Genomic DNA, 115,343 nt, shown 5'->3' with positions numbered 1-115,343 from the left:
TTGCCAATCTCTTGCAAATCGTTTACTCCCCATTTTTCTGTAGGAAATAACGTATAGAGATACGTTTGGTTCAGTTCCTTATCCAACCGATATATCCTTCCATTACTTCTTTCATACAGACAGCATAATGCTTCCTTATCAACCGAAGGCACCACCTCCGGTATAAGAAATTCATCCGGTCCGTTACCCTTTACCCCCACAGTCTTTATGTAGGTCATGGCCGGATAATGGAAAACAAAGTAAGGTGCCCTATAATTTTTCTGCACCAAAATACTGTCCGAGCAGAGTAACATCCTGTCTTCGGACGTCTTGAATATAAAAGTATCGGGCTCAACGATCTGCTGCCCCTTCAGTTCGACAACTTCCCCAAACGGATCCTGATCTTTCAGAAAGACCTCGCCCGTCTCCAGTGGAGCTAAAGAAACGATATCCTTCTCCATTGCTTGGGCAATGACACTGTCCTGCACCTGTACTCCGTCTCCGGCTGCACTTTTCTGTCTTCCGCCACACGATAGTAAGTTCACGCCCAATAGAACGAAACAAACTGAACTGACAACTCTGTTTTTCATAGCTGTTTCAATTTTAATGATGACACAAAGATAAAAAAAAACTGCTTCCGGACAGCCGAAAGCAGTTTCTTTATTATAATTCCCGAAGGATTATCCACCGAAGTTATCAAACATCAGGTTCTTAGCCGGAACACCAAGATCGTCGAGCATCTTCTCAACAGCCTTGCTCATCGGGCCAGGACCACACATGTAATATTCAATGTCTTCCGGAGCTTCATGGTTCTTCAGGTAAGTTTCGTAAATCACGTTGTGTACGAAACCTGCTGTATACTTCACGCCGGCTGCGTCTGCTGCAGGGTCCGGACGGTCGAGTGCCAAGTGGAACTTGAAGTTCGGGAAATCTTTTTCAATCTGCAGGAAGTCTTCCAGATAGAACACCTCGTTCAGTGCACGGGCACCGTAGAAGTAGTTCATCGTACGGTCAGTGATATGCAGTGTCTTCGTCAGGTGCATAATCTGAGCACGCAACGGAGCCATACCTGCACCACCACCAATCCACATCATTTCGTTCTTCGAGTCGAGGATCGGGTGGAAGTCACCGTAAGGGCCACTCATGGTCACCTTATCACCCGGCTTCAGTGTGAAGATGTAAGAAGAAGCGATACCCGGCATCACATCCATAAAGCCCGGTCCCTGGTCTTTCGGTTTGAAAGGAGGAGTAGCGATACGTACAGTCAGCATGATGCGGTCACCCTCAGCCGGATAGTTGGCCATAGAGTAAGCACGGATAGTCGGTTCGTCGTTGCGGCACTTCAAGCCCAGCAGACCGAATTTCTCCCATGCCGGAAGATATTCGTCACCGATCAGGCTCTTATCGATATCCTTATCATAATCCATCGAGAAGGTAGGAATCTTGATCTGAGCATACGAACCCGGCACGAAGTCCATGTGTTCTCCCGGAGGCAGAGCCACGATAAACTCTTTGATAAATGTAGCCACGTTCTTGTTCGAGATCACCTCACACTCCCACTCTTTCACACCCAGGATAGACTCGTCGATCTTGATAGACATATCCTGTTTCACCTTTACCTGGCAACCGAGGCGCCAGTGATCGGCCTGTTCTTTACGAGAGAAGAAACCGGTTTCGGTAGGCAAAATCTCGCCACCGCCTTCGAGCACCTGGCAACGGCACTGTCCGCACGAACCCTTACCACCACAAGCCGATGAAAGGAACACATTGTTGGCAGACAACGTACCCAGCAGTGTACCACCCTGAGATGTTTTCAGTTGTTGCTCTCCATTCATCGTAATCGTAACCTCGCCCGAAGGAGAAAGATAGCTCTTCGCAACGAGCAGTATAATGACAAGCAGGATGATCACCACAAGGAAGACTCCGATACTTGCTAATATTAAAGACGTCATTGTTTTATTCTTTTTACTTTAGTTATAACTTCAATCCAGAGAAACACATAAAGGCCATAGCCATCAGTCCTACTGTGATAAACGTAATGCCCAGACCTTTCAGCGGAGCGGGAACATCAGAGTAGGCCATCTTTTCGCGGATAGCAGCCAGACCAACAATAGCCAGTAACCAACCGATACCGGAACCGAGCGCGTATACCACAGCACTACCTACACCGGTGATGGCCTGCGGGTTCGACGGATCCATCGTGATTCTCTGCTGCATGAACAGTGAAGCACCCATGATGGCACAGTTAACGGCGATCAGCGGCAGGAAGATACCCAGTGAAGCGTAGAGCGAAGGGCTGAATCGTTCCACTACCATTTCTACCAACTGCACGATACCGGCAATAACGGCAATAAAGAGAATAAAACTCAGGAAGCTGAGGTCAACACCTTCAATGATAGCATTGGCAGCCAGCACCTTTGTCTGAAGCAAGTAGTTGACCGGCAACGTAACGATCAAAACAAAAGTTACGGCGATACCCAGTCCTACAGCAGTTTTCACATTCTTCGACACAGCCAGATATGAACACATACCCAGGAAGAAGGCGAATATCATGTTGTCCACAAAGATGGAGCGGACGAATAAACTTAATAATTGTTCCATAATTTTTCTTTTACTTTCTTAGGTTGTATTACTTTTCCTGGAGTTCTTTGCAACGGCTGCGCTGATACCAGATGATACAAGCACAGATGATCAGTGCCATCGGCGGCATCAACATCAAACCATTGTTGATATAGCCCATCTTGTAGAATGCCTCAGGGATAATACGGAAGTTGAGCAACGTGCCCGATCCGAGCAATTCGCGGAAGAAAGCCACGATAATCAGAATCTTGGCATATCCCAGACCATTACCCACACCGTCGAGGAATGACTCCCACGGGCCGTTTGCCATGGCAAATGCTTCCAGACGTCCCATCAGGATACAGTTTGTAATGATCAGACCTACGTATACCGAAAGCTGCACGCTTACGTCGTATGCAAATGCCTTCAGCACCTCACTTACTATAGTTACCAACGCGGCTACTACCACCAACTGTACGATGATACGGATACGGTTAGGAATCGTCTTACGCAGCAAAGAGATAACGACGTTTGCAAAGGCCGTAATCACAGTTACCGAAAGACCCATCACGATAGCCGGTTCCAGTTTGGCCGTTACAGCCAGCGCCGAACAGATACCGAGCACCTGCACGGTTACCGGGTTATTCAATCCCAGCGGAGTAGCGAATACTTCTTTATTCTTTTTAGAAAATAATTGGCTCATATTCTATCGTTCCTCCTTAATTATTAGTTAAAAATTTATCGTACTGGCTCAGACAAGCTTTGATCATGGCGTCCACACCTTTCGAAGTGATTGTACCACCCGAAATACCGTCCACCTGATAAGCAGGGTCTGTCACCTTTCCGTTTTTCTCTACAGCCAGTGCAACCTGTCCGTCTTTCAACACCTTCTTGCCCGAGAATTCACCCTGGAAAGCGGTTGTCGCAATTTCGGCACCCAAGCCCGGAGTTTCGCTGGCATGCGAGAAATAAACACCATAAACAGTGTCCTTATCAGCATTTAAAGCCACATATCCCCAGATAGCGCCCCAAAGGCCGGCGCCATAAACCGGTACCACATACTTGGTCTCTCCGTCTACCTCACATACGAAAACGTGCAAACGATTGTTCTCCTTTGCTTCTTTTTCGTAGCTGATAGAGAAACCATCCGTATTTTCTGTCAGAGTGCCATCTACGTTCATCAGCATGTCACCCTTTACATATTTATTATATTCAGCATCGGCGTCCTTCACATCTCTGATGTTCAAAGCAGCCAGAATTTGCTTCTTCGTATCCAGCTCCTGATTCTTGTTCTGAATCGCTTTCAGTGAAGAGCTGACGAATGCGAGCAGGAATGCCACGATAACAACCATTACCGAAGCATAAATGATAGTATAAGAATTACTATTTGTATTCATCTTTCTTGTTCGGTTTAATTGTTAGACTTAATAGCGCGTTTTTCACGCAGTTTGATGTTGCTCTGAACCACACAGTAGTCAATCAGCGGAGCGAAGATGTTCATCAGCAGGATAGCGAGCATCATACCTTCGGGATAACCGGGGTTCAGCACACGAATGATGATGGCCATCGCACCGATCAGGAATCCGAAGATATACTTACCGGTCTCCGTACGTGCAGAAGTCACAGGGTCGGTAGCCATAAATACGGCACCGAAGCAGAAACCACCCAGCACGAGGTGTTCGTACCAAGGCATGTGAGCCATGGCAGTGTCCGGACCTACAGCATTGAAAATCCAGCCCATAAAAGCACCACCTACGAATACGGAAAGCATCGTTTTCCAGCTTGCGATACCTGTCCACAACAGGATAGCAGCACCAATCAGAATAGCAATCACACTGGTTTCACCGATAGAACCCGGAATCAGGCCGGTCACCATGTCCCAGGAGAAAGCCGGGAACCCGTTCGGATCGGTAGCAGTAGATGCTACCCCCAACGAAGTGGCCGCTGTCAGTCCATCTACCGTATTACCCAGTCCGAAGATGCTGTCTTGTGCCACCCAAACGGCGTCACCCGACATCTTGGTAGGATAAGCGAAGAACAGGAATGCACGGGTCACAAGGGCAACGTTGAACACGTTCATACCTGTACCTCCGAACACTTCTTTCGCAAAAATAACAGCGAATGCAGTGGCTATGGCCAGAATCCACAACGGGCAGTCTACCGGTACAATCATCGGGATCAGGATACCCGAAACGAGGAATCCTTCCTGAATCTCTTCCTTCTTCCATTGTGCCACCACGAACTCAATGCCCAGACCCACTACATAAGATACGATAATCTTAGGCAGAATGGCCAGGAAACCGTAAATGAACATTTCGATGAAGCCACCCTGAGCTCCGGTGTGAGTGAAATGCTGGTAACCTACGTTGTACATACCGAACAGCAAAGCCGGTATCAACGAAATAACCACAATCGACATGATACGTTTGCTATCAATCGAGTCGTGGATGTGCGCTCCCGATTTCGAAGTGGTGTTGGGCACGAACAGGAAAGTTTCGAAGCCATCGAACACCGAACGAAACGCGTGGAGTTTGCCGCCCTCTTCAAAGTTCGGCTTTATCTTATCGAGATAATTTCTTAACGCTTTCATTAATTATGAATTATAAATTATGTGTTATGAATTACATCATTTCAGCACGAAGCATATCGAGTCCGGCACGAACGATGCGTTGCAATTCCAGTTTCGAAGAGTCGACAAATTCGCACAAAGCAAAGTCTTCGGGCGCCACTTCGTAGATACCCAGAGCTTCCATGCGGTCGATGTCCCCGGCAATGATTGCTTTGATCAGGAATTCAGGCAGAATGTCCATCGGGAATACTTTGTCGTATTCGCCGGACATAATCATGTGGCGTTCGCCTCCCTTGATACGGGCATCGAGCACATACTCCTTCTTATTCCCCATCAACCAGCTGAAATACGAGCGGTTGACGCTGAACTGATTGAAACGGGGCATGATCCATCCCAGCATTTCGTGGATGTCGTCGCCTTCGGGAATCACGGTCAACTGACTGTCGAAAGCACCGAGGAATCCGTTTGGTTTCACCTGCTTGCCTGTCAGCACATTACCGCTGATGTAACGCAACTCCTTATCTTTTGTCACGTTTCCGGCAAACACATTGGTCAACAATGCACCTACTTTCAGTTTGCAATAAGCCGGTTTCAGGACTTCAGAGCCTGTAACGGCTACAGTGCGTGTCAGATCCACCCGTCCGGAATTGAACAGACGTCCGATGAAAATTACAGCTTCTGCGCCGATGGTCCACACGGTTTCACCTTTCACCACAGGAGCTACATGATTGATTTGCACCCCTACATTTCCGGCAGGGTTCGGTCCGTCAAATACGGTTACCGTGACATTTTTAGCCTGTGTCAAGGCTGTCGTTTTTTGTTTGCTGCTAATACCGAGATACGTCTTGGCGATCTTAGCCAGGGCATCCAGTCCAGTCTGGAAATTAGCTTCTTCCCCTTTCAGAGCGAACTCAAAATCGGGTGCCAGCGGGTTGCTGTCGAAAGCAGAAATGAAAATAGCCCGCGGAGCGACTGTCGGATCGGCAATCACGTCATACGGACGCTGTCTCATAAATGCAAACATACCAGCTTCCAAGAGTGCAGCTTTCACAGCCTCACCGTCGAGTTTGGATACGTCCTTCTTGCCGAATTCTTCGTAATCCTGCTCAGCAGCGGCTTCAACCACGATGTTCAGCACCTTACGGCGTGCACCGCGCTCCACGCTTGTTACAACGCCGCTAACGGGCGAAACAAATTTAACTTCAGGATGGTTCTTGTCGATAAACAAGGGTCCCCCGGCCATCACATATTCCTGTTCTTTCACCACCACCTTCGGAGTCACTCCTGGGAAATCATCGGGTACGAGTGCGTAGAATCCCGGTTCTTTCACCGTTGAGAGCTCTTCAGCAGCTTTTCCTTTCAGGTTGATGTCAAGGCCTTTACGTAACTTTATTACATTTGCCATGTGATTATATAAAATAATGGTTTCATAATTTGCCCGCAAAAGTAATAAATAATAATGTGAATAAAGAGGAAATGTGAAAGGAATTAAGGAGATATTTCTTTAATTAGCATCGTTAACGATCACAAAGACACTAAAAAGGCTAAAATTATCACTGATGAACGGTCAACAAAGAACGAGGAACAGGCTATGCTGAATGAATTATTGACGACGAACAGGGGATGTCGGAAAGTATAAATTATGGGGGGACATAGCCATCCGGAAAGAAGGGTGTAGCCTTAGTTGTAAAAGGGTGTAGCCCTATGGATGAAAGGGCGTAGCCCCAACAGCAAAAGGGTGTAGCCATCCGCGGAGGACAGCTACACCCTTTTTTATTTAGCGTCGATCGTTTTGAACCCTTCAATCGATATATAAAGATATGTATTCAATCTCCTCTCCCCCCAAAGGACGCTCCCCTTATAAACCGGGGGAGAATGAAGGCAATACCTACCTTATGGCACAAACCTGTTGACCGTTTATCATTCAGAGTTCATCGGTCAGCGTTCCTTTCACTCTTCCGGAGCAAACATCGGGTCCCAAGCAGGCAAACGAACAGGTTTCTGCTTCAGAACTTCCAACACTTTGGGAGTTGCGAATTTCTTTTCTACCACCAGGCGGAACATATATTCGTTGAACCACTGATCCGTCATAATCAAGTGTCCCTGATAGCCATTGGCAGCTCCCCAACTGTTTTCCACCATCCATTTCACCGGTTTGCCATCCTTAATGTCTACCGCCATCAGAGTCATGGCATGGCTCGATCCACTGGCAAATGTCTGCACACGCTGTTTCTTATCCATACCGAAAGTGGTACCCATCAACGAAGCATAGTCATAGTTGTTCACATCCAGCAATCCGCGTTCCGAGTTCAAGAATTTACCTACATCACACGAAAAATACATCATCGTACTATCTTTCAGCGAAGCGATGGCCATCTCCTTGATTTCATCGGCCGGCAGGTTAACATACGTCCAGTTGCGTCCGTCATAACGGTGACGGTCAAAGTCGATTTCATAACACTTATAATATTCACGGCTCGGATCGTTCATCAGCATCACGTAATTGTCCAGCAGATTCTTGTCGCCGTATTTTTCGAGGAACGACATCGGTGTGTATTGTGCAGTCTCCACCGGATTTCCTTTTTCATCTTTACGCGTCCAGGTAAACTCCGTAGGCGGAACCCCCAGATTCAGCACCAGCATGCGGTATACGGTGCCCAGCATTTCCGTTTTGCTATTTTCAAGCGCAGGCAGTTTGTCTCCCTTTGCAGCCTGATCACGCAGTTGCAGACCAAATTCACGCAATTTTTCAGCAATCAGCCCAGCCATGCGTGATGTATTCTCGCTGCTGTTCGTCTCAGGCATCACCTCTTTGGGCACCAGACCATATTTAGAAACGATGTCGGCTACACCTGTAAACGTACCTCCGTCACTCAGCGGATTACGGAACAGCCACTCCACCATTTTGTCGTCCATCGGCTTCTCACGGGTGTCGATGACACCTTGCAGGAAAAGATTCGCTTTCTCCAGTTGATCCCAGAAGAAGTTGTAATTCTGAGAAAACTCAAACGATCCGAGTCCGTACCGGGCGATGGCTTTGGCGCGCATCACATTCAGGCCGGTGAACAGCCAGCAACGACCGGACGATTTCTGGTCTGTAATTCCTTTTGAGTCTACTTTAATAGAAAAATAGGTATCCATTCCCTTCAGGTTGTCCTGATTCAGAGCCAGCTTACGGATATCGTTGTTACCGATCGCGTTACGGATGGCCTTGTCGGTTGTCGTGCCCTGGTAGTTTTGTTTAATCCGGTTCAGCATTTCAGAGCTGATACCTCCCTTGTCCTGCTGTGCATACACACTTAAGAATGCGGCACTCAGAACAAAAACAGATAATATTCGTTTATTCATGTGGTAAAGTAATTTGGTTAATAAAGGAGCCTTCTCCTTTTTCTTTGCAAAAATAGCATCCTTTTCCGGATTTTTTGTCACAGTATTTAGATTTATTATCTATTCGAATGAAAACTAATCCAAATAAAATAGTTTCCTTTGCACCCATATTCGTACAAAGCAATGAAAAAATATATAATAGGTATATTGATGGCGATCATGCCCGCCACATTCACTGTGGCTCAAGAAGAAGGCACTACGCTCAGCACTGACACGACAAAGCAAGACAGCATTCCCGCCCTATCCAAGCGCGAACTACGACGTCAGCGGGTGGCCCGCCGTAACCTTCACTACAATATTCTCGGAGGGCCCAGCTACACTCCCGATTTCGGTCTGCTGATTGGCGGCAGCGGGTTGATGACCTTCCGGATGAATCCCAGCGACACCACCCAGCAGCGCTCTGTAGTGCCCGTAGCCATTGCCCTGATGTTCAATGGCGGACTCAACCTGTTCTCCAAGCCGCAACTTTTCTTTAAGGGCGACCGTTTCCGTATTTTCGGACAGTTCAGTTATAAAAACACACAGGAAAACTTTTACGGCATCGGTTACAGTACCAATAAGGATTATGTGCGCAGCGACACCACCAGCCAGTACCGCTACAGCGGATTGCAGATCAACCCCTGGTTCCTGTTCCGCCTGGGCGAAAGCAACTTCTTTGCCGGTCCGCAAGTCGACCTCAATTATGACCACATGTACGATCCGGCCAAATACCTTGTCGACCAACCCTCTTATAAAGCGGCCGGCGGCACAGAGAAAGGCTACAAGAACTTCAGTTCAGGTGTCGGTTTCCTGCTGACTTATGATACACGCGACGTACCTGCCAATGCCTATCGCGGCATGTATCTCGACTTCCGAGGCATGATGTACCAAAAATTCCTGGGAAGCGACAACAACTTCTACCGTTTGGAGATAGACTACCGCCAGTACAAAACGTTGCGCAAACGCGGTGTGCTTGCATGGACCGCCCAAAGTAAAAACGTATTTGGCGACGTTCCGCTCAATAAATACGCGCTAAGCGGCACTCCGTTCGACCTTCGGGGATATTATATGGGGCAATACCGCGATAAATCGTCACACGTCGTCATGGCCGAATATCGCCAGATGATCAATACGGACAAGGGCAACTGGGTGAAACGCATGCTCAGCCATGTAGGCTATGTGGCATGGGCAGGATGCGGATTTATGGGTCCCAATCCGGGAAAAATAGAGGGTGTTCTGCCCAACATGGGCGTGGGTCTCCGCATAGAAGTACAGCCCCGTATGAACGTCCGTCTCGACCTGGGACGCAACATGGTGAACAAACAAAACCTGTTCTATTTCAACATGACCGAAGCATTTTAAATAAATTATATTCAAATTCAATGCTATATTTATAAAAAAAAGGGGTATATTTAGGGCATTAGTTGCAGATTTGTCTTATCTTTGCACAGATTTCACAAGCATACAGACAATATATACAAATAAATATACCCGTTTATGAAAAGAATCCTATTCATATTCATTAGTATACCCCTACTCTTATTTGGTGCAGCTTCTCTTGTATATGCGCAGGAAACCAGCGATTACTCTAAACTGACTACGGAAGACTATACTAATATTTCCCTCCCCCCACTCGACCTTCTGTTCGAAAATGCCAAAGGAGGACCGATCTATGAACTGGCCGGTGTAAAAGAGCAGATAGAGCGCAAACTGCTGGCCAAGGAAAGACGCGCGTTCCTGAAGTTCTTCAGTGCCCGGGGTAGTTATCAGTGGGGAAAAGTCGGAGTAGATAATACGTTTACCGATGTTTCCACCCCCATTATGTACAACTACAATACATCCAAACAAACCATGTATACAATAGGCGGTGCAGTCAGTATCCCCTTTGACGAATTATTCGATCTGTCTCCTCGCGTTAAACGCCAAAAACTGAATGTAAAAGCTGCTGCCTTGGAACGGGAAGTAAAGTTTGAAGAGATGAAGCGGGAAATCATCGAAATGTACGCAACCGCAACCTCTCAACTCAATGTATTAAAACTGCGGGCGGAAGCCTTGGAATTGGCAACTATGCAGTATGATGTAGCCGAGAAGAATTTCGTAAACAACATCATTGACACAGGAGATTTATCTGTCGAAAAGCAAAGACAATCCACCGCATTAGAAGCTTTCGAAAAAAGTAAGTTTGAAGTAACCAAGAGCCTGATGATTCTGGAAGTCATCACCCGTACACCTATTTTAAGAAAATAAACAATCATACATTATGGACTATGTATTTTATCTGCTCCGCTCTCTCTATCGTGTGAAATGGTGGATCCTGTTGGGTACCACCCTTATTACGGCTTTTGTATATTTCCGTATAGGACGGATGCAGGGAGGCTACAATGTGGAATCCACCCTTTATACAGGGGTTGTATCGGGCTATGGCATCGAAGAAACGACTAAAGTAGACTGGGCGTTGGCTCAAAACTCAATGGACAACCTGATCAATATCCTGCAATCGGAAAGTACCCTGAAGCGTGTCTCCCTGCGTCTCTTCTCACGCGTCCTGGTAAAAGGAAGGCCGGATAAAGACAACGAAGGAATCACCGCCTCCAGCTATAATTATACTTACAATCACATGAAGAACAGTAAGGATGGTAAAGCACTGGTTGCCTTGATCGATCGGAACAGCGAAGACAAGACCATGGAGAACTTCATGAAATATGAACGTCCGGACAAAGAAAATTACATTTACGGATTGTTTTATTTTCAGCATGTATTTTACAGTTATCAAGCCCTGAAGAGGATCAAAGTAGAACGTAAGGGAAACAGTGATTTAATCAAGACCAGCTATCAGTCCGGCGATCCGGGCATTGCCTATAATACGATTGACATCCTGATGAAGGAATTTGTCAACGAATATCAGGCACTCCGTTACGGCGGCACCGATAAAGTGATTGAATACTTTGCGGGAGAATTGAAACGCATCGGCAAGGAACTTGCCGGACAGGAAGACAATCTGACCCAATATAACATAGACAACCGGATCATCAACTATTATGACGAGACCAAAGAGATAGCTGCCATCAATAAAGAATTTGAATTACGCGAACAAGATGTAGAGTTTGCTTACAACAGTTCGAAAGCGATGCTTATGGAGCTCGAGAGACAGATGGACGCAAACTCTAAACAACTGATCCATAACGTACAGTTAGTGGATAAACTAAAGCAGACGAGCAATTTAACCGGAAAAATCACTGAGATGGAAACGATTTCATCGCCAAGTGACAGCACCGGAACCAAGCTCCAAGCCTACAAAGACCGCTTAGCGCAAAATCGGAAAGAATTGTCAAGCATTGCCAGCCGATACGTGAACGGACAACATTCCAAAGAGGGAGTTGCCCGAAACACCATCGTGGAACAGTGGCTCGACCAACTGCTGCTTTTTGAAAAAGCGAAAGCCGAACTGAAAATCGTACAAAAAAGCCGTAACGACCTGAATGCGAAATACACTCACTTCGCTCCGGTAGGCACCACCATTAAGCGCAAAGAACGCGTCATCAACTTTACCGAACAGAGCTACCTGACCAACTTAAAAAGTTATAACGACGCTTTATTGCGCAAAAAGAACCTGGAGATGACCGCCGCCATCCTGAAGGTGCTCAATCCGCCTGCCTATCCGATCAATCAGGAATCTGTAGGAGGACGGAAAATTGTAGCGATGGCATGTGCCGGAGCCTTTATCTTTTTAGTGGCAGTATTCCTGTTGATAGAACTGATTGACCGCACTCTGCGTGACACGCCCCGTACGCGCAAGCTGACAGGCGGCATTGTACTGGGCTCCTATCCTGCTCCCATGAAGCCCGGCCCCGTCAACAAACAATGTGAGGATGCGGCCACCCGTTATATGGGCACCGCTATTCAACGTTTCTTCACCGGACGAGCAGAAGGGCTTCCTTTTATTCTCAATCTTCTCAGTACCGAAGAAGGCAGTGGCAAGTCCTATTTGGCAGAGCGCCTTAAGAACTATTGGGAATCGCTTGGCCTGAAAGTACGACTGCTGACCGACGGGATTGATTTCGACTCCGGCTCACCCGGTTTCATACTATCCCAAAGCCTGAAAGAAATCTATACGCCTCAGTCCGAAGAAATCGTGATTGTGGAATACCGCAATCTGAAGCAAATAAACATACCGACACCCTTGTTGCAAGAAGCTCAATTGAACTTATTGGTTGCTTCGGCTATCCTTGGTTGGAAAGCGACTGACAAGGTATTACTCCAAAAGCTCAGGTTACAGATAGGAAAGCCTCCATATTTCTACCTCAACCGCGCGCCGAAGTACGAAGTAGAGACTTACACCGGTATGCTTCCGCCATATACCTGGATGCGCAAACAGATGTATCGGATCTCTCAACTCGCATTGACAGAAAGGTCTCTATACCGCCTCCGCAGCAAGAAAACCTCCAACGACAATCTCCAGGATGACGATGATGACGAATGATGAAGAAATCTATAAAGAACGGGATCCGGATACATCCGAGCCCGTTTTTTATCTTTTGTTTGCCTCCCAGTTGATACTGATGTTGATGGGGATGTTCATATCCGTCAAGATGGGACTGGCCACTCTTCCGATTGTGACCGTATTGGGTGTGATTGCTTTAGGCAGATGCAGCAGCCGGAGTACAGACTGGAAACGGGGGAGAAACCTAATGGCAGGGCTTATCCTGATATGGGGGCTCTATTGCCTGTTCGAAATAGGCAACTCCAATCACGTGCAGGAAGCATGGAACATAGCCATCCCCCAATACTTTTTCTACCCGTTGCTTTGCGCATTCTTAGTGCCCCTGACCATCCGTAATTATAAGGGGATAGAAGCTCTGCTGCTGATCTGGTCCGTTTTCGTTTTAATAGCCACCCTGAAAGGTTACTGGCAAAAAAATCACGGCTTCAACGAACGGGAACTCTATTTTCTTTATGTACTGGGAGGGCACCGCACCCACTTCATCTGGTCCGGCATCCGCTATTTCTCCTGCTTTTCCGATGCGGCTAACTATGGAGTCCACGCAGCCATGGCCGCCACCACATTCGGCATGTCTGCCTTCTTCGTCCGTAAAAAGTGGATGAAGATATACTTCGGTGTCATCACCCTTTGCGCTCTTTATTGCATTGGCATCTCGGGTACCCGGGCAGCCGTAGGTGTACCGTTGGGAGGAATCCTGCTGTATGTTTTAATCTCTAAAAACTGGAAAGGATTTGTGTTTGGAGCCGTTTCACTGGTTGCTATTTTTTCATTCTTTTATTTCACCAACATCGGAGACAGCAACCAGTATGTCCGCAAGATGCGCTCTGCCTTCCGTCCCAGCAAAGACGCCTCCTATCAAGTGAGGGTTAAGAATAAGAACAACATGAAAGCATTGATGGCAGTAAAACCCATTGGTTACGGGCTTGGCCTGTCGAAAGGAGAACGCTTTCAGCCCCGGGAACTGATGCACTACCCGCCCGACTCGTGGTTGGTAGGCGTGTGGGTAGAAACGGGAATCATAGGACTGGTGCTCTATCTGCTTGTTCATGGAGTACTCTTTGCCTGGTGTTCCTGGCTATTGATGTTTAAGGTGATGAACAAGCGCTTGAGAGGCTTGTTGGCCGCCTGGCTTTGTATGGCTGCCGGTTTCTTCGTTGCCGCCTATGTAAATGATGTGATGCAATATCCCAACTCCATTATCGTTTATACCGGTTTCGCCCTTTGCATAGCGGGTCCTTATATCGATCCCGTGATGCAGAAAGAAGAAGAGGAACTGAAAAAGAAGAAAAATAAGACAGAGCAAGAAGAATTTTATTAATAATTGAAATAGAAATGAATACGATTTACCACAGATTACACAGATTAACACAGATATTTTAATTTAACTCTCAGTAAAATAAATTATTAATCTGTGAGAATCCGTGTAATCTGTGGTGAATAATACTCAAAACCGTTACATAAATGAAACAAACATCTCCTATCATCTCTTTTATCACCATCTGCTACAACGGCTTGAATGACACTTGTGAGTTGATAGAGTCGCTACGCGCTACCATACACTCCGTCAGTTACGAAATCATTGTGGTGGACAACGCGTCCCGGCAAGATGAAGCCCGGATGATACAGGAACGATACCCCTTTGTGCGTACCCTCCGCAGCGAGAAGAACCTCGGATTCTCGGGAGGCAACAATCTCGGGATACAGATAGCGCAAGGACAATACCTGTTCCTGATCAACAATGACACTTACCTGACCGAAGACGGGCTGCCCGCCCTGATAGAACGGTTGGAGAGCAGTCCCCGCATCGGAGCAGTTTCGCCCAAGATCCGCTTCGCCTTCCCACCGCAAAACATCCAGTTTGCCGGCTACACCAAGTTGAGCCCCTATACGATGCGCAACAAGGCTTTGGGTATGGGATGTCCGGACGATGCAACTTTCAGCACGCCCCGCCCCAGCGCCTACCTTCATGGAGCCGCGCTGATGCTGAAACGGGAGGTCATCTGGAAAGCCGGACTGATGCCGGAGATTTATTTCCTCTATTATGAAGAGCTGGACTGGTGTACCAGCATGACGCGCGCCGGCTATCAGCTTTGGTACGAACCGCGCTGCACCGTTTTCCATAAAGAGAGCCAAAGCACCGGCAGGCAGAGCCCCCTTCGCGCTTTTTACATGATGCGAAACCGAATGCTTTACGCCTGGCGCAACCTGTCGGGAATGGAGCGCTGCCTGTCCATCGTTTACCAGATGCTGGTAGTAGCTCCCAAAGACAGCCTGCGCTTCGCCCTGAAAGGACAGCCCAAGTTAGCAGGGGCCGTCTGGCGCGGAGTGAAGGATTTCTGGACGCTGTGCTGAATCGTCCGCATAAATGTTTAAACAATAACCCAATATCAGACTTATGATACTAACCTTGATCGACTGGATTTTATTCATCCTGCTGGCACTCTGCGTCAGCTACCTGCTGGTATATGCCATCGCGTCAAAATTTTATCGTTCCCCCAACTATCCGGAAGCGGGCCGACTGCACCGCATTGCCGTCTTCTTTCCCGCCTACCAGGAAGACAAAGTCATCGTCGACTCCGTACGTTCTTTCCTTGAACAGGACTACCCCAAAGAGATGTACGATGTATACGTCATCTCCGACCACATGCAGGATACTACAAACGATGCATTGAACCGGCTTTTAGCCAAAGTGCTAATAGCCGATTACACAAACAGCACAAAAGCGAAAGCTTTGAATATAGCCGTTAAAACGGCCTTACCCATATATGACATCGCCGTCATAATGGATGCCGATAACGTGACAACAGCCAATTTCCTATCTGAAGTGAATCTTGCCTATAGTGCAGGAGTAAAGGCCATGCAAGCTCACCGGACAGGCAAAAAACTGGATACAGCCATCGCCCGACTTGATGCTGTAAGCGAAGAGATCAACAACGGGATCTTCCGTAGCGGACATAATCATCTCGGACTATCAGCCAGTTTATCGGGTTCCGGCATGGCTTTCGAATATGACTGGTTCAAGAAAGCTGTGCCCAGTCTAAAGACTGTAGGAGAAGATAAAGAACTTGAATTATTGCTCATACAAAACAGGATCCACATCACTTATCTGCCACACATACCTGTCTATGACGAAAAAAATCAAAAAAAAGACAGCATAAAGAAGCAACGTAAACGCTGGATGATTACTCAATTCGACATTTTACGCTTAGCCATACAATATTTACAAAAAGAGGGGATAGCTCACGAACTGCGCAATCCCGATCTTATAGACAAGGTCATTCAGTGGTTGCTCCCTCCGCGTCTATTGCAATTGGCGGCAGTTTTCAGCATCACTTTTTTAGTGACAATCATCTGTATATCATCTGCTCCCAAATGGTGGATACTATCACTGGCACAGATGGCCGCCATGCTGGTTCCGATACCCAAACAGTATATGAACCGCTCTTTATTAAAGTCATTGTTATGCCTGCCACCACTCATAGTAAGTACCATCGGCAACTTATTCCGGCTCAAGGGAGCAAACAAGAAATTCATACATACTAAACACGGAGAGTAACCCACCCCTAAAATAAAGAACCATGAAAATAGCCATTGAAGCACAACGTATTTTCCGTACCAACAAGCATGGAATGGACTTTGTCGCCCTGGAAACAATTCGCGAACTGCAAAAAATAGATCATAAAAATGAATATTATATCCTCGTCAGTCCCGGTGAAGATCACTGTTTGCAAAGTTCTCCAAACGTACACATCATCGAGCTTCACTGTCCCACTTATCCTCTTTGGGAACAGGTGGCACTACCGCGTGCCATAGCCCGCATAAAGCCCGATTTGCTGCACTGCACCAGTAATACAGCCCCTCTCTATTGTCCGGTAGCTTTAGTGCTTACTTTGCACGACATTATTTTTCTGGAAAAGCGCCAATCATTCAGTAAATCCTGGTATCAAGAGATGGGATGGTACTATCGGCGCTTTGTGGTTCCCCGAATCCTACCCAACTGCAAAAAGATCATCACAGTTTCCCATTTTGAATGCAACCGTATCCGTGAAGCGCTCAAACTGCCTGTGGAACAAATTACCCCTGTATATAATGGCTATAGCCAACATTTCAGACAACAGCCTAAACAGCCTTCCCTGACCCGGCGCTATATTCAAACCGACGGTTATCTATTCTTCTTGGGCAATACCGATCCTAAGAAGAATACCCCCCGCTTACTGAAAGCCTATTCTCTATACCTAAAAAAATCTACCGTGAAGCGTCCGCTGTTGATAGCCGACCTAAAAGAAGAAATTATAGATGAAATTCTGGAAACAGAGAAGATACAAGAGATAAAACCTTATCTGAGTTATCCTGGTTATATCCGAAACCAAGATTTGTCAGCTGTGTACACAGGCGCATTTGCTTTTCTTTACCCTTCTTTACGTGAGAGTTTTGGTATTCCGCAACTGGAAGCTATGGCATGCGGTACACCGATTTTAACCGGCAACACATCCGCCATGCCCGAAGTGGCAGGTGAGGGTGCCATATTGATTGACCCTTTCAATCCGGCGGACATTTCCGAAAAGCTATTACGTTTGGAATTAGATCCCGTCTTCTATCAGCGGCAAGTTGAATATGGGCTTGAACGTGTGAAACTATTTTCATGGACCAAAAGCGCAGAAGCACTACTCGATATCTATCATGCCGTCGCAAATGAAAAACATGCATATTAATGGTTAGTTTAGGTAATTCACCACAGAGCAACACAGAGTTCCACAGAGGATTTATTTTCTCCGGGATACCCGTAAACGGGAAGCCAAAACTCCGTGTAAATCTGTGTTAATCCGTGTAATCTGTGGTGAACCGTCAACCAAATACCTCCCGCAACGAAACCTCGAAACACGGACAAGCCTTGATCCATTCCTCCGGCTCTATCTCTCCGTTGCCGTTCAGGTCCGTACTCAGATCGCGATGCCCGCACACCTCACAACCGGGATAATCCGTCAGAAGCGTACGCACCAGCACTCGCATCGAATGCTTCTGTTCGGGTGTACGGGTATCCTTGGGATGCCCTTCACGGTCCAGTCCGCCTTCATAGCAGATACCGATGGAACGGGCATTAAATCCGCGCGCATGCGCTCCGACACGTTCTATGGGACGGGTACTGACGATGCGTCCATCCTTACGGATGTAGAAATGATAGCCCGGACCGTTGAATCCCCGACGGCGATGGCATGTATCCAGATCGTACTCCGTGAAGCAGCGGTCTTCACGCGTAGCGGAGCAATGGATGACGATCAGATCGATTTTTCTCATATCGCTTCTCTCCTTTCACACTCTTTCAGACGACACCTGAGCGACAAGGCCTCCAGCAGTTCTTCGCGTAGCGAGATGACCTCGGCATGCATTTCTTTCACTTTCGAACTCAGTTCGAAGTAATCTTTCAGCATCTTCTCAAGCTGCCCCATCAGGAACTCGTACTGACCGGTGACCAACTGGCTGAACTCTTTCATTTTTGCCGCATCCTTCTTCCGCAGAAACGGCAGGAGGCCCATCAGGCACTCCAAAGCTTTTTCGATAATTGTTTTCATGATAGATGTTTTTAGGTTTACCACGGGTGAGTTATGACACACCGGCGAATTCCTTACGCCGTCGGATCGTCCACAATACCCCCGTCTCCGCCACTGCCTCCGGCCTGCGCGCTTACCAGCTCCAGCACCACATTATTTTCTCCTCCGCGCGTAGTGGCGACGCTGTCGTTCACCAGACGAAGCGTATTGTCCACCTTGAAGCGGAGATTTACCCGGGTCACGTTTTTCACGGTACACTCTTTTTCCACTTCTACTCCGGGACAACTCAAGGTGATGTAGAACGTTCCCAGCCCGTCCACCTTCACACGGTTACCATCGGTCAGTACCTTTTTCATGGCACGGACGAAGGACTTCATCACATGGGTGACATCTTCCACCGAAAGTGCTCCGACAGACTCTATTTCCGAAGCGATGCGATGAATGTCGTACACCTTGGAGTCGCCCGCCTTCTGCTTGATGTAATAAACGGTCGGTGAATTTTTGTCACTGATTTTTTTGTGGCGCGAACAGCGCACTACTGATACATTTGCCATAAGCTATTCATTTAAGTTACTGAAACAAAGATACGGCACGGCAGCAGTGCAGATACAGTCACCGTCCGGCAGCGTCGGTTGCGGTCCCGATAAATCTCCACCCGTCCGTCAAGGCTCGCCAAGTGCCTCCGTAATCAGCACCACCTGTGCCGGAGTGTAACGCTTGGCACGGACACGCAGTCCGGTAGCACGCAAACGCTCCGTCAATCCCGGAAAAGAAACGATCCATTCGTTAAACAATTTCATAGCGCTCTGAGGCAGAATATCGGGCAGATAAAGCGCTGCCAACTCACTTTTCCCGTAACTCCGGTAGCAGAACGGAGTTTCTTTTTCATCATCGTCTTTATGTTTCATGATAGTAATGTTTTTGAGTTCACCACAGATTACACAGATTAACACAGATATTTTAATTTAACTCGCAGTAAAATAAATTATTAATCTGTGAGAATCCGTGTAATCTGTGGTGAATCGTATTCGTTTCTAAACAGTTTCTCCCATAAGCAGCGTCTGCTCCGGCAACCAGCTCCCGCTGTCGAAAAGCGTATTCCTCACCCTCCTCTCAGGTGGTGCCGAAGCGTCGTCGTCCACCTCGCAAGGCTGATAACGCCCGCTGACCGGATTGTAGACAAACGAGGCCATTCCCTTGCCTCCCAAATGCTTGAACTTCACCTTGTCCACATGAATACGCGCCACGCCTATCGTGTCGTCCCGTTCGACAACGATACCGAAATCGGCCTTATTGAAAAAGTCGGCCGAACCGTTAATGTCGTACATCTCCACACGGGGTGTGAAACCGCTGCCCGGCAGGCGGTTCATCTTGCGCGGATGGGCCACGAGGATGACCAGACACTGATGACGGACGGCAAATGCCGACAAGCGGTTGAGCACCGACGAAAGATATTGCGTCTCTGTCTGTCCGGGCGGGATGCTGTGCTCCAGACGGTTCAACGGATCGACCACCAGAATGCGAATGCCCCGCCGGGCAACGAGCCGGCGCCCGGTCTCGAGTACCGCGTCGAGCGTGCACTCTCCCCGGGGCAGGATGTGGCAGACGTGCTCTGTCAGATAGCGGCTGACGCAGAGATATTTCCCCTCGGACATGCCGCAACCGGGCTGAAAACGGCAACCGGTCAGCTTCTCGGCCAGCTTGCGCAGATGATAGACGATGGGGATGTTCTCCGGACTGAAAAAAGCGATATCCCAGTGGTGGCGCAGGCAGAGGCGGAGCACCAGCTCGTCCACCCACTCCGACTTCCCGTCGCCCGGCTTGCCGGTGACGATCATCAATCGCCGCAACTCGAACGTGCAGAGAGCGTCGAAATTCTCCCACCCCGTCTCTACACCGGGCGTAAACCCTCGCTCGTAGAGCGCACGCAACTCTTCTTCCAGGCCGGCAGCCGTAAACACCCCCTCGATGGGCACTTCTTCGGCCTGCTCCAAGGCGATGCGCAGGCTCTCGGCACCGTACTTGCAGAGGTGCTCGTTGGCATCTTTGCAACCCGGCCCGTAGACGACCACCCGGCAACGCTCCACTCCCAGGCGGCGCAGCAGTTCGGCGCGCAACCCCAATCCTGCCTCGTCCGTATCCACGGCAATGTAAATCAGCCGTTTGTCCTCCAGATGGGTCTCCACAAAACGGTCCATCCATTGCAAGTTAGAATTGGCTCCCGAAGGCACCGACACCACATCCCTCCGCCCGATGGCCATAAACGAAGCCGCGTCCAGTTCACCCTCGGTGAAGATGCACTCCGGCGTTCCGCGCAGGGCATCGATGTGATAAGGGATCAACTCGGCACCGGACACCATCCGGAAGTGCTTCTGCAAGGTACGGAACTTGGTATTGACCAGCTTTCCGTCTTCAAAATAGTTGAAACAGAGGCAACGTTCCTTCTGCCCGGTCTGGGGCATATACTCTTCCTGCTCGGTCAGCCGCAGTTCGGCTATGACGTGCTGGGGAATGCAACGCTGTTCCACCAGCCAACGCTCAAAATCGGCGGACAGGGTGGTCTTCGAAGCATCGAACACCGGCCGGCGGAAGTGGGCGGGGACAGTCCGGGCGGCCCCGCGGGAGGCGGCTTCGCGGCGTCGGTGGAAGTCATCATCAGGATCGGGCACATAGACGTCCCACCCGCAATGATAGCAGTGGCAATGCCCTGTATTGAGGTCTACCCGTAACGAGCGGTCTGCCTTGTTGTGACGCGTGGCGTAGCACACCGGGCACTTGGTCTTCAGCACTCCGCCGGACTTGCCGCGGAGATCGATTTTTACATGGTCGTCGCCGACGTTGTTATAGTCTCGCATAATTTTTTTTTGTTTTATTTCACCACAGAGTGACACAGAGTCTCACAGAGTTTTTTTTAGACATAAGAACAAAAGAACAGATGATTCTTTACCGTTTTTTTGCTATTTTGCCTCAAAAATTTGTTCTTATGTCCTTTTGTCTGATAAAGAAACAGAGCGCAGCCGGATGATCTCTGCGAGACTCTGTGTCACTCTGTGGTGAATTGTATTCATTTCTACCTTTTCCGGACAGCCGGGCTCCACACTTCGGACAGCCGGGCTCCACACCTCCGACAGCCGGGCTCCACACCTCCGACAGCCGGGCTGCGACCCTCCGAGAGCCGGGCTACCTACCTCCCCCATCTCCCGGCCCGTTCGTCCCATACCGCCGTAGCGCCGGGGCGTGGAGGTGCCTCGGGCGGAATGTCATATCCCTGATACGTCCTGCGCCCCTCCACCAGCGTCTCGAAGCGATAAGCATCGGCCTGCCGCACCACCGCTTGCCGAGCGTATAGTTTTTGCCTGAACATTTCACACGTCCGCGTGCCCTGTGCCAGGCAGTTGGCAAAATAGCGTTTCGTTTCCTTCAGGTTCACCATCTCCGCCTCCTTGGCATAGAGGCGTACATGCTCTTTGAAGAGATCGACCAGCTCTTGCTGCCTGCCTACAAACAATTCGCCCAGTCCGGAATGCATCCCCACCATCTCCATCCAGAAGCGATCGGCCTGCATTTCGTCCACCATAGCCTCCCAACCGGTGTAGGGACGAAGCGGAAGCTGACCATCTTCCTCGTCAGTGGCAATGGCAGCGGCAGTGACAGGGGCTGCTGCCCCGTCCTCACTCTTTTCTGTTGTTTCTGTTTTGTATTGTTCTGTATTGTTCTGTATTGTATTGTAGGTTTTTCTGGGTTTTTCTTCCTCATTCACAGCAAGTTGCAAGCGCTCCTGCACAACCGTTTCCGCTCCATGCCGCACACACGTTTCGTCCGCAGTCCGCACGGGACGAACCTTCTTTGCCGGACGCCCTCCCTTCAATCCGTTACGGCGGCTGTTCGCACGTTTTCTCTCGAGAGGCTCCATCACCCTGTCCAAATACGGGGAGTAGAATTCGGGCTCCTCTCCTTCGTCCAGACTGAAAAGCCCGAAATTGAGAATCACGTTCCCGAACATCTCGACGGTCCCATTATTGCACCGTGCCAACTGTTGCAGCAGGCTGAGCGTGTAACATCCCCTGTAACGGGGCTGATGACGCAGATAAAGCAAGATTACCATATAGGCCCCCAGTCCCTCGATTCCGCAGGACTGTATCAAGTCCCCCACTTGCCGTCCGGCAAGAAAATCTTTCTCCAGAATAAAAAATTGTTCTCTTTCCATAATTGTGTTTTGATTTTGATTCACCACAGAGTCTCACAGAGTTTTTAACCTCTTGCTTACAAGATATTAAGAGAAAACCATCTCTGTGGAACGCTGTGTTACTCTGTGGTGAATCGTGTTGCAGGCCATCGGCCTGTGCTACAAAGATGAAGTTTTATTTTTCCACATCTGTGTCCTGTCAGGACACAACTATTAAAAAAATATACTCGACATTTGCAGAATACATAACAACTATACTAAAATGACCATGACAAAAAAGAAACACAAAACTCCGGAAAGGCTCCTGATAGAGCCCGAAGAAAAAGAGTTGGCCAAAACCAACAACATAGTACACCAATCCATCGGAACCCTTTTAATTAACTTACGAAAAAAAGCGAATTTATCTACCACACAGGCCTCCGAGATGATGGAAATAAGCCGCAGCTTGCTATGCAAACTGGAGCACGGCAAAAACATGTCGACTGAAAAACTGGCAGACATCATCGCTTACTACATTGCTTTCATAGAAGAAAACTCGGAAGTGAAAATCAGTTGCCGGGAGATACTGAACGAAATCATCATGCAGGCCTCACCTTTTTCCTGAAGGAGAAAAAGACTTTATTTAAATCTTTTTGTGTATCTTTGCTCTATTGAACCGTACCTCATACAAACAACATGGAACAACCTAACGGGCACCCCAAGGTGAGTGTCATTATCCCTGTATATAACACCTGCAACTACGTGCAGGAAGCACTTGAAAGCATTTGCCGGCAGACATTGACGGACTTGGAAATAATCGTGATAGACGATGGGTCGACTGACGGAAGCCGGGAAGTTATAGACAAGATAGCTGCCACAGACAGCCGTATCCAGGTATACGGACAAACGAATCAAGGATTGTCTGTCACACGCAACGAAGGCCTCAAATATGCTGTCGGAGAATATATTTATTTCATGGATAGTGATGACCTCTTAGAGCCGGACGCACTTGAGCTTTGCTATAACAAATGTATAGCAGAGGCTCTCGACTTCGTCTTTTTTGATGCGGAAACCTTTAGCGGTGAAGCCAATACAGGCAATAAGCCTTTCGATTATAAAAGAACCTCAGGACTATCTGAAAAAACATATAAAGGCACAGATATATTGGAACAACAATTAGAAACCTACAAGTTTAAGTCATCAGTCTGCCTCAACTTATTCCGACGGGAATTTATCAGCACTGAAAAGCTTTCATTCTATCCCGGAATATTGCATGAAGATCAACTTTTCATGGCACAAGCCTATCTGCATGCTTCACACATAGGATTCATCTGCCGTGCGTTTTTTCACCGCCGTGTCAGAACAGACTCTATCATGACCCGAAAATTTACATGGAAAAACATGGAGGGATACCTTACCGTAACCAACGAACTATTGAATAAAATCCCAACTTATCCCAAAGAATGCCATTACATCATATCCCTCTTTTTGCGACAGATGCTCGATGCCGCCGTATGGCAAGCCCATACATTACCTTTACGACAGCGCCTCAAGCTATGCCTGCTCTGCCTGCGGCATTACAAACAATACGTCAGCACACGGACACTGATGGTGCTGATGCTAAAAAAACAAAAGTTATGAATCCATTTCACCACTGAGGACACTGAGGACACAGAGAATATCTTTCTCTTAATTTTCTTGATAAATAAAAGATTAAAACTCTGTGTCCTCTGTGGTGAACCAAACTCAAAAACACCATAAGAATGACGTCTATCAAACATCAACTTTTCTCCGGAGTATTCTATACCGCCCTTGCCAAATACAGCGGCATAGGGGTGTCACTCGTCGTCGCGGGCGTATTGGCACGCCTGATTTCGCCGGACGACTTCGGCGTGATGGCCATAGCCACGGTGATCATTGCCTTTTTCAACCTGTTCACCGACGTAGGCCTGTCACCCGCCATCATCCAGCACAAAGGATTGACCCGGGAGAACCTGTCCGGACTCTTTTCTTTCACCATCTGGACAGGCATCGGCCTGGCACTGCTTTTCGCCGCTGCCTCGTGGCCCATTGCCGCCTACTACGACCGGGAAATACTGCGGACGCTGTGCCAGCTGCTGGCCGTCAACCTGTTTTTCGCCTCTGCCACCATCGTTCCCAACGCACTGTTCTACCGCAACAAAGAATTCAAATTCATCGCCCTGCGAAGCTTCGTCATACAGATCGCCACCGGTGCGGCAGCCGTAGTGGCGGCTCTGTGCGGAGCCGGATTGTATGCGCTGGTCATCGGGCCCATCCTGTCGGGCATCCTGATTTTCGTGGTCTCCATACGACGCTATCCGCAGCGCCTGAGGCTTACGTTGGGGCTGGACGTGTTGCGCCGGATATTCTCCTACTCTGCCTACCAGTTTCTGTTCAACATCATCAACTACTTCAGCCGGAACCTCGACAAACTACTGATCGGCAAGTACATGGGAATGTCTCCCCTGGGTTATTATGAAAAATCGTACCGCCTGATGATGCTGCCGTTACAAAACATCACACAGGTGATCACCCCGGTGATGCACCCCATCTTCAGCGAATACCAGAACGACCTTGAACGCCTGGCATCGGGTTACGAACGCATTGTCCGCTTTCTGGCCTTCATCGGACTGCCGCTGAGCGTGCTGCTGTACTTCACGGCCGGCGAAGTGACCCTGATCCTGTTCGGCGACCAATGGATGCCCTCCATCCCTATATTCCGGATACTCACGCTGTCGGTAGGCATACAGATCGTCCTCTCCTCCTCCGGGTCCATCTTTCAGGCGGCAGGCGATACGAAAAGCCTGTTTGTGTGCGGCCTGTTTTCATCGGTACTCAACGTGGCGGGCATCCTGCTGGGCATTTTCCGGATAGGCACACTCCAAGCCGTAGCCACGTGCATCACACTGACGTTTACCGTCAACTTTGTGCAATGCTACTGGATGATGTACCGGGTGACACTGCACCGCAGCCTGCGGCATTTCGCGGTTCAGCTTGTATCACCATTAGCGGTCAGTGTGCTGCTGATAGCCGTACTCTATCCGCTCAGCCTGCTGACAGAAGGAGGCAACATTTTTCTGACCCTGATTGTAAAAAGCATTATATTTTTCTGTATATTTGGGTGCTACATACAGTTGACCGGTGAATATGACATCATCGGCAAGGCAAAAGGCATCCTGAACAAACGTAAAAGCAGGGGGTGAAAGCCCATCTTAAAAACAAAACAAACAATGAAAGCACTGTTTCTTATCTTCCACGGATTCGAAGAGGCAAACGGGATCAGCAAGAAAATCCGTTACCAGATAAAGGCACTCAAAGCGTGTGGCTTGGAAGTAGATACCTGTTGGCTGGATGACGCCCACGACCACAAACGGCGGATGATAAATAACCATGTCCTCCGGGATTATGGCAACGGAATCCGGGGAAAAATTCTGAAACGCACCGAATTAAACAGCATCGTCCATTATGTAAAGACAAACGGAATGCAACTGGTTTATGTAAGAAGCGACCACAATACAACTCCTTTTTTGATCTGCATGTTGTGGCGCCTCAAGCGGGCCGGCGTAAAAGTTGTCATGGAAATACCCACCTATCCCTATGACCAGGAATACAAAGGTCTTCCATGGGCATATCGGCGTGTATTAATGGCAGACAAGTGCTTACGTGGATTAATGGCCACGCAAATCGATAAGTTTGTCACTTTCTCAGACCACAAAACCATCTTCGGCCGCCCTACGATACAAATATCCAATGGAATCGATTTTGACTTCATTCCCCTCAAACAGAGCACTGCCACTACCCGCGAACTGCACTTGATAGCCGTAGCCACCATACACCCGTGGCACGGATTCGACCGTGTCATCCGGGGATTGACACACTACCTCCGGCACGAGCATCGGGAAGATGTCAAGCTACACATCGTAGGTCAGGGCGTACCGGCAGTCGTCGACGAATACCACGCCCTGGTGGAGGAAGGGGCAATAGAACAAAACGTTATCTTCCATGGCCCCTTGTTCGGAGAACCTCTGAACCGGGTATTCGACCAATGTCAAATAGGAATAGGCAGCCTGGGGCGCCATCGAAGCGGAATCACAGACCTGCGGTCACTGAAAAATCGCGAGTACGCTGCCAGAGGTATCCCTTTCATCTATTCAGAAACAGATGCGGACTTCGAATCGATGCCCTACATCCTGAAGATATCGGCAGACGAATCTCCGGTAGACATCGGACAAGTGGTCCGATTCTACCATTCGGCAAAAGAGATCCGACCGGCTGACATACGAGCCTCCATCCGGAATAAACTTTCGTGGGAAGTGCAAATGAAACATGTAATCGAGGAACTATGAAACAACCCATAAAAATAGCCTACTGTATCCCCGAACTCACTGTCGCAAGTGGCATGGAGAGGGTACTTACATTAAAAATGAACTATCTGGCCGACGTTTTGGGATATGACATATACGTCATCCAGACTGAAAATAAAGAACTGCCTCCTTATTATCCTTTATCAGAGAAAGTCCACATCATCCATCTGGACCTCAATTTCAATCACATATACACAACCGCCAAGTATCTGTGGCAGCGATTGTGGAAATACAGCCAACTGCAAAGAATCTATAAGAAACGGTTGACTGAGGCATTGATGCAAATCCGTCCGGATATTACAATTTCCGTTTTGCGGCGAGAGATTAATTTCTTAACTTCCATCAAAGACGGTAGCCTGAAAATCGGCGAATTCCACTTCAGCCGGCATAATTACCGCAGCCTGGAACACCAAAAGTTCCTTCCACACTTCGTCCGCCGGAAATTATCAGAATTATGGATCGGGCAACTGATTAATAAACTGCGTAAGCTGGACCGTTTTGTCGTGTTGACAGATGAAGATAAAGAGATGTGGCCGGAACTGGACAATGTCATTCGCATATACAACCCGATCTCTTTTAAAGTAGAGCATACAGCCGAAGGGACGGCACACCGGGCTATTGCCGTCGGGCGATACACCTACCAAAAAGGATTCGACATACTGCTGCCTGCATGGCAGATCGTCAGCCGTAAACATCCGGACTGGGAACTGGAGATATTTGGCGCAGGCGACCGAGCTGCTTATCAAGAACAAGCCCGGAAACTGGATATAGAAAAAACATGCCATCTGAACGGCATTACCAATGACATAGCAACAGAAATGCGCCGAAGTTCTATTTTCATACTTTCATCACGTTATGAAGGGTTTGGCATGGTCATAACAGAAGCTATGGCATGTGGAATCCCTCCGGTAGCATTTGCCTGCCCATGCGGTCCACGCGACATCATTACAGACGGAAAAGACGGATTGCTGGCCGAAAACGGCAACATCGAATCCCTGGCCGAAAAAATCATCTACCTGATAGAGCATGAAGCTCAACGACAGCAGATGGGAAAACAGGCACAACAAAGCATACGAAAATTTCATCTGGATACAATCATGCAACAATGGGACGAACTCTTTAAAAAACTACTATCATGAACATAACGCAGCTTATAACCCGGATATACCATAAATTGAAATATGGCAGTACGGTGGAGTGGTATAACTTTTGGTATATAGTTCTCCGCAGACGGCAAAAGATTATCCCTCAAGTGGCATCAATAGATGAAACGATCCGGAAAATAATACAAGACCGATGCTCCGTCAGCCGCTTTGGTGACGGAGAAATGTTATTGACCAACGCCCACAAAAGAATTGGTTTCCAAGAAGGTAATCCCCAACTGGCCCAGCGGCTCAAAGAGGTGTTGACCAGCGATAATGATAAACATTTAGTATGCATATCCGATGTTTTTCAGCATTTGGAACGCTACAACCGGAAAGCGCGAAGATTCTGGCGCACTCACTTCTTTATCTACGGCCCGTGGTGGGACCGGCTATTACTTCCCGGACGAACCTATTATAATACATTTGTCACACGTCCTTATATGGATTTTAAATCGAAAAGAGAATGCGGGAAATGGTTCCATGACATGAAAGGCATTTGGGAAGGCAGAGACATCATATTTATCGAAGGCGAAAAAAGCCGTTTAGGGGTGGGCAACGACCTCTTTGACAATGCACAGAGCATCCACCGGATTTTATGCCCGCCCTGTAACGCTTTCAACTCTATAAATCGCATCCGGGCAGAAGCATGCAAACAAAACAAAAACGTGCTCTTCCTGATCGCATTGGGCCCCACAGCTACAGTATTGGCCTACGATTTGTTCAAAGCGGGATACCAAGCTATCGACATCGGGCACGTGGATGTGGAATATGAATGGTGGCGTATGGGCGCGCGACGCAAAGTGAAACTCGAACGCAAATATGTGAACGAGGCCCTGAATGGAAGCCAAGTAGCCGATGCGGGAGAAGAATATAACAGACAAATAATCACAAAAATAAATTAAGAGAATAAAAAAACATTATTTGAAACATTAAAAGTAACAAAAGAGTAAATGATGAAGTGGTATACAAAATATTTGCAAGTATACGAAAAACCTTTTGCTGAAGCACCGCAAAATGTCATTGACGAAGTTCGTGAGAATTTGAGAAAGCTACAGTCGGATTCTCCGGTTGTTACAGTCTCCGTCATAGGATATAACGAAGAGAAACGTTTATTGGCAAGCCTGTGGTCCTTAAGTGAGATGAAGTGCAAATATCCGGTAGAGATTATCGGGACAGACAATGATTCTAAGGACCGGACGGCAGAAATCTATGAAGCGACAGGGGTACCATATGCGATAGAATATCAACACAGCTGCGGACACGCCCGACTTTGCGGATTAAATCGTGCGCGGGGAAAATATCACATTAATATTGATTCCGATACTTTGTACCCTCCGCACTATGTCGAGACAATGGTTAACGCATTAGAGCGTCCCGGAGTTGTGGCGGTAAGTTCACTATGGAGTTATATACCCGACAAAGAACACTCCCGGACCGGATTAAAAGTATATGAGTTTCTCAGGGATATTCATCTATGGATACAATCAATCAAACGCCCGGAATTAAGTGTAAGAGGACTGGTATTCGCATACCGCACGGATTACGCCCGCCAAACAGGGATACGCACAGACATCAAACGGGGTGAAGACGGATCGTTGGCCTTACGGCTCAAAGAGTATGGAAAAATATACTTTATACGTAAAAAGAAGGCACGTGCGGTCACAGGATATGGCACCATAAGTGCTGACGGATCATTAGCCGGCAGTTTCAAAGTGCGGGCGATCAATGCTCTCAGAAACATAGGAGGAATATTCACCTCCCGAAAAGAATATAAAGATGAAGACGACAACCTGATTCAACCTAAATAAAATTAAAATAAAAAATACTATGATCACCGTACAAATTCTTTTCTGGCTTGCCCTCTTCCTCGTATTCTATACCCACTTGGGATACGGAATACTGCTTTACACACTGGTCAAGCTCAAAGAACTCACTGTGAAACCCGTCAAGCGGCAACTCCCGCCCGACAAGCTGCTGCCGGACGTGACACTTTTTATCACAGCCTTTAACGAAGAAGACGTCGTGGACGAAAAAATGCGCAACTGCCTGAAACTGGACTATCCCGAGGACAAATTGCACATTGTGTGGACCACCGACGGAAGCAACGACTCTACCAACGAACGACTGAAGGCATGGCCGCAAGCCACCGTCCACTTCCAACCCCTGCGGCAAGGAAAAACCGCTGCCATGACACGGGGGATGACACTGGTGGACACGCCACTTGTGGTATTCACCGACGCCAACACAATGCTGAACCGGGAAGCGATACGCGAAATCGTGTTGGCTTTTGAGGATCCGGGGGTGGGATGCGTGGCCGGAGAAAAACGCATCGCCGTGCAAGAAAAGGATGGAGCCGCAGCCGGTGGCGAGGGCATATACTGGAAATATGAATCGACACTGAAAGCACTGGACGCACGTCTCTATTCGGCTGTGGGAGCCGCAGGCGAGCTGTTTGCCATACGCCGGGAGCTGTTCACGGTGATAGAACCGGACACACTGCTGGATGACTTCATCCTGTCGCTGCGCATCGCCATGCAGGGATACAAGATAGCCTATTGCACCCGGGCATATGCCATCGAAAGCGGATCGGCAGACATGGGCGAAGAGCAGAAAAGAAAGGTGCGCATTGCCGCCGGCGGACTGCAATCTGTCTGGCGGCTGAGGGAACTGCTCAATCCCTTCCGTTACGGAGTGCTGAGTTTCCAGTATATATCACACAGGGTGCTGCGGTGGTCGGTGGCCCCGGTGCTGCTGTTCGCCTTGCTCCCGCTCAACGTTGCCATACTGCTGATGGGGGGCTCTCCTATCTGGTACGGCACCATTCTGGCACTTCAGGTATTGTTCTACATCTTAGCGATGGGAGGCTATTACCTGTCTGCCCGGCAAATAAAAAACAAGCTGTTATTCATCCCATATTATTTCCTGTTTATGAACATTAACGTGATGAAAGGTGTTAACTACCTTCGTAAAATGAAAGGAACAGGAGCATGGGAAAAAGCCCAAAGAACGAAAACAGAATCCTTAAACCAATAAACCGAACAAAGCATGGATAGAATACTGCATGACGTAAACAATGCCCATAAGATATTGCAACTGACAGCTGACACACTGATCTTGGTGGACAAAAACGGCACGTGTCTGGACATCGACCCGCACAGCGATTTGTGGTTTCTGCAAGAAGACAGGCTCTTGGGAAAAAATCTGTTCAATCTGCTTCCCGACCATACCTTCCAGAAACTGCTGCCGGACTTCCGCCGGGTGACCCAACAGGGGATAACGGTGAACCGCAACTACAGGCTGCCGCTGGAAGGAGGCGAAACGTACTACTTCAAATGCATCATGCAGCCGTATGACGGCGACAAGGTGTTGTGCCAATATCGAGACATCACGGCACGGAGCAACGTAAAGCTGCAACTGGAACGTACGAATTACGAACTGAAAGAGATACAAAAAGCGGCACAGATAGGGCAATGGAAATATTCATCGCGCGAAAAGACATTCTATTATCGGGGATACAACGGAATAGTATGTACGGAAGAAGAGCGGAGCATCAACTTTCAGGATTATTACGAGACCATTCTGAGCGAAGATCTGCCTGCCGTGAACACATGGATGGAGGCAAACCGCCGTAAACTGGTAAAGGAGTACATCGAATACCGCATTCTGCTGGAAGGACAGGTATACTATATGCGCCAGCAATGCTACCTGAGGGGTGAAGAAGAAGACGGTAACATCATTCTGGAAGGATATATACAGAACATTACGGACATCCAGCGGAAGAGGAATGACATCAACACGCTGACGCATGCCATCAACAATGCCAAAGAAAGTATTTATGCGGCACGGAAAGACGGCACGCTGATATTTGCCAACAGACAGTTCAGGCTCAACCACCGGATCGCGGAACAGGCGGACCTATCGCAAATACGGATTTTCGACATTGTAGGCGACATGGACAGTCCGAAGGATTGGGAAGAACGTTACCACAGCATACGGGAAGGACAGAATTTCAACTTCCTGGCCTACCACCCGCTGAAGCATGATAAAAGCACATTGGCGTTTGAGGGTACGATGTACAGCGTGACAACGGATGACGGAGAAGAAACCTTTTGGTCGTTTACACACGACATATCGGAACGTATACGGTACGAATCGCAGATAAAACGGCTCAACCGCATCATGGATACCACGATGGAAAACCTCCCGGCGGGGATCGTTGTGAAGGATATAGAGAATGATTTCCGGTATATCTACCGAAACCGGGAATCGTATAACCGGGATATCAGCGCGGAAAACGCCATCGGTATGAACGATTTCGATTATTATCCGCTGGAAATGGCACAGCAGAAACGGAAAGAGGACATGGAAATTGCCAATACCGGAAAAGGGATGCACTGGATCATGGAAGGTAAAGACAAAAATGGCAATCTGCTGATTCTGGACAAACAAAAAATCATAGTAGAAAGTGAAGACTTCTCGCCCATCATTGTCAGCATCGAGTGGGACATTACTCAGCTGGAACTGATGCGCCGCGAACTGATGGAATCGAAAGAGAAAGCAGAGACGTCGGATAAACTGAAGTCGGCCTTTCTTGCCAATATGAGCCACGAAATACGGACACCGCTCAACGCCATCGTAGGATTCTCACGCATCATCTCGGAGAGCGAAAACCCGGAAGAGCGAAAAGAATATTATGAAATAGTGGATGCCAACAACGAACGGTTGCTGCAACTGATCAATGAAATACTGGATCTGTCGAAAATAGAATCGGGCATCGTGGAGTTCACTTACGGACCGGTAAAGCTGCACACGCTTTGCAAAGAGATTCATGATGCACATGTGTTCCGCTGCCCGCAAGGAGTGGAACTGAAATTCGACTCGCCGGACGAAGCTTTGAGCATTCACTCGGACAAGAACCGGATTTTCCAGGTATTCTCTAACCTGATAGGAAATGCATTTAAGTTCACGACACAAGGCAGCGTGAGCTACGGCTACAGGCAAGAAGCCGAAAAAGTGGTATTTTACGTAAAAGACACCGGACTGGGCATCGAACCGGAGAAGTTGGGACGGGTGTTTCAGCGCTTTGCCAAGCTCAATAACTTCGCTCAGGGCACGGGGTTGGGACTGTCGATATGCAAGACTATCATCGAACGTCTGGGAGGAGAAATATCCGTTTCTTCGGAAGTGGGGACAGGTACTACATTTACCTTCTGGCTGCCTCTGGAAAGCGTAATGCAAGATGTGAAGGCCGATAAAGAAGAACATCGGGACGGAGAAACCGACAACCGGCAATATCCGGAAGCCGACGACCGGACAAAAGAGCCGGCGGGAAGCAAGGAGGAACGTAAATCCATGGAAGTAACGGAGGCGGAAACCGATAAGGCTACCATCCTGATAGCAGAAGATACCGACAGCAATTATGACTTGCTAAATGCGATCCTGGGCAGGAAATACCACCTGGTACGTGCCAGAGATGGCATGGAAGCTGTAACCATGTACGATGAAGCGGAACCGGACCTGATATTAATGGATATAAAAATGCCCAATCTGGATGGGCTGGAGGCTACCAGGATCATCCGGCAATTGTCCGCAGATGTACCTATCATCGCACAGAGTGCTTATGCTTATGAATATGACCGGAAAGCTGCCGAAGAGGCAGGATGCAACGATTTCATCTCGAAACCGATTGCTCAGGAAAAGCTGAAGGAGATGATAAAGAAATGGTTGAGATAAAGAACCTCACCACAAGTTCACCACAGAGGACACAGAGGACACGGAGTTTTTATTTTCCAGGTTTATAGAAAGATCTTAAATTCTTCCTCTGTGAACTCTGTGTCCTCTGTGGTGAACTTATGGTGGACTAAAATGCAGAATTTAAAACAATGGGAAAGAAAGCCGTATCCAAATTATTTTATTATACCTCTGTCGCACTGACTTTTGCTTTGGCTGGTGTCACCATCACCGGAGCATTTGCCGGGCATGTTCCCCCGGAAAGTTCGACTTTAATACCTTTTATCGGGCTCTTGCTGTCGGGGCTCTTGCTGATCAACCTCGCTGCGGCCATCTATTGGGGCATACGCCGCCGGTTCTGGATAGTCATTCCGCTGATAGCCATAGCTGCCAACTGGCAATATCTGGGACGGATATTCCAACCACCCTTTCCGGCGGAAAAAGGAGGTGGAAAAACTTTGAAAATAGCAACGTATAACGTAGACAGTTTCGGTAACGAGCAATCGGGGTACTCGTGCAAAGAAATCGCGAAATACATGGAAGAGCATCAAGTGGACATCGTCTGTCTTCAAGAGTTTGCCGCTAACCGATATTTCACCGCAGACAGCATACGAAACACTTTTGCAAACTGGCAATACGTCATTATCCCGCAAGCTCCGGACAGCATCTCCATCCTGCAGATAGCTTTATTCAGCAAATATCCGGTGAAGGACAGCAAACTGATCACTTATCCGGACTCAAGGAATTGCAGTATGTGGTGCGACCTGGACGTAGACGGACAAACGGTTCGTGTTTTCAATAACCACCTGCAAACAACGGAGGTCAGCCAAAATAAGCGCAGACTGGAAAGGGAACTGGCTAAAAACGAACTGACAGGCAGAGAGGAAGCAGCGGCCAGGCAATTGTTGGAGGGACTCAACGAGAACTTCAGGAAACGTGCGGCACAGGCAAAGACTTTGGAACAATTAATCCGCACCACCCCCTACCCTATACTGGTTTGCGGTGACTTTAACTCTCTCCCATCGTCCTACACATACAGTACCGTGAAAGGTGACAATCTTCAAGACGGATTCCAGACTTGCGGACATGGGTACATGTATACGTTCCGGTACTTTAAACGCCTGCTGAGAATCGACTATATTTTCCATTCCAAAGAATTTAAAGGGGTAGACTACTATTCGCCTGACCTCGATTTGTGCAGTGATCATAATCCGGTAGTGATGGAGGTGAAGATGTAAACGGGAGTGTATCAAAATGCCTTTTCACCACAGATCACACAGATTATCACAGATACCATAGATTAAAAATATTAATAATCAACGAATTAAGCTCACTCTATGTTACTCTGCGTCCTCTGTGGTGCGTTTCACCCCCATAACTCTCTCGTTATAATATAAAAGAAGGCCGTCCTGATTACTCAGAGCGGCCTTTCTTATTATAAATGAATTAGTTTCCTTATTCTACTTTCTTCAAAGAGTCTGCAACATATTCAAACTGTCCTTTACCTGTCACTTTATACTTAATGGTATATTGTGTGGTAGAAGAACCGTCGTAAATGGCGAAGTTAATTGTATAGAACACATCTACGCCTTCTACCACATCAGCACTGCCGTAGATTGCTTTCAATCCCGGAAGGAATGCTTCTGGCAAACGTTCGAACATCAACTTAGTAAGATCGGCATCTGACATCGAGCCATAAGCGGAAGCACTTTGTGCCTTCCATGCGGAGGGACGGAAGTCGAAATTGTTATTGTAAGCCGAACCACCATAATAATAATCGTTGTTACCGTATGAAGTCACATACTCAGGATGGTTCTCTTTCACCCAATCGGTGATGGCCTGATAGAACGCAGCAGACTCCGCATTACCCTTCTCAGCCTTCAACGTGATTACTGTACTCGGGTCAAAGTTCCACTTACCGTCAGACAGTACAAACTGCTCTGTCTTATCAACAATACGTGTATTCAACTCCCATCTCGCTTTTTCGGCAGAATAAGTGTATTCATCACTGTAGATATTCAAAGCTTTGCCGTTATAGAATCTGTAAACTACTACACGTGCATCGCCATCAACAGGATATGCCACCATCTTAGACAAATAAGCAGGCAGATAATTCACAGCCGGAACATCAGAAGTAAAGTAACGTTTGCTCTGTCCCATATCTCCATAATCGGCAAATGTGGGAACATATACGTTATTGTTCTTATCCTTCCAGCTCTTACCATCGTACACTTTCACTGCGTAAGCAGGAGTAGAAAGACTGTTAGCCGGGATAGAAGTACCTACCATGATGTTATCAATCTGATAAGTAGTAGTCTTTTTATTGGCACCATCACCTACATACTTAAAGGCTACATAAACCTTCTTGCCCGCATAAGCTGATAAAGACATCTTACCGGCAGATGCAAATGTACCGTAACCGCTTGTCGGCTTGGTAGGGATGTTGAAATCCGAAGTTACGTCAGTCCAGTGAGCAGCTTTAACATCTTTACCATCAAAATCTTCTGAGATAAGCACTGACAGACAGTTGGCATTGTAATAACCCACAGTTACATCAAAACCAAGATAATCACCGGCAACAACAGAAACAGCAGGGGTAACCATCCAAGCTATACATTCACCTTCCATCTTATTGGCCGAGTATTGCACATACTGATTATCATCATAAGAAGTCACTTTCCACTCGGTTCCACCAACAGAACTGAGAAACCAGCCTTTCAGCTCAGTTAAGTCTCCGGTAGGAAGTGCTTCAAAATCCTGCCACATTAACGGATTCTCCAACTGTCCTTCACCCGATTTATAATCTACGAAAACAGCAGTCCCCTTTTCGGCATCTTTGAAATTCTCGTTTAGCATCTTATACATCTGACCTTCTGTCTTTTCATTCAGATAAGGTGCAAAAGCATTTTCGCCATAAACTAACTTATAATCGGCATCTGTCGGTTTCAGATATTTCACTGAAGCATATTCAGACAACAGGGCAGACATTGCCTCTTTATACTTATAGGTAATCTTTGCACTTGAACCTTTGTCGGCAGTATAATATTTGTCAAGCAAGAAAGCAGGAATATAGGTAGCTCCTGTAATCTTCTCTGTAAGATACATGTTAGTCTTAACATTTGCGAGGTCTTTAGCCAAATCCTTTCCCGCAATCTTTTCATTAGTAGAATTCGTGCTGATAGCCGCATAATCAGCATCAGTCAGCGTATATTCTATCTTCATCAAATTCGTCGGTTGGGTTATCTCATCCAATCCTTCGAAGTTGTCATCGTTATATTTACAGCCGGACAGCAGAATCAACGATACCGCTACAGGCATTAATAGATTTCTATTCATAATTTAAACTTCCTGTTTTAGATTAGAAATTAACTTTTAATCTCAAGCTATAAGTACGGCCAAATCCGTAGAACACATTATAAGCGGTCTTCCAGTCGTGATTGCTACCATCTGTAGCATCAGAAATATAAGTCTGATCGAATAAGTTGTTCACGTTACCTGACAGCACTGCATTCAACTTACCAAAATTGAATTTATAACTTGCGTTCAAGTCGAATGTGCTTGCTGACGGAATACGCCAGGGAGTAGAAAAGTCTTTTTCACTGTTCATCACCAGGTCGTTTGAGGTTAATGCCCAGTCAGCATAGTTACGTGCGTATAAATTCCAGTCGATACCCAGGCGAATGGCCTTATCAATCTTGAAAGTAGCACCCAAAGCAGCAGTAGTCTGTGCCGATCCTCCCACTTTCACATCTTTCAGGTTCAGTTTCATTGTACCCGGTTCCAACCCATTGGCTGCGGCATTAACAAGAACTGTTATATCCTTACCATCATTTCCCTTAATAGATGCACTGTTTACAAATTGACCTTCAACAGTGAAACTTCCTGATGCATTGCTATCCCAGCGCCAGTTACCGATAGAGAACATACCGCTCAAATCCAGCCATTGGAAAGGTCTTGCAACAAAATCAAGTTCAACACCCTGGTGTAAGGCGTTTACACCTTGCATATTGATAACAGATTTGGTAGAAACCAGCTTACTTGCATCATAAGGCTCGCTAAGACTACCTTCGTAGTAATTATTAATATCTTGCGAACGAGTAGTAGTCTTATCCATCCAGCGAGTGTGGTAAGCATTGACATTCACCGTCAAATACGTTGAACGGTAACCATATCCGATTTCGAAAGAGAAAACTTTTTCGTTTACTGCATCCGGATTAGTCGCATTGCTGGTAGTTGAATTCAGAAAAGCACCGCCCGAGAAGAAAGGAGCACGGCTGATATAACCGATATTAGCAAAAACGTTATGATTTTCGGTAAGGTTATAATTCAAACCTCCTTTTGCATTCCATCCGATAAAGTTGGTGGTTTTTGATTTAGCGTGTGCCTTGTCATAATAGAAGCGGTCATAACGCCAGTAACCGGTATTAGAAACCGAACCGGAAATGAAAGCACTCAGCTTATCTCTGTTGTATTCACCCTGGGCAAACACACCTTCAGACATTACATAACCATCGTAGTCACGATAAACCACATCACCCACTTTCAACTTCTGATTTACGAATGCCGAACCGGCAGCAGCAGCGGCATTGTTGGAAGTAAGCACATTGGTTCTTGAACTGGAATCTACATAAAAGTCACCACCATAGAGGTCAACCAATTCATTCGTATGCGTACCTTTATAATAACGGTAGTCTATACCACCATAAAAATCAAAATAGTCACCAATCTTGGTTGTATAAGTAGAGAGCAGACCATACCAGTTATGGAAGTTCTTAGACTTCGACATAGCCATAACCGAACCGTTCTCGCTGGCTTCGTTCAGAGCATAGATTTCATCATAAGCAAATGTTCCGTCAGCTTTACGGAATGTCATATTCAGCTTTCCACTGTTACTACCATACCAGTTGCTACGATCAGCACCGGTCAATCCCTGACCGGAATAACCATATCCACGACCGATAGAAGCATACAAGGCTGTACTTAAGCTTGATTTATCATTAATCTGCCATAAGTGGTTCAACGACAACTGAGGTTTATTATATACATTATATGCAGATGATTTTCTTTGTCCATTCAATCCAAAACCGTAAGTAGGATTATAACGATAAGGCTTTTCACCATTCATATAGTTTTTAGCAACTTCTTGCCATCCCTCGATAGTAAGTCCGTCTTTATTTCCACGCTGATTGTGCCACTGAGGAGCAGCAAAAGCAGTAAATGACAATTGATGATTGTCGTTGAAACGTTTTGTGATATTCACAAACCAGTTATAAGCCTCGTAGTCGGTTCCCTGAATATAACCATCTGCCCAGGTCTTACCTCCCAAAAGGGTCATAGCCCAACCTGACTTAGTCAATCCGGTAGATACCTTGAACAGGATCTTGTTTAATCCGTCATTACCCATACCATAAGATACGAAACCGCCCTTATTGGCATCAACTGTATTTGTCACGATGTTGATAGAACCACCCACAGAAGGAGCTGCTACCTTTGACGCACCCAAACCACGCTGTACCTGCATGCTACGAGTCACATCACTCAAGCCGGCCCAGTTAGACCAGTAGATACCACCCCACTCCATATCATTCATCGGAACACCATTAATCATCATAGCAGAGTTCTCAGTCTTGAAACCACGTATGTTTACTTTGGAGTCACCAAAACCACCACCTTGCTTAGTTGCATAGATACCCGGAGTTGACTTCAGAACTTCAGGAAATTCCTGCGTTCCGAGTTTTTCTTCGATAAAGACGGGGTCAACTGTTGATACAGCTACCGGAGTTTTACGCGAAACAGCAACGGAAGATGTAATGATAACGTCGTTCAATACCATTGCATCCGGTGCCATTTTAATCACGCCCAAATCTTCAGTACCCCCTTTGTGGGTGATCTTCTTACTGAAGTCTTTGTAGCCAAGGTACTTGATAAGCAGTGTCGAACCGGAGGCAGCTTTCTGTGTAAACTCACCATCCAGGTTAGTCACACTACCTTGGGTAGTACCGACAATCGTTACGGCTGCACCAATCAATGGCTCACCTGTTTCCGCATCCACAACTTGACCTTTCACTGTTACCTGGGCAATAGCCGTAGCGGCAGAGCATACCGTCAGTACTGCAACCAGCAGGAAATGAATTAGATGTCTTCTCATAATTCTCTTTGTTAGTTAATAGAACTTGTTAATTAATAAATTGTAAATAAACGTTTTGGAGCACAAAGGTAATTAATATTCTTTATATATACATTACAAAGATGCTACAATTTTTTAAGAGAGATAAACATATTATAGCTCTATGAAACAAAAAAGCCCCGCAATTAATTTGCGGGGCTTACACATTGTTAAGTATTAGTCAGCTATCAGCTTTCTATATCTCACGCGCTTAGGCTCTTCGTTGCCAAGCCGTTTCAATTTATTCTCTTCGTATTCCGAGTAAGAACCTTCAAAATAGAACACGTTCGAATCGCCTTCAAAAGCAAGAATATGAGTACAGATTCGATCGAGAAACCAACGGTCATGCGAAATCACAACGGCACAACCGGCGAAATCTTCCAAACCTTCTTCAAGTGCACGCAAGGTATTGACATCAATATCATTGGTCGGCTCGTCGAGCAATAATACATTTCCTTCTTCCTTCAATGCCATGGCAAGGTGCAAGCGATTACGCTCACCACCGGAAAGTACTCCACAAAGCTTTTCCTGATCAGCACCCGAAAAGTTGAAGCGTGAAAGATAGGCGCGTGCGTTAATGTCACGCCCTCCCATGCGGATCAAATCATTTCCGCCGGAAATTACCTGATAAACACTCTTATTCGGATCAATATCTTTATGTTGCTGGTCTACGTAAGCCACCTTCACGGTCTCCCCTACTTCAAATTCACCCTTATCAACTGTTTCCAGTCCCATAATCAAACGGAAAAGAGTTGTTTTTCCGGCACCATTCGGACCGATAACTCCCACAATACCATTGGGAGGAAGCATGAAGTTGAGATCGTCAAACAACAGTTTATCACCGTAAGCTTTAGCCACATGTTTAGCCTCGATCACCTTATTACCCAAACGAGGACCGTTCGGTATGAAGATTTCCAGTTTCTCTTCTTTTTCTTTCACGTCTTCGTTCAGCAATTTATCGTACGAGTTCAAACGGGCTTTGCCCTTAGCCTGACGTGCCTTGGGTGCCATACGTACCCATTCGAGCTCACGTTCCAGAGTTTTGCGACGTTTGCTGGCAGTTTTCTCTTCCATTTCCATCCGCTTGGTTTTCTGCTCCAGCCAGCTGGAATAATTACCCTTCCAGGGGATACCTTCGCCACGGTCAAGTTCAAGAATCCATCCAGCCACATGGTCAAGGAAATAACGGTCGTGTGTCACAGCAATTACCGTACCTTCGTATTGCTGCAAATGCTGTTCCAACCAGTCGATAGACTCAGCATCCAAATGGTTGGTCGGCTCGTCGAGCAATAAAATATCAGGTTTTTGCAATAACAAGCGGCAAAGCGCCACACGACGACGTTCACCACCCGAAAGATTAGCCACAGACTGATCTTCGGGCGGGCAACGGAGAGCATCCATTGCACGTTCCAGTTTACTATCCAGATTCCAGGCATCCGTCGCATCAATAATATCCTGCAATTCCCCTTGCCGTGCAAAAAGTTGATCCATCTTGTCCTGATCTTCATAATATTCAGGCAAACCGAACTTCTGATTAATTTCTTCGTATTCGTTCAGTGCATCAACAATGGGTTGCACACCTTCCATTACGATTTCTTTCACTGTTTTAGTGTTATCCAGATAAGGCTCCTGTGCCAGATAGCCTACTGAATATCCGGGAGAAAAAACCACCTCTCCCTGATAAGACTTCTCCAGACCGGCAATAATCTTCAGCAAAGTAGATTTACCCGAACCGTTGAGACCGATAATACCAATCTTAGCTCCATAGAAGAAAGAAAGATAAATGTCTTTTAGCACATTCTTGTTAGGTTGGAAAGCTTTGCTTACTCCCACCATCGAGAAAATTATTTTTTTATCGTCAGCCATATATAAATAATGTGTATTGATATTTATGGCACAAAGATAACAAAAATGTTCGGAATTTATTTGCAATTATAAAAAATAGCTCTATCTTTGCACCCGCTTAACAGCAATAAAGGATTGATTCGCTAGCTCAGCAGGTAGAGCACAACACTTTTAATGTTGGGGTCCTGGGTTCGAGCCCCAGGCGGATCACATAAGAACAAAGCCAAACGGCGACAAAAAAGAGACAAGTCCTACAATATCAACGTATTGTAGGACTTTTTTTTATTGTTTCAGTCTTGCTTAAAAGACAAAAAAGGGCTCAGTTTGAAAACTTGGGGGATATCGTTAAAATGCTTACTTTTGCTTCATGAAAAAGAAATCTCAATCTCCCTTTGATTCCTTCTCTGCTTTAAGCTTGTTTCTTCCTTCGGGCCTGCTTGATTACTTTGATCTTGTCAATGGTGTCACTCAGGACACTTGTTTTATCCTTTATCTTGAGGAAAAGCCTGTTATTCCAGATGAATACTCTCATTTATCTCTTCATTCCAAAGGTTTCTTTCCCGAGATTGAAGTTCAAGACTTTCCCATTCGTGGTAAAGCTGTTTATTTACGCATCAAGCGCCGACGCTGGGAAACACCTTCTACAAGTCAGACCTACAGTCGTGACTGGAATCTGGTTGCCACCGGAACTCGTATAACTGCTGAGTTCGGTGCTTTTTTAAAAGACCTACTTAGACAATCATGCAGTTAGCTGTCAAAGCGTAGCAGAACACTACTGTATGGACGGTAAGCAGCTTCAATGCCAGTATAAAGGCCACTTGAGTGAGTATGGGCAGTGGGAGCAAAAGGAACATGCTAAGGATTACATCCTTTACCCCAAGAACATGGGTCACCACTTATGTATTGATGAAACAGCATTAACCAGAGGAGAACTTTACACGATTCTAACAAACAAGGACAAGAGAGGACGAAAGGGCTCCATCATAGCGATCATTAAAGGTACCAAAGCAGAAGATATTATAGCTGTACTGAAAACTATCGAACTACAAACACGCAACAAGGTAAAGGAAATTACTTTGGATATGGCAGGTAGTATGCAGAAAATAGCTAAACATTGCTTCCCGCGCGCTATGCAGGTAATAGACCGTTTTCATGTACAAAAGCTAGTATATGAGACGGTACAGGAGCTGAGAATTACGTATCGCTGGCAAGTTATCAAGGATGAAAACAAAGCAATAAAGGAGGCTAGGGCTAAGGGGAAAAAATATGAACCGGAAACTTTTGAAAATGGAGATACACTCAGACAATTATTAGTCAGAAGCAGATATTTACTATTTAAGGCACCCGATAAGTGGACGAAAAGCCAGCAGATTAGAGCAAATATCCTATTTAGGGAATTTGAAGATATTAAGGAAGTCTATTATTACTAATTAGGAAAGATATTCTCTACAAACTCGGATAAAGATGTAGCAAGAGCCAAATTAGCATTGTGGTATAATAAAATAGAAGAATATGGATATGACACATTTACAACAGTAGCACAATCTATTGAAAATCATTATGAAAAGATATTGAACTTCTTTGTTAATAGAAGTACCAATGCAGCGGCAGAAGCTTTTAACGCTAAAATCAAAGCATTCAGAGCGGCATTCAGAGGAGTGGTCGATATGAAATTCTTTCTGTTCAGAATAGCAAAGGTATATGCATGAGAAGGAGAATGAAGGAGATTAACCTAAGTTAATCCCCCTAGAATTACAACTGAGCCCAAAATAGCTGTTTCAAGCATATTGTTGGTGGATAAGGTAGTATTCCCAAAAGTGTGTAAATCCCTTTTTTGATTTAGTTTTGTATTTGCAATAAAACTTTAATCATGATGGTATTTACACACTTTTGAGAGCACTACCTCTCTTTGAGCGAAGGGCTGTTGTTTGGCAGCCATTGTATCTTGTCTGCCAGCTCTTGCGTATGTCCGGATACTCCCTCTCTTTAGATAATAAAAATGAAGTAATTGTTTACATAATGATTCTGGACTATATTGATCTCTGTTCTTTTTTAACAGGAAGTTATGATATTCGGACAACTATAACTACTATGATTATCCCACATTCCAGTTCATCATGTCATTCCAATCCAGTACCGCTTTTATAGCGCATTGGTAATAGCAGAAGCTCCACACGATTAGCCAATATACTAGCACGGAAGTTATCTTGAACAACCGCCTTTTCATTATATCATCCACCCGTTTTCTGATGAAGCGGAAAAGAAATAACAGAATCCCCCATAATACAAATGTCAGCACTTTACATTTAATCGCTATGAATATATTGTTAGCGGCTATATCAAAATCAGGCAATGAGGATGTATAATGAGAAATGAGACGCCATCCTACGAATAGCGAAATCACGGCAAGCAGAACATTTTCAATTCTTTTATATGACGTTGTTATTTTCATGCTTCTGCACAATGGTTAAACGGAAAACTGCATTTCGACTTTATTAACACTGTAATTATTAAATCATCCTGCTTCGTAGCGTTCTATCTTAAACCATACTTCCAGAATACTTTTATTGAATATACATTTATTGAGAAGCAGTGCAATGTTGTTGCTTAAGACTTTTTCTATTCCGTATCCGTATCTGATATTCATATAAATGACGTAATCCACAATAATGGAATTATTCACATAAGCAAATATGTATCCGAAAGCCATTACCATAAATGGCAAAACAATCTTGTTGAATGAGTCCGAGTTATATTCATCCGCAAAATCCTGAAATTCTTCAGGATGAATAATTCGAAACAGTCCGTTACAAAACATTCCCCAACCAGTCTCTTTCCAAAAGATAATCAGACTCTCCAAAGCAATATCAGCATATTGTGCGGTATATTAACAACCAATTTTCCAGCTTGCTCTTGGTTAACGATTCCCACTATCAAGGCTTGTTCGGGACTTACACCCTATATTTACTGGCTATACAGAGTAAACATATCCAGTAGCTAACTGTATTTCTTAGTTTAGCTGCTTGTTATCAACTTACCTTATTCCTTTTAGTTCTTCCCTCATTTTTCCTTTCAGATGAAAATAAGCCAGCACACCAAGAGCATTAAACAATGCGGTTTCATCTTCATTGCGCCCTAATGCCTTGTAGAATTTGGCTACATTCCGATAAGCCAGGATTAGAAAGATGAGATAAACGACAGCCAGGATACCTCCGCTGAACACAAGCGTACAAATGCCTATCAATGAGTTTCGATTATAGGCTTTATACTGCCTTTTGGCTTCCTCTGGTTTGTCAGATAACCGAATTGCTGTAATTCTTCTCTACTCCAGCCTCTTTCTTCCAATAAGCAGATAGCACTGTCACGAAGTTCGTCATCATAACCATAACGCTGGTGATTTTTCACTATGTCTATCAACTTAGCGTTGTCGAATTTCTTTAGAATATCAATATCTTCCATACTTTTGATTTATGTTTATAATGGTTTGGTGGGTGATAGTGTTTAACTGTTGGCTCGACCTCATTATTTACAGTCTGTCAAACAATTCCTTCCATTCAAAAATTGTTATGATCCAATCGTTCTGCTTGTTTCCTAACAGATATAATTTCTCATTGGTAATTTTCGTATGCTTTTCCGGATTTCCACCCGATGGGTTGTTAAGCCTATTTCCCAACAAGTCAAAGGATAGTTTGCGGGAATCGATTGCCCACTCCTTATCCCTTATGAAAATGATACATATATCTTGGTCTTGTATGCTATAGAATACATAACGTTGCCTATACATGCCTATATTGCAAGGCGAAAATGAGAAACACGGGTAATAGAAATCACCTCGTAGGTCGCAGTCTCTTGAAACGGAAGTGGCGAACGGATGGTCGGCACAGCACACAGAGTCAGCCGGAGATTGCTGTTTCACAGCCATCTGCCCGTACAGCGGTAAGGCAACGGGCAGAAGGCATATAATAGCTTACTCACGATGGCTTAAGGTTCAAATTCCACTTTTCCCTCCTGGTTCACCACGAAAGGCACGGTATAATAGTTCGTCCACGTGTGACGTCCCTTAACTTCAGGCTGTTCGTCCTTCTTGACGAAGTTCAGTTCGAAGAAAATGGCGGTGCGACTGTGCTCTTTCTTGTAATCCGACCGCTTCTGCAAAAGGTCGATGTTTCGCTTGTCCACGGGTGGAATGTAGAGGTGATATTTGCCGACTGACTTCAGTTCGTACTTATCGGCATCCTCCTGCGTAAGGAAAAGATCGTGCGCCTCCTGCACGAGTCGCTGCACCTCGGCAGTGGTGAGAACATCGAGTTCGAGCGGTGTGGAGTGCTCGTAAGAGTAGATGTTGCGCTTACTCTTCAACGGCCCGTCAGCTACGAACTCACCATCCTTCAGGCTGATGGTGAGGGAATAATCATTGCTCTCCGGATCAAGGTAGTCTATCTCTACGGTAGTCAAAATGTTATCCAGTTTACGTTCGTCGCCGTCCTCTGCCCACACGAGGCGATATATTTTATTAGTGCCGGTGTCCACGTGCGTACGGACCAATTCTTTCACTTTGCTGATACCTTCTTCCGAGGCCATGCCCAGACGGCTTTTACCTGTACAGGCGGTGAGAATGAGGACGGCCAGTGAGGCAGTCCACAAGGTTCTTACGATGTTTGTTATCATGTTAGTTTGTTTTTTGAATGTTATTAATAAGAAGTATTACCATTTGATTCTTACCCACGGGCTTTTCTCATCCTTCAATAAGTCGTCGGCCATAGACTTCATGCCAGAGTTGCAAGCGCTTTTTCCTCCCCACAAGGCACGTCCGATGACGTAGCTCATGGCAAAGTCGTGCCAAGAAGAGAAATGGTTGTGTGCCATTTCATAAGCACAGTCTATGTAGTACCACGCTTCGGCTTCGGAAATATACTTCATGTCGTAGCAGGCGCGTGTCATGAAATTAAGACGTCCGGCATCCCAACCTGTTACGCCGTAACGTTGCAGATCCTCCCGACAAGTGATAGTGCCGCACTCCAGCAATTCATCGTAACACTCCTTGAGATTGTACAGCTGTTGTACAGCTTTGTCGTAATCTTCCTGACTGGTCATATGCTGTTGGAAAATTTGGTCCTGTGCCTCTTCATCATCCAACAAGAAAGCCTGATAGACATAGGGAAAATAATAAGCAAATCCCTTCTCGCCGAGATACTCCAATGTTTGCTTGGCATCTTGGGTATTGTAAATGCTCCACCAATTGGCAAGGATGGTGGAGAGTTTATCTTTGATGTCTAATGTCAGCGAATTGAGGTATGCCCCCTGCTGTAAAGCGTAAAGTGAACCTATAGAAAGTTTTTTGTACTCGGCTTCCGTCAAATGGGAACGGGGATTGAGACGTATTCCTTGAAAAACACGTATCACCTTGCGTACGACAGGCCATACACGTTGGTAAAGAAAATAGATGATAATAATCGGAGCTACGATCCAAAATATCCAGTTGAAATCTGTCATAAGTAGTTTTTTTTACAATTAATAATCTATCATTGCTATGGTTTGTTTCATTTCCTCCAAATTGAGTCCACGCAGTAGCACATGGTCGTCGCGCTCTTCCACTACATATTTCTGAAGGGCCTGCAAAGCTGTGTGATACTCCAGGGAGGCAAGGTTCTTTTTATCGTCATAGCTGAAAAAGGTCAGTACCCACAATGTGATTTCTTTACCCTCCACGGCGTACAGCTTCTCGGGAGTTTGAGGCAGTACGGTGTCTACGGTGTCGGTCAGCGTGAAGTTGACCATCAGCGTACCATCTTCACGTTCGAACACATGCGGATTGGCTTCATAGGCTTCCATCCATTGGTCTTTTTCTCCATCTTCCTCTTCTTCATTGTCAGACGAGTTGTTCATCATCTCAAAAAGCAGTTGCTGGTGAGTAACCCCATCCCCCTTTTGGATGTATGAGAGCGATTCGTCTCCACCAAAGGCCAGTGCCGGAGCAAAGAAAAAGGTTTCGTTTTCCGCCAACGGACCACACTTCTCCACCGCCTGTCCGAAGAGCTCCTTATCCAAAAGAGATTCTATGACCTCGTCGTCCGTGATAAAGCGCATGAACTCCTTAAAGCTGTAGGTACAGGTTTGGGTGGAACAACGGTGTATGTTCAACAGACAGACATCATCCTTCGCATCCGGCAACTGCCGATAATAGATGATGTTACCGAAACCGGTTACCAGAATAGGAATTCGGGCAGTATTCTCTCCGCCCAGCCATGTGTAGAGGTTAGGTATGTAGTCATCAGGATTGATTACTTTTAGCAATCCATTACCGTAGTTGCCGAAGCCATACGTTTCCCAGAGCTTCAACCATTCGGCAGGTAGTCTGCCCTTGAAGCGGTTCAGAACAGATACTGTAGGTTTTCTTAATTCTCCGGTTGGAGGAAACTTCTGCAAGAAGTCATTCAAAATTTCCATGATTGTTATATATTAAATGGATTACTAATTACCATTCACTTAGTTTCCAGGGCGATTCTTTTTTGCGCAGTAGGGTTTCTGAGATTTCGTAGGCAAGCATACTGTCTTGACGGTCACCGTGCCACACGCCACGACCTAAAATGTAACTGAAGCCGTACTCCTGCCACGATGTGAAATATTGACGAGCAATGCTCTCCACCAGTTCCATCACTTGCCACATCTCTTCTTCGCTGATGTAGCCGCATTGGTAAGTCCAGCGGGCGACATTGGTAACACGTACCAGGTCCCAACCGATGGAAGTGGCAGGCAACTCGTCCGTAGTGCAGCCCAGACGAGGCATCAGTTGCAGTATGGGGAGCACCTCATCGATCTTCTCTGCCAGTTCTTCGTCCTCTTCGGCACCACGTTGCAGAGCTTCAATACCCTCGGTACGGAGGATATGGAGAATGCGGTCAGCAGTGGTATGATGTCCCTCTTCCAATAACCAGCGGACGGTCTCAAAGGTAGTGTCGTGATCCACAATACCCCACCAGCTCTGCATCTGTTCTCGGGTGGTATTGACGCTGTAAGTGCTGCCCGTGCTGTCTACCTGCTCGGAGTTATAGACGAACAGCGGCGCACCGAAGGCCAACAAATGCAGTTGGCGCGGAGTGAGGAGACCATCGTCAGCGCGCTCTATCTGCCAAAGCTCTTCGTCTTTGACTGCTATGAGAAGATTGTCATTATCCTCTGCATCATCATATAAATTCTCTTTATCCGTATCCTCTCCATCGATCCAATCGTTCTCGATGTTATCGTTCGTCTTCCTAAGTGCTTCCTCCAAGCTTCCATCCATCATGGCTTGCATCATCTGTGAAGCGAATGCCATATTATCTTGCCCCTCTTGTGCGATGTGGTCAGCATTGATTCCACCCAAGGTGCCCATGGCTGCTTGTTGTGCCTGAATCTCGCTGAGGTTGGGGACTGCCACTTGCATCTGCGCTCTGATTTGTTCCTGCATAGCTGCTATATCAGGTATTTGAAAACCGGGGATGCTGCCTAACATGGATTGCGCTTGCTCCATCGCTGCTTTGATAGCTGCTTCTTGTGCCGCTTTGGTTATCTCCTCCGGACTTTGAGGATTTACTTTTTCTTGTGACATATTTGTTTCTATTAAAAAATGGTTGATAATGATTCCTTTTTTGTGACCGCTCAGCCCTCCGCTCCGGTCACTAACAATGTTTCCACGATTTCATTGTACCCCCTTTCCACTGCATAGTGCAAGGCAGTGTGGCGGAGATTGTTGGCCAGATTTACATCGGCACGGTATTCCACCAACAGGCTGACAAACTCATGGTTTCCTTCGCGTGCTGCCACGATAAGAGGCGTGTCGCCGTTTTCATTCTGCACATCAGTCCGCGCTTTAGCTTCCAATAAGAGTTTGCCAAGAAACTGATTGCCCGACCGAGCGGCAAAGTGCAGGGGCATGGAGCCGTTAAGCATAGCTTTGTTCACATCGGCTCCCTTCTCAACCAGCATGGTGGCAATCATCAGGTCGCCTTTTATACAAGCAATGGCAAGTGGTGTCTCACCATCGTCGTTCAGAGTATCGAGCATCGCAGCTGAAACAGCCAACAGGGTACGCACAATTTCTCCTTGTCCGTTGCGGACGGCCTGATGTAATGGTGTGTTGCCACGTGCATCGCCCGCATTGTCAATGGAAAGGTGAAGGACGACCTCCCGCAGCCCGTACGCAGTGGCATAATCTATGGCCCGATGACCGATATTGTCTGCAAGTTCCGTATTAGCCCCTTGATTTATCAAATAGAGAGCTGCATCGGTGTGCTTATTGCTTAGCAGGCAAAGTAAAGGAGTGCGGCCCTCTCGGTCGGTGGCATCTACTTCCGCTCCTTCCCAAAGGAGACGGGCGATTATCTCCTTGTTTCCACACCGTGCCACGGCGTGAAGCGCACTTTCTGAACGATTGTTTACGACTGTTGGAGTGGCCCCATTATCAAGAAGAAGAACGGCAATGTCCCTAAAACCTTTCTGACAAGCATAATGCAACGGCGTGTTACCTTCCGCATCCCGCTTGTTCACATCAATTCCTCCTCCCTTCAAGAATATCTGTACAATACTTTTCTGCCCATTGCGGCAAGCGTTGAGGAATGTCAAGTTGTTGTCCATAATGATATATTCAATTATATAGGTTAGCAAAAGTGTCTGAGCAGGAACTTTACAAACGATTCACTACCTTTGTCGGTAGCCAGGTCAATGGCAGCCAGCCCTTCGTTGTTCGTCCAGGCGATATCCGGCAGGGGGAAGTCTGCAAGAACTTCAGCGACTTGACGCGCCTCCGTATTGTAGCAGGAGGCAGCAATGTAGTGTAGCAGGCTATTACCCCACTTGTCCCTTCTGCGGGCATCGGCACCCGCCTCAAGCAGCCACTCCAGCACCTCCGCCTCGTCCTCCCCACAATACTTCCACCCATAGGGATAGGAACGCGGTAACATGGGCAGCGGGGGAATGCGACCATCCCAATAGCCTCCTCCGTAAAGAATCATCAGCGGGGTCTGTCCGCAAAGGTTAGCAACGTCGGTGTTCACTCTCTTCTCCAACAGGAAGCGAACAGCGGTCTTGCCCGGCGCATAGCCTACGTGCCGGCAGGCCAAGGCAAGAGCAGTGTTTCCCTCCCGGTCTGCGGAGGCTTCAGGGTTCCAGCCTTGCTGCAACATCAACTCTAAAGTGCAAATATAGGTCTCCTCAGCTCCCCCAATGTCCGTCACCTCCATCCAAACGGCAAAGGCGGTCTGCTCGTCCATCATGCGGAAGTTGGGATCGGCTCCCGCACAGAGAATGCGCTCGGCGGCATCAAAGTTGGACCAGGCTAAGGCACAGGCTAAGGGCGACTTGCCAAGAAAATCGCACATCTCCCTGTGTTCGCACAAGGTCTGAAGCTCCACGCCTTGTTGCAAGAGCGCATCGAGGGCATCCCCGTTCTGGTGGAACAAGGCTTGGAACACATCCATTCCTCCCACCCGTGCGGCGAGCACATCCTCAGGATTATGCCCAGCCAGAAGCGTTCCGATGTGCATAGCACCTTCTTGCATGGCCATGTCGAGCGGCGTTTTCCCGCAGTTATTCTTCTCTTCCGAATCTATCTGTCCGCTTTCGAGTAGTTTCTTTGTTAGATTGAAGACGGCTTCTTCCGCCTGCTTCAGTCGGTCGATTTCCGCCTGGATTTCACTTATCTGTTTTTCCGAATGGTACTCTGCCAATTTATAAGCAAGCCGCTCCTCCGTCCGGCGCAGAGTGTGGGCAATGTTGCCGGCGGTCAGGCAGGCGATATGCAAAGCATTCTGTCCATCTGTATCGGTCGAATCGATTCTTGCACCGCTCTCCACAATCTCTTCCGCCATCCGGAAGTGCATTTGGCGGATGGCCTCCAGCAGGGCAGTCGTCCACTTGGCGGAATGGGGAACGTCCGCACCTTTCTCAAGTAATAGTCGGGCAGCGGCGGCTATTTTCTCTTCATCGGTATATGTGTATCGGTACATGCCCAACGTACAGAGCGGTGTATAACCATCTCGGTCTTTGGCATCGACGAAGGCACCATGCTCCAGTAGGATGCGCACCGCGCCTTCATCGCCGAAGTAGCAGGCCAGATGAAGTGGCGTGAAGTTGCCAAACTTTTCATCTCTGTCGTTGACAGCCACCTCACCGAAAGCAGCGTGTATCTGTGACTCCGGTTCTCTGTCCTGATACAAATTATATATATCCTTACAAGTTTTCATAGTTGAATAGACGGAATGAATCACAGAATAGGGAGCCTCATCTTTAGATTCGGGTATAAATCGCCCAGTTGTTTCAGGAAATCATTCGCCACGACAATGTCTCGTACCGCCTCTTCGGGACTACCCGGTGTTTCCGGTATGTTAGTGAAAATCAAGCACGAGTAGATGATGAGTTCCAAAGGCTTGTCGTCTGTCTGTAGCGACAGTTTGTAAGTTTTCACATTGTTACCACGCGCTTCTGCCTGTGCCTTCTCCTGCCCGGCAAGCGGATATTCAATAAGGCGTGATTCCTTTAGGCGTAAGGGCGGGAAGGTCAGGTGGGTGTCTATCTCTCCATCCGTGTCGGTATCGAACAAGTGTAGAGTGTCACCGCTCAACACCAGGTACTTTGGTGTATGTACCGAACGAAAACGCACGGTGCCCAGCGTGGCCATGCCCTTCAGCTTATTCTTCATGTCGTTTTTAAGTGAATCCGCTAACGTATATTCTATATTGGCATAGTTCACGGCATCAATCCGTGCCTGCTTCATCGCTTCTTTCAAGAAAAGCCCGTCGGAGTCTAAGAATTGTTTCCTATAGGCTTCCACCTTGGCAAATTCTGCTTTGAAGTCTGTTTGGTTCACCACTGCCGCACGCTGCGCATTCTTCTGTTTCACATAGAAAAAGTAGCCCATGTAGAGGGCTATGCATCCGATTACGATAAGGTAAGTCATGTCCTTTTTTTAATTAGAATGGTTATTACTATAAATTAATTGTCTTCCAGACACCCGATTATTGTATCTGTGCGGCAAATATAAATAATAAAAACAAAAAACCGGCCACTCTTCCGGTAAAAAATCGGAAGGTTGGTCGGTTTTTTGTTTTAGGATGCTTTCTACTGATAGGGAAAAGCAACTGTAAGTCGATGTATTTTTAGGGTCCGGACAATTCTGACGAGCTCTTAGTGTACTTTCAGTATAGAGTAAAGGTAGTCATAGGAACGACGCAATTCTCCAGTATCCAGTCCTGTGGAAAAGGACTTCATAAACGACATACCCAGGTAGATGTTATTGAACATGTTGGCGGTCAATTCGATGTCTATGTCTCGACGCAACTCTCCGTGTTCTATGGCAGCGGTTATCGCTATACGCCACCCGTTCAGGAATTTTTCCCAGAAAGTTTGCAACTTGACTTTCGCATCAGGATAGTAGCGCTGTATCTGCGGCATGAAGCCAAAGAAGTTGGAAAAGGCCGTACTGTCGCCCGTGGTCTCTGCTTGCCGTAGTAGCGCCACGTACCAGTCCATTGTCTTCTGTATATTCTCCACGAAATGGTCAAGGAACTCAGCAAACGAAGCGGCAGGCGTAAACTTCACATCAGCATCATGCACGTTGATGAAATAGCGGTCCACCACCGCCACAAACAACTCCTGCTTTGTGGGGTAGTAATATGAAATACCTGCTTTAGATATACCGGTAGCCTGTGTCAGCAGACTGTAGCTTGCCCGTTCGTAATTGTATTGCAGGAACATGACGAATGCGTCTTGCAATAGTTTTTCCCTATTGGTTTTCATAAATATATTACTATTAATAATTTCGTTTACAAAGATACATTATTAAAAAACATTTTTTATCTTCTTTTCTCCATTTTTCATTCTACATCTACAATCCGAGTTATTCATCGAAGGATAATCCCTATAGTTTCTTCTACATTCGCATCCATTCAACGCATGTTTAGCAGGATAAGACCAGGAACAATCCCTTGGTTATTTGTTGATGAGGCCGGACAGGCTGTCCCACAGGCAGCAGCGGGAGCGATCTGGTGCTCCAAGCGAGCTGTTATTGTAGGAGATCCTTTTCAAATAGAACCTGTCATTACAATACCTGAGCAGGTTGTCAATAATATCAGCCGTTATTTCGGGTTGGATAAAACACAGATACAGACTTCTCTTTCCGTTCAGTCTATGGCCGATCGTGCGAATCCGTATGGTTGGATAACGAATGATACTTGGACTGGCTCTCCCCTAAGGGTGCATCGGCGTTGCGTCGACCCGATGTTTTCCATAGCCAATGAGATCGCGTACAATGGCATGATGTATAACTCTACATTGGCAGATAATCCTCATCTGTTTATACAGAATGGATTTGTGCAGGTGGAAGGTAAAGTAAGCGGACGGCATTACGTACCAGAACAAGGTGCCCTAATCAGGCAAATGATCATTGACGAAATACGCCAACTACAGGACTTGTCCGATCTATTCGTGATCTCTCCTTTTTCAGAAATACCATCTATTTTGAAAAAAGAACTGCGTCAGCCTATTAAGCAAGCACTAATGGTCTATAAACAGATAGAAAATAACGAGTTGCAGAAGTGGCTGGATGCTCATATTGGGACAGTCCATACATTTCAGGGTAAGCAGGCGGCAGGTGTAATCTTATGTCTGGGACTCGATCAGAAGTCAAAAGGCGCTGCTTCTTGGGCATCATCTAAACCTAATTTACTGAATGTTGCTCTGACACGTGCCAAGCAACGATTTGTAGCCGTAGGAGACGGAACGATTTGGTTAAGACAACCCTATTTTAGCAAATTAAAAGCGTTAAAATGAAAGTTGCGACCGAGCAACATTGTGTACCTTTACCAGCATAAAGTTTGCTACGGTAATATTTAATCAGATTTCAGTAATATACCTGTATATTATGTAATATCTACACAAGATAACTTTACATCAATTAAATCTATACTTTCCCGTGAGAAAAATCACGGAAAAGTTAGAGAAACGATATATTGTTCCACATTTTTTGCATTACAGATAATAGGGCTAACGAGAAACTGCATTTAACAGTTTGCTCGATCTTGTTACTGGCCATACCCATTTGTGATTAATATTCCATCAATACATTACTCATATCTATAAATCGGGGAAAGAAAAGAAAAATAGCCGGAAAGCAAACAACGCTCACCCAATACCACAATACCATGCTCCAGTCGGAACAACTTGTCGTGTACCTTTTTTCATATCGCCTTCCTTGATAATAAAGATAGTCGATAAAGTTATACCTGTAATTCTGTGCGTTCCGCACTATCTGGTTACGCTCAAAATAGTTATTAGTTTTATTCATGCTTCTAAATTATCAATAGTATTAAGAAAGAAACAGTGTCAGATGTTATCTCTCGTCGTTACCACTGACTTGTTTATAGATCTCAATTCGATGAATAGACAGACAATCCCGATAGGCGGATAGATAATGCCACATAAGACTGCAAGCATATTCATCCCCCGTTCATCTCCTGTGAAACCGTCCAAACCGATAATCTTCAACAAATGGTCTGTTATTTGCCAATCTAATAGATTTTGGTCTAAACAGATAAAAGCCAGCCACAAAAGCACAGAGCAACATTCCATACCGAACAATAACATGATAACTTTGGGCTGAAGGAAATACAGTTTACAGACCTTGCAGATTATTAGTATATCTATAACTGCCAGCACACCTAAAAAGCTATATTCCATAACACCATATATTCCGAACAGCCGACCGAAACCTAAGCCAGCAAAAAAGAATGTTACCACTATCAGCAAAAGGCTGAAAGCTGTCAATGATAGGATGGATTGGACTGTTTTATTCATTGCACTATTGTTAGTAATGGGTCGCAGCTTACCGCTGTTTAGATGGCACAGGTGCTTGTTATCAACTTATTTATTTGTTTTTGATTGTAAAACATGATGTAAACCACAACAGTATTCTATCTTCGTGTGACTCAGATAAAAATTATTTTTATCCAAATACACATCCAATTTCCAAAAATCCAAATCTGTTTTTTGGATTATGTCTGCATAATTTCTGATAAAAAGAGCCACCTCATCATCTTCTGTCCAATTCCAAATGTACGGTAATCTATATCGGACAACATGACTTTCTATATATAATTTATCCAAATCGCCACTTACCGTACATACCACCTTCCCCAAGTATTTCCTTTCTTGTGGGGTATGGAAATTCTTATATTTCTTACTTTATTGATAATGTATTCAATAGCTGTCACCCTTTATCTCGTCGAGAGACTCAGAATCGAAAGACAATTTGCCTTCCACCATCTTTACAGTGCTCTGCACCGGATACCCTTTCATCTCCTCTCGGGCTTCAACGTGCTCTCTGCCATTGCACGAATTTCAGGAAAATGCCCATACGCTTTTCTCTCCTATTGTACAGCCATGCCTTGTCCGGTGGCAGACACAGGCTGATGGTCGGTGGTGTACAGGGGCTGGCAGTTCACTCATTATTGTCATACCTTTGTCTTGTTTCTTCTTCGGACAAGAACTCTTGCGGATGATGTTTGATGTATGTACCTATCAGTTCGTAAAGTTGGTTGTCGCTATTCATCAAGGTATAATACTCCTTGTCGAACGCATCGAAAAGTTTCTCTTTGTAACCAATGCAGAAGCTTTTCTTCGTTCCGTCCTCCCATGCCGCATGCAGCCTGTTGCGGTTGGCAACGAAATACTCGTTAGCACGTTTCACCACGTCTGCCGTCCGGTCGTCTCCAAGCAGGATGAAGGTGTTCAGGGCACATTCGCAACGGTCGCCTCCAATGACTTTTTTCTTTTTATCAAGTGCGATACTCCTGCCGCTGAAAGTAAATATCCTGCAACTATTCCCAGATGAATCCAATATCGATGGAAATTGTATTTGTCTGCGAGGCTAATCTTATCGTTTGAGTTCAGATGGATGATTAATCTGTATTCATCGCAAAACCAGTAATATTCAAGGCTCATCAGCCCTGCCAGTGCCAATACGCCGAGGGCTACAAAGCGTGACAGGTTATGATGCAACCACAAATCACCGGGTACGAACAGTATCATGGCGCATCCCCAATAGAACGGAGCCAGCGAAGAAGCCGAGAACCTTTCTCCATGAAACGGAGCTACAAACGCACAACCGATGTAAAGGACTGTGGCAAACAGGGAATAAAATAATATCATCTTTACTTTTTTCATGCTTCGCACTATTTTGTTGCTAATGGCTAAGTGGGGAACAGCAGCTCTCCGGTATCTATCGCATGCTGTATGGCGGCACGCCAGTAAGCATAATCGCTGGCGACAAGGTTACGGAGTTTCTCTTTTGCATCAGGGTCATATTGGAGCATCTGGAATAGGAAATGAAAATATTGGGCATGATATGAAAACTTTTCTTGTGCCACCTTATCGCCATCTACACCTATCAGATTGCCCAGTATATCCATTGTCCGTTGTACGCCTCTTACGTACTCATCTATAAATTCGGCAAACGTACCGTTCATCTCGGTGAACTTTGTTTCGCGGGTTTTGTGTGCTGAACCAGAACTTATCCACTACGGCAATGAATAGTTCTTGTTTGTTCTTATAGTATTTGAATATTCCGGCTTTCGACATCCCAAGCATCTTCCCAGTTCCGCAAAACTGACTTTCTCATAGTTTACGGACATAAACAACTTGAACGCAGCGATCAGCAACTCATCACGGGTAATTTTCATTGTATGGCAGCCTTTTATATTTTCCAATCCCGAAAATAATATTTTATTCGCATACAAGCCACATTACAAGTAATAGATTAACAAAAATAAATCGGCGAATCCCCTTAGTAAATCAGAATGAAGTTGTATCTTGAGCCCAAGATGAACGGAGACAGACATTCCCCAAAGGGGTACAACGGAAACATGACTTCTTTGCAACTTGGTTGCAAAGAAATTCCTCTATCTTTGCCATCAAACCCAGAAAACAATATATGAAACGTATCCTTTCCATATATCCACTCGTAATAGCGACTCTATTTATAATAGTATTCTCCGCTATTCCACACCACCATCACAAGGAGGTGTTGTGCATGGTTATGGAATTGTGCGAACAAGATAACACATACAATGATGATCATACCGACCATGGTACTGACCAAGACATACATCACCAAAACATCTGCGTACCCAACGTGGATTATATTTCTTCTTCCGGTATGACAAAGAGCAGTCTCGACAGTGGAAATGGAATGCTGCTACATTTGCCAATTTTGTTTCTGCTGGCTGATATTCTGACTCTTAACCTCAATACATCAGAACTCGAAACCATATACGACGAGTACGTCGTATCCTATACGTCCGTAGTGCTTGGCGAAAGTTGCGGACTTCGTGCACCTCCCTGTTACTTATCTTAAAGCATCTCATTGTGTGGCATAAACTACAATGTATGCATTCTTTCCGATAGCTGTTACCAGAGTAGCATCTTCCGTGTTGCTATCCGCCCGGCTATGCGTATTCTTTTCGTAAGAGCATAAGGATGTTTCTCCCCGGTATGATATTGCCGGTTATACGATTGCGCCACACGGTCTTTCCCTTTCAGTCAAATTTCTAAAAATTACAAAAATGAAAAAATATATATTCATAATATTGGCTGCGGCCATTTCCCTGACATCTTGCGATAAAAAACAAAGTGATAAAAAAACGGTAGAAACCCATCAAAAAGGCGATGGTCACAACCATGAAGAAGATGATGGGCATAATCACAAAGAAGAAAAAAACTCCGGTGAAGAGCACTCGGACGAAATAGTTTTCACCCGGCAACAGGCCGACGCTATCGGGCTGGAAGTATATAATGTAGAACCCGGCATATTCAGCCAAGTCATAAAGACCAGCGGACAGATACAATCTGCCCAAGGAGATGAAGCGACCATTGTAGCTATCACTAACGGTATCGTATCCTTCCCGGCTCGGTCCATTATCGAGGGAGCACCGGTTGGTACAGGAACTACGATTGTGACTATTTCAGCCAGAAATCTTTATGAAGGTGATCCGGTAGCAAAAGCAAAGATCACCTATGAAACAGCCCTAAAAGAGTTCAAACGTGCCGAAGGCCTGGTAAAGGACAAAATCATCTCGGAAAAGGAGTTTGAACAATCACGCCTGAAATACGAGAATGCAAGAACAGCCTATGAAGCACAGGCAACCAACGTTACGGCATCCGGGGTTAAAGTAACCACCCCAATCAGCGGATATATCAAGAACAGATTGGTCAACCAAGGTGAATTTGTATCTGTCGGACAACCGATTGCCACGGTTTCCAAGAACAGGAGACTACAATTGAGAGCCGATGTCTCGGAGAATTATTTCAATGAACTTGGAAAAATCAGAAATGCCAATTTTGTAGTGTCTTACAATAACAAGGCATACCGGTTGGCAGATCTTAACGGACGCCTGCTGTCCTTTGGTAAAGCTGCCGATGAAACTTCTTTCTATATTCCTGTAACTTTCGAGTTCGACAATATCGGCGATTTCATCCCTGGTTCTTACGTGGAGGTTTACCTGCTGGCCACTCCTCAAAACAATGTCATTTCAATTCCCGTCTCGGCACTTACCGAAGAGCAAGGTATCTATTTCGTCTATCTCCAAATAGGCGAAGAAGAATTCCTCAAACGTGAAATAGCCATTGGAGAGAGCGACGGGAAAAACGTAAGAGTGCTTTCCGGACTTAGTACCGGTGATAAGGTAGTTATCAAAGGCGCTTATCAGGTAAAACTGGCTTCAAACTCTTCTGTACTGCCCGAAGGACATAGTCATTAACTCAAAAGGAAGAAATCATGCTGAACAAGATAATTAAATTTTCGTTGAACAACCGCATCGTTGTTCTGATAGGAGCTCTATTGCTAATCATTGCGGGAACCTATACAGCTGCCAATATGGAAGTGGATGTTTTCCCCGATCTCAACGCTCCTACCGTTGTAGTAATGACGGAGGCCAAAGGTATGGCTCCCGAAGAAGTGGAACGTTTAGTGACCTTCCCGGTAGAAACCGCTGTAAACGGTGCCACTGACGTACGCCGTGTACGCTCCTCCTCTACTACCGGATTCTCTATCGTATGGGTTGAATTCAACTGGGGGACCGATATCTATAGGGCACGACAGATCGTTTCCGAGAAGCTGGCCGTAGTGGGAGACGCATTACCCTCCAATGTTGGAAAACCTACTTTAGGCCCGCAATCCTCTATCCTGGGAGAATTAGTGATTATCGGACTGACTTCCGATAGCGTGTCACTTCAAAGCCTGAGAACCATGGCCGATTGGACCATACGTCCTCGCCTGTTGTCTACCGGCGGCGTAGCTCAGGTTACGGTTTTGGGAGGTGATATCAAGGAGTATCAGATATTGCTTGATCCGGGTAAGATGAAACGCTACGGAATCGGATTGAATGAAGTCATTGACGTTGTAAAAGATATGAACCGGAATGCTTCAGGAGGTGTATTATATGAGTTTGGAAATGAGTTCATCGTCCGTGGTATGTTGTCAACCAATAAAGTGGAAGCACTGCGAAAAGCTGTGATAAAAAATATCAACGAAACGCCTATCGTTCTGGAGAATATTGCGGAAGTAAAAATCGGGGCTAAAGCCCCCAAAATGGGGTTAGCTTCCGACCGGGGTAAATCCGCTGTGTTAATGACAGTAACCAAGCAGCCCAATACAAGCACCCTTGAATTGACTGACAAGTTGGACCAATCATTGGCCGACTTACAAAAAGTTATGCCAGAAGACGTAAAAGTAACCACTGACATTTTCCGTCAGGCCCGCTTTATCAACAACTCGATTGACAATGTACAGAAGTCTCTATATGAAGGCGGTATTTTTGTGGTTATCGTACTGCTTCTCTTCCTGATGAACGTACGCACCACCATTATTTCACTGATAACCATACCACTTGCCGTTATTGTTGCCATTCTTACCCTGAAAGTACTGGGACTTACCATCAACACGATGAGTCTGGGAGGTATCGCCATTGCTATCGGTTCATTGGTGGACGATGCGATTGTAGACGTGGAAAACATATTCAAGCGTCTGAAGGAGAACAGGCAAAAACCTAAAGAGGAACAAAAGAGTGTCATAACGGTTGTATTTGAAGCCTCCAAAGAGGTACGTATGCCTATCTTAAACTCCACACTGATAATCGTTGCCAGTTTTGTTCCTCTTTTCTTCCTTTCCGGTATGGAAGGTAGGATGTTGGCGCCGCTGGGTATTACCTTTGTCATTTCCCTTTTTGCCTCCACTGTTGTTGCCCTGACCCTTACCCCTGTTCTGTGCAGTTATCTGCTGAACAAGCAAAAGGGAAATGGTGAAGAACGTGATCCTTATCTGGTCCGCAAACTGAAATCCGGATACAAGGTAGCTTTGCAATGGACCCTATGCCACAAGAAAGTGGTTCTGGGAGGAATCGGTGCTATGTTGATCGCAGCATTGATTATGATGGCTTCGTTCGGGCGTAGTTTTCTCCCCCCGTTTAATGAAGGTTCGTTTACGATAAGCATCAGTACCCTGCCGGGAATCTCACTGGAGGAGTCCGATAAAATCGGGCGGATGGCTGAAGAAATTCTATTGTCAGTGCCAGAGGTGCAAACTGTGGGGCGCAAAACCGGACGTGCGGAACTGGACGAACACGCATTAGGAGTGAATACTTCTGAAATTGAAGCACCGTTCGTGCTTGACAAGCGTTCAAAGGATGAAGTATTGGCAGAAATCCGTGAAAAAATAAAAGTTATACTGGGAGTGAATATCGAAATCGGCGCGCCTATCACCCACCGTATCAACGCTATGTTGTCGGGGTCGAGAGCCAATATTGCCATTAAACTGTTTGGTACAGACCTAAACAGGATGTATGAAATCGGAAACCAGATTAAGAACTCCATCCAGAATATCGAAGGTGTAGCAGACCTGAACGTAGAACAACAAGTGGAACGCCCTCAGTTGAAAATAGAACCCAAACGGGAAATGCTGGCAAAATACGGCGTCACACTTCCGCAATTTGCAGATATTGTAAATGTAATGCTTGGAGGCGAGGCGGTATCACAGGTATATGAGGAAAATAAATCTTTCGATCTGACTCTAAAGGTAAATGATAGTAGCCGTGAAAATGCGGAAAGGATACGTAAACTGATTGTGGATGCCAACGGTCGTAAAGTATCTTTGGAAAATATTGCCAATGTAGTTTCATCAATGGGTCCCAATACAATCAGCCGTGAAAATGTTGCACGTAAATTGGTAATCTCAGCCAACGTTGCTGACCGGGATTTACGTGGTGTAGTAAATGATATTCAGAAAAAAGTCGATAGTGAAATCCAGTTACCGGAAGGATATCACCTTGAATATGGCGGACAATTTGAAAGTGAGCAGGCTGCTTCACGCATCATCACTATTACCTCCGTATTTTCTATACTGGTCATCTTCCTGCTCCTATTCAAGGAATTCAAAAGTACGACCCAGTCACTGGTAATTCTACTGAATCTGCCACTGGCCCTGATCGGAGGCGTTTTCAGCATCTATTTCACATCGGGTATATTAAGTATACCGGCAATCATAGGCTTTATCTCCCTGTTCGGTATCGCTACACGCAATGGTATGCTGCTCATAGATAAGTACAACAGCCTGCGTGCTTCCGGTATGTCTGTGAATGATAGTATCCTGTACGGTTCTCTGGACCGCCTGAATCCGATTCTGATGACGGCTTTGTCCTCCGGACTGGCATTGATTCCATTGGCATTGGGTGGCGAATTACCCGGTAATGAAATACAGAGCCCGATGGCTAAAGTGATATTGGGAGGACTTTTGAGTTCAACCATCCTGAACGGATTCATTATCCCCATCATGTACCTGTTTATTAATCGCAAACAGGAAAAACAAGTTGAAATAATTGAAATAACAGAAGACTAAAATGAAAACAATTATAATAATAGTGGCGTTGCTGGCAAGTATGTCGCTTGCCGCCCAAGAAAATATAAGCAGCATACTCTTTTCTATTGAGGAGAACAATACGAAGCAAAGCATTGAAGGAAGAAATGAAGGCTCAAAAATTAGGGAATAAGACAGGTATATATCTGTCTGACCCTGATGTCGCATTTGGTTATCTTTGGGGGACCCCCTCCAATATAGGTACAAGGAAAGATTTCAGTGTCACACAGACTTTCGACATCCCGACGATTACCGGAATGAAAAGTCGGTTGGCCAATAACAAAAACCAACTGGTAGAACTACAATATGCCTCCGAAAGGATCAATCTCCTGTTGGAGGCCAAACAGTACGCTATTGACCTGATTTACTACAATGGGCTGAAGAAAGAGCTGGAAATCCGCTTGCGTCATGCACAAACCATAGCAGATGCATACAAGCAGAGGTTGGACCGTGGAGATGCCAGCATATTGGAATACAATAAAGTACAATTGAACCTATCTACTGTACAAGGAGAAATGTCACGGGTAGAGGTGGAAAGAAATACCCTTCTGTCCGAACTCAAACGTCTGAATGGTGGTATAGAGATCCTTTTAGAAGAAAATAATTACAGCCCGGCTTCCCTGCCCGCTGATTTTGAAGAGTGGTATTTATCCGCCGAGCAAAAAAATCCATTGCTGCAGTACGTAAAACAACAGATTGAAGTAAGCAGAAAAGAAGTAAAATTGAATAAAGCTATGAGATTTCCGAAATTCTCCGCGGGGTATTCATTGGAGAAAACCCTTGGACAAAAGTACCAAGGCGCCAACATTGGCATTTCCATTCCTCTATGGGAAAACAAGAATCGTGTGAAACAGGCGAAAGCCGGTGTCATCGCAGCCCAGACCAGAGAGCAGGAAAGCAAACAACAGTTTTACAACAGGCTGCAAAACCTATACATGCGTGCCAACGGACTGCAACAAACGGCCGCCGGGTACAGAAAATCACTACAATCGCTTAATAACACCGATCTCCTGATGAAAGCGCTGGATGTTGGTGAAATAAACCTGTTGAATTATATAGTTGAAATAGGGTTGTATTATGATACCGTAAACCAGACATTGGCTGCCGAACGTGATTTTGAGAAAGCGTTGGCTGATTTGTCGGCAGTCGAACTATAAACATTGAGATATGAAACCTGCAAGAAAAAAATTCTGTAAGAGTCAAAACACTTTCCCGCCCAGACAGATGTTTATCATTTTTGCATGTTTGGGAGTCATAGCCGGCGCATGTTACTGGTTTTTCGTTTCACAGTGTGGTGAACAGGATTGTTTTTACAATTACTATCCGTTGCCGGAAATGTTCATAGGAGGACTACTGGGGGCATTTCTATTTTTCATCTTGTGGTACGATAGATTCTGACCATACCCGTAGAACATATTATCCCATATGTTAATACTATAAATAGTAACATACAATTTAAATAAAGAACTTTCCGGGTTATGAATACCGGAAAGTTCTTTATTTAAAAACTCTCACTCCCTATACGTCCCAAGAAAAAGAATCAGACATTCAGTACATAATAACAATGACCGACCAGCAATTCATTTACTTTTTCGCTGTAACGGGACAAATGAAATGAAAAATGCCGATTTATTCAAATACATCAATTACAAATCATCTTCCAATGCTGTACTTTTTGCATAAGCAGTACTCTTAGCCTCAAAGAAATCAGTCTTTACCATATTGGCATTGGAATATTGTGATACCCAACGCATGCTTTCGGGTTCTTTTAAATTGTCTTCATACAATGGAGTAAATCCAAGACTGGTCCAGCGGAGGTTTCCTAAATAACGAATGTAGTCTTCTATCATTTTCTTATTCAATCCCTGGATCTCGTCACCTATCACATATTGCCCCCATTCTATTTCCTGTTTCACTCCTTCACGCATCATCGCTTCGTATACTTTCACCCTATCAGAAGTAAACAATTCCGGTTCTTCCTTCTTCAATTCCAGAATGATATTACGAAACAGCCAAAGATGGGTATTTTCATCCCGATTGATATAACGGATTTCCTGAGCAGATCCAGACATCTTTCCGTTACGACTCAGGTTATAGAAAAACATGAAGCCACTGTAAAAATAAATACCCTCCAGTATATAATTGGCTATCAATGTTTTCATCAACGTAAAGCTGTCCTGGCTTTCCTGAAATTCATTATAGCAATTACCTATAAAAGTGTTTCTTTTTAATAGATGTTCATCTGTTTTCCATTGATACAGAATGTCATTGCGCTCCTCCGGACTACATATAGAGTCCAGCATATAACTGTAACTTTGGCTATGGACGCACTCTTGAAAGGCTTGAATATGCAGGCAGAGATTGACTTCATTTGCTGTAATGTATTCACTGATAGTAGGCAGATTGTTACTTTGCAGGGAGTCAAGGAAAACAAGGAAGCTCAATATCTTGTCATAAGCTGTCCGTTCCGCCTTATCCAGATGTGGATAATCCTTTGTATCCTGAGTAAGATTGATTTCTTCGGGTATCCAGAAATTATTCATGGCCTGACGATACCAGTCACTTACCCATTTGTAGTGCATATTGTTGAAATCATTCAAATTAGTTGTATTCCCGCCAATCATTTTTCTGAGACGGAGTTCGGTATCACCCTCGGGATTGAAGAGGGCATTCTTCTTTAATTTCTTTATTTCCATATTTATTATTTAATGTTAGTCAGGATGCACAACTTTCACATTCTTCCACTTCCAGCGATTTACTGCGTACATAGTACACTGTCTTCACTCCGCATTCCCATGCCAACAGATAAAGGTTTAATACCTGTCTCATGGTAAAATCATTGGTGATATACAAATTCAAGCTTTGTGCCTGATCAATATGCAATTGCCGGATACCCGCAGCACGTATGCTCCATGTCTGGTCTATCCGGTAAGCTCCCTTATACAACCAATACGTCTTATCAGACAATGACGGAGCCACTCGCGGAAGCATGGCACCCTTCTTTTCTTCAAGAAAAAAACGTTTCATGACCGGATCTGTTCCGGCAGTTGTTCCGGCAATGATACTAGTGCTGCTGGTAGGAGCAATAGCCAGAAGATAAGCATTTCTCATGCCATCTGCCGCAACCTTGACCGCCAAATCTTTCCATTGAGGAGAATCATAACCACGTTTCGCAAAATAAGCTCCGGTTTGCCAGTCACTTCCTTCGAAATAAACATATCTTCCTTTTTCCTTAGCAAGCCCGGTACTTGCTTCGATGGCGGCATAATTGATACACTCAAATACTTTATCAATGAAATCAAGATGCTCCACGCTTTCCCAACGGATACCGCGCAATGCAAGTGCGTGATGGTAACCGCTCACCCCTAAACCGATGCTACGGTATCGATGGTTTGTTATCCGGGCAAAAGGGATAGGATAGAAATTCAAATCAATCACATTGTCGAGCGCACGTACTACAACAGCTATTTTTTCTTTCATCTGCCGTTCATCCTCCAATGGAAGATGTCCGAGCGACAAGCTGGCAAGGTTACAAACGACAAAGTCACCGGGACGGACGGTATTGACTACAACCGTATCACCACCTTCCGTACGGACCTCAGTGGAAACTGTTTCAATGGATGACATATTCTGAGCTATTTCCGTACATAGGTTAGAACAATAAATAATCCCCCGATGCGAATTAGGATTAGCCCTGTTCACTGTATCCCGGTTGAATGTGAAAGGCGTCCCTGTCTCTACGGCAGAGCGTAGTATCAACCGGACAATATCTTTGATGTTCAGAACCCGCTTAGAGAGAAGGGGATCGTTTATACAATCCAAGTATTTTTGCTCCCACTCTTCTCCATAATAATCCTCCAGGCAATACCCTTTGACATTCATAATTTCGTTGGGACAGAACAAGTGCCATTGCTGATTCAGGTCTTCCTTTGCCATACGCCAGAACAAATCAGGATAGCATACGGCAGGAAAGATATCATGTGCCTTCATCCGGTCGTCTCCATTATTGGTGCGGAGTTGCAGGAATTCGGGCAAATCTTTGTGCCAGACATCCAGATATACTGCTACAGCTCCCTGACGCATACCCAGTTGGTCGACAGCTACGGCAGTGTCATTTACCAGTTTCATCCAGCGTATTACTCCGCCTGCCACTCCCTTAAACCCTCGTATATTTCCTCCTGCCGCACGCACCTTACCAAAATACATTCCCATTCCTCCGCCAAACTTACTGACCATGGCAAAATTATCGATACTGCGATAAATCCCCTCCAGGCTATCGGGCACTGTATCAATAAAACAACTGGATAACTGGTGATAAGGCTTGCGGGCATTGGACAGTGTAGGGGTTGCCATGGTTACTTCTAACCGACTCAGCATATCATAGAACTTCTTTACCCACTGCAATCTATCACACTTTTCGGACATACCCAAATGAAGCGCAATCCCCAAATACATTTCTTGTACCGATTCCATTGGTTCATGTGAGTGCGTACGGATAAGATAACGTTTCGCGAGAAGATCCAATCCCGAATAATTGAAAAGTTTATCACGTTCGGGACACATAAACCCGGCAGCCACTTCTATTTCTCGTGGAGAATAAGCGCTCAGGATATAGTCACCATACAAACCTTCATCCGTCAAATAGCGCAGCTTGTCATAAAAAGAATAAATACCGGCAATTTCTGCCTGTACCTTTAACTTCTGCGTCAACTGAAAATTAAACAAACGGGCAGCAATAAATTCCCAGTCAGGCGCCTCTTGCGTAGTAAGCTCTACGGCAGCCTTAATAAGAGTCGTCAACCTCTCTTCAGCTGTCATATCGGTTTTGCAGAGGTTTACAAACTTCTCTGCCAGGATCATCAAACTATATTCATTGGCAACAAAATCCTTTTGAATATCTTTCAATGTGTCAGCCAACGCTTCAGAACCTATACTGCTGACAATATGGTTAAAAGCTTTTCTCCGTTCCGTACGTTGCCAACGATAAAGTATATAGTTTTTAGCTTCGGCATAAAAGCCATGTTCCATCAAACTACGTTCTACCTCATCTTGAATCTGTTCCACGCTACGGTGTACTTCATCACACAAAAAGAGTTGTACTTCATCTACAATTGTGTAAACGGTTTCGTCCGGTACTTCTCTTCCGGTACTGGCAAAACTCTTCCGTATCGCAACGGCTATCTTTTCTCTATTATATGGTTCCGTTGCCCCATTCCTCTTGATTATTTGCATGAAATGTTCTTGAAATGAATTATTTTATCGTTTCGCACTGTTCCCCTACCCCCCGAGTAGAAACAGCCTTTGATGAATGGCAGGTCTTCTGACTGACTCCTCCTTTCCGATGCCTTCCCACACTTCTCCTCATCTACTTGGGCAATGCAGTGGCAATAAGTTTAGTATCGGTAAGTCTACCGGAGTTTCACAGCAGCGGGACTGTCCGGGATTTACACCCGATTCCCTTTTAATCACTTATGCAGAAAAGCATAAGTGAACCAATTCGCCACAAAATAACGAAAGACTTCAGTAATATACAAATAATTCCGTAGTTAAAAAAAGTTGCCATAAGATGTATTATGCACAGATTATCCATCCTAACTGAGAAGGCAATTAAAGTTCATCTCAGTAGCCGAGATGTATATCTCAGCAGCCAAGATGCACATCTTAGCACGCGAGATATACATCTTAGTGCGCAAGATGGAAAAAATTACGTATACCGTTAATTTGTTTTAGGCTGATTGTCCCTTTTCTTTGTTACTGACTGACATTTTTCCACTAACTCTGTTATAAGTTGCCTCCTTATTTAATCTTAAGGGTACAAAAAGCTGTCGGATTACTCTTTTTATTATGAACATTACTTTGTCATACCAACCATAGCAGCCACCATTGCGGCAATAGAGGCGATGGAAATATTCATCCCTATAACGTCCGCCGCCACAGTTTTTTTCCTGCCCTTTTTGCTTGGCACTATTATTTCACATCCGGGTTCAATTGCATTGCCCATTCTCCTTTTCAGACGAGAAACCATACCATTCATATATATTACATAAACACGCCGCTTCAGTGCCCGGTTTCCAAATCCACCTGCCTGCTCAATGTAATAACTAAGACTGCTCCCCTTCTGATAAAGTATCGTATTAGGATACATCACAGCTCCATTGATTGTTACCGTGCTGACATATTTAGGAACGAAAAGTACATCTCCTTCGCGCAAAACCATATCTTCGTCAGAGCCTGGATTTACCAATGCTTTCTCAAGTTCTATGCCTACCGGATAAGTGGAAGAGGCTTCCAGAGTAACCGGAGATACAGAAGCCTTTTCACTTCCTCTGACCGACAAACGTAGAACATCATTTTTCTGACGCATTTCATCCGCCGTCATTCTGCGTATCAGACGCGCTCCTTTTACATAAGCTTCTTTCGATAGTCCGCCGGCTCTTGCTATCAGACTACTCAGCCTCTCATTGCTTTGGATTAATGTATAATTACCGGTGAAGGCCACTTCGCCTTCAACTGTTACATTGGCCTGTTTACGATATCCCGGACTTCGGCGAATGAAAACGATATCATAGGGTTCCAGTTCAAATCCTTTATCCTCCCCCATCACCAGCCCGTTTTTAAGTTCAACCGCAAAGCTTTTTCCGATAACAGTGGAAGATGATATACTCTTAGGATCTCTAATCCGCCGCGAGACATCAATCCGGACCATAGAAGCAGATTCCAGCAATCCTCCCGCTTTTACAATCAAATCCTGTATGGACGTATTTTTAACATAAGGGAAATCTCCCGGATTCCTTATATCACCATAGATAGATAAAGTACCTTCTTTCTCAATGTCTTTCACACTCGAGATATAAAGAACATCATTTTTCTGTAAACGTAGGTCGGAGACTGCACCAGCCATCATTCTTTTCAAATCGACCGGGATCATTTCATGTGTTAGGTCTTCATGCTCACGTCTCAACAAAGCCCTGTTGAGAAAAGCATCTCCCCGAAGTCCTTCTGCTCTACTGATCAACTGCCTGACAGTTCCCGTGATACTATCGTCCAATTGATATACGCCGGCACGGTACACAGCACCACGAACTTCAACTTTGTTTGAGAAACGTTGCAATACCGCCTCAACAGACAATTCATCACCGTCGGTCAAAACAAAAGATTGGTAATCATCCTGCCCTACATTGTATATCTGTTTCTCTTTCCCATTCAGACGAAACAGACGTATCGCGTCCCGGTAAGCATCTCCCGTGAAACCTCCCGCATAGCTGAGCAGAGTTGTTATGGTTTCTCCTTTTTTCATTTCATACGCCATCGGACGTTTGACTTTTCCGGAAATACTAACCAAATTCTCATAAGGAGGAATCAAAATGACATCGCCTTCCGATAAACGGATGTCGTCCGTCAACTTTCCTTTCATAATGTAATCATATACATCAATGCAAGCGACCTCTTTTCCACCTCTCACAACACGAATATCACGTAAACTTCCAATACCACTGACCCCACCGGCACGATACAAGGCATGAAATACCGATGCAAATGCCGACAAGCGGTAAGTACCCGGTACCTGTACTTCACCCATGACATTGATCATGATGGTACGGATTCCCCCTAATGATAACTTGATATGAACCGATTTTCCGGAAATAGCGGCATAAATCTTACTGAATTCACGTCTTAAGCTCCGTTCGGCATCCTGTATACTCATTCCATCCAGAAAGATGGGACCTATACCTGCCACGTGAATAGTACCTTCAGGAGAAATAATTTCTCTGACTGTATTTTCGGAAGTGCCCCACACATCGATAATCAATTCGTCTCCGGGTCCTAACACATAATTTTCAGGGGTAGGGATATCCAGGTTAGGTTCAAAAGATAAATTCCGGTCTGTAAATATATTGCGTCCAAAAACTGCAACCTGCTTACCACGGATTATAAAATCCTCTTTTCTATGTTGCCTTGCCCTGCTCCCACCCGCCAATAGAATGAACAGGGCAAATAACAATGCTCCCTTATCATTCACCCTGCCGGATATCTTATCAATCAGACAGCTTACTTTTTTTGTGACGCAAAAAAGCGACTGACAAGAAAAACTCGCAGCAACGGTTTGCAACAATATTTCTATACTCATAAAACACAGTTATTAATTAATCATATAGATTCTAACACAAATAATGAATCCCATAAATCAACACAATCCACATCCATATTTCACTTCTGATAAGGAAGCAGAAACTTGAAACCTCTCCCCCGCAACATGACTTCCGACTCACGCACTTCTTCTACAAACAACCGATGTATCCCTTCTGTTATTTGCGGTTTTTGGGATTCATAACGAAGAATATTCAGATCAACAGAATCACCCTGTATGGGGTTCACAATGGGAGCTAATTTTATATAAGAACTACTATAAGTCACTCCTCCCCCTCCATAAGGACGGGCGCTGTTTGCAATCCACGTACCTACTCCTTTTCTTTTGACCACCATTTTATTATTCAGAATCAAATAATATGAACTTGCATTGGTACTATACCAACCCAAAGTCTCCAGTTCTCCTTCCGGTCTCACTTTAATATGGATGATTTTCTTCTCTTTTGCATCTTCTGAAATAGCGATAACTTGGGCTTCTCCCTCATATTTAGGATTTATCTCAAGCATCCCGGTAGAGCCGTCCCATTTGATATCCATGATATCCGCCGGGTCGTTCTCTTCCAATTTGGTCAGTTCCCCTCCTCCGAAGATACTTACGTATTTACTTTTAAATCCGGGAAGGAACTGAACCGTTGAATGGCTCACTTCCAAGTCGGGAAAGACCACGCTGATTTTCAGCCTTGCACGCTTGTCATGCGAAATGATAGTGACAAACGTTTCACCTTCCAACAGACCTTTTACCTTAAGCGTGTCCATACTTATATAGGCAGTAGCTATCTGTGCGTTTTCTACGTTAACTATGTATTTCCCGTTTCCGCCTGAGAGAAGGAGTCTTTTTTCCGTTTGTTTATTCAACAACAATTCTTCGACACCCTTCTCTTTTCCTATGCGGATATCGGGAAGTTCTTCTTTTTGTTTTTCACATGCAAAAAAGCAAATAAGGCAAAAAACGATACACAATTGGGTTATTACATTCTTTATCATTGGTTTGTTTCCTGTTTAATTGTATTTTTATTCTTGAATCTTTTCTACACCCAGTTGAGGATATAAAATCTCCCATTCACGACCTTCTCCCTCATCAATATAGATTTCCAGTCGAAACTGTTTGTAAAACCCTCCGAACTCCGGGAACTCTAAAGTATCATCTTTAGGGTTAACTGTTATTCCGTTCAATTTATAAGAGATTCTCGCATCAGGATTGGCCAGTTCATTATAATAGAGCTTTAGGAAACGCCCCTTACAACTCCCGTCAGGAGTGATAGTACGCAAGTAAGGAATCCGATCTTCAGAGTTTTCTGCTTTACTCATTCCTTTCGTCACTCCTTTTCGTTCGGCATATGGTGAAAACTCGTTACCCTTTACTGCTCTTACTTTAACGTGGTGCTCACTTCCCGGTTTAAGTTTTGTCTTCATATATGAATTTCCGGATGTGGTTGTTTCGGTTTTGCCATCAAACATAACTTCCCATCGCATTTCTTCATCCATGACTTTATTCCAAGAGATCTCCATTTCGCTCTGATACGCTTTTATACTCAGATTGCGGGGGGCTTTCGGAACGGAAGATATGTCCGGTCCGTTCCCTTTGGGCACCATCGACATATCGTCGAACAGCATATAGCCCTCCTGATAAACCCGAAGTGTTTTTATGCCCATCCCCATACTATAAACATTTTTCGGAATTGTTACGACACCCTCCGCTTTTTTCCATTCATCTTTAACTGTTCTTACCGAAAGTATTTTCTCTCTACTTTTTACCCTTCCATCATCATACCACAATAAAGTTACTGCTATTTCAGTGTTTTTTATATTCGTTTTGTACCAGAAAGAGAATGCATATTGTTTTCCCCCTTCTACCGGTGTAGGTTGAGCCAAATAGATAGATCCTCCGTTGAGCCATATCTTAAGTGCATATGTACCCGGACTCTCGGGACGCCTCTCATGTACTTGTTCCGGACTAAAGTCGCTTGCTATACGCCAGCCAATGGGCTGTCCCCCATCTCTCCACTCTTCATATCCTCCATTGGGAATGATATTTTCTTTTTGAGCTTTGACTTGGATTGTTGCCGACATGAATATAATTATCGGTAAAAGCAGTTTATGTATCTTTCTCATTTTTCTCCTTATTTTTTAATGTCTTCCAATGAAACTCCAAATATTTTTCCAATGCGAGTTGCCAAATTATATAACGCCCCTTCGGTTTGCTCTCTTCCCAATAAGCGCTCTTTATCCCATAAACCATCGTTCTTCTCCAGTTCATGCAATAAGTTTCCGGTTTCTTCGTTTGTAATGAATGGCTTTCCTTGCGTATTACGTGCAAATTGTGCAGCATAGATCAACCCGTAAGCTTGGGAGAGCAGGCGGAATGCACGTCTGGGATTCTCTTTTAGATTGGCAAATGTATTAGGGCCGACAAGCAGATTCATAGCTCTTGCGGCAACCACCCGCGAAAGCTCTTGTCTGATGGTATCGGCCTGTAGCCTCATTTCATCATATCGGGAAGTCTCCATAAAGGTCCGTCCTTTTACAAATGAGCGGAAGATGCGTAAGTGACAGTCTTTTAGGGCAGGTAAGCCATCGGCCTGAGCCAATGTTTTCCAGAAGCTGTAATATCCATAAGCCAGATCCCAATGATGCTCTAACTCTGTATAGTTATGACCGGGTAAGAGTTGTGTCAGGTCGTTTCGGACAAGTATCTCGTTATTTCCCAATATTTCCTCACCCAGATGTATATTCAATATTTTGTCCAGATATATCGCCCCCATAACAGCATATTTGTAAACCTCGGCCACGGCAATCCCTTTCTCATCTACATAACAGATATCTGAATCGCTTATATTATTGCCTACATATCCCGTCGAACCTTTCGCAGCTTCCCTGTTCCTATGTTCGTAAGAGGGAATGTTCGCCCCTAAACCCGCAATGCGTGCAGAAGTTTCAAACCAATTGTCAATGTCTCGCAGAATCTTTTCTCTATCGTTCAGATGTACAGGAGAAGTGGAAACTTCTTTCTGGGGTTTCAGTCCGAATGTCCCTTCATGATAGATACGGCGTGCTTCGTCATAATCTCTTTGAGTACTCATACGCGCTTCATTCATATATTCCGAAAAAATTCGGTCAATGGGAGATTTCAGAAATTCACATTCCAGCACATTTACAGAACTCTCCCCGTTTCTTGAGAATTTGTATGAAGGTTCAGGAAATACCGGAAGTTGGTACGCACTTTCCACTGTTTCATTTATCCCTTCGGTACAAGCTGCAACACTCGTCAGCAGACAGAAAGAGAGTATATATTTCAGTAAGTAATTCATCTTTTTGCTATTTTTTCTTAAGGTAAAATCAAATATTCACAATAAGGATACCTCAGTGGGTTGATCCCTTCCTCATTTTGATATTGCTCTGTTTCCAAACCGGGAATTTCAATCAGTCCGTCGGTAGAAACGGCTTTGATACTTGCTTTTATGTTGGAAGACCTGGGTCCCTCCCCGGTAACACACAGATATAGAGAAAATCCCGAATGGACATTAAAAGAGATTTCCAATTTCTCTCCATTATACATTACGTTGGGGATTAACCGGCCTGTATCCTCCCGTGCCACTCCCGCACTCTTCTTTCCACAACTGATTGTCACCAACTCTTTCTTCTCATTAATATATTTCACTTTGTACTGGGCAATGACATCATTTGTAAGGTTTCCATCCCAACTTTTTTCCTGAAACGAACATATCAGGGTTATCTTATATTGTTCAGCGTCATCCGGTGCTTCCGTACCGGGGTATTGGTAACTTTCCAATGCCTGATTGGGATCACACAATTGCACGAACAGCTCTCCACGCTTGTTTGCAGGTTTCTCTATCTCTTTAGGTGGAAATAGTTTTTCATAATCTTCATTCACTGCGAAATCTTCTTTTACTGTATTGCAGCTGCATACAACCAGCAGGCAAATTATCCATATATGTTTCATATTCATTCTGGTTTTTAATATTTAAATTTCATCCCGGATTTCAGCTATTACTCCGGTCTTTTCTCCTTCGGGAGCAAGATATCTGCTTACCCAACGCATTGTTTTACTATAAGGGTCAAACACTTTGACAAGTTCACAGACGAACCGCTCTCCCTCTCTGCGGAAATCATAAAAAGTGTATGTTTCACTATACCGTATACCGGGCCTGAAAGTCAAGCCGTCAGCTGTACCTACATATCCCGATCCCAAGCCTCTCACCTTATTCCCAAGCCATCCCCGAGGAGCAAAGTAATCTACGGCAAGAAACAGACGATAGCGTTGATATACTTCCAGTGGTTGTTTCGTATTTCCATCCGTGCTATAAGTGGCATTCATACGCATGTCGCTTCGAAAATAAACCCGGTCAGCCTTACGGATACTTAGTTGAGGATTTTTCATCTTCTCAAAGAACAGCTTATTGTCATATGACTTTCTAATATCCTCCTGCCAACTTTCATCACTCTTCAGTTTTGTAAATACAATATACTCCCGTGCAGGCTCTGTATATGAAGATGTTTTAAATATCAGATTTCCGTCAATATCTTTTCCTGTATAAAGAAAATCCGAAGAACCGGTGAACCGGTCGTTCACCAAAGAGTGCAGATAGTTATAAGTAGTAAAACTCAGTTGTGTGAATGTATTTTGGCTTACTTCAAACTCACTTTGCCGAACTTCCTGCAAACTCTGCTCGGTATAATCGGCCACAGCCTGTACAACTCCATTGTCAGAGAACCTCATCAGGAAGCAGTGTCCGCCATATCCATATTTATACTTTTCGTCGAATATCCCTTTGGGAAGAGTTATCAATTCGTTCACATTCGTAAACAGCAGAGAGTCTGTTCGGGGAAAGTAGGTGACAGACCATCCGTAAGGAGCATTTATAAGCTCCTTTCTCAGTTCGCTAATATGTTTCGCGTTCCGTTCAGAAGGAGATAAGTCGAAGATTCCTTCATCCTTACATGAAAAGAAAACCATTATCAGAATCAGTATTCGAAATCCTGTTTTCATGCTTTTTATTTTTGTTTAGTAAATGCTTTTAATTGCTTTATACTTCTCAGTTGAAGATAATTAAGCGAAATCTTAATTTCTTTCTTGAAGTAATCTTCTACCAATTTTTGCTTTTCTGTCAACTCTTTGTATGCCTGGACAGCTTGTTCATTATATGCATTTTGGAGGTCCTGATCCGATCCGGCTGTATAAGGAGTTTTTGCTTCAGTCAAGGCTTTAAGTATATCTTTGGGGGTATGTGTCAGCTTTGAACTGATAATTTCCGCAAAGTCCTTTTCGGGCGAGAGAAGAGAATGGTAGGTAAAAAAGCCTTTTCTATTGGCATATCTGGCCAAAACGAACACTCTACGTCCATGCGTCTCTCCTTTGAAGACCCATGCAATGGGGGTGGTCGATTCGATATATTTATTTCTACTTATGGATAGGAATCTGTTTCTGTCGTAAGGGAAAAGCTCCATAAGATGTCTGGCAAACTGGTGATGTACACTTCGCATTAAGACAAAAACTTTATCTTCATCTTTAGGATCGAACTCGTTGATGTTGTACAGAAACATCTCATTAGTTGTCGCCTCGGGATTGTCTAATAATTCCATCCCGTTTCCATCTACATTTCTTCCTCCGTACATATATATTTTAAGAGGATTCTTTCCCAATAAAAACTTTTCTCCTCCCAAATCGGGGCTTGTGTAGAGATCAATCCATAAGGCCTTGATAGCCTTGAGCACACTTTTTACATTAGCGACTTCGGGAGGATAGATATAGCTCCCGTTTTGCACTACATTTTTGTCCCACCGATATTCCACTTCGATGCCGTAAGGGAGGGTGAATGTATCCAATATCCATTTGTCCAACTCTGTTTTTTCACGCTCTACCGCACCCGCTTCCACTACACTCCGATCAGATAAGGGTGCTTCCTTCTCACAGCCTGCCAATAGGAAAGAGGTAACGAGAAAATACAGACTTCCCCGGATAAAATATCTGAATTTCATTTTTTTGATTATTGTTTTCATACGCTCGGTTTTATTGTTTAATTATTTTTTAGAATATTTTATCGGGGATTAGGAACCAATCCCCGGTTAATGGCTTCTGCCGGAATTTGCAGAAGTTTTCTGGAATCTTCTTTTTCCAGTTGCCTGTAAAACTTACACTTCGATGTACGTTTGACCGATATATAAAAACGGCGAATGTCAAACCACCTCAGACCTTCGTGCAGGAATTCCTGTCTTCTAAAACCTAAAAAGATTTTTATCAGCGCCAACTGATTGATACTCATTCCATAGAATGGAGTATAAGTCTGGTAATTGTCGCTACTTGTCTGCGTATAAGCCGAACGGTTGCAAGAAGGGTACACTCCATACTTGGCAGATAAGTAGACCAACAAATCATCTATTGCTTTATCATACTCTCCAAGCATGGCATACGCTTCCATCCGGTTGAGCATAACTTCGTCGGTAGAGAATAAAACATTGGTAACATACAGCCCTCTGGGACGTATACCTGTATAACCGGATAATGACAGTTCATCGAATTTTGCTATATATTGTCCGTCGTCTATACGTCCATCATTATAGTTGAACAGAAAGTACGGCTGCATCTTCATTTTCCGGAAATTAAAACATCCGTCTATTCCGTGTTGATTATACACCTTTTCGGCACTTTGGGTTGTTACTCCATATTTTTCTGAGGGGATATTACGTGCTACTCTTGATTCTGTGGTAGCTAACAATAAATTGGCTGGTTCATCAACACTTGCATACCGAATATAGAGATACTTATTATTGGAGTTAAATTCCTTTTTATACTTCTGCCAGTTTCTTAAGACAGGCTTTGGATCGACACCAAGTACATAATCAGAATATGAGACCACCCGGTCCCATTCTCCCTTAATCAGATAAAAGCGCGAAGCAAAAGCATAGGCCGCTTTCTTATTGAAATGAAATTTAGGCTTGATGTAATAAGCATCATCCACCAACGAAAGACCCAGTTTCATATCTTTTTCAATCTTTTCATACACCTCCTTCACCGTTCCGCGCTCATAGTCTACCAGTGCATTTTTTTCAGGTCGATTTAAATAAGGTATGCCCGGGGCTGTTGCCGATTTGGCGGTTCCGTAAGGCTCGGCCCAGATATTTATCAACATGAAATGCAGATAAGCACGCAAGAGAAACGCTTCTCCATACAACGCTTTTACCCGATCGGTTTTAGGGTATTTACCGAGTAACTCTAATGCCTGATTGGCTTGAGCGATTCCGGCATAACATGCATTCCAATAATTCAGCGGAGTATCTAAATCTTCCTGATCGTAGTCTTCCCAATAATACATCGCTTCGTTCAACCGCGAATGAATGCCGTTTACCCTTTCTTCCACATTATCCGTACGTGCTTCCAGGAAAGCAAAATAACTGGCTTCGGGATAGGCTCCGGTAAGGAGCTCGGCTATTTTGTCCTCGCTGTCTATTTGTACATCAAGGGTAGAATCCGGATTTGTTTCCAGATAGTCCTGACACGCCGTCAGCAGAAGGATCATGATACTTAAAAAGATTGTCTTCTTCATTTTTGTCCAATTAAAATTCAACATTCAATGTCATCGTATATTGTTTGGGAGTAGGTAGTGAAACTCCCCCTGATCTATAAAACTCAGGGTCTTGCCCGTTTAGTTTCTTATCCGAATAGATCAGGAATGGATTCGTCACGTTTACCTTTACATTCATCTGCTTGATTTTGAGAAAGGAAAGGAATCTTTGAGGCAGACGATATCCCAACGAGATGTTTTTCATACGCACGAAACTGCCATCGGCCACCCTATTTTGTGAATAGTTATAGGTGTTATAAGCTTTTTCGATATTTTCTTTTCCGATATTCCGTATCAGATCCTGTGAAGGAATAACGGGAATATTTGTTTTCCACTCATCACCGGGGGTCAACCAGCGGTTGTAGTACTCTTTAGAAAATACATTAAGGTCGGCAAATGCCGGATCAAACGACGGGTTCAGCCGAATCTTATTACCTGCTTGCATGGTAACGAAGCACGATAATTCCCAGTTTTTATACTTAAAGGTATTGGCAATACCTCCTATATAACTCGGTTCAATAGGTCCGTGGTAAATAAGGTACGACTTTGAATGCTGGGCATCCAGAAAGTCTGCTCCTGATATTTCACTGTTCACTCCCTTGTTGGAAGGATAAAGTCCGAAATCGAAAGTAGGCAGACCATCACTGTTAAGCCCCTGAAAATTGAAAGAAAACAGAGATCCACGTGGAAAACCGACAATGTTGCCACGTCCGGTTCCGGCCACCATATCGAAGGTGTTAGGGGTATTCAGCAACCGGGTAATCTTCTGTTTCATTCCGCTGATAGTAAATGTGGTAGACCAACTGAATTTCTCACTCAATATATTTTGGGTCTGTACCGCCAACTCCACTCCGCGCGTACGCATATCCCCGAAATTAGCATATTTGTAATACTGTCCTCCCACACCGGAAGTACGGATAAGATCTATCAGATCGAACGAATTGCGTTGGTACACATCAAATGTTGCACTAATGCGATTGTTGAACAGTCCAAGTTCAAGACCGAAGTTCAACTCATACATTTTTTCCCACGTCAGATCACGATTTTCCAAATGTAAAATACGCAACGCATTCTCCCTGTCTTTCAGAAGAGTACGGTTGACTATAAGATGGTTGAAAACCGCAGTAGAGTTAATAGCTTGTTCATTCATTTTGGCAGTTAGTCCATAACTTGCACGCAGGGCGAGTCTTGAAATGGTAGAGTATTTTTTCATATACTCCTCCTGATCCAGATTCCATTTGGCTCCGATATTCCAAGTCGGCAACCAGCGAGAACGACTATATTTACCCGCAGTGTTGGATCCTTCATAATTGAATACCCCATTGAAAATGTATTTTCCGGCATAACCGTAAGTAGCGCTGCCCGATAGCGTCACTCCCCTTTCATAACGTTCGGTCAGAGAAAAATAGGTATCTCCTTCATTGGTCAACTTTTCAAAAACCAAGGGGTTGGAAAAAACCTGATTCCCTCTATCATACTGTATCCCATAACCTTGAAAGGGGTTGATGCTGCGATCGGCATATCGTATTTCAGTAAATCCGAAAGCGCGTATATTATGCTCGCCCAGTTGCTTATTATAATCCAAAGCCAGACGTCCCAAATAACTTCGCAAAGAAGTTTCCGTTTTATTGAATATACCTCCATGTGTCAATGCCACCCGGGGCAGTTGCATCGGCTCATCTTTATTCTTCAACAGATAAATGTTTTCCCGGGCTACATAGGGAGTCTCGTTGGCACGAAAAGCCTGTATCACATTAGATCCTTCAGTTATAAAATGCGAACTTTTGGTAACCGCATGACGTATCGTAGCCAATCCTTTTACTTCAATGTTGTTATTAAGCCTGTATGAGAGTTCGCCCTGCAATTTGAGATCCAACACTTCGGTTTTAAGGTAATTGTTTTCAAATTCATTCAGGATGTTGAACGGAGCCCAGTTGTTCCGATAGTACTCTCGTTCGCCATCCGCATTATGAGGACGTAAAGTGCGGCTCGTACTTAAAGCATAACTAAAAGGATTAATATCGAAATCACGTTCGAATGTTCCGATAACAGTATTTTTACGTTGCGAAATCGTTCCCGGCGAGTTTTGGTTACGCAGATTTCCTTGTGCGGATATAGTAACCTTTATCTTGTCCTCGTTCCAGTAGAAAGAGTTCTTGATATTGGCAGTAATCCTTTTAACATTGTCAGCCAGTGTCCATCCCCTGTCATCATAAAAGCCGATAGAAGCATACATAGCAGAATTCTCTCCTCCTCCGGAAAAAGTCACCGTATGTGTATGGATAGGCTTATATGTAAACAGCTCTTTAAACCAATCAGTGTTAGCATACTCTCTTGCGCGCATAAACGTCCGTTTAGCATCATCCGTATTCTCCAGATAATATCGCCCGGTAGTCGGATCAACTGTATTGAGTGCTTTATACATTTGATAATACACTCCACTGCGACGCCCATATAGTGTATTTTGCAAAGAGAAATATCCCTTTCTGTCCATCTCCTGATAAATAGACATACTCTCCTGAGAATTGAGCAGATCGAAATTCGTATAGGAAGGAATAGAGCGCATACTTAGTTCGTATGTATAAGAAAATCTGTTCGGCGAATTCCTTTGACCGGATCGAGTGGTGATTACGATCACTCCATTCAATGCTCTGGCACCATAGATCGAAGTTGCCGAAGCATCTTTCAATACCTGTATATCTTCAATATCAGATGCATTCAGCCCGGCAACAGCCGAACTGATGAGGGTTACAGCATCACCCGAAGCCAGCTGGTCAAGTGTAAGCGAGACAAGATCTTCGTATACTGCTCCGTCTATAACCCATAGAGGCTGTACATTCCCCATTATGGAAGCACCGCCCCGTATATTGATCCGGGGTGCCGCACCGAAACTTCCTGTTACATTCTGTATGGAAAGTCCCGCGATACGTCCTTCGAGCATGCGCGATACATCCGATATACCGTTTAGCTTGATTTCATCCAGTTTTACCGAAGCTGCCGCCCCTGTAAAAACCCTGTTTTTAATCTGTTGATAGCCGGTGACCACCACTCCCTCTATCTCTTGTACATCGTCTTGAAGTATTATATTCATTATACCGGACGTGATTTTGACTACCCGGGTTTTCATTCCCACGAAACTCACTTTCAGCATCTGCCCTTTCCGAGCTTTAAGGGAGAACTTCCCTTCCACGTTTGTAATAACCCCTCGTGCTGTTCCTTCCACTACCACCGTAGCTCCCGGCAGAAATTCTCCAGTTGTAGAACGTACTGTACCTTTTATCTCTGCCGGCTCCTGTGCCAGACAAATCTGAGAAAAGATTGCCAGCAGCAAACTACTAATTACAATTTTTATAATCGATGTTGCATTCATTGTTATTTATTCTTTTTGTTGTTTATCACAATTGAATTTTAATATCAGAACTGTACATTAGCTCCTGCATAGATTCCAAAAGGATGTCCTGCTCTCAGACCCGCAGGATGGCGGGATGTAAGGTAAACCCTATTGGTCAGGTTGATCGCGTTTAACCTGAGCGTCAGATATTTATTTACAAGTACATTGACCGAAGCGTCGAGTATAAGGTTCGCCGGAACTTTCTCTCTCTCCGCAATTGTTCCCTGCCCGGGTGAGGTGCGCATGTCACTGTTATAGCGTGCACCTATATTTGCGTAGAACCATTTATATTCTATCCCCAATTGCATGTTCAGAGCGTGTTTGAAAATATAAGGTATTTCATCACCTCTAACTACATTACCCCATGAGTGGCTTTCGAACGAGTTCCTCATTTCCGTATCCGTATAAGTATATGATAACTGCAAAGGCAATCTTAGGCTACAAGTATGAGGCAGAGGCTGATATTGCACCAGAAACTCCGCACCTTTTACTCGGGCCTCTCCCACGTTGAACTGCTCAAGCGTTCCGGATCCGCCCGAAGCGGCCAGATCGCTTCCCAGCATATTACTGTAATTGTTGTAGAAGCCTATTAGCTCTGCTTTGAATTTCCCGATAGAAACACGTGTGCCCAATTCCATATTCACACTGCTTTCAGGCTTTTGATATAATTCCGCGCTTGGAGGAGCAAACCCTTTGTGGACCCCGAAGAAAACAGAAGCGGCCGGAAGCAATTGATAGTGTACGCCTATTCCCGGAATCAGTACACGTGCATGGTTCGGGGTCTCAATACGTACTTTACCCGAACGCGCCAAATCTTCTTTCGTATAGTCTTTTTTCAATAAGTCTATGTCCTCGTATCGTAACCCGGCAGTAATAGTCCACACGTTATATCTTAATTTGGCAAGCAGGTAACTGGCTAAAGCGTTGGCAGAAGTAACACGGTTGGCATTTGTACCGTGAATACCTTCCATGAATAGTACCATCTTCTTATTTTTCATTGAGTAAGAGTCATCCCATTGAAAACGATCTTCCTCATCGGCATGATAACGAAGCCCGAACTCCAGGTCGAAGAAGAACTCTTTCACGTTGAAACGGTATTCAGCTCTGGTTTGTATACCTCTGGAACGATAAGTTCTGTTATTGGCTCTTACCAATAAGGCCTCACCCTCCCGGTCTGTTTTTCCTGTTAGAATATCAAAATAGCGGATATTAGTTTCCGGGTCTATAAGTACATCGGCGACGGATATTTTCTCTTTCGAGGTGATTCCTGCACGCACATCATTTAGTTTGTACCAATTCCGGTGAAAATAGTTATAGTATGCGTTGGTAGTTACTTTCAATTTGTTGGAAAAAGTCAGAAGATAAGTAGCAACCCACTGCTGATGATCAGTTTTAAGTTTATCCATTTGCGAACCTGCATACCGGAGAAAAGGGGTTTTCTTAAAATCATCTGCGGAAAGCCCCACATACGTTTCATCCGAATTTTCGCCTGCATATCCGAATTTCAGTTCCAAAGCATGATTCACTCCCCTTACTTTATCCGTTTTTACCACCATTTTGGCTATAATGTCATTTCTTTTAAATCCTTCGGCTGCATAATCTTCGTATCTCTTGAAACCATCCGATTGATAACGCAGATATTCCACCATATATCCAAAATGTTTCCAGTTACTTCCGATAGCTGCATGAGATTTAAACGTATTCTTACTTCCGTAAGAAATGTTTGCTTTGCCGGAAAAGTTGTTCGGAATAGGAGTCGATACCAGATTAATGGCTCCTCCCGTAGTGAACGGGCCGTATTGTACCTGACTACTCCCTTTCAGTACCTCAATAGCTTCCATTCGGGCAACATTTGGAAAATAATAAGCCGCCGGAGCAGAATAAGGAGCCGGTGCCGCCAGTACACCGTCCTCCATAATAGAGATACGCTCACTTCGCTCGGCCTTCGTTCCTCTCAAACTAATGTTCGGACGAAGCCCGAAACCGTCTTCTTCATACATATTAACTCCCGGAACGGCTTTCAGCATGCGGTTGATATCCGTATATCCAAGCTTGCGAATTTCCTCGGGCGAGATATAATATGCCGAGCCTGTACGGTTTCTTGCTTTAAACTTGCTTCCAAGTATTTGTTGGGATGATACTACTACCTCTTGTAACTGGTAGATGGAGTCACTCTTCACCTGCTGTTCCTGTGAGTATATAGCTGAATATCCCAAAGAAAAGAGGATGATAAATAAAGGTTTTCTATTTGTCATATTAATAAAATTGTAACATTGTCAGGGGGCTTCTATTAGATTTACCTCCACAAGAGATGCGCTTTGCAGAAATCAAGCTACGAATAGCGGTATAACCTGCTTACTTAACACCCATATCGACTCTTTTAGAAAAGCTGTAGTGCCTGCATGGATAGGAAAAAAAGGAAAGCAAAACTCTAATGTTTGTTAGGGTATAGAAACTGTATTCCTTAATATAGTTTAGTTGTTTGTTTAATTACGGCGGCAAAGATAAAGACACTAAATTTAACCCACAATCACTATATTTAGGTATTTGCACCAAATCGAAATTTTTCCTAACATTACATAAAACAGATTGCTTACACACAGAGTATGAGCATGATATGGCATTAAACTTATAAAGTTACCAAAGGAGTAAGATAACAGTCCATTAAGTAATATTTATGTGTTCCACCGGATCCCGGCAAATTAAACCTGCAGTTAAAGCCGGCTTTTATCAGTCATCTCTCAAACAGGATGTCAGGAGTATGTCATGAGAACAAGTTTTGTATCATTTCTCACAGTATAGTTCTTAACTGCATTCTTATTTTCCAGTGACACTTTTCGACTTCAGAATTAATATGTCCGAATGGAGCAAAGCAATAAAAAAGACCAAAGACTTAAAGTGATCAAAAGTATTTAAATGAAACAGGAAATTGAAACCGAAGCCATCAAGAAACCCAAGCAAAGAAAGAGTTTCCCCCCCAACTAACTGTATTACAAAATATCACTAAAATAAAAAGACCGGAATAGAATAAGCATCTAATCCAGCCTTTATATGATTTTCCGGTATATATATCAGTAACCCAAATCGGAAGCATCGATCCGTTTACTTTCTGTTCTCAATTTACTGGGAGTCATTCCAAATAATCTCTTACAGTAAGAAGTGAAATGAGCTTGTGAATTGAAATCAAAATCCATTGCGATCTCTTGAAAAGGAGTATCAGACTCACTTATTTTTTCTCTGATCAACTCCGCTTTCTTTTTTTGCATCCATTGGTAAGGACTTTCTTTAAAACAATCCCGGAACTTACGATTAAAAGAGCGCTCAGAAGTACAGTACAAACCTGCAAATTCCTTCACACTCTTTACTTTCCTATAATTATCCATTACAAAATCTTCAAAATGTCCTGCATGACCTAAGATAGAAGAAAAAAAAGTAAATAATTCTTTCTTCGTATAATACCCTCTCAAAACCAACAAGACCTCTTGCTGTTTGATAAGATGCATATGTTTACATTGCATTTTGGCATATAAATATGCAACGATGGAATCCAAAACAGCCAGTAAAGGAGCTCTTATGGGAAGTACACACATCTCTTCTTTCTTTTTCTCATAAGAAGAGAGAGAATTTATATAAACTTTATCACACACTCTAATGTCTTTATTCCAAAACAACAAGAGACATTTTGCATCATATATGACTTCGATTTTATTATCCACATGCTGTGGGATAAGAAGCATTTCATCTTTCTCAACATGTACATTCTGATATTCACCACTATCGATAGACACCTCTCCATCAAGGAGGAAAAAAATACAAGGAGAAGCACTATTATCTATTTGACTTACATTATCTTTTTCTAAATTATAACAAACAAAACCTGTATTAACATCTACTTGATAGTTCATGCATGACAGATGTTCTTTAAAATAAAGTAATTTCATAATATTATTTTATTAAACATACAAAATTAAACTATTAGCGGTTATTTATCACAGAATAAAATTTTATACAAATCCGCCAACTATCTCTACATTTATTCATAAGATAATCTTTTTAAGCATTTCTTTTTATGAAGTTTAAAGAGTTACCTACTCTTAAGCCAGATGATGATTAATTCTTTAACATTCTATTATTTCTTCGAATCTTTTCATTCTACATCAAAACAACGGAACAAAAAAGGCAACAAAAACAAAATTGTTCTTGCCGCCTTTATGTTTTATGAAAAATTAATATAGCTCATTATTCTTCATTTGTTAACCAACCCCAGTAATCTGAATTCGTCACTCTCTCAATAGACACTTTTCTATCACCCATTCTGACTTTATCCGGACCTGAAGCCGGCACCGAACTGGCATGATACCCGACTCCCCGCCATTTCAACATATGCTGAGGCACTTGTCGTTTCAACAACGCACGATACACAGCTTTTGCACGACGTTTTGACAAATCCATATTATAATTATCACTTCCTCTTGCGTCTGTATATCCGGTTATCAAGAAATTGTTATCCGGATAGCTTTTCAACAGATCTGCAATTTTATCCAAAGTGAGTTCAGACTCGGAAGTAACCACATCCTTATCAAACGCAAAATGAATGTTATCGAACAGATCGCAGATATGACTTTCTACCACAGTCGGTACTTCAACTCTCTTTTCAACAATCCGTTCTACAATCCTATCAACCGGACGATCTATGTACTGTACAACCGGTATGGGACGTTTTGTACTTCCACCCCAACGGAACATAACACGCATCGAAGCCTGAACAAAGCGCGTTTGATTTTTATCGACAGGCATTATGTATTCTCCCTGTAATCCTATTCCCCAATGATCGTTAAACCAAGCTTGTACCCCGGCTCCAAAGGATAAGGGGAAATAGGATTGTTTAGATCCTATTGTCTCTCTATTCCAAGGATTTGATGACGTCCATTCTGCTTCTCCTATAGGATCATTCCCAAACTTACCCGCATTAATTGCATGAAAATCATGATGAAGGTAGTTAACACCTATACGTAAATAAGGTTCTACATATTTTGATTTAAACAATGGAGTAAATCGAAATTGAAGTCCCGGACCGGCCATATACATGAAATCGTATTTACGCCCGCCTGTTTCAACTTGATTTCTTGCTAAGCCCAATGTTCCCTGCAAATCAATGTAAAACCAGGGGTTCAGTTCACGAGCAGCATATAGTTGGATACCACCAAAAAGATGATCGATATTCATCCGATACAAATAGTCACCATCTATTTGGCGGAAATCGGAGAAGGTCACTCTATCCCAGTTGATAAGAGCCCCACCAGCCCCCACCTCCCAAGCTTTGGTTCTATATTCCGGTCTCTCCACTTTATCGTTTTGAGCATAAGTATAGAAGGGAAAGACAGTAAAAGCCAATGCTCCTATAAAAAGTCTATTTATTATTACACTGAAATTCATCTTGCTTATATTTTATTTATCTTTATAAGTTACACTAATTGCAGGCATATTTTTATATGTATTTTCAACATAATATGTACCATCATCTACTTTCTTCTTGAGAATTCCTAAAGATACAGAGTTAGAGTAGACAAAAGCACTATTCGCCCCCACTGAATAGATTGTAGCTCCCAGATACGGACTAAGGGCAGCATATTCAGGTTTATTATAACTTGACTTATTATGCTCGCTTGTAGCTGTTTGCACTCCCAACGGAGAGGTATATGTAAACTTAACATAACAAAGTAGAAGTCCCTTCGCTTCTTCCGGGGTATAATATTCAGGTTCAATGTAATCTATGCCGTTCGGTTTCACTGTTTTTACCAATTTACTCTTAGATATGATATTGAAATCAATAGTCGAAAAGTCAAACTCCCCCTGAGCTCGATTTAAGAATACATCATCTCCACTTTCAGCAGATGCCTTAGTCAAAACTAATGTTTTAAGTGTAGGAGGTATCTGGTAAGGTGCCATTTTACATACTCCATTCCAATAAATCTTTTCTCCATAATAAGGGGTATCTTTTACTATTGAGAAATAGTTATCTTTTCCATCCCAAAAGTCAGCTATTCCATTTTTTATATCAGCAAGGTTCTCTTTAACATATCTATTAGGATTAATAGACATTGATGTACTGCTCATATTAGGTGTAGAACTTTCTATTTTTTTCGTTTTATCAAGAGATGTCGGATCTTCCGGATTTGTAACCTGGTATGCCGTAAACCCGGCATTTACATTAGGTAAATAGCTGGGAAGAGTTTTCCATTCCGCACCAGGATCTGTCTTTCTTTCTACTCTAAACTGCAGGTTATGTTCAAAATCAAGATATGGAGAGGTGGCAATATAAATCATTCTAATCTGCATTCTGTTAGGGACATAAGTGTTTTCTGCAGATTCCTTTGTCACATTATTAATAGTTACCTCCTTAACTTTTCCCCATCGAGCATCCACATCATCAATCTGAGGAAGATCTTCTTTCGGAATAATAAACTCCCCCTCCTCATTGGCTGTGTAGGTTTTAGTCGGATCCAAGCCGGGGATTCCCTTAACTACAGCCTTTGGGGCCTTATTACCAGATTCATCATACACACGATAAGCTACTCCTCCATCGGTTGTACGGACATACTCGCCAAATTCTTGCTGCGAATAAAGCGCAATTACGTTAGGTACTCCTTTAATAATAGTAACTTCAGCACCCGGTTTGCCTGGAATACCGGGTTTTCCATCCTTACCGTCCGCACCATCTTTGCCATCCGCACCTCTCAAAAACTCCCAAAAATCACTCAAAGAGGTTTTACCACAATCCCAATCCAAAGACGGATTATGGGGATCTTTCACTTTAGGCCCAGTATTATTACAACCGGCCTCAACACTCTCTACCCACAATTCATAAGCGCTCTTTCCGTTAGCACCATCCTTTCCATTGCTACCATCCTTTCCATCGGCACCATCTTTTCCATTAGTACCATCTTTTCCATCAGCACCATCTTTTCCATTAGTACCGTCCTTTCCATTAGTACCGTCTTTGCCATCAACACCATCTTTACCATATGCACGAATACCGGTATCTTTCCCATTAATATACCAGTTTCCATTAGTACCGATCATTACCTCTGGCGATCTTCCATCTTTACCTATCGCAGCCTTTCCGGTATCTTTCCCATTGATTACCCAGTTTCCATTTTCTCCAATTGTAATAGTAGGTGTTGTTCCCGCAACTCCCTCTTCACCTCTGGAGGGTCTTCCTGTATCTACCCCATCAATCAGCCAGTTACCATTATCCCCAATCGTAACAATCGGTGGAACAGCATCTTCACCATTTCGTCCGTCCCTGCCCTGTGCGCGTATTCCAGTGTCCTTATTACCAATCCACCAATTCATATTATCTCCGATATGAGGTGTCTGGCCATTCTCACCACTCGCTCCTGTCAGATAATACCAAAAATCTCTAAGATTATTTTGAGATACGGGCCATTTACTTCCCGGACGGTGAGGATTATCTAAAGTACCTGTAGCTACATCCTCTCTCCAAAGTTCAAAAGCATTTTTTCCATCCAGACCGTCTTTACCTTTTAAGTACTTAAAAAAATCAGTTATCTCAGTCTCTTGTTTAGGCCAGGATATCACTCCATTCTCTACATTCTCTTTCCAGAATTCGTAAGCCGACATTCCTCTATCACCTTTAGGACCTTTGGGCATCGTAATATCCACTTCTGTGCAAGCCCACCCTAAAATAATGGTTAAGATATAAACCATTAAATGTAATAATTTAGCATTGTTCATTTTGTTTATCAATAAAATGTATAAAATAATTATATAAACGACAGTTGACAATACAGATATGGGGATAAAAAGTCATATTATCAGAACCGCGTTTAATAAGTACGTACTTTCTGATGCAAAAGTAATATCTTATAAACTCTTATATTTATATAAAAAAGAACACTATTTATATGTATCAGACAATTTCAGAATACCGGCACTATAATTGGCTAACTATTAAATAGCCGCAATGCATCCTGAGGAAAACAGAAGTAACATAAACCTCTATACAACAAATAAATACAATCTATAAGCAAACTATTACTTCCTATAAACCGACGAAAACAACATATGATTTCCATCCCCGGAAGTTATATCATAAAGCCCTTTTAGGGAAAATATAAAGGAGCTGTCGTCGCTAACAGAAATCAGTCAAATGAAGCAATACCCCCTATTTATACTATTCTGATAGAATTGGGTGGTTTGTTATATACCAGAAGAAAACACGAAAAAGGCACACGACCAATAATGTCAGAATAAAAGATAAAAACGATTAATGCAAGGCAAACTGAAACTGGTAGATAAAATCCTAAGAAATGAGGATTGCCCGCTCTGGAAACATGGTCTACCTTTGCCGCAAATTCTAAAAATATGATAAGAAAACTATTTTTCCTCCTACCCTTTTCCACAATGGTTTCAGCTAATGAACCCGATACGGTATTGGTTAAGCCTATCAATCTGGATGAAGTAACGATAGTAGGTTTTAAACAGAACAATCCCAATCGTGAACCACTTTCTATTTCTACCTTAGATAATCGCTTCCTTAAAGAAAATGAAATATCGGGAGCTAAAGACTTAAGCTCCTTACTGCCTAATTTCTATATGCCCGATTATGGATCTAAACAAAACTCTCCGGTTTATATCCGAGGCATAGGAGCAAAAAAAGATGCTCCATCGGTGGGGTTTTATGTCGATGGAATTCCCCATTTTGAAACCTCAGCTTTCGATGTTGACTTGTCGGACATAAGTAGTATAGAGGTGCTTCGCGGCCCACAAGGCACTCTCTACGGACGTAACTCCATCGGTGGAATTATCAATATATACACCCATTCACCCCTTGATTATCAAGGTACACGTTTTCGCTTAGGATATGGCAGTTACAATGATATTCGATTGATGGCTTCAAACCATACAAAGGTAAACGAACAACTGGGCTTATCCATTAGCGGCAATTACCACCACAATGATGGCTTTTTTACAAACCTGTATACCCATAAGAAAGCGGACAAGCTTGATAATGGAGCAGGACGAATCGGACTGATATGGAAACCTGCAGCCCATTGGACCACCCGTTTCATAACTTCCTACGAGTATTCGAATCAGGGAGGATATCCATACGGATTGTACAATGCCGATAACGGAACAACAGAAGCCGTAAACTACAATGATGAAGGACTGTATCGACGAAATCTGTTGACTTCCGGGGTTAATGTACGCTACGATGGTTCCCGCATTAGTTTCAACAGCCAAACCTCCTATCAGTATATACAAGATAAAATGGGGATTGATCAAGATTTCTCGCCTCGCAATATATTCTACGGGCAAAACCGGATACGACAGCATATGTATTGCCAGGAGTTTACAGCAAAATCTGTCAATAACAGTCGTTATCACTGGATAACGGGGCTTTTTGCTTTCCGGCAAACGGTAGATAGGAAAGTTGACCTCAGTCGTTTTACAGATACCACCCGGCATCTTACTAATAGTGAGATCCCCACTCAAGGGATTGCTTTTTATCATCAATCCACACTCGATCTGTTCCAAGGTTTGTCCTGCTCTGTGGGTTTACGTTACGATTATGAACAGGCCCGATGCGATTTTTCCAAAGTGCAACAGCCGTTGGATGGTAAGGGAGAAACAAAATCTCTCGGACAATTCGACAGATCCCTTCACTTCAGCCAGTTTACTCCCAAGTTCAGCTTGCAATATCTCTCATCCCACAATCAATTGCTTTACGCTTCCGTATCCAGAGGATATAAAACCGGAGGATTTAATGTTTCTTTCCTCAACGATGACGAGTATATCTATTCACCCGAATATAACTGGAACTACGAAATAGGCGCCAAGCTATCTTTCCTGAATGGTCGACTGACAACCGACTTAGGATTGTTCTATATAGATTGGCGCAACCAGCAGATAACCAATACTATTCCGGCTGTAGGTAATATAATCCGAAACGCCGGTCGCTCTCGCAATAAAGGCGTCGAAATAAGTTTGCAGGCTCGTCCGGTAAATTCATTGGTCGTACATATGAATTATGGATATACAGATGCCCGATTTGTTCACTATAAGAAAGAAGAACGTGGCACCCTAAAAGATTATGGGGGTAATTACCTGCCTATGGTCCCCTGTCACACCTTCTCTTTAACAGCCGGATATACATTCTACAACATCTGCTCCTGGATCGACCGCCTTACACTCAATGGTGGCGTATCGGCAACAGGCCCAATCTATTGGTACGAAGACAACCAAGCCAAACAAAACCTATATGCACTGGTCAATCTGAAAATTGGTGCGAGTAAAGGAAACTTTACGTGGGAAGTCTGGAGCAAAAACCTCACCAATACCGACTATCTGAGCTACTACTTCGTGACAAGCAAAGCCTATGCGCAAAAAGGAAAACCCATCACCCTGGGGACATCTGTCAGCGTCCGTCTTTAATCAAGCAACATCAAAAAATGGAAATAAACAGATTTTTCCCACTATCCCAGAAGACACTGAACCTTGGTACGTTTTTCTGTCTATATATCGCACAGGCCATCCCGATGAGTTTCTTCTCTACTGCCATACAAGTATTGATGAGACAGGCTGATTACTCTCTTTCGTCCATCGCCTTATTACAGCTTATCAAACTTCCATGGATATTGAAGTTTCTTTGGGCACCACTCATCGACCGGCATTGCATCACCATGAAAGACTATAAACGCTGTATCATTTCATCCGAAATAGTATATGCTTTACTGATCCTTTTAGTAGGGCTACTCGACATCCAGACAGACCTTTACCTCATTATCGGATTGGTGTTTCTATCACTTGTAGCTTCAGCTACACAAGATATAGCCACAGACACACTTGCTGTACTTTCTTTTGACAAGCGGGATAAAAGTTTGGTCAACAGTATGCAATCAATGGGTAGCTTCGGAGGTACATTAATAGGAACGGGCGTGCTGCTTCTTGTTCTCCAACACTATGGCTGGCATGCAGTGATACCGTGCTTATGCATTTTCGTACTATTGGCAGTTATCCCGTTACTGAAGAATAAGCGCATGAAAATGACTGTCAAGGAATCTGCAAAGCGAGCACGACTTACCGATTTTATATGGTTCTTTGCCCGCCGCAGTATCTGGAAACAAATAGGATTCCTACTACTTTACTACGCCAGCATTATCGGCATTTTATCGGTACTGCGTTCTTACCTGGTTGATCTGGACTATTCGATGAAAGAGATAGGCATTATGATAGGCATCGTAGGTACCGGAGCCGCTTTCGCATCATCTTTTCTGGCCGGATTACTGGTTCGCAAAATCGGACGATATTATTCCAGAATACTATTCGCGATATTCATTCTGTTTACCACACTCTATTTTATGTGTATTTCGTGGACGCCTCCCTCACTCCCAATGCTCTGTTTGGGCATCGTACTATTGTGGAGTGCCTACGGTATGGCAACCATTGTGGTATATACCACTGCCATGGATTGTGTACGCAAAGGATGCGAAGGAACTGATTTTACCATTCAAACTGTACTCACACACCTAAGTGGTCTGCTTATGGCCTTTCTTAGCGGAGTGGTGGCCGACAGGGTTGGTTATCACGGTCTATTTATCTTCGAAGTCGTATTGGCTTCCATATCGCTGATCTATATCTTTTGTTTCTTCAGAAAAGAATCTCAAACTATTCATTCTTAACACATATGTATACTGAAATAATCAATAAATACAATGTACCGGTACCCCGATACACCAGTTATCCACCGGCCAATTATTTTGAACCGTTTACCAACAGCCGCTACCTGGAGGCTGTGCAGCAATCGAACAAGGTTTCAGAACGTGCGTTATCGTTTTATCTGCATATCCCGTTCTGTCGACACTTGTGTCACTATTGCGGATGCAACTCATATCCTATGGCACGTCCCGAAGTCATTGAATCCTATGTAAAGGCCTTGCACCAGGAGATGGATCAAATTCTTCCTTTGTTGGACAAAAGCCGCCCGATCGCACAAATACATTATGGAGGCGGAAGCCCCACAGCCATTCCTATAGCCTTGATCAAAGAGCTGAATGCTCACCTATTATCATCATTCCGGATGATCGATCGTCCGGAAATAGCCATTGAATGCCATCCCGGATATCTTTCTGAGAAAGATTGGCTACAGTTAACCGAATGTGGTTTTAACCGTGTCAGTATTGGCGTGCAAGACTTTAACATCGAAGTCCTGAAAACAGTGAATCGCCGCCCTTCCTTAGTAGCGATGGAAGATATCTTTGCTCTGCTACGTGAAAGGGGGGTAAGCATCAACCTTGACTTTCTTTATGGCTTGCCCAAGCAAACAGTAGAAAGCTTTGCCCGTAGTATAGAGCAAGCCATTTCCTTATCACCCGACAGACTGGTCACATTCAGTTACGCCCACGTGCCTTGGATCAATAAACGACAGTTGATTCTGGAGAAATCAGGTCTACCCGATAATCGTGAAAAACGGAATATGTTTGACACTGCTGCCAAGCTATTGCTTGAATCCGGTTATCAATCTATCGGAATGGATCACTTTGTACGCCCAAACGATGAACTGAGTATCGCCATGCAAACCAAAAAATTACACCGCAACTTTCAGGGTTATTGTACCCGACGCACTACTGCACAGGTATATGGCTTGGGCGTAACTGCTATCAGCCAACTCGAATCGGCCTATGCTCAAAACACGAAAGATATTCCCCACTACATCGAGACTATCGGCAAAGGCGAACTATGTATTACCAAAGGCTACGCCCTTTCTCCAACCGAGCAATTAACCAGAGAAGTGATTGAAACCTTAATGTGCAATGGATGCATCGATTGGAAAGCTCTGTCAAACCGTTTGCACGTATCAGTACCGACTCTAAAAGCCGCTACAGCCTATGATGAACAGAAACTGTCGGTCTTTGCCAATGACGGGCTTATTTACTATACTGATGACTATCTTGAGATGACAACCGAAGGTTCGGCATTTGTACGCAACGTAGCCGCTTCACTTGACAAGCTTATGCTCCATACCCCACATTCATATTCAAAACCTTTGTAAAAATGAACCAAGCAGAAACAAAAAATTATCGTTTGCGAGACACGATTATCATTGGTGCAGGTCTCACCGGACTGACTATCGCCTATTACCTCACTCGCAAGGGATGTGATGTCGAAGTAATCGAACAACAATCCCGCACGGGCGGTCAGATATGTACCTACCACGAAAGTGGCTTCACCTTCGAAAGCGGACCGAATACCGGTATAATCTCTCACCCTGAAGTAGCCGAACTTCTCGAGGCACTCTCTCCAATCTGCCGTTTAGAAACAGCCCGCGAAGCTTCCAAACAACGTCTTATATGGAAAGGTAATCGTTTTCACCCTCTCCCCTCGGGACTGTTCAATGCAATTACCACGCCGTTGTTCAGTACAAAAGATAAATTAAATATCCTATGCGAACCTTTCCGCTCAAGAGGAAACAATCCTGACGAAACCATTGGCGAACTGGTACAACGTCGCTTGGGCACGTCTTATCTGCATTATGCGGTAGACCCGTTCATTTCGGGTGTCTATGCCGGTGACCCCATGCGGTTGGTCACCCGTCACGCCCTCCCTAAGCTTTATCAGCTTGAACAGACCTATGGCAGCTTCATTCGCGGTGGCATTGCAAAATCGTTTTCACCCCGAAACCAACGCGATCGACTGGCCACACGAAAAGTTTTCTCTACCCATGGAGGCCTCAGTAATCTGACAGGAGCATTGGAACAGGCCATTGGAAATAAACGATTCTCATTGGGAGCCACCTCAACATCCCTGATACCTTGTGAGCGTGGTTGGTTGGTTTGCTTTACAGATGCCAACGGAAAGGTCGATCAAATTCGTTGTCGGAAGGTGATAACCACCATACCTGCCTATGCCCTGCCTCCACTTCTTCCTTTTATCCCCACCGAACAAATGAACCGGATTAGCAATCTTACCTATGCTCCCGTTATGCAAGTCTGTGTGGGTCTGCGTAATACTTATGGAAAAGAGTTCCCTGCCTTTGGGGGATTGGTTCCTTCCTGTGAACAAAAATCTGTTTTAGGTATTTTGTTTCCATCGGCTTGCTTCAGCAACCGTTCTCCAAAGGATGGCGCCTTGTATTCATATTTCCTGGGCGGAACAAGGCATCCCGAACTCCTGACAAAAAGCAATGACGAAATTACCACGTTAATTGGCACTACCATGCACGAGATGCTGAATTATCCTGTTGGAATAGTACCCGATCTGATACGCATCTTCCGGCATGAAAAAGCCATTCCCCAATACGAAAGCAGCAGCGCCGACAGGTTTACCACAATTAACGAACTACAAAAGCAATATCCCGGATTGGTATTGGCAGGAAATCTCAAAGGAGGAATCGGTATGGCCGACCGCATCAAACAAGCTGTCGAGATTGCCCGCGAAAAATAAACCTTTCTTATCGCCTACCTATATTTACAAACAGTCTGAAAAAACACCTATCAATCCTTACGACACTACTTAAAAGAAAGGATTGGGAAAGATGAAATTCATTTTCCCAATCCTTTTAAAGGTATTTATCAATACCATAATAATAACCTTTAGAGCCTCTTTAACTTTTTGACAGGAACATCAGATTTTCTTTCCTATGTAGAACACATACCCATAATATTCCTTATACTTATAGTAAAGTTGGGTCTCATGACGCTGGTTGGCAATAAAATCCACAGCAGCTTTATTACCGGCATATTTTTTCAGAAAATTCTCCTGGGCTTCTACTTGTGGAGTATAAAAATGTTCTATCCAACAGTTTTCAGGTAAAATAAAACAGGCAACAGGGATATACCCGGCCCTTTGCATTTGGGCAACCTTATTGGGAATAGTATCTATCTCAGGATAAGCATCCATCCAGAAGTCATTAATCTCGGCAGGCCGTTTATCAGTAAACCAGGAAACTTCTGAGACAGCGATATAGCCCCCTATTTTCAAATATTGCCACCACTCTTTCAGCCCATGCTGAAAACCTATATTATAAATTGCTCCTTCGGACCAGATCAAGTCCAACTCTTCTCTACTGAATGGAAGATTGTCCATTGAACCTACAATTCCCTTTACCCGATCTTGTAAGCTCAACTGACTGGCATGGTAGTTGAAAATGTCTATAAAAGCAGGAAACAAATCTAAACCTATGATTTGTCCGGATGTATGCCCGGCTAATGTCATTGTCTGAGTGCCTGTACCACAACCAAGATCAGCTATACGAGAATTTTCGTTCAGATCCTCAATAAAACTAAGAGCTTTAATGGTCACTTCAGGACTGCCAGGCCCCTGTCGTTTTATACTTGAGAAATATTCGCAGATTAAATCGAAATCGAATTCGTGAATTGATTTATTATCGTTATTCATGATGCTTTAATTTATTAATGTATATATATGAAAATATCTCAGACAAAAAATATGCCTGAGCCAGAATTGCAGCATAACCTCAAACTTACGTTTAAAAGGTTATTTACTTCACGGAATCCTTCTTAAGTTTAAACATCCAAACTTTTTTAGTAGAACGCAAAGATAACCACAATTTTTATTATGACAACAGTTGGAACAAGTTTATCTTATAAGTGTTTTCAAACCATCTGGTAAACATAATGCAATAATACTTTTTAATCCGTAATAAAGGTAATAAAAGCTGTAATCCATATCCTATATCAACGAACAAAACCGACTATTTTTGCATTTGAATCAAAAAGGCAAAAAACAACTGAATGATCAGTCTAATGCCGGTAAATGTGTAATCTAATAATATATGATTATGGAATATGTAAAACTGAACAATGGCATTGAAATGCCGATTTTAGGGTACGGAGTATATCAAGTAACTCCCGAAGAGTGTGAAAGATGCGTATCAGATGCTATCAGTGTAGGGTATCGGCTGATCGATACAGCCCAAGCCTATGGAAACGAAGAAGGCGTGGGAAATGCCATCCGAAAATCAAGCATTCCCCGCAAAGATCTATTTATCACTACGAAAGTTTGGATATCGAATGCAGGCTACGAAAAAGCAAAGGCATCTATTGAGGAATCCCTGCAAAAATTGCAAACCGACTATATCGATTTGCTTTTGATTCACCAACCTTTCAATGATTATTATGGCACTTATCGCGCCATGGAGGAAGCAAACAAAACAGGTAAAGTGCGAGCTATCGGAGTCAGCAATTTCTATCCCGACCGCTTTGTCGATCTGGCAGAATTCTGCGAGATAAAGCCAGCGGTGAATCAAATGGAAACCCATGTATTCAATCAACAAAGAAAACTACGGGAAGTCATGCAGGAATACGGCACAGAACTAATGGCTTGGGGACCGTTTGCCGAAGGTCGAAATGATTTTTTCACCAACGGGACTTTGGCCGCCATTGGTGTCAAATATGGAAAGTCGGTTGCACAAGTTGCTCTACGTTTCTTAATTCAGCGTGGCATAATAGTAATACCCAAGTCTACACATAAAGAACGTATGATTGAGAATTTCAATGTCTTTGACTTCAGTTTGACAGAAAGAGAAATGACGGTTATAGCCGCACTTGACAATGAAAAAAGTCTATTCTTCTCACATTATGATCCGGAAATGGTAAAATGGCTGATTAACTATGTGAAATAGCTGCAAAGTATATATCTGTATCTACACTTGACGATTGACATTATACAAGCAATATCCTGAGATCCTGATCAGAAAATCGTAGAAAGTCCATTTTGACTAACTATTCATTTTTCAAAAAACAGCGAAACAGGAATGAATCGGCAAGTAAGATGCAAATATTCCGCATATTTATAGGATGAAAGCCGGAAGTCGTTAACAGGAAGTTAACATCGTAAAAACAAAGAACGAACTTCTTATCAAGAGAAAATTAATATCCTGAAAACAGAAAGTTAACTTTCTGTTTTCAGGATATTAATTTCAGAAAGCAAAACAAGATCAAGTCGTGAGAAAAATGATAAACCGAACCAAAAAAAGGCAATTTTCTTCCAGAATTCAACTATAGATGAACATCTGGAGAATAGCATTTTGGAACCATTCCGCTATTTCAGCATTCAATTTAATTACAATATTCGTCAATTGCCCTTCATCGTGGGCACAATATTTCCAAAATACAAAACGCATGAATTATGCTATTGCAAAATCCACGCGTTTTTATTCTATTTGTCATCGTCAGTCCGTAAAGAAACGTCTCTCCGCATTTCTAAAATACAAAATGACAGATTACTTTTCCGATATTCCCAAAGTCAATCCGCGGCGAGGATGGAATTTCATAAGTCTCTTCGTTACAACCATACGTGTTGTTCCTTCTCCTCCTCCGTTTTCCGTTACACCACTCATTGTTTTCAATGCTACACTCAGCAATGTCTCATTCGTATTACCAAAAGGCAGATAAGTGCTTAAATAAGAATCCTCGTTATATTCATATGCAGGTTTGAAACCGTTGACATAATCCGATTTTTCTTGTACGTTGAATACATTACATACAGCTAAATTCAGGATGAACCGATCCGTAGGATGAACAAAAGGCTCTGTAGCAACATATTCTCCCGCAGTTTGAGTTCCTATCAATATCACCTTCATATAAGGGTTAAGGCAATTGATAACCATCTCCGCAGCTCCTCTCGTAGCATTGGTAGTCAATACATAAACAGTAGATAAGTTGAGATTTGCACCCGACTGGATAAGTTCCGGATTGAACGTCAGATCCTGATTCGATTCTACACGTTTATCATTATACCTCAATAAAGCAAGCAATTGATTCATTTTATCAGCCGGTGCAAGCATAGTGCAGAGCAGCTGTACACAATCTAAACTGCCACCGGTGTTATATCGGAGATCTAACACAAACTCATTTACACCATCTGTCTGGAATTTCCGGAAAACTTTCCGTAAATCGTCATTATAGGTCTGACTATCCGCTGTTGATCCCGCTTTAAACTCATTGTACATCAGGTACCCAACCGTTTTTCCATCCCAAGGGATAATATCGAAATAATGGACAGGCTTATCGGTCAAAGAACGTGAAGCAGATATCGTTGTGTCCCCTATCGGTACGACACTACCAGTTGTTTTGCCATCTTCCCCAACTATCTCTTTATATACACCTATTTGAAGCGTCCGGACACCTCCTTGTTGCAATTCCGGCTCTACCTTTTTGGTGATATAATCTCCATCCAGCATCATAATCCAATGCCCACGCTTCAATCCGGCCTCTTCGGCCGGTGACCCTGGAACAACATAAGAAATCAGAGCATTATAAGCCGTATCGTTATCAAGCACTTTATATAAGCTATAGTCGAAGCCATAGCTTGGGATAGGCTCGTCAAGCAGAGAGTCAATATTACTGAAGCCCTTATCCATGGAAGCAACAGCCTTTTTTAGAAATTCTGCCGGCTCCTGAAAGTAATCCGGAGCGGCAGGTGAAGGCATGTCTTTATACCATAAATACTCCTGACGCATCACACTATCTATCCAAATGTCACGTCCCGTCTCCGGATAATATTCCGGCCAGCGGTCTACACCACAGGAAAAAAGACTTGTCAGTATAAGGGTTCCCAATAAGGGAAGTATCAATAGTTTTCCTCTTTTCATAATCTATCGGCAATCATAATCTGCGCAAATGTAGTGAATACTTAGCTTTCATACCACTATTACGATATAAAAAAACTATCTTTGCTTTCATTCAATAACCGGATATAAAATACAAAACACCTTATTACTATGATTGTACAAAATTTAAATTTTGATCAAACGGTTGCATTAGCAAAAGCCAAAGCTGAAAAAATGATAGAAAACGGACTTTATTCACGTTTCAGGTTATCCGATAAAGAGAGATTGGATAAAGCTCTGTTAGGCTGCATCGGAGAGTTAGCATTCCAACAACATTTAAGTAATCTGGGAATTCCATTCGAATTGGATCATACAGACTTCCAATCCCATCATACCGATGAATTTGACGTTAAAGTAAACGATGCCAAAATAGATATCAAAGTGGCAAAGAAAACAACCGCCAATCCTCCATCCGACAACTGGACCTATGGTTATCCACAGGAACAGCACCCCGAAACAAAAGATTACGTCGTTGTAGGGTGGGTAGACTTCAACAGAAAAGAAGTTGGCTTTTATGGTTGGATCAGAGGAGAGCAAATAGTAAGATTTAAAGTTGTCACCCGCAATTCTTATGCCAAGTACCCTTATCTGACACCTAACCATGAATTCAAATGGGGATGTCTCACTAAAGATTTGAACGAGATTTTGAAGTAAAACGATTAGATTGTCCCTGAAAAACACTCTTCATTAAAGTTTTTTTCATTTTTCTCCAAAAACTCATAGGGTATTCTCTGTTTGAACGATCTTATGTATAGGAAGCAAACTATTATTCACCCTTTAAACTCTGAAAAAGATGAAAACGCAATGGATAAAATCAATCGGATGTGTACTGGCAGTTTTGATTCTGTCGGGTGTTATTCCACTGGCAGCACAGGACAATGTGGAAAAATATACGATAGTCAGTGGCGTAATCAAGGATAAATCGAATAAAAAGAAGCTGGAGCATGTCAATGTCTCGATACCGGAAAGTAATATCGGTACCATCACCAATACTGACGGAGAGTTCTCTTTAAAAATTCCCGAATCGATTCAAGCTAAAGACATAGAAGTTTCGCATATCGGTTATCTCAATGCCCGAATCCCCCTGAAAGGAGAAAGCCTCACGGAACAGACCATTTGGCTCTCTCCTTATGCCAACTTACTCAGCGAGATTATAGTACGGGCCAGAGATCCACGAAGCATTGTGGAAGAAGCACTTCGCAAGATTCCAACCAACTACAGTCCGAAAAGCAATATGCTCAAGGGATTCTACAGGGAAATTGCCCAAAAAGGACGACGGTATATCAATATATCGGAAGCCGTAATAGACATTTATAAAACACCCTACAATGAAACAGCCGAACGAGACCGGGTTCAGATTTCCAAAGGGCGCAGACTGCTAAGCCAAAAGCAAAGCGATACACTGGCTGTAAAATTACTTGGAGGTCCCAATATGGCCATTTATATTGATGTAGTAAAGAACCCTGATTGCCTGTTGGCTAAAGAAGATTTATTGTTCTACGAATTTCGTATGGAAGACCCGACCAGCATCGGTGACCGGTCACAGTATGTCATCAGTTTCCGCCCTAAAGTAAAGTTGTCTTATCCTCTGTGCTATGGTACACTCTATATTGACAAGGAACGCCTTTCGTTCACGCGGGCAGAGTTCAATCTCAGTATGGATGACAAAAACAAGGCGACTCAAGCTATTCTGAGGAAAAAACCTTTCGGACTGCATTTCAAGCCGGTAGAAGTATCCTACCTGGTATCGTACAAGAATCAGGGAGACGTTACTTATCTGAGTTATATCCGGAACAACATTCGTTTCAAATGTGACTGGAAACGCAAACTCTTTTCTACCAATTACACGATCTTATCGGAAATGGTAGTGACAGACAGGGAAGAAAACAACATAACAGCCATTCCCTATAAAGTCGCTTTCAAACAAAACCATGTATTTTCCGACAAAGTGGATAACTTTACCAATGACAACTTCTGGGGAACTTATAACATCATAGAACCCACCGAATCATTGGAACATGCGGTAAACAAACTGAAAAAGCAACAGAAACAGTAACCACTTTTTTTAGTATCTTTGACGAATTCTAACTCCCAATACCCCCGATATGCTGAACGACGTATTCGTACTCACTCAAATAAAAGAAGGAAATATAAAGGCGTTTGAAACATTATTCCGCCAATATTATACTCCGCTTTGCCTGTACGCCGCCAGCATAACGGGAGAAACAGACGTAGCAGAAGAAATTGTTGAAGAATTGTTCTATGTACTCTGGAAAGACCGTGAAAAACTTGAAATCTTTCATTCTATCAAGAGTTATCTCTATCGGTCTGTACGCAACCGTTCCATCCAGTACTGCGAACACCAAGACGTCAGAAAACGCTATCAGGATGCGGTTCTATCTATTCCGGAAAATGTGGCTTCAGCCGATCCACAGGAACAGATTGAATACAAAGAACTGCAACAGCTGATAGACAAAACCCTTAAAAAATTACCGGAGCGCCGTTTCCAGATCTTTCGTCTGCACCATACAGAAGGAAAGAAGTACTCTGAGATAGCTTCCCTCCTCTCACTATCGGTGAAGACTGTGGAGAAAGAAATGACCCGGGCACTCCAAACATTACGAAAAGAAATTGAGAACTATATTCAGACATCATGAATCGAATAGAAAAAAACAAGATCAAAACAGACCGGGCGTGGAACAAGTTATATAATCGCCTGGAGACAGATGGGCTGCTACCTGCCGAGGGGCACAGCTCCGCCATACGTCCGGTTGTATGGATCAGCACAATATCGATTGCAGCAATCATATTCCTATGTATCTATCTGCCCATAACATTACGAACCGACAGCCAACCATCTACCGGTGAGTTACTGGTCAAGGCCAATAAAGAAGAGAACATACTGGTCACCACTCTTGAAGATGGTTCTGTAGTCTATCTTTCCGGACAAACCTCATTGCAATATCCTAAACACTTTTCTGAAAAAAGAAGAGAGGTAAGCCTAAAAGGGAATGCCCTTTTTGATGTAGCGGGCAATCGTGCACGTCCTTTCTTCATTGAAACCGGAAAAGTACAGATTGAGGTGATAGGTACAGCCTTCCATGTAAAAAACAGTGGTAATTCTCCATTTGAGTTATCCGTCCAGCGAGGCGAAGTAAAAGTCACTCAAAAACAGAACGGACAAGAAATACACGTCAAAGCAGGAGAAACTGCCACTTTATTACAGAATAAATGGCACCTGACTGCAACCAAAGATTCCAAACAGTTTGCCCGTTATATGCAAAAGATGTGCTTTAAAGACGAACGGCTGGACAATATCCTGCATGCCATTAATCTACGCCAGTCAGAGATCCATTTAGAGAGTTCCCCGGAATTGGACGAACATTTGCTGACAGTTTCTTTTTCGGATGACTCCCCTGAAAAAATGGCCGAATTAATTAGCATGGCACTGAACCTGAAGTGTACACGTAAGCATAATGTAATCACTCTTACTAAGTAGCTCCGGAACTTAAAGAAGAAAAAGAAATGAAAACTTTGAAAAGTCTCTCCCTGCAATATTTATTCACTTGTCTGCTATTGTTTATGGCAGTTCGGGTGAAAGCAGACGGCTCCGGTATCTTCGACCGCATCATCCGGCTTCCAAGAACTGAAGCAACAGTCTATCAATCTTTGGCCAAAATAACAGAAGAGACAGGATATCTGTTTATCTATGACAGCAAACTGATTGACAATGAACGTAAGATAAAATTAAAAGGCGGAAAACGAACCGTACGTCAGGCCATTTATGACATCATCGGCAGCGACAGTCTTCAACTCCGCTCTGTGGATAAGCACATTATTATCAACCAACCGGAAAGCATGGTAACAACTGAATGGAAAGCAAACTCTCACAAAGACAGCACATCCTTTTTCACCCTTGAGGGAATATTGATAGACCAACTCTCCAGAGAACCGATTCCCTATGCTACCGTAAGTGTGCAGGGAACCTCTATTGGCAGCGTTAGCAATCAAAATGGAAGTTTCAGACTTAATCTGCCCGACTCTCTCCAGAACAGCCGGATTCACTTTTCGCATCTGGGCTATGTGCCACAAACGACGGACGCTTCCCTCCTTGCCGGACGAAGCGGTACTTTTGCATTAGAACCCAAAGTAATTCCTTTGCAGGAGGTTATTGTACGTATTGTCAACCCGGTACGCCTGTTGAGAGAAATGCTCAATTTGCGAAAAAAGAATTACTCACAAAATCCTGTCTACCTGACTTCTTTTTACAGAGAAGGAATCGAACAAAAGAATCGGTTTGTCAGTCTGACAGAAGGAATCTTCAAGATATACAAAGCTCCTTCGGACGATCCGGAGAAGGCTGATCAGGTGAAGTTACTGAAAATGCGACGCATCACCAACCAAGCCGTAAAAGACACTTTAATTGCTAAAATGAAATCGGGTATCCACGCCTGTATCGAATTGGATCTTATCAAGAGTCTGCCCGATTTCCTACTTCCGGACTCCAAAGAGTGTGTATACGTTTATACTTCCAGCGATCTTGCCGTAATCGATAACCGGCTTGCCAACGTGATCTACTTCAAACAACATCCGGGCATCAAGACCCCATACTATTGTGGAGAACTCTATATCGATCCTGAAGATGGTGCCCTGCTACGCGCACGATTCGAATTGATTCCCCGGTATATACACAAAGCCGCCAACATGCTGGTAGAAAAAAGAAGCCGCAATATCCGGATCATTCCACAAAAGGTAGTCTATACGGTATCTTATAAGCCCTGGAATCAAACGTATTACATCCACCATGTCCGTGGAGACTTACACTTCAAGATAAAACAAAGGAACAAATGGCTCAGCAATACAAACCTGCATACTTGGTTTGAAATGGTCACTTGTAAGATAGAAACGGGCAATGTCAGCCGTTTCGCTTACAGTGACCGACTGGCTACACATACCATTTTTGCAGAAACTCCATTTGTATACGACAAAGATTTTTGGGAGGATTTCAATATAATTCCTCCCGAAAAAAAGTTAAGTGAAGCCATCGAGAAAATTTCTTCAAAAATAGAAGAGACCGAAAACTGAAGACCATACAGATCTACTTTTTCTTGCCTACTCCTCGTTCGGCAATATAGACTCCACTCAAAATCAATGCCGATCCCAATAGAGCAACTATCGTGATTGTCTCGTCAATCACGATAGCAGAAGTCAGTAAGGTAATAAGCGGAACAACGTAAATATAACTGGTAGTGCAAACCACTCCCAATTGTTTCACTGCCGTATTCCACATAATGTAGCACAGCATCGAAGCAATCACTCCCAGAAAAAGCAGGTTTAAAACAACGACCGGTTGGAAAAGAATATGTGTATCCATCTGCAAAGGAGAGACAAAAAAGAGAGGTAAAAGGGTCAGCAGACCATAAAAGAAAACCTTCCGTGTTATGAACAACGTTGGATAATGAGTATTCATCCGCCTGAGAAGTAAACAATAGAAAGCCCACATCAATGCTGCCGCCAGAGTCAGAATATCGCCAACCGGACTAAGCTGCAGAATGAAACTGCCATTGAACACAACCAGTCCCACTCCAATGAGTGCTATCAAAGAGCCACCTACCAAACGGGCCTTCAATTTGTCACCTTTATAAAAGAAAGGAGCCAGCAGCGCTGTTAAGACAGGAGTTGTACAGATAATGAGTGATACATTTGAAGCAAGCGTCATCCCCAACGCAGTGTTTTCGGCAACAAAATAGAGTGAGCCTCCACACAATCCAAGCCCCACAAACCGCAGTTCGTCCTGCCAACTTTTGGCCCGTAACACACGGGGAGAGAAAAACCAGATACAGATATATGCCAATAAAAAACGGTAGAACAGAATATCGACAGGCGACAGACCATATTTTATCAGGACCTTGGTAGAAACAAACGTAGTTCCCCATATCATTACCGTCACCGCCGCCATCACGTGATACCATCCGGCCGTTTTTAAAGTTGTTTTCATATTTGCCCGATTTGCTATAAAATTTTCTCCGCAAAGATAAGGATTGCAGACGGAAGAAAATCGTATCTTTGCCATTCATTTTCCACAAAAATACCATTATGCAAGGAATCAAGAATCTGACTCAAGGTCCTATCAACAGACAACTGTTCAACCTGGCCATGCCCATTATGGCAACCTCCTTTATCCAGATGGCATATAGCCTGACAGATATGGCCTGGGTAGGACGCCTCGGAAGTGAAGCCGTCGCTGCCGTAGGCTCAGTAGGCATTCTTACATGGATGTCCGGTTCCATTTCTCTATTGAATAAAGTAGGTTCTGAGGTTAGTGTCGGACAATCCATAGGTGCACAAAATTACGAAGATGCCCGTTGTTTTGCTTCGCACAACATTACCATTGCACTTGTTATTTCACTCTGCTGGGGCGGACTGCTCTTTCTATTCGCCCGTCCCATCATCGGCATTTACGAGCTGGAAGCACACATCACCGAAAATGCAATTGCTTATCTGCGCATCATTTCTACCGGACTGCCTTTCATATTTCTTTCGGCGGCCTTCACCGGTATTTATAATGCGGCTGGAAGAAGCAAAATCCCATTCTATATCAGTGGCACCGGATTATTACTTAATATTATCCTCGACCCACTTTTCATTTTCGGTTTCGGATTGGGTACCAACGGAGCGGCCTATGCTACCTGGATTTCACAGGCAGCAGTATTCGGCATTTTCATCTACCAATTACGTTGCAGAGATGCTTTGTTGGAACGGTTCCCGTTTTTCACGCGGCTAAAAAAGAAATACACCCATCGCATCCTGAAACTGGGGCTACCGGTAGCTACTCTCAATACTCTGTTTGCTTTCGTCAATATGTTCCTTTGCCGTACTGCATCCGAACAAGGAGGACACATCGGACTGATGACTTTTACGACCGGAGGACAAATAGAAGCCATTACCTGGAATACATCGCAGGGATTCTCCACAGCCCTGAGTGCTTTTATCGCCCAAAATTATGCAGCCGGACGAACGGACCGCGTAATAAAGTCATGGCATACGACTTTGTTGATGACTTCGGTTTTCGGTACCCTTTGTACCTTACTATTCGTCTTTTTCGGGAACGAAGTATTTGCCCTTTTTGTCCCCGAGCAGGCTGCCTATGAGGCCGGTGGTATTTTTCTCCGTATCGATGGCTATTCACAGCTCTTCATGATGCTTGAAATCACGACACAAGGAGTATTCTATGGCATCGGACGAACAATTCCGCCTGCCATCATCAGTATTACATGTAACTATATGCGTATTCCACTCGCTATTCTGTTTGTCCGTATGGGCATGGGTGTAGAAGGCATTTGGTGGGCCGTGTGCGTCACTACAGTTGCTAAAGGACTGATATTGGCAGGGTGGTTTGCTCTGATTAAACGAAAAGTACTGTCACGCCCCGTAGTCTGAAAAGAAATTGTTCAACTCAGGCAACAAAAGTATATACCTTCTTGTTTTTTTTACAAGGCAAATGACAGGCTAACCAAATAATCTGTATATTTGCCATGTTTTTATAAAATGGAGGTATCCATTTAATTATTAACTATATAAAAAGAGCTTAATTATGAAGAAGATTAAATTTATGGCTTTGTTTCTGAGCATGGCCCTCGTTTTCGGAAGTTGTGGAAGCATGAACAATACAGCTAAAGGCGGTGTCATCGGAGGTGGTTCGGGAGCTGCTTTGGGAGCTATTATCGGTGGTATTGCCGGTAAAGGAAAAGGTGCAGCCATAGGTGCGGCAGTAGGTACTGCCGTAGGTGCCGGAGCAGGTGTGTTGATTGGTCGTAAAATGGACAAAAAAGCTGCCGAAGCTGCAAAAATTAAAGATGCGCAAGTGGAACAGGTTACTGATAACAACGGACTGGCTGCTGTAAAAGTAACTTTCCCGTCAGGAATACTTTTTGCATTCAATTCTTCCGCACTGAGCGCAGCATCCAAACAATCTTTAGCTGAATTTGCCAATATTCTGAAAGAAGATCCAACAGTCGACGTAGCCATTATCGGTCATACAGACAAAGTAGGTACTTATGAAGCGAATCAAAAAGTATCTTCCAACCGTGCATATGCAGTAGAAAATTACCTTCAGTCTTGTGGTGTTAAACCTTATCAATTCAAAAAGGTAGAAGGTGTAGGCTATTCGCAGTACAACGAAGCTGAAACACCTGAACAAAACCGTCGTGTAGAAATATTCATGTACGCCAGTGAGCAAATGATTAAAAACGCTGAGGCTGGTAAATAATAATTTCATAACGCACCCATAGGTGTTTTATGCCATGTGCCAATATACTGATTAATCCTGAATGATGGAGGATATATAAAATCGGTACATTGGCACATTCGTATACCGAACCAACAATATCACACACAATGAAACTCCGGAAACCCTTTCGCATTCTGCGTAACCTGATCCTCTTCTTTTTTATCTCCTCGATCGGCGCAGTCATTTTCTATCGATTCGTACCGGTATATGTCACTCCGTTAATGATTATCCGTTCTGTTCAGCAACTCACTTCCGGAGAAAAAGTGATATGCAAACATACATGGGTACCATTTAATAAAATCTCTCCCAGCCTGCCAATGGCTGTGATTGCTTCCGAAGACAATCGCTTCGCTTCACACAACGGATTCGATATGATAGAAATCAAGAAAGCGATGAAAGAAAACGAAACCCGGAAAAAGAAACGGGGCGCCAGTACCATCAGCCAGCAAACTGCAAAAAACGTTTTTCTTTGGCCTCAATCTTCATGGATAAGAAAAGGATTCGAAGTATATTTTACGTTCCTGATCGAAAGATGCTGGTCGAAAGAACGGATTATGGAAGTCTACCTAAACTCCATCGAAATGGGTAAAGGCATTTATGGCGCACAGGCAACAGCTAAATATAAGTTCAAAACTACAGCAGCCAAACTCACCAGGGGACAATGTGCCCTAATTGCAGCTACTTTACCCAACCCAATACGATTTGATTCGGCACGCCCTTCACCTTATATCAAACGACGTCAGGGGCAAATTCTGCGTCTGATGAATCTGGTTCCGAAATTCCCTTCTGCCAATAAGAAAAAAGAGCAAGGAAAAGATACGAAAAGCCCTCAAAATAAGAAAAAGAAAAAATAACAACTTTAAAATTAAAAGACGATTAATTTGATCACAGAAACATTGTTCAATAATAGCTCAAAAGTCTCAGATCATGTATACGGAGAAAAAACTCCTTAAAATAAAATAATATAAGAATAATAAAGAAGGCTGCCTCTGTGAATAGAAGCAGCCTCAGATTTATGTGAAACAGGAAATTACTGTTGAGGTCCCGTACCAAAAGCCGGCGCCTCTTTATCATACCAGACACGTTCTTTGCTCAACGTTACAGGCGAATTACTCATTTCGCCCTCATACGTATATCCCTGTGCTTGATAAGCTGCAATCGTAATGTCACGGAGCAAATCAGAATCAAGAGGTTTACTTACCGGGAAGCGTCGTGGAATTACGTACTGGTCGCCCAATAACGGATCGAAGTCCTGATATGGTAACAAGGTACTATTCTTCATCGGTACTCCCGAACGGCGAGCAGTAACAAACATATCCATCGGAAGCATCAGATAATGAATGTATTGCTGAATATAAACCTTCTCAAGATCTTTATTCAGATCACCGGTCAAGTGGTAAGCATCATGTGACAGCATTTCATCAATCATACCTTCCTTCAGACTGATTGTTTTATCATGTACATCGTTCGCATAGGTTTTATCATAGTAAGGAATATGATTCTTACCGGCAACAAAATCATAACCGCGGACAGACATTTCCACGCCTGCGTTCAAATACTGTTGTGCGGTCATCGGCAGATTGGCTCCTAACAATTTGAACTCCGCCAACAAAAGGTTTGTTTCACCCGCAGAGAAATACAAACCATACCATCCGTACTCTTCCTTATCCTGTACAGGAGCTACATCGGGCACATCGGGGAACGTGTAAATAAGCAAACCTTTAATATTTTCTGTATTCCGGTAAGCAATCGGAGTATAGGTCTTTTTCGCATCGTCTTTGCTCAGCAAATAGAACAACTCGTTGTTGGGATCGAAATAATCTTTATATTCATCCTTTTTATTGATATCCACCTGACAAGGAACCCCATAATAGCGTACCCAAGGCTCTCCGGGAGCCTTCCAGCTCTCAAAATGTTTCTTTCCGTCAGCACCGACCGTATAATTCACATTGGCCTCTACATAAAATGGTAAGGCTCTTTTCTGATCAAAGAAACCTTGAACTACATTAGAGTTATAATCATTCTTCTGGAAGAAATAGAACAGACGTGGATCGCGATTGCTCACCATAAAATCGATCAACTGCTTGGTTCCTGCACCAACAGAAATATCATTGTTCCAGTTATTATCTCTCTTACCTTTATTGAAAACAAAATCATCATCAAGGGATAAAATAAGACCGGCCGGATTCTGAACAGCTTCATTCACAATGGCAATTGCACGGGCCTTGTCTTTATTAATCAGACGGGCAGCAATTCTAAGCTTCAATGAATTAGCCAGTTTGGCCCATTTGTCAAGCTTTCCTTTATAAATAAAATCCTGGGCACCAAGCACGTCCTGCGGATTTTTTTCTTTTAGATAGTTAATCGTTTCGTCAAGCTGTTTCAACCAAAGCTCAAACAATTCTTCCTGCGTATCGTATTTCGGAGTCAGAGTCCCACCGTAACGAGCCATTTCTGCTTCTGAGTACTGACGGGAACCATACATGTCCGAGTCTTCAAGTCCCAGATATACCAACATCGGGTTACATAGATAAGCAATATATTCATACTTTTCCTTCTCGTCATCCGGCATCAGACTGATCTGATACTTTATTTCATTGGTATAACGAAGCACTTCGTTGACCTGATAGCCACAGCCGGTTTGAGTTACCACATTCAACTTGCTGGAGTTTCCACCTCCCGCTGCAGTTGCCTGCACCCAGGTAGACATTGCATCGAAGCCGGCAAACCACTGAAGATAATCGGCCGGTTGAAAACTCATGGCACATTGAGTAAATAAATAGCGTACGTTAGGTTTAGAAACTGTAGAGGGATCGGTATTCTGCCCGGCAAACTCGTCTTTACAAGACGACATCAGGAACCCTGTACCTACAACAGTCATAGCTGCAAGATATAGATATTTTTTCATTATTTGTTTCATACTAAATATCACATTAAAGGTTTAGAAATCTAAATTAACAGTCATCATATAGTTAGCCGTATAAGGTTCATAACCACGGATACGGAACTCAGAAGCCGTATTACCACGGACACTCTCAGGATTCAGATGGTTAGGTAATGAATTATACAGATATCCCAGATTGCGTGCAGAGAAACTCAACCCCAATCCCTGAGCGCCAAACTTACTTGCTACCGATTTCGGAAAGCGATACGACAATGTGATCTCACGCAACGCAATGTAATTCAACTCATGTACCCAAGTGTCGAATATTGTATTCTGTCCCCAAGCCGCACGATTCACATGATAAGTTCCGGCATGTGTGGGTTCCAGTTTTCCTTCTGCCACCAGCTGTTTATAGGACATACCACTTACATCCATTTTAGTTCCGTCTACAAGTGTTGCGAACGTACCGTTCTTAAATACTCCGTCAGGGATAACACCATCACCATAAAAGATACCTTTGCTATCGCCATACTGACTGGTCCAAGACAAGCCACCATGTTCAGGGTCACGCCATTTCAAAGAACTCTTGATCCATCCGGCCTGTGTGCCATACAAGTTAGAATAAGAAGCTACCAACCCGCCAAAACGCATATCAGTAGCAATATGCAAACTAAGGTTTTTCCAGGACAGCGTAGTAGATAAGGACCCTAAAAAGTCAGGAGTCATTTTACCCACTTCCTGTACTTTTCCGCTACGTGCTTCATAAGCCCCTCTCCAACTGTCGTCCCATTCCAACAGTGTTTCTCCTTTGTCATTTTTGGCAGGGAGAATGTCAGACATCAACAATCCGTAGTCACCACCTACTCTGGCAACCGAACCGATATGGTAATCGTAATCATTAGCATAACCGCTCAGCGCAATGTAATCGGCTACGTTTTCATGTAATGAGATAATAGTATTTTTATTCTTTGTATAAGTCATTGCGACATCCCACTGCCAATCCTTGTTTTTATATGGAGTGGCGTTTACAGCAATCTCAATACCTTTATTCTGAATATTACCTGCATTTATCAACTGAGTGTTGACACCCGAAATAGCAGGAACTTCAATCGACATAATCTGATCCCTCGTATTTTCCTTATAATAGGTAACGTCAAAATTCAAACGGCTATCAAACAAACGCAAGTCCAGACCAATCTCCCAAGCATTCTTACGTTCCGGCTTCAACTTCAGACTCTTCATTGTTTTATCCAGAGTGTTCACATAGATATTGCCATCATACATTTCTTTGGTTCCAAAACCATATACCGAATTCACATAATAGGGATCGGTATCGTTACCGACCTGTGCCCACGACCCACGTACTTTGGCAAAAGTGATCCAACGCGGCAAATCAAATGTTTCATTAAGCAGCCATGAGCCGGATACTGATGGGTAGAAATAAGAATAAGTACCCATTCCGCTTTGATATACCAAAGAAGAAGACCAGTCATTACGCCCCGTTATATCTAAATAAATTTGATTTTTCCATCCCAGATTCAGGGCAAAAACAGCAGACATCATTCGCTTAGTATTCGAGATGCTGGCTTCCGACTTTTTAGGATTCTTTGAGTTATCGACAAACCACTGTCCCGGTACTACCATACCACCATCTGTATATACTTTGTATGCCTCCGAACGGCTCGTATAGTATTCGTACCGCGCAAAACCACCTACACTGAAATCTTTTATCTGCTTATTGACAGTAAATGTTCCGCCAAAAGTAGCTTGCTCTTTCGTAGTTTGCCCCATTGTGTACTTACCGCCTTCATTTGCATATCCACTACCCAACTGTTTTTCTTCAAATTTAGTATAATAGTAGTTCATATTAGCATCGGCCTTAAATCTCAACCAATCCAGAATCTGTACGTTCACTTCCATCTGGGGGCGAACCACGGTCTCTTTCTGAGAATAATCGTATTTGTCAATCATGAAAAACAGATCACGTCCAGGAACAGAACCATATTTATCACCATAGCTTGTAGATGCCAGTCCACCATGCTCACCCAGATATTTATCACGGAAATAATTCACATCCAGCATCGGAGTCATAATGGTGCCGTTCGGATTGACGAAACGTTCTCCCACCGTTCTCGGAGAGTTCTTCGGATTCGAATTAGTAAAACTCATAGCTGCCGAAACCTCCACCCGGTCACTGATCTTATGCGAACCTTTCAACAAAAACGAATAACGTTCGAATGTATTTTTTTCGCTGGTAGATCTTGCTTTTTTATAAGAAAGAGAGGTGTAATATGATGTTTTATCATTCCCACCGCGAATAGCCACATTCGTATTGGAGTTCAGTCCCAATTGATACAGGTCCAGCATATTGTCCTTATGAGGTGAATAGTTGGTCCAAGTACCGTCATAATTACGGATCGGCTGACCATCATATTTAGGTCCCCACCCGTAACTACCCGCACCAATCAAGGTCCGGTCTCCTTTATCATCAAGTTTAAACTGAAAAGGATCCCATACAGAGCCATTGTTGTCCGTGTCTTTCCAACCAGGCATTACCCCTACTCCATATTCAGTCTGGATATCCGGTGTTCTGTAAGCATGATCGATACCAAATGTTTGAGATACGGAAACTCCGAAACCTTTAAAGCCTTTACCCGATTTGGTAGTAATTACTACAGCTCCGTTCAGACCACGCGAACCATAAAGTGCAGTCGCAGCTGCACCTTTCAGTACCGAAACTGTTTCAAAGTCATCCGGATTTAAATTCTTCAATTCATTTCCATAATCATTTGCGTTATTGTTTCCGGCATCCCAGTCCATTGTTGTATTTCCGGAAGTCGAGTTATCAAGGATAACCCCATCAATGACATAAATAGGCTGGTTATTGCCTTTCAAGGTAGAGGCGCCACGAATCTGAATTTTTGTAGCTCCGAACATACCTCCATCCGACTGACGAATCTCGACACCGGCCACTTTTCCTTGTAAGGCAGCCACCGGAGAAATCGTATTGGCAGCTTTTAAATCGTCTCCTTTGACCTCGGTCACTGCATATCCCAAAGCTTTCTGTTCACGTTTCAAACCTAAAGCTGTCACTACAACCTCGTCCAATATCTGGGTATCTTCTTGAAGCACAACATTAATAACGGTTTTACCTTTTACGTTTACATCCTGTTTCTTCATACCGATATAAGAAAATTCCAAGACTCCTTCTACAGGAACATTAGATAAGGTGTAATTGCCATCAATATCTGTCACTGTACCATTTGATGAACCTTTAACAAGTACACTCCCTCCGATAATCGGTTCACCGGTTCCATCTTTTACAATTCCTTTCACTGTTATATTCTGCGCAAAAGCAGTAACAGATAAAAAAGACAGAACAAGCACGAACATTTTCTTCATCAATCTCACATTGATAATTTTCGAGTTATTCATTCATTTTTCTTTTTTAGTTAAACAATATGTGTTAATTTAGGTTATAATAAAGATTATAGTTCTCTT

Annotated in this window: 86 protein-coding genes, 1 tRNA gene, 4 pseudogenes and 1 riboswitch (1 of these 92 only partly in view); of the genes and pseudogenes, 38 read left to right on the top strand and 53 right to left on the bottom strand. The window is 44.0% G+C overall.

Annotated elements, in window-relative coordinates; all coding sequences use genetic code 11:
- From ISX59_RS00730 to ISX59_RS00695, 8 genes are all read right to left on the bottom strand, one after another.
- A protein-coding gene (locus ISX59_RS00730) for a BF3164 family lipoprotein (RefSeq protein WP_220575541.1) crosses the window boundary here: on the bottom strand, positions 1 to 569 show its 5' portion. 556 nt of this gene lie to the left of the window's left edge; 569 of the gene's 1,125 nt are visible here — the first part of the coding sequence; its start codon is at positions 567 to 569; its stop codon lies off the left edge, out of view.
- Positions 570 to 659: 90 nt separating this feature from the next.
- The gene (nqrF, locus tag ISX59_RS00725; RefSeq protein WP_005776994.1) at positions 660 to 1,931 is read right to left on the bottom strand and encodes an NADH:ubiquinone reductase (Na(+)-transporting) subunit F; all 1,272 of its coding nucleotides are present in this window, start codon (positions 1,929 to 1,931) and stop codon (positions 660 to 662) included.
- A gap of 22 nt (positions 1,932 to 1,953) precedes the next feature.
- Complete coding sequence (gene nqrE / locus ISX59_RS00720; protein WP_005776993.1) at positions 1,954 to 2,580, bottom strand: NADH:ubiquinone reductase (Na(+)-transporting) subunit E; 627 nt, start codon at positions 2,578 to 2,580, stop codon at positions 1,954 to 1,956.
- A 28-nt stretch (positions 2,581 to 2,608) separates the two neighbouring features.
- Positions 2,609 to 3,241 (bottom strand): NADH:ubiquinone reductase (Na(+)-transporting) subunit D, encoded by a 633-nt coding sequence (locus ISX59_RS00715; RefSeq protein ID WP_005805372.1) that lies wholly within the window; start codon positions 3,239 to 3,241, stop codon positions 2,609 to 2,611.
- 16 nt (positions 3,242 to 3,257) lie between these two features.
- Entirely contained in the window at positions 3,258 to 3,935 is a 678-nt protein-coding gene (locus tag ISX59_RS00710; protein WP_005805370.1) for a Na(+)-translocating NADH-quinone reductase subunit C, read from the bottom strand.
- A gap of 14 nt (positions 3,936 to 3,949) precedes the next feature.
- Positions 3,950 to 5,128 (bottom strand): NADH:ubiquinone reductase (Na(+)-transporting) subunit B, encoded by a 1,179-nt coding sequence (locus tag ISX59_RS00705; protein WP_032542406.1) that lies wholly within the window; start codon positions 5,126 to 5,128, stop codon positions 3,950 to 3,952.
- Between the two features lie 31 nt (positions 5,129 to 5,159).
- Positions 5,160 to 6,512: a Na(+)-translocating NADH-quinone reductase subunit A gene (locus ISX59_RS00700; protein WP_005776985.1), complete on the bottom strand. Its 1,353-nt coding sequence runs from the start codon at positions 6,510 to 6,512 to the stop codon at positions 5,160 to 5,162.
- Between the two features lie 545 nt (positions 6,513 to 7,057).
- Positions 7,058 to 8,455: a C1 family peptidase gene (locus ISX59_RS00695; protein WP_122296491.1), complete on the bottom strand. Its 1,398-nt coding sequence runs from the start codon at positions 8,453 to 8,455 to the stop codon at positions 7,058 to 7,060.
- 162 nt (positions 8,456 to 8,617) lie between these two features.
- On the opposite strand from ISX59_RS00695, the gene ISX59_RS00690 reads away from it, so the two are divergent.
- The 7 genes from ISX59_RS00690 to ISX59_RS00660 all read left to right on the top strand — a co-directional run bounded on the left by ISX59_RS00690 (position 8,618) and on the right by ISX59_RS00660 (position 17,686).
- The gene (locus ISX59_RS00690) at positions 8,618 to 9,835 is read left to right on the top strand and encodes a BamA/TamA family outer membrane protein (RefSeq protein ID WP_032537960.1); all 1,218 of its coding nucleotides are present in this window, start codon (positions 8,618 to 8,620) and stop codon (positions 9,833 to 9,835) included.
- Between the two features lie 135 nt (positions 9,836 to 9,970).
- Positions 9,971 to 10,720, top strand: coding sequence for a TolC family protein (locus ISX59_RS00685; RefSeq protein ID WP_005805356.1), 750 nt, complete (start codon positions 9,971 to 9,973; stop codon positions 10,718 to 10,720).
- A 13-nt stretch (positions 10,721 to 10,733) separates the two neighbouring features.
- Positions 10,734 to 12,953 (top strand): hypothetical protein, encoded by a 2,220-nt coding sequence (locus ISX59_RS00680; RefSeq protein ID WP_005805354.1) that lies wholly within the window; start codon positions 10,734 to 10,736, stop codon positions 12,951 to 12,953.
- A complete protein-coding gene (locus ISX59_RS00675; protein ID WP_005776972.1) occupies positions 12,943 to 14,292 on the top strand; it encodes an O-antigen ligase in 1,350 nt (449 codons plus the stop codon). The genes ISX59_RS00680 and ISX59_RS00675 overlap by 11 nt, the downstream gene beginning before the upstream one ends.
- Positions 14,293 to 14,435: 143 nt before the next feature.
- Complete coding sequence (locus ISX59_RS00670; protein ID WP_165014590.1) at positions 14,436 to 15,326, top strand: glycosyltransferase family 2 protein; 891 nt, start codon at positions 14,436 to 14,438, stop codon at positions 15,324 to 15,326.
- Between the two features lie 43 nt (positions 15,327 to 15,369).
- Positions 15,370 to 16,530 (top strand): glycosyltransferase family 2 protein, encoded by a 1,161-nt coding sequence (locus ISX59_RS00665; RefSeq protein ID WP_220575540.1) that lies wholly within the window; start codon positions 15,370 to 15,372, stop codon positions 16,528 to 16,530.
- 22 nt (positions 16,531 to 16,552) lie between these two features.
- The gene (locus tag ISX59_RS00660) at positions 16,553 to 17,686 is read left to right on the top strand and encodes a glycosyltransferase family 1 protein (protein WP_032530875.1); all 1,134 of its coding nucleotides are present in this window, start codon (positions 16,553 to 16,555) and stop codon (positions 17,684 to 17,686) included.
- Between the two features lie 133 nt (positions 17,687 to 17,819).
- Here the strand turns inward: ISX59_RS00660 and ISX59_RS00655 are convergent, their stop codons facing one another.
- The 6 genes from ISX59_RS00655 to ISX59_RS00630 all read right to left on the bottom strand — a co-directional run bounded on the left by ISX59_RS00655 (position 17,820) and on the right by ISX59_RS00630 (position 22,730).
- Positions 17,820 to 18,269: an N-acetylmuramoyl-L-alanine amidase gene (locus ISX59_RS00655; RefSeq protein WP_005776967.1), complete on the bottom strand. Its 450-nt coding sequence runs from the start codon at positions 18,267 to 18,269 to the stop codon at positions 17,820 to 17,822.
- On the bottom strand, positions 18,266 to 18,544 hold the full coding sequence (locus ISX59_RS00650) for a hypothetical protein (RefSeq protein ID WP_005805336.1): 279 nt from the start codon (positions 18,542 to 18,544) through the stop codon (positions 18,266 to 18,268). Before ISX59_RS00650 ends, ISX59_RS00655 begins: the two co-directional genes overlap by 4 nt.
- Positions 18,545 to 18,597: 53 nt before the next feature.
- On the bottom strand, positions 18,598 to 19,077 hold the full coding sequence (locus ISX59_RS00645) for an HU family DNA-binding protein (RefSeq protein WP_005805332.1): 480 nt from the start codon (positions 19,075 to 19,077) through the stop codon (positions 18,598 to 18,600).
- Positions 19,078 to 19,185: 108 nt separating this feature from the next.
- Positions 19,186 to 19,431, bottom strand: coding sequence for a DUF4248 domain-containing protein (locus tag ISX59_RS00640; protein WP_005776901.1), 246 nt, complete (start codon positions 19,429 to 19,431; stop codon positions 19,186 to 19,188).
- A gap of 126 nt (positions 19,432 to 19,557) precedes the next feature.
- Complete coding sequence (locus tag ISX59_RS00635) at positions 19,558 to 21,378, bottom strand: bifunctional DNA primase/helicase (RefSeq protein WP_032542404.1); 1,821 nt, start codon at positions 21,376 to 21,378, stop codon at positions 19,558 to 19,560.
- Positions 21,379 to 21,707: 329 nt separating this feature from the next.
- Positions 21,708 to 22,730 (bottom strand): DUF4373 domain-containing protein, encoded by a 1,023-nt coding sequence (locus ISX59_RS00630; RefSeq protein WP_122330516.1) that lies wholly within the window; start codon positions 22,728 to 22,730, stop codon positions 21,708 to 21,710.
- A gap of 247 nt (positions 22,731 to 22,977) precedes the next feature.
- Here ISX59_RS00630 and ISX59_RS21090 point away from each other — a divergent pair, with 247 nt between their 5' ends.
- From ISX59_RS21090 to ISX59_RS00575, 10 genes are all read left to right on the top strand, one after another.
- Positions 22,978 to 23,313: a helix-turn-helix domain-containing protein gene (locus tag ISX59_RS21090; RefSeq protein WP_005805322.1), complete on the top strand. Its 336-nt coding sequence runs from the start codon at positions 22,978 to 22,980 to the stop codon at positions 23,311 to 23,313.
- A gap of 71 nt (positions 23,314 to 23,384) precedes the next feature.
- Positions 23,385 to 24,329, top strand: coding sequence for a glycosyltransferase (locus tag ISX59_RS00615; RefSeq protein ID WP_193684535.1), 945 nt, complete (start codon positions 23,385 to 23,387; stop codon positions 24,327 to 24,329).
- Positions 24,330 to 24,451: 122 nt separating this feature from the next.
- A complete protein-coding gene (locus tag ISX59_RS00610) occupies positions 24,452 to 25,912 on the top strand; it encodes a lipopolysaccharide biosynthesis protein (RefSeq protein ID WP_005776896.1) in 1,461 nt (486 codons plus the stop codon).
- A 27-nt stretch (positions 25,913 to 25,939) separates the two neighbouring features.
- A complete protein-coding gene (locus ISX59_RS00605; protein ID WP_032530882.1) occupies positions 25,940 to 27,055 on the top strand; it encodes a glycosyltransferase in 1,116 nt (371 codons plus the stop codon).
- Positions 27,052 to 28,212, top strand: a complete 1,161-nt coding sequence (locus ISX59_RS00600) for a glycosyltransferase family 4 protein (protein WP_032536121.1) — start codon at positions 27,052 to 27,054, stop codon at positions 28,210 to 28,212. Before ISX59_RS00605 ends, ISX59_RS00600 begins: the two co-directional genes overlap by 4 nt.
- Positions 28,209 to 29,120, top strand: coding sequence for an SP_1767 family glycosyltransferase (locus ISX59_RS00595; protein WP_005776893.1), 912 nt, complete (start codon positions 28,209 to 28,211; stop codon positions 29,118 to 29,120). Before ISX59_RS00600 ends, ISX59_RS00595 begins: the two co-directional genes overlap by 4 nt.
- A gap of 51 nt (positions 29,121 to 29,171) precedes the next feature.
- Complete coding sequence (locus ISX59_RS00590) at positions 29,172 to 30,026, top strand: glycosyltransferase family 2 protein (protein WP_005776892.1); 855 nt, start codon at positions 29,172 to 29,174, stop codon at positions 30,024 to 30,026.
- A 19-nt stretch (positions 30,027 to 30,045) separates the two neighbouring features.
- A complete protein-coding gene (locus tag ISX59_RS00585) occupies positions 30,046 to 31,251 on the top strand; it encodes a glycosyltransferase family 2 protein (RefSeq protein WP_220575539.1) in 1,206 nt (401 codons plus the stop codon).
- Positions 31,252 to 31,263: 12 nt separating this feature from the next.
- The gene (locus tag ISX59_RS00580; protein ID WP_032542401.1) at positions 31,264 to 33,951 is read left to right on the top strand and encodes an ATP-binding protein; all 2,688 of its coding nucleotides are present in this window, start codon (positions 31,264 to 31,266) and stop codon (positions 33,949 to 33,951) included.
- Between the two features lie 149 nt (positions 33,952 to 34,100).
- Positions 34,101 to 35,186: an endonuclease/exonuclease/phosphatase family protein gene (locus tag ISX59_RS00575; RefSeq protein WP_005805302.1), complete on the top strand. Its 1,086-nt coding sequence runs from the start codon at positions 34,101 to 34,103 to the stop codon at positions 35,184 to 35,186.
- 217 nt (positions 35,187 to 35,403) lie between these two features.
- On the opposite strand, the gene ISX59_RS00570 is transcribed toward ISX59_RS00575, so the two are convergent.
- From ISX59_RS00570 to ettA, 3 genes are all read right to left on the bottom strand, one after another.
- A complete protein-coding gene (locus ISX59_RS00570) occupies positions 35,404 to 37,284 on the bottom strand; it encodes a choice-of-anchor J domain-containing protein (protein WP_220575538.1) in 1,881 nt (626 codons plus the stop codon).
- Between the two features lie 22 nt (positions 37,285 to 37,306).
- Positions 37,307 to 40,096 (bottom strand): TonB-dependent receptor domain-containing protein, encoded by a 2,790-nt coding sequence (locus tag ISX59_RS00565; RefSeq protein ID WP_032542400.1) that lies wholly within the window; start codon positions 40,094 to 40,096, stop codon positions 37,307 to 37,309.
- 195 nt (positions 40,097 to 40,291) lie between these two features.
- Positions 40,292 to 41,980 (bottom strand): energy-dependent translational throttle protein EttA, encoded by a 1,689-nt coding sequence (ettA, locus tag ISX59_RS00560; protein ID WP_005776885.1) that lies wholly within the window; start codon positions 41,978 to 41,980, stop codon positions 40,292 to 40,294.
- Between the two features lie 116 nt (positions 41,981 to 42,096).
- On the opposite strand from ettA, the gene ISX59_RS00555 reads away from it, so the two are divergent.
- The 3 genes and pseudogenes from ISX59_RS00555 (at position 42,097) to ISX59_RS00545 (ending at position 43,668) form a co-directional block, all read left to right on the top strand.
- Positions 42,097 to 42,169: transfer RNA gene (locus ISX59_RS00555), tRNA-Lys, on the top strand.
- Positions 42,170 to 42,326: 157 nt separating this feature from the next.
- Entirely contained in the window at positions 42,327 to 42,710 is a 384-nt protein-coding gene (locus ISX59_RS00550) for a transposase (RefSeq protein ID WP_220575537.1), read from the top strand.
- Positions 42,711 to 42,738: 28 nt separating this feature from the next.
- Positions 42,739 to 43,668: pseudogene (locus tag ISX59_RS00545) on the top strand (transposase).
- A gap of 386 nt (positions 43,669 to 44,054) precedes the next feature.
- On the opposite strand, the gene ISX59_RS00540 reads toward ISX59_RS00545, so the two are convergent.
- The 11 genes and pseudogenes from ISX59_RS00540 to ISX59_RS00490 all read right to left on the bottom strand — a co-directional run bounded on the left by ISX59_RS00540 (position 44,055) and on the right by ISX59_RS00490 (position 53,731).
- Complete coding sequence (locus ISX59_RS00540) at positions 44,055 to 44,411, bottom strand: hypothetical protein (RefSeq protein WP_032530279.1); 357 nt, start codon at positions 44,409 to 44,411, stop codon at positions 44,055 to 44,057.
- Between the two features lie 63 nt (positions 44,412 to 44,474).
- Complete coding sequence (locus ISX59_RS00535; RefSeq protein ID WP_080714208.1) at positions 44,475 to 44,825, bottom strand: GAD-like domain-containing protein; 351 nt, start codon at positions 44,823 to 44,825, stop codon at positions 44,475 to 44,477.
- Positions 44,826 to 44,993: 168 nt separating this feature from the next.
- Positions 44,994 to 45,418: pseudogene (locus ISX59_RS21340) on the bottom strand (hypothetical protein).
- A 522-nt stretch (positions 45,419 to 45,940) separates the two neighbouring features.
- Positions 45,941 to 46,627 (bottom strand): hypothetical protein, encoded by a 687-nt coding sequence (locus ISX59_RS00525; RefSeq protein ID WP_032530277.1) that lies wholly within the window; start codon positions 46,625 to 46,627, stop codon positions 45,941 to 45,943.
- A 36-nt stretch (positions 46,628 to 46,663) separates the two neighbouring features.
- Positions 46,664 to 47,452, bottom strand: a complete 789-nt coding sequence (locus tag ISX59_RS00520) for a DUF1266 domain-containing protein (protein ID WP_032530276.1) — start codon at positions 47,450 to 47,452, stop codon at positions 46,664 to 46,666.
- An 18-nt stretch (positions 47,453 to 47,470) separates the two neighbouring features.
- Entirely contained in the window at positions 47,471 to 48,406 is a 936-nt protein-coding gene (locus ISX59_RS00515; protein ID WP_050496825.1) for a T6SS immunity protein Tdi1 domain-containing protein, read from the bottom strand.
- A gap of 28 nt (positions 48,407 to 48,434) precedes the next feature.
- Positions 48,435 to 49,547: a DUF1266 domain-containing protein gene (locus tag ISX59_RS00510; protein ID WP_032530275.1), complete on the bottom strand. Its 1,113-nt coding sequence runs from the start codon at positions 49,545 to 49,547 to the stop codon at positions 48,435 to 48,437.
- Between the two features lie 50 nt (positions 49,548 to 49,597).
- Positions 49,598 to 50,572, bottom strand: coding sequence for an ankyrin repeat domain-containing protein (locus ISX59_RS00505; RefSeq protein ID WP_032530274.1), 975 nt, complete (start codon positions 50,570 to 50,572; stop codon positions 49,598 to 49,600).
- 23 nt (positions 50,573 to 50,595) lie between these two features.
- A complete protein-coding gene (locus ISX59_RS00500; protein WP_032530273.1) occupies positions 50,596 to 52,179 on the bottom strand; it encodes an ankyrin repeat domain-containing protein in 1,584 nt (527 codons plus the stop codon).
- A gap of 20 nt (positions 52,180 to 52,199) precedes the next feature.
- Complete coding sequence (locus ISX59_RS00495; RefSeq protein WP_220575536.1) at positions 52,200 to 52,892, bottom strand: hypothetical protein; 693 nt, start codon at positions 52,890 to 52,892, stop codon at positions 52,200 to 52,202.
- A gap of 227 nt (positions 52,893 to 53,119) precedes the next feature.
- On the bottom strand, positions 53,120 to 53,731 hold the full coding sequence (locus ISX59_RS00490) for a TetR/AcrR family transcriptional regulator (protein WP_032530271.1): 612 nt from the start codon (positions 53,729 to 53,731) through the stop codon (positions 53,120 to 53,122).
- Between ISX59_RS00490 and ISX59_RS21335 the strand changes: the two genes are divergently transcribed.
- Positions 53,720 to 54,763 carry an AAA domain-containing protein gene (locus ISX59_RS21335; protein ID WP_330221726.1) on the top strand — a complete coding sequence of 348 codons (1,044 nt, stop codon included), beginning with the start codon at positions 53,720 to 53,722 and terminating at the stop codon, positions 54,761 to 54,763. The genes ISX59_RS00490 and ISX59_RS21335 overlap by 12 nt on opposite strands.
- A gap of 274 nt (positions 54,764 to 55,037) precedes the next feature.
- Here the strand turns inward: ISX59_RS21335 and ISX59_RS00480 are convergent, their stop codons facing one another.
- The 5 genes and pseudogenes from ISX59_RS00480 to ISX59_RS21330 form a co-directional block, all read right to left on the bottom strand.
- Positions 55,038 to 55,277, bottom strand: coding sequence for a hypothetical protein (locus ISX59_RS00480; RefSeq protein WP_137569074.1), 240 nt, complete (start codon positions 55,275 to 55,277; stop codon positions 55,038 to 55,040).
- Positions 55,278 to 55,315: 38 nt separating this feature from the next.
- Positions 55,316 to 55,786: a hypothetical protein gene (locus ISX59_RS00475; protein WP_032530269.1), complete on the bottom strand. Its 471-nt coding sequence runs from the start codon at positions 55,784 to 55,786 to the stop codon at positions 55,316 to 55,318.
- A 643-nt stretch (positions 55,787 to 56,429) separates the two neighbouring features.
- Positions 56,430 to 56,828 carry a DUF4375 domain-containing protein gene (locus ISX59_RS21065; RefSeq protein ID WP_234168643.1) on the bottom strand — a complete coding sequence of 133 codons (399 nt, stop codon included), beginning with the start codon at positions 56,826 to 56,828 and terminating at the stop codon, positions 56,430 to 56,432.
- Positions 56,720 to 57,154 carry a hypothetical protein gene (locus ISX59_RS00465; RefSeq protein WP_220575535.1) on the bottom strand — a complete coding sequence of 145 codons (435 nt, stop codon included), beginning with the start codon at positions 57,152 to 57,154 and terminating at the stop codon, positions 56,720 to 56,722. The genes ISX59_RS21065 and ISX59_RS00465 overlap by 109 nt, the downstream gene beginning before the upstream one ends.
- 41 nt (positions 57,155 to 57,195) lie before the next feature.
- Positions 57,196 to 57,669, bottom strand: a pseudogene (locus ISX59_RS21330) (TetR/AcrR family transcriptional regulator); the annotation flags it as partial.
- A gap of 251 nt (positions 57,670 to 57,920) precedes the next feature.
- Here ISX59_RS21330 and ISX59_RS00455 point away from each other — a divergent pair.
- From ISX59_RS00455 to ISX59_RS00440, 4 genes and pseudogenes are all read left to right on the top strand, one after another.
- Positions 57,921 to 58,343 (top strand): DUF6769 family protein, encoded by a 423-nt coding sequence (locus tag ISX59_RS00455; protein WP_234168646.1) that lies wholly within the window; start codon positions 57,921 to 57,923, stop codon positions 58,341 to 58,343.
- A 208-nt stretch (positions 58,344 to 58,551) separates the two neighbouring features.
- Positions 58,552 to 59,745 (top strand): efflux RND transporter periplasmic adaptor subunit, encoded by a 1,194-nt coding sequence (locus tag ISX59_RS00450; RefSeq protein ID WP_032530266.1) that lies wholly within the window; start codon positions 58,552 to 58,554, stop codon positions 59,743 to 59,745.
- Between the two features lie 17 nt (positions 59,746 to 59,762).
- On the top strand, positions 59,763 to 62,876 hold the full coding sequence (locus ISX59_RS00445) for an efflux RND transporter permease subunit (RefSeq protein ID WP_220575534.1): 3,114 nt from the start codon (positions 59,763 to 59,765) through the stop codon (positions 62,874 to 62,876).
- A 1-nt stretch (position 62,877) separates the two neighbouring features.
- A pseudogene (locus ISX59_RS00440) lies at positions 62,878 to 64,051 on the top strand (TolC family protein).
- 489 nt (positions 64,052 to 64,540) lie between these two features.
- On the opposite strand, the gene ISX59_RS00435 reads toward ISX59_RS00440, so the two are convergent.
- The 15 genes from ISX59_RS00435 to ISX59_RS00365 form a co-directional block, all read right to left on the bottom strand.
- Complete coding sequence (locus tag ISX59_RS00435) at positions 64,541 to 65,590, bottom strand: ribonucleotide-diphosphate reductase subunit beta (RefSeq protein WP_005808712.1); 1,050 nt, start codon at positions 65,588 to 65,590, stop codon at positions 64,541 to 64,543.
- 19 nt (positions 65,591 to 65,609) lie between these two features.
- The gene (locus tag ISX59_RS00430) at positions 65,610 to 68,126 is read right to left on the bottom strand and encodes a ribonucleoside-diphosphate reductase subunit alpha (protein WP_220575533.1); all 2,517 of its coding nucleotides are present in this window, start codon (positions 68,124 to 68,126) and stop codon (positions 65,610 to 65,612) included.
- 60 nt (positions 68,127 to 68,186) lie between these two features.
- Positions 68,187 to 68,406: riboswitch (cobalamin riboswitch) on the bottom strand.
- Between the two features lie 339 nt (positions 68,407 to 68,745).
- On the bottom strand, positions 68,746 to 71,022 hold the full coding sequence (locus ISX59_RS00425) for an SLBB domain-containing protein (RefSeq protein ID WP_220575532.1): 2,277 nt from the start codon (positions 71,020 to 71,022) through the stop codon (positions 68,746 to 68,748).
- Between the two features lie 80 nt (positions 71,023 to 71,102).
- Positions 71,103 to 72,026: a hypothetical protein gene (locus ISX59_RS00420; protein ID WP_220575531.1), complete on the bottom strand. Its 924-nt coding sequence runs from the start codon at positions 72,024 to 72,026 to the stop codon at positions 71,103 to 71,105.
- A 27-nt stretch (positions 72,027 to 72,053) separates the two neighbouring features.
- Positions 72,054 to 73,154 (bottom strand): fibronectin type III domain-containing protein, encoded by a 1,101-nt coding sequence (locus ISX59_RS00415; protein ID WP_220575530.1) that lies wholly within the window; start codon positions 73,152 to 73,154, stop codon positions 72,054 to 72,056.
- 8 nt (positions 73,155 to 73,162) lie between these two features.
- Positions 73,163 to 74,350 (bottom strand): DUF4856 domain-containing protein, encoded by a 1,188-nt coding sequence (locus ISX59_RS00410; protein ID WP_005776737.1) that lies wholly within the window; start codon positions 74,348 to 74,350, stop codon positions 73,163 to 73,165.
- A 17-nt stretch (positions 74,351 to 74,367) separates the two neighbouring features.
- Positions 74,368 to 75,003, bottom strand: coding sequence for a hypothetical protein (locus ISX59_RS00405; protein WP_220575529.1), 636 nt, complete (start codon positions 75,001 to 75,003; stop codon positions 74,368 to 74,370).
- A gap of 21 nt (positions 75,004 to 75,024) precedes the next feature.
- Entirely contained in the window at positions 75,025 to 76,050 is a 1,026-nt protein-coding gene (locus ISX59_RS00400; protein WP_220575528.1) for a DUF4302 domain-containing protein, read from the bottom strand.
- 5 nt (positions 76,051 to 76,055) lie between these two features.
- Positions 76,056 to 77,060 carry a putative zinc-binding metallopeptidase gene (locus ISX59_RS00395; RefSeq protein WP_220575527.1) on the bottom strand — a complete coding sequence of 335 codons (1,005 nt, stop codon included), beginning with the start codon at positions 77,058 to 77,060 and terminating at the stop codon, positions 76,056 to 76,058.
- A 38-nt stretch (positions 77,061 to 77,098) separates the two neighbouring features.
- A complete protein-coding gene (locus ISX59_RS00390) occupies positions 77,099 to 78,604 on the bottom strand; it encodes a RagB/SusD family nutrient uptake outer membrane protein (protein WP_220575526.1) in 1,506 nt (501 codons plus the stop codon).
- A gap of 10 nt (positions 78,605 to 78,614) precedes the next feature.
- Positions 78,615 to 81,992: a SusC/RagA family TonB-linked outer membrane protein gene (locus ISX59_RS00385; RefSeq protein WP_220575525.1), complete on the bottom strand. Its 3,378-nt coding sequence runs from the start codon at positions 81,990 to 81,992 to the stop codon at positions 78,615 to 78,617.
- A 44-nt stretch (positions 81,993 to 82,036) separates the two neighbouring features.
- Positions 82,037 to 84,268 carry a TonB-dependent receptor domain-containing protein gene (locus ISX59_RS00380; protein WP_022012196.1) on the bottom strand — a complete coding sequence of 744 codons (2,232 nt, stop codon included), beginning with the start codon at positions 84,266 to 84,268 and terminating at the stop codon, positions 82,037 to 82,039.
- An 816-nt stretch (positions 84,269 to 85,084) separates the two neighbouring features.
- Positions 85,085 to 85,954: an AraC family transcriptional regulator gene (locus ISX59_RS00375; protein WP_005776728.1), complete on the bottom strand. Its 870-nt coding sequence runs from the start codon at positions 85,952 to 85,954 to the stop codon at positions 85,085 to 85,087.
- Positions 85,955 to 86,252: 298 nt separating this feature from the next.
- The gene (locus tag ISX59_RS00370; RefSeq protein WP_188520456.1) at positions 86,253 to 87,449 is read right to left on the bottom strand and encodes an OmpA family protein; all 1,197 of its coding nucleotides are present in this window, start codon (positions 87,447 to 87,449) and stop codon (positions 86,253 to 86,255) included.
- 12 nt (positions 87,450 to 87,461) lie between these two features.
- A complete protein-coding gene (locus tag ISX59_RS00365; RefSeq protein WP_220575524.1) occupies positions 87,462 to 89,771 on the bottom strand; it encodes a hypothetical protein in 2,310 nt (769 codons plus the stop codon).
- A 630-nt stretch (positions 89,772 to 90,401) separates the two neighbouring features.
- Between ISX59_RS00365 and ISX59_RS00360 the strand changes: the two genes are divergently transcribed.
- Genes ISX59_RS00360 through hemG form a run of 4 tightly spaced genes read left to right on the top strand, consistent with a single transcriptional unit; the run spans position 90,402 to position 96,479 of the window.
- Positions 90,402 to 92,471: a TonB-dependent receptor gene (locus ISX59_RS00360; RefSeq protein WP_032543889.1), complete on the top strand. Its 2,070-nt coding sequence runs from the start codon at positions 90,402 to 90,404 to the stop codon at positions 92,469 to 92,471.
- Positions 92,472 to 92,488: 17 nt separating this feature from the next.
- Positions 92,489 to 93,718, top strand: coding sequence for an MFS transporter (locus ISX59_RS00355; protein ID WP_022012200.1), 1,230 nt, complete (start codon positions 92,489 to 92,491; stop codon positions 93,716 to 93,718).
- A gap of 5 nt (positions 93,719 to 93,723) precedes the next feature.
- A complete protein-coding gene (hemN, locus tag ISX59_RS00350; RefSeq protein ID WP_005776722.1) occupies positions 93,724 to 95,088 on the top strand; it encodes an oxygen-independent coproporphyrinogen III oxidase in 1,365 nt (454 codons plus the stop codon).
- A 2-nt stretch (positions 95,089 to 95,090) separates the two neighbouring features.
- Complete coding sequence (gene hemG, locus ISX59_RS00345) at positions 95,091 to 96,479, top strand: protoporphyrinogen oxidase (RefSeq protein ID WP_022012201.1); 1,389 nt, start codon at positions 95,091 to 95,093, stop codon at positions 96,477 to 96,479.
- Between the two features lie 180 nt (positions 96,480 to 96,659).
- Here hemG and ISX59_RS00340 read toward each other — a convergent pair whose 3' ends face one another.
- Positions 96,660 to 97,433 carry a class I SAM-dependent methyltransferase gene (locus ISX59_RS00340; RefSeq protein ID WP_005776720.1) on the bottom strand — a complete coding sequence of 258 codons (774 nt, stop codon included), beginning with the start codon at positions 97,431 to 97,433 and terminating at the stop codon, positions 96,660 to 96,662.
- A 403-nt stretch (positions 97,434 to 97,836) separates the two neighbouring features.
- On the opposite strand from ISX59_RS00340, the gene ISX59_RS00335 reads away from it, so the two are divergent.
- Positions 97,837 to 98,679 carry an aldo/keto reductase gene (locus ISX59_RS00335; protein WP_022012202.1) on the top strand — a complete coding sequence of 281 codons (843 nt, stop codon included), beginning with the start codon at positions 97,837 to 97,839 and terminating at the stop codon, positions 98,677 to 98,679.
- Positions 98,680 to 99,279: 600 nt separating this feature from the next.
- Here ISX59_RS00335 and ISX59_RS00330 read toward each other — a convergent pair.
- Positions 99,280 to 100,650, bottom strand: a complete 1,371-nt coding sequence (locus ISX59_RS00330; protein WP_032543890.1) for a S41 family peptidase — start codon at positions 100,648 to 100,650, stop codon at positions 99,280 to 99,282.
- A 129-nt stretch (positions 100,651 to 100,779) separates the two neighbouring features.
- Here ISX59_RS00330 and ISX59_RS00325 point away from each other — a divergent pair, with 129 nt between their 5' ends.
- The 5 genes from ISX59_RS00325 to ISX59_RS00305 all read left to right on the top strand — a co-directional run bounded on the left by ISX59_RS00325 (position 100,780) and on the right by ISX59_RS00305 (position 105,753).
- A complete protein-coding gene (locus tag ISX59_RS00325) occupies positions 100,780 to 101,322 on the top strand; it encodes a hypothetical protein (RefSeq protein WP_022012205.1) in 543 nt (180 codons plus the stop codon).
- 139 nt (positions 101,323 to 101,461) lie between these two features.
- Entirely contained in the window at positions 101,462 to 102,724 is a 1,263-nt protein-coding gene (locus tag ISX59_RS00320) for a carboxypeptidase-like regulatory domain-containing protein (RefSeq protein ID WP_032536408.1), read from the top strand.
- A gap of 49 nt (positions 102,725 to 102,773) precedes the next feature.
- Entirely contained in the window at positions 102,774 to 103,325 is a 552-nt protein-coding gene (locus tag ISX59_RS00315) for an RNA polymerase sigma-70 factor (RefSeq protein ID WP_005808756.1), read from the top strand.
- A complete protein-coding gene (locus tag ISX59_RS00310; protein ID WP_022012207.1) occupies positions 103,322 to 104,167 on the top strand; it encodes a FecR family protein in 846 nt (281 codons plus the stop codon). Before ISX59_RS00315 ends, ISX59_RS00310 begins: the two co-directional genes overlap by 4 nt.
- Positions 104,168 to 104,193: 26 nt before the next feature.
- Entirely contained in the window at positions 104,194 to 105,753 is a 1,560-nt protein-coding gene (locus ISX59_RS00305) for a carboxypeptidase-like regulatory domain-containing protein (RefSeq protein WP_220575523.1), read from the top strand.
- 13 nt (positions 105,754 to 105,766) lie between these two features.
- On the opposite strand, the gene ISX59_RS00300 is transcribed toward ISX59_RS00305, so the two are convergent.
- Positions 105,767 to 106,666 (bottom strand): DMT family transporter, encoded by a 900-nt coding sequence (locus tag ISX59_RS00300; protein ID WP_005776710.1) that lies wholly within the window; start codon positions 106,664 to 106,666, stop codon positions 105,767 to 105,769.
- Positions 106,667 to 106,764: 98 nt separating this feature from the next.
- On the opposite strand from ISX59_RS00300, the gene ISX59_RS00295 reads away from it, so the two are divergent.
- The 3 genes from ISX59_RS00295 (at position 106,765) to mtgA (ending at position 109,812) form a co-directional block, all read left to right on the top strand.
- Positions 106,765 to 108,108: an MATE family efflux transporter gene (locus tag ISX59_RS00295; protein ID WP_005776709.1), complete on the top strand. Its 1,344-nt coding sequence runs from the start codon at positions 106,765 to 106,767 to the stop codon at positions 108,106 to 108,108.
- A gap of 154 nt (positions 108,109 to 108,262) precedes the next feature.
- Positions 108,263 to 108,937 carry an OmpA family protein gene (locus ISX59_RS00290; RefSeq protein WP_005776708.1) on the top strand — a complete coding sequence of 225 codons (675 nt, stop codon included), beginning with the start codon at positions 108,263 to 108,265 and terminating at the stop codon, positions 108,935 to 108,937.
- A 128-nt stretch (positions 108,938 to 109,065) separates the two neighbouring features.
- Complete coding sequence (mtgA, locus tag ISX59_RS00285) at positions 109,066 to 109,812, top strand: monofunctional biosynthetic peptidoglycan transglycosylase (protein WP_032540577.1); 747 nt, start codon at positions 109,066 to 109,068, stop codon at positions 109,810 to 109,812.
- 176 nt (positions 109,813 to 109,988) lie between these two features.
- On the opposite strand, the gene ISX59_RS00280 is transcribed toward mtgA, so the two are convergent.
- Positions 109,989 to 111,878: a SusD/RagB family nutrient-binding outer membrane lipoprotein gene (locus tag ISX59_RS00280; protein WP_032540575.1), complete on the bottom strand. Its 1,890-nt coding sequence runs from the start codon at positions 111,876 to 111,878 to the stop codon at positions 109,989 to 109,991.
- A gap of 21 nt (positions 111,879 to 111,899) precedes the next feature.
- Positions 111,900 to 115,277 (bottom strand): SusC/RagA family TonB-linked outer membrane protein, encoded by a 3,378-nt coding sequence (locus ISX59_RS00275; RefSeq protein WP_032540574.1) that lies wholly within the window; start codon positions 115,275 to 115,277, stop codon positions 111,900 to 111,902.
- Positions 115,278 to 115,343 lie beyond the last annotated feature (66 nt).

Source organism: Bacteroides sp. FSHCM14E1, assembly GCF_019633785.1.
GTDB classification, from domain to species: Bacteria; Bacteroidota; Bacteroidia; order Bacteroidales; family Bacteroidaceae; genus Bacteroides; species Bacteroides hominis.
Note: the sequence above shows the minus strand (reverse complement) of the source record. Positions and strands in the feature narration are given on the sequence as shown.

Bases quoted from the DNA above. Each gene is read 5' to 3' on its own strand.
- nqrF (WP_005776994.1), bottom strand. From the start codon at position 1,931: ATGACGTCTTTAATATTAGCAAGTATCGGAGTCTTCCTTGTGGTGATC.
- nqrE (WP_005776993.1), bottom strand. From the start codon at position 2,580: ATGGAACAATTATTAAGTTTATTCGTCCGCTCCATCTTTGTGGACAAC.
- ISX59_RS00715 (WP_005805372.1), bottom strand. From the start codon at position 3,241: ATGAGCCAATTATTTTCTAAAAAGAATAAAGAAGTATTCGCTACTCCG.
- ISX59_RS00710 (WP_005805370.1), bottom strand. From the start codon at position 3,935: ATGAATACAAATAGTAATTCTTATACTATCATTTATGCTTCGGTAATG.
- ISX59_RS00705 (WP_032542406.1), bottom strand. From the start codon at position 5,128: ATGAAAGCGTTAAGAAATTATCTCGATAAGATAAAGCCGAACTTTGAA.
- ISX59_RS00700 (WP_005776985.1), bottom strand. From the start codon at position 6,512: ATGGCAAATGTAATAAAGTTACGTAAAGGCCTTGACATCAACCTGAAA.
- ISX59_RS00695 (WP_122296491.1), bottom strand. From the start codon at position 8,455: ATGAATAAACGAATATTATCTGTTTTTGTTCTGAGTGCCGCATTCTTA.
- ISX59_RS00690 (WP_032537960.1), top strand. From the start codon at position 8,618: ATGAAAAAATATATAATAGGTATATTGATGGCGATCATGCCCGCCACA.
- ISX59_RS00685 (WP_005805356.1), top strand. From the start codon at position 9,971: ATGAAAAGAATCCTATTCATATTCATTAGTATACCCCTACTCTTATTT.
- ISX59_RS00680 (WP_005805354.1), top strand. From the start codon at position 10,734: ATGGACTATGTATTTTATCTGCTCCGCTCTCTCTATCGTGTGAAATGG.
- ISX59_RS00675 (WP_005776972.1), top strand. From the start codon at position 12,943: ATGACGAATGATGAAGAAATCTATAAAGAACGGGATCCGGATACATCC.
- ISX59_RS00670 (WP_165014590.1), top strand. From the start codon at position 14,436: ATGAAACAAACATCTCCTATCATCTCTTTTATCACCATCTGCTACAAC.
- ISX59_RS00665 (WP_220575540.1), top strand. From the start codon at position 15,370: ATGATACTAACCTTGATCGACTGGATTTTATTCATCCTGCTGGCACTC.
- ISX59_RS00660 (WP_032530875.1), top strand. From the start codon at position 16,553: ATGAAAATAGCCATTGAAGCACAACGTATTTTCCGTACCAACAAGCAT.
- ISX59_RS00655 (WP_005776967.1), bottom strand. From the start codon at position 18,269: ATGAGAAAAATCGATCTGATCGTCATCCATTGCTCCGCTACGCGTGAA.
- ISX59_RS00650 (WP_005805336.1), bottom strand. From the start codon at position 18,544: ATGAAAACAATTATCGAAAAAGCTTTGGAGTGCCTGATGGGCCTCCTG.
- ISX59_RS00645 (WP_005805332.1), bottom strand. From the start codon at position 19,077: ATGGCAAATGTATCAGTAGTGCGCTGTTCGCGCCACAAAAAAATCAGT.
- ISX59_RS00640 (WP_005776901.1), bottom strand. From the start codon at position 19,431: ATGAAACATAAAGACGATGATGAAAAAGAAACTCCGTTCTGCTACCGG.
- ISX59_RS00635 (WP_032542404.1), bottom strand. From the start codon at position 21,378: ATGCGAGACTATAACAACGTCGGCGACGACCATGTAAAAATCGATCTC.
- ISX59_RS00630 (WP_122330516.1), bottom strand. From the start codon at position 22,730: ATGGAAAGAGAACAATTTTTTATTCTGGAGAAAGATTTTCTTGCCGGA.
- ISX59_RS21090 (WP_005805322.1), top strand. From the start codon at position 22,978: ATGACAAAAAAGAAACACAAAACTCCGGAAAGGCTCCTGATAGAGCCC.
- ISX59_RS00615 (WP_193684535.1), top strand. From the start codon at position 23,385: ATGGAACAACCTAACGGGCACCCCAAGGTGAGTGTCATTATCCCTGTA.
- ISX59_RS00610 (WP_005776896.1), top strand. From the start codon at position 24,452: ATGACGTCTATCAAACATCAACTTTTCTCCGGAGTATTCTATACCGCC.
- ISX59_RS00605 (WP_032530882.1), top strand. From the start codon at position 25,940: ATGAAAGCACTGTTTCTTATCTTCCACGGATTCGAAGAGGCAAACGGG.
- ISX59_RS00600 (WP_032536121.1), top strand. From the start codon at position 27,052: ATGAAACAACCCATAAAAATAGCCTACTGTATCCCCGAACTCACTGTC.
- ISX59_RS00595 (WP_005776893.1), top strand. From the start codon at position 28,209: ATGAACATAACGCAGCTTATAACCCGGATATACCATAAATTGAAATAT.
- ISX59_RS00590 (WP_005776892.1), top strand. From the start codon at position 29,172: ATGAAGTGGTATACAAAATATTTGCAAGTATACGAAAAACCTTTTGCT.
- ISX59_RS00585 (WP_220575539.1), top strand. From the start codon at position 30,046: ATGATCACCGTACAAATTCTTTTCTGGCTTGCCCTCTTCCTCGTATTC.
- ISX59_RS00580 (WP_032542401.1), top strand. From the start codon at position 31,264: ATGGATAGAATACTGCATGACGTAAACAATGCCCATAAGATATTGCAA.
- ISX59_RS00575 (WP_005805302.1), top strand. From the start codon at position 34,101: ATGGGAAAGAAAGCCGTATCCAAATTATTTTATTATACCTCTGTCGCA.
- ISX59_RS00570 (WP_220575538.1), bottom strand. From the start codon at position 37,284: ATGAATAGAAATCTATTAATGCCTGTAGCGGTATCGTTGATTCTGCTG.
- ISX59_RS00565 (WP_032542400.1), bottom strand. From the start codon at position 40,096: ATGAGAAGACATCTAATTCATTTCCTGCTGGTTGCAGTACTGACGGTA.
- ettA (WP_005776885.1), bottom strand. From the start codon at position 41,980: ATGGCTGACGATAAAAAAATAATTTTCTCGATGGTGGGAGTAAGCAAA.
- ISX59_RS00550 (WP_220575537.1), top strand. From the start codon at position 42,327: ATGAAAAAGAAATCTCAATCTCCCTTTGATTCCTTCTCTGCTTTAAGC.
- ISX59_RS00540 (WP_032530279.1), bottom strand. From the start codon at position 44,411: ATGAAAATAACAACGTCATATAAAAGAATTGAAAATGTTCTGCTTGCC.
- ISX59_RS00525 (WP_032530277.1), bottom strand. From the start codon at position 46,627: ATGATAACAAACATCGTAAGAACCTTGTGGACTGCCTCACTGGCCGTC.
- ISX59_RS00520 (WP_032530276.1), bottom strand. From the start codon at position 47,452: ATGACAGATTTCAACTGGATATTTTGGATCGTAGCTCCGATTATTATC.
- ISX59_RS00515 (WP_050496825.1), bottom strand. From the start codon at position 48,406: ATGGAAATTTTGAATGACTTCTTGCAGAAGTTTCCTCCAACCGGAGAA.
- ISX59_RS00510 (WP_032530275.1), bottom strand. From the start codon at position 49,547: ATGTCACAAGAAAAAGTAAATCCTCAAAGTCCGGAGGAGATAACCAAA.
- ISX59_RS00505 (WP_032530274.1), bottom strand. From the start codon at position 50,572: ATGGACAACAACTTGACATTCCTCAACGCTTGCCGCAATGGGCAGAAA.
- ISX59_RS00500 (WP_032530273.1), bottom strand. From the start codon at position 52,179: ATGAAAACTTGTAAGGATATATATAATTTGTATCAGGACAGAGAACCG.
- ISX59_RS00495 (WP_220575536.1), bottom strand. From the start codon at position 52,892: ATGACTTACCTTATCGTAATCGGATGCATAGCCCTCTACATGGGCTAC.
- ISX59_RS00490 (WP_032530271.1), bottom strand. From the start codon at position 53,731: ATGAAAACCAATAGGGAAAAACTATTGCAAGACGCATTCGTCATGTTC.
- ISX59_RS00480 (WP_137569074.1), bottom strand. From the start codon at position 55,277: ATGAATAAAACTAATAACTATTTTGAGCGTAACCAGATAGTGCGGAAC.
- ISX59_RS00475 (WP_032530269.1), bottom strand. From the start codon at position 55,786: ATGAATAAAACAGTCCAATCCATCCTATCATTGACAGCTTTCAGCCTT.
- ISX59_RS00465 (WP_220575535.1), bottom strand. From the start codon at position 57,154: ATGAAAAAAGTAAAGATGATATTATTTTATTCCCTGTTTGCCACAGTC.
- ISX59_RS00455 (WP_234168646.1), top strand. From the start codon at position 57,921: ATGAAACGTATCCTTTCCATATATCCACTCGTAATAGCGACTCTATTT.
- ISX59_RS00450 (WP_032530266.1), top strand. From the start codon at position 58,552: ATGAAAAAATATATATTCATAATATTGGCTGCGGCCATTTCCCTGACA.
- ISX59_RS00445 (WP_220575534.1), top strand. From the start codon at position 59,763: ATGCTGAACAAGATAATTAAATTTTCGTTGAACAACCGCATCGTTGTT.
- ISX59_RS00435 (WP_005808712.1), bottom strand. From the start codon at position 65,590: ATGGAAATAAAGAAATTAAAGAAGAATGCCCTCTTCAATCCCGAGGGT.
- ISX59_RS00430 (WP_220575533.1), bottom strand. From the start codon at position 68,126: ATGCAAATAATCAAGAGGAATGGGGCAACGGAACCATATAATAGAGAA.
- ISX59_RS00425 (WP_220575532.1), bottom strand. From the start codon at position 71,022: ATGAGTATAGAAATATTGTTGCAAACCGTTGCTGCGAGTTTTTCTTGT.
- ISX59_RS00420 (WP_220575531.1), bottom strand. From the start codon at position 72,026: ATGATAAAGAATGTAATAACCCAATTGTGTATCGTTTTTTGCCTTATT.
- ISX59_RS00415 (WP_220575530.1), bottom strand. From the start codon at position 73,154: ATGAGAAAGATACATAAACTGCTTTTACCGATAATTATATTCATGTCG.
- ISX59_RS00410 (WP_005776737.1), bottom strand. From the start codon at position 74,350: ATGAATTACTTACTGAAATATATACTCTCTTTCTGTCTGCTGACGAGT.
- ISX59_RS00405 (WP_220575529.1), bottom strand. From the start codon at position 75,003: ATGAAACATATATGGATAATTTGCCTGCTGGTTGTATGCAGCTGCAAT.
- ISX59_RS00400 (WP_220575528.1), bottom strand. From the start codon at position 76,050: ATGAAAACAGGATTTCGAATACTGATTCTGATAATGGTTTTCTTTTCA.
- ISX59_RS00395 (WP_220575527.1), bottom strand. From the start codon at position 77,060: ATGAAAACAATAATCAAAAAAATGAAATTCAGATATTTTATCCGGGGA.
- ISX59_RS00390 (WP_220575526.1), bottom strand. From the start codon at position 78,604: ATGAAGAAGACAATCTTTTTAAGTATCATGATCCTTCTGCTGACGGCG.
- ISX59_RS00385 (WP_220575525.1), bottom strand. From the start codon at position 81,992: ATGAATGCAACATCGATTATAAAAATTGTAATTAGTAGTTTGCTGCTG.
- ISX59_RS00380 (WP_022012196.1), bottom strand. From the start codon at position 84,268: ATGACAAATAGAAAACCTTTATTTATCATCCTCTTTTCTTTGGGATAT.
- ISX59_RS00375 (WP_005776728.1), bottom strand. From the start codon at position 85,954: ATGAAATTACTTTATTTTAAAGAACATCTGTCATGCATGAACTATCAA.
- ISX59_RS00370 (WP_188520456.1), bottom strand. From the start codon at position 87,449: ATGAATTTCAGTGTAATAATAAATAGACTTTTTATAGGAGCATTGGCT.
- ISX59_RS00365 (WP_220575524.1), bottom strand. From the start codon at position 89,771: ATGAACAATGCTAAATTATTACATTTAATGGTTTATATCTTAACCATT.
- ISX59_RS00360 (WP_032543889.1), top strand. From the start codon at position 90,402: ATGATAAGAAAACTATTTTTCCTCCTACCCTTTTCCACAATGGTTTCA.
- ISX59_RS00355 (WP_022012200.1), top strand. From the start codon at position 92,489: ATGGAAATAAACAGATTTTTCCCACTATCCCAGAAGACACTGAACCTT.
- hemN (WP_005776722.1), top strand. From the start codon at position 93,724: ATGTATACTGAAATAATCAATAAATACAATGTACCGGTACCCCGATAC.
- hemG (WP_022012201.1), top strand. From the start codon at position 95,091: ATGAACCAAGCAGAAACAAAAAATTATCGTTTGCGAGACACGATTATC.
- ISX59_RS00340 (WP_005776720.1), bottom strand. From the start codon at position 97,433: ATGAATAACGATAATAAATCAATTCACGAATTCGATTTCGATTTAATC.
- ISX59_RS00335 (WP_022012202.1), top strand. From the start codon at position 97,837: ATGGAATATGTAAAACTGAACAATGGCATTGAAATGCCGATTTTAGGG.
- ISX59_RS00330 (WP_032543890.1), bottom strand. From the start codon at position 100,650: ATGAAAAGAGGAAAACTATTGATACTTCCCTTATTGGGAACCCTTATA.
- ISX59_RS00325 (WP_022012205.1), top strand. From the start codon at position 100,780: ATGATTGTACAAAATTTAAATTTTGATCAAACGGTTGCATTAGCAAAA.
- ISX59_RS00320 (WP_032536408.1), top strand. From the start codon at position 101,462: ATGAAAACGCAATGGATAAAATCAATCGGATGTGTACTGGCAGTTTTG.
- ISX59_RS00315 (WP_005808756.1), top strand. From the start codon at position 102,774: ATGCTGAACGACGTATTCGTACTCACTCAAATAAAAGAAGGAAATATA.
- ISX59_RS00310 (WP_022012207.1), top strand. From the start codon at position 103,322: ATGAATCGAATAGAAAAAAACAAGATCAAAACAGACCGGGCGTGGAAC.
- ISX59_RS00305 (WP_220575523.1), top strand. From the start codon at position 104,194: ATGAAAACTTTGAAAAGTCTCTCCCTGCAATATTTATTCACTTGTCTG.
- ISX59_RS00300 (WP_005776710.1), bottom strand. From the start codon at position 106,666: ATGAAAACAACTTTAAAAACGGCCGGATGGTATCACGTGATGGCGGCG.
- ISX59_RS00295 (WP_005776709.1), top strand. From the start codon at position 106,765: ATGCAAGGAATCAAGAATCTGACTCAAGGTCCTATCAACAGACAACTG.
- ISX59_RS00290 (WP_005776708.1), top strand. From the start codon at position 108,263: ATGAAGAAGATTAAATTTATGGCTTTGTTTCTGAGCATGGCCCTCGTT.
- mtgA (WP_032540577.1), top strand. From the start codon at position 109,066: ATGAAACTCCGGAAACCCTTTCGCATTCTGCGTAACCTGATCCTCTTC.
- ISX59_RS00280 (WP_032540575.1), bottom strand. From the start codon at position 111,878: ATGAAACAAATAATGAAAAAATATCTATATCTTGCAGCTATGACTGTT.
- ISX59_RS00275 (WP_032540574.1), bottom strand. From the start codon at position 115,277: ATGAATAACTCGAAAATTATCAATGTGAGATTGATGAAGAAAATGTTC.